Source organism: Paenibacillus terrisolis, assembly GCF_056171975.1.
Genome location: NZ_JBKFGG010000001.1, coordinates 57,672 through 171,233, shown reverse-complemented (window position 1 = coordinate 171,233; position 113,562 = coordinate 57,672). Strand labels below are relative to the sequence as shown.

Below are 113,562 nucleotides of genomic sequence, written 5' to 3'. Positions count from 1 at the left end.
AAGCCGGCAGCTGACGGCAGCTCGACAGGCTCCGAAAACGCGGATTCGACTTCCGGCACGGCTGAGGGGGACGACCAAGGCCAGGCTTCGGAAGTTCCGGCCACCCCGGCACTCTCCGAACCGTTTGGGGTCATTATTCCGACCTATTTGCCGGATGGAGCAGAATACAAGGACGATACGGCGACGGAAGGCGACGGACGCAGCACGGTAGTTATGCGGTATGACGGTACATATCAGTATACGATTACGGAATCCCGTTCTCCCGATCGTGCCGCTTCGCTGGCTCCTGCCGAACTGGTTGACCTTGGCTTCACCGCCGGCTTGTTGACGGGAGATGAACTGCAAACCTTGACCTGGACGACAGACGGACTGGAATTCCGGATTACGAGCGAAAATCTGCCGGTCAGCGAAATGGTGAAAATCGCCGCTTCTATGCAAGATCAAACGGGTAAATAATGAGAAATAGGCGGATTGCGGATGTTTCGGTAGCCAGAACGTACCGGATTCCGCCTGTTCGCCTCTTTTTTTGTTTGGCGCTTTCCTTGCCTTTGAATTGGGTTCTTTTGCAGAATTGACAGCCGCTTCCGGGAACATTACCATTAGTGTATTGCTCAGGATGAATCATGGACTTTCAATCTTTGGAGAAGGTGACCTAGAAGTGCAAGTGAAGTTTCGACCTACCCGCGCAGAAATCGATTTGGATGCGCTGTATAGCAATTATATGGCGTTAAAAAGAAGACAGCCGGCAGACATGAAAATGCTGGCATGTGTAAAAGCTAACGCTTATGGACACGGTGCAGTCACAGTGGCGAAGGAACTGGAGCGGATCGGGGCGGATTATCTCAGCGTCGCTTTTTTGGATGAGGCGCTGGAACTAAGAAATGCCGGCATTACGCTGCCGATTTTGGTTCTGGGATATACTCCGCCGCATGGAGTGCGAACCGCTTGGGAACAACAAGTGACACTGAACGTATTCAGCGAGGAAGTGCTGGAGGAGATCAGCTTGCTTGATTCCCGCGAATTCCGCCATAAGCTGAAAATCCACATCAAAATCGATTCCGGAATGGGGCGCGTAGGTCTGTTGCCCGGAGAAGAGGCGGTTACCTTTGTCCGGAAGGCCATGCAAATCCCGCATGTGGAAGTGGAGGGGCTATTTACCCATTACGCCACTGCGGATGAAGAAGACAAAAGCTATACATTGGAGCAGTATCGTCGATTTCAGGGTGTGGTTCACGCGCTGCGGGAGCATGAAATTCATATCCCGATCATACATACGGGTAACAGCGCTATTGCTATTGACCTGCCTGAGTTGTCCTGCCAAATGGTTAGAATCGGGATTGCGTTATACGGACTGTATCCTTCGGACGAGGTTCATAAAGAGAAGGTGCCGCTCGTCCCGATTTTGTCCTTGAAAACGGAAACCGTCTGGGTCAAAACCTTGCCGCCTCATTCCAAAATCAGCTATGGAGCAAGGTATGAGACGCAGCAGTCCGAACGGATCGCCACACTTCCGGTCGGCTATGCCGACGGATATTCCCGGATGCTTGGAGGCAAGGCGCAAGTACTGATACGCGGACGCCGCGTCCCTGTCGTCGGAACGATCTGCATGGACCAATGTATGGTATCGCTTCAAGCTTTGGCTGGTGAAGCCGAAGAAATTCAAGCCGGCGAGGAGGTTGTGCTCATCGGTCAGCAGTCCGGCGCGGAAATTACAGCCGGAGAGCTGGCATCCGAACTTGGAACCATCCACTACGAGTTGGTGTGCATGTTGGCTCATCGTATACCACGGGTATATAAGCGCGCAGGGGAGCCTGACGTGCTGGTCAATCCGCTGCTTTAGCCCCTTTTCAAAAAATACAGACAAAATTCAACAAAACTTTTCCCTGATATGAAGGATTTTGTGCCAGGACTATCGAATCATTAAAACACATGGAAATGATCAGGTATGTACGGTGTTGTCATTTTTGTTTATAATGAAATGCAGCATACTTGATATACTCACGGCATATATTTCTTTTGTATAAATTTCCTTGAATACTGCTATACTGAATCACGTAGGGATCAGGGTCGACAAGGTTTTGGGGGTGGAAGTTGAAGATGGCCAATATGCACAGCACCAAAAGAATCATGATCAGTTTGCCGGATCATCTTTTGCAGGAGGTAGATGGAATCGTTGCGATGGAGAATTCCAACCGCAGCGAGTTGATAAGGCAGGCCATGAAGCTGTATTTGAACGAACGGAAAAAGCGTTTTATCCGGGATTCCATGCAGCGCGGATATATGGAAATGGCAAAGATCAATTTATCCATGGCCTCCGAAGCGTTCCATGCGGAGGAAGATGCAGACATCACTCTGGACCGCTTAGTAAGCGGGGTGTAAACATTGATCGTAAAGCGCGGCGACGTATTTTTTGCAGATCTCTCTCCCGTAGTGGGTTCAGAACAGGGAGGGGTAAGACCGGTGCTTATCATCCAGAACGATATCGGCAACCGATTTAGCCCGACGGCCATTGTTGCCGCAATTACGGCTCAAATCCAGAAGGCGAAACTGCCGACTCATGTCGAAATCGATGCGGCTACACACGGGTTTGACCGGGATTCCGTTATTTTGCTGGAACAAATCCGAACCATAGATAAACAAAGGCTCACCGATAAAATTACGCACTTGGATGATGAGACGATGAAAAAAGTGAACGATGCGCTGCTGATCAGTCTCGGTTTAATTGACTTCTAAACTATTCCGGCGGAAGCTTCCGTCCGGTGGTAGACGCTTTCGGAATATGCCGAGGCGTCTTTTTTGATGCGCATTTATAAATTTTCGGCGATCGGAATTTATTTAAGGCTTGATACCGCAAGCGGTGCTGACAAGATGAGCGCAAGTCAAGTCTCTGAGTTAGCGTGCCAGCGTCGAGCCTCCAGGCGCACGTCAAGTCTCTGGGACTGGTGTCAACCTTCGGAGCCAATGTTGGCGGGCGCCTTCATCGCTGACAGCGCAATCCTCTCTACTCTGCTCCGTCAAAATAGCGGTATGTTAGGGCCTTATTTTTCGGATTCCGGCGTGTTGTGCGACAATAGGGGAACGGAAGGGCCCTATTGTTGAGCAAACGGGGCAAAAGGCGGTCATTTCCCGGCGATTCGAGAAAATAGCGCCCTTCCTGGCCTCTATTTCACGTAAAACGAGCGATACCGTCCTAATAACGCCCTTTTGTTCCCTTATGTAGACTTTTGTATCATACAATTTATATAGTACTTTTTTGACAGCCCTTTCATTTCACCATATATTTTTGCTATTTATCGGCCGGGGTTATTCTTGTACGATGAAGACAGTCCAATATAGAGGAGATGGGTGCAATGAACGAGCAATATGAAATGTATGACGATCCTTTTAAAATGATGATCCTTTTGGCGACGTTCGTGGCCGAGCAGAAGGGCGTCAAACTGGATTACGGGCAGGTTCCGGAATTTGAGACCGATAAATTCTTACTGGAGAACGGCAGGTTCTTCTATAAAAAGGACCAGATTGAAATTACCTGGGACGGATTTCTCGGCCGGGACATCCAGAGCAATAAAGATTTGACCCGCCAGGAATACAACCGCATGTTTGTTGATTGTATGGCCTCAGTCTATGGAGTGAACTAAGCGATTATAAAAAGGACCGCAGGGAGGATTTAGTTCCATCTCTTGCGGTCCTTTATGATTCAATCGGTGCGAAGCGCATAGATCGGCCGCAGCTTTGCCGCCTTGTTGGCCGGGATGACTCCGAACAGGATGCCGATAAACAAGGAGAAACCAAAAGAAATCAGCACAATCGAAGGCGAAACGGAGGTGGTTAGCGTGCTGAAATGTCCAATCGCCGCGCTGGCGCCGTACCCGAGTCCAATGCCGATGATGCCGCCAAACCCGCTTAAGGCGGTGGATTCGATCATGAACTGAAACAGAATGTCTCTTTTTTTGGCGCCGATCGCTTTGCGGACCCCAATCTCACGCGTTCGTTCACTTACGGAAACGAGCATGATGTTCATGATGCCGATGCCGCCGACAAACAGGGAAATCCCGGCGATGCCGCCCAGTGCGAGCGACAGCATCTGCGTGGTGGAATTCAGCGTGTCGAGCATTTCCTGCGAGTTGAAGACCGTGTAGGAATTTTCCGCATTTTTGAATTTTTTGTCGAGCGCGGCTTCCAACAGGGTTTTGATCCGGTTGATATCCGTGGAGTCGGATGCCTGAACCGTAATGGAGCGAATGCCCCGGCTCTGCATGAAGCGTTCCGCCGTGGTGATCGGAATCAGGATCCGATCATCGTTGGAGGCCGTCATGCTCGAGCCTTTGCTTTCCAGCAGGCCGACGATTTTGAAGCTGGAGCCGTTCAGTTGAACCGTCTGTCCGACGGGGTTTTCCGTTCCGAACAGGGTGCTGGCGGTTTCGGTGCCGATGAGCGCGACCTTCATCCGGTAATCGTTATCGATGTCCAGGATGAAGCGCCCGGATTGGACGTGAAAATCATTAACCGTTTCATAAGAAGGGGTGATGCCTTCAATCGTTACGGAGCTGTTTTCCGTCCCTTTCTTGGCCGTGACCGAACCATTGACGACCGGGGAAACGTTCGCGACTCCCGGAATATCGCCTAGCGCCAGCGCTTCGTCGAGAGTCAGGGAAGTCGTGTTGCCGCGGCCCATGATTGAGACTGTCAAGAGGTCGGTGCCAAGTCCTTCGAGTTGCTCGGTGATCTGTGAAGTGGTTCCTTGTCCGACGGAAACCAGGGTAATGACCGAGGAAACCCCGATGATAATGCCAAGCATGGTCAGGAAAGACCGGATTTTGCTGCTGGAAATGCTTTTCCAAGCCATTTTGAAGCTTTGGAGCAAATTCATGCCGGATTCCCCCGATCTTCGACGATGCTGCCGTCATGAATCCGAATGACCCGCTTGGCCTGTTCGGCTATGGACATGTCATGCGTGATCAGAATGATCGTATGGCCTTGCCGGTTCAAGGATTTCATCCGGTCCATCACTTCGGTTCCGGTTTTGCTGTCGAGCGCGCCGGTGGGTTCATCCGCCAGCAGCAGGGGCGGATTCCCGGCAATGGCGCGGGCGATCGCTACACGCTGCTGCTGACCGCCCGACAACTCGGAGGGACGATGATGCTGACGGTCGCTTAAGCCGACACGCTCCAGCGATTCCTCGGTTTGCTTTTTCCGGTCCCGGTGCGTCATGCCCCTATAAATAAGCGGCAACTCCACATTTTCAAAGGCGGACAATTTGGGAAGCAGATTGAACTGCTGAAATATAAACCCGATTTTCTCGTTACGGATCTTGGCCAGCTTGTTATCCGACAATTTTCGTACGTCCTGCCCGTCAAGCAGGTACTCGCCTTCCGTTGCGACGTCCAGGCATCCGAGAATGTTCATCAGGGTGGATTTTCCGGATCCGGAAGGACCGATGATAGCGACGAATTCCCCGTAATGAATCGTGAAATTGATGTCTTTCAATACGGTCATTACCTCGCCGCCCATGGAGTACCCATGGGTCAATCCGTTTACCCGGATCAAAGGGTGGTCGATGCTCATTTATCTTCCACCCCCGCCGCCAAAGCCGCTTGTGGAAGCTCCGCCGGATCCAGCGCCACCGGTAGAACCTCCTCCCGTAGAGCCGCCACCGGTCGAACCGCCGCCGTTTCTGCTAAAGCCGCCGCCGGTGCCGCCGAATCTTCCGCTGCCTCCGCCACCGCTAAAGCCGCCCGCTCCACCGCCGAAACCGCCCTCTCCTCCAAAGAGGCCGCCGCCCATACGCGCGTTGTTTTCCGTTTGATTAGCGGAAGATGCGGAAGCCCGGATGGTTGGAATCACGACTTCATCGCCTTCACTTAATCCGCTCTTGATTTCTATCGTGCTTTCGTCATGCACGCCGACCTCGACCTGCTTCATTTGGCCCATACCGCTTGTGGCTTGGCGATTGCGGAATTGACCGGAGGCTCCGGCTTGATTTTGGCCCTGACTTTGGTTTTGAGTTTGGCCTTGGGTTTGAGATTGGGCTTGTTTTGTACCGTTGTCCGAGCTTGCGGCGTTATCCTGCGTGCCGGATGCGGAAGGAAGAATAACCGAATAACGATCTCCTCTTTCCTGAACCGCTTCGATCGGCAGCGTGAGAACGTCTTTTGCCTCGCTGATAACAACGGATGCCTCGGCTGACATGCCTACTTTGGCCCCGGTTGAATCGTTCAGCGCAATCGTAACGTCAAACAGGGATACGCCGTTGGTGGCTTCCCCTTCATTAGCGATCTCGGTGACCTTCCCCTCAATCGTTTTATCCGGAAGGGCGTCAAGCGTAATATTTGCTTTCATTCCGGTTTTGACCTTCGGAATATCGAGTTCGTCGATTTTAACGGATACGCTTAAGGACTGATAATCGTTAATGACGAATAAGTCGCTGCCGCCTTTGGCCTGTTCTCCGGCCGTAATGTTGACTGCCGTGACGGTTCCGTTAATGGAGGACTTCAGGGGAGACGGCGGCGCTTCGTCCTCTTTCAAGGAAGCGATTTGATCTTCCGTCGAACTGATATCCATCTCCTGCTTAGCGATCTGTTCCTTCGTTTTGTGCAGAGTCTGATCGTCCGATCCGTCCTGAACCTGCTGCTTGTATTGCTCTTGCATGTCTTCCAGGTCCATTTTTTGCAGCTCCAGCGTATTCTGCTTATCTTTAATATTGTCCGAATTATCCAGGCTTTCGTAGGTTAAAAGCTCCTGGCCTTTTTTCACGATATCTCCCGTATGCACCAGGACCTTGCTGACTTTTCCTTCATCCGTGGCACGTACGCTCTCCTGATTGGTTGAAGTGACGGAGCCTGTCCCTGATACGGCGACAACGATGTCCCCCCTGGTTACCTGTGCCGTATTGAAAACTGGAGCGGCTGCATTTTTGTTTTGTTTGCCAGGTAAAACGAAAATGAGTATCAGCGCAGCGGCAATGATCAGCAAAGAACCAATCCCGATCCATATCCATTTTTTCTTCATCATGTCATTCCAACCTTCTTGAGAGATAAAATCCGCTTCTATATAAGGAAGCAATCTATATACTAAGGAAACAAGATGAATTCAGGCTGAACCCAAGCTGAAGATTTCCTGAAAATTTTCTGCTAGAAATTAGGGATTATTCATTTAGGAATAGCAAGGAAGGGGCTTTCTGGTATAATGGGGGTATCTATCTTTGAGGAGGAACGCTTTGCATGGACCAAATTCCGTCCGATCCGTCTTATCAGTACTCCAGTTTCAGCCAATTTCCGCCAAATCAGCCGCCCGTACCGGCTAAAACAAACGGAAAATCAATCGCTTCGCTTGTGCTTGGCATTTTGGCGATCGTCATTCCCTATGCGGGATTTATTTTGGGAATCGTGGGGATCGTGTTCTCGAGCTTATCGCTCAAGGAGATCAGAATTTCCAATGAACAGGGCAAGGGCTTCAGCATCGCAGGCCTGGTCTGCGGGATTATCGGAACCGCTTTATGGGGAATCATTCTGCTGATTTTAATTATTGCGATCATTGCATTTTCTTCTACCACAACGAACACTTTCACAAATTTCTAAACTTGTTTCGGTTTCGGCTTGTAAGCACCGCTCCCCTTTGTGGCGCGGTGTTTTTTGCGTTTTGGGGGAGGTTCGATGCTCCAGTCGCTGGAAATGCGGAGCAAAGTTTGTGATAATAAGAGAAGTCGCATTTTTTGAATGAAAGAGGGATTCCATTGTCGCAAACGGAAATGAACGGGGCCGTCTCGCAAAACGAAACCGGGGCGGAGGAACAGGAACGCATCGTCAAGCAAATTTCAAAGGAACTCGGATTGTCGCTAAAGCAGGTTCGGACAACGATCGGACTGCTGGACGAAGGCAACACGATTCCTTTTATTGCCCGTTACCGCAAGGAAATGACCGGGGAGCTGGATGAGAATCAACTTCGCGATATCGAGGAACGCGCGCAATATTTGCGCAATCTCGGCGAACGGAAGCGGGAAGTTATCCGCATTATCGAGGAGCAGGGGAAATTAACGGACGAATTGGCGGCAGCGATCGGAAATGCGGTGAAGCTGCAGGAAGTGGAAGACTTATACCGTCCTTATCGCCAGAAACGGAAAACGCGGGCGAGCGTAGCCAAGGAAAAAGGGCTGGAGCCGCTGGCCGAATGGCTGTTGTCTCAGCCAAAACAAGGTAAGCCATTGGAAGAGGCCGAAAGATACATAAACGCCGATCTAGGCGTGGAATCGGGCGAGGATGCGCTGCAGGGCGCGATGGACATTGTGGCCGAGACGATCGCCGACGATGCTTCGACCCGGGCGTGGGTTCGTCGTTACACGATGGATCACGGCATGATGGCGTCCGAAGCGAAAACGCCGGATGAGGAATCCGTGTACGAGATGTACTACAATTACCGGGAAGCGGCCAAAAAAATGCCGCCGCATCGCATCCTGGCGATGAATCGAGGCGAACGGGAAAATGTGCTCAAAGTGGCGCTTGAGGTGGAGGCCGAACCTATTCTGCGCTATGTGGGCGGACAGGTAATCAAGGGCCGCTCGTCGACGGAAGACGTGCTGAGGGCGGTGATTGAGGACGCGTACAAACGTCTTATCGCTCCGTCGATTGAGCGCGAGGTGCGCGGCGAATTGACGGAGAAGGCAGAGGGCCAGGCGATTTCGATTTTTGCCGGCAATTTACGCAGCTTGCTCCTGCAGCCGCCGGTGCGGGGCAAAAATGTACTGGGCGTCGACCCGGCCTACCGTACGGGTTGCAAGCTGGCTGTCGTTGACGACACCGGCAAGCTGCTTGAGGTCGCGGTGACGTATCCGACGCCGCCGAACAACAAGAAGCGGGAGGCGGCCGCCAAGTTCCACGAACTGATCGGTAAGTACGCGATTGGGCTGATCGTGATCGGCAACGGCACGGCTTCGCGCGAAACGGAGCAATTCGTGGCCGAGGTCATCGCCGAACGTCAGGATAAGGATTTGGCCTACTTGATCGTGAATGAGGCCGGAGCAAGCGTGTACTCCGCATCCAAGCTGGCGCAGGAGGAGTTCCCGTACCTCGACGTTGCCGAGCGCAGCGCGGTGTCCATTGCACGGAGGCTGCAGGATCCACTGGCTGAGCTCGTCAAGATCGAGCCGAAGGCGATCGGGGTTGGACAATACCAGCACGATGTATCGCAAAAACACCTGGACGAAAGCCTTACAAATGTCGTAGAGTCTGCGGTGAACCATGTCGGGGTCGACGTGAACACGGCCTCGCCGGCGCTTTTGTCTTACGTTTCCGGCGTCAACGCCACGACCGCCAAAAATATCGTGAAGTTCCGCGAGGAAAACGGCCGCTTCCGGAGCCGGAAGCAGCTGCAAAAAGTGCCGCGGCTTGGCGCCAAAACCTTCGAGCAATGCGTCGGGTTCCTGCGGATCGACGGCGGAGAGCATCCGCTGGATCGTACGCCGATTCATCCGGAATCGTACGATGTGGTGAACCGGCTTTTTGCGGAGCTGCGGGTTGAGCTCGATCAACTGGGGTCGAAGGAACTGAACGAGAAGCTGGCTGCGCTGAATCCGGAGAACGTTGCCGTTCAATTGGGCGTAGGCGTGCCGACGCTGAAGGACATTTTGGACAGCCTGCAGCGTCCGGGACGCGATCCGCGCGAAGAGCTGCCCCTGCCGATTTTCCGTACCGATGTGCTGAAAATCGAAGATTTGATTCCGGGCATGGAGCTGCAGGGCACGGTTCGCAATGTGATCGATTTTGGCGCTTTTGTCGATATCGGGATCAAAAACGACGGGCTCGTCCACATCTCCCAGCTCAGCAACGGGTTCGTCAAGCATCCGATGGACGTTGTCTCCGTGGGCGATAACGTTACCGTATGGGTACTGAGCGTCGATGTCAAAAAAGGCCGCGTCGGCTTGACCATGCGCAAGCCTGCCGGTCAATAATCGTCAGCTTGCCGCTGAGCGTTATATCGGCGATTGGGAAAAACCGGACAGCCTGCCTAGGCTGGTCCGGTTTCTGTCCGTTTGCGGCCTCTCGCTTAGGCTGACCGCTGGCTAGTCCGCAAGTCCGCAAGTTCGTAATTCGTAAGTTCGTAAGTTCGTAGCTCCGCCTTGTCCCGTGCCGGCCCAAACATGTGATATCGCAGTCTCCGCACATTGCGGTCACGGATCAGCGAAGTTACCTGGGTAGACCCTGCTAGACGCCTATTGTTTGAGCACGGATCAAATTGTGCCGCGTACGTTCTACGGTGTATTTTACGGTACATTTTACGGTACATTCTTGCAGTAAATTTTACTGTGCGTTCTATGGTGCTCTATGATGCTCTATGGTGCATCCTATTGTACACTCTATGGTGCTCTAGTGTTGCTCTAGTGTGTGCTCTAGTGTGTGCTCTAATGTGTGCTCTAAATGTGTGCTCTAAATGTGTATTCTAATGTGCATTCTATGGTGGACTCTATGGTGCACTCTGCAATACTCTCTGCGTTTTCCAATATTTGCACTTATAAATCTGTACACGTATATTTGCATTGCCAAGGCAGGAAATGTTGTACTTCATGCAACAAATTGAGGCAGAAACAAGCTTTTCGGCTGGAATGTTGTATTTTATGCAACTTTTTGGCTCATACGTTCAATTTTTGGCCGAATACAGCTATTAATGTTGCATTTTTTACAACAAAATGTGTTTCAGCCGCCCCGCATGCTCAAAATGTTGCACAATATACAACATTTGCTATAAAGAAAGAGAAGTCCCTTGATTTCAAGCGGCTGCTCGTGTTCCGATATAGTTTTAATTCCTAAATCGATCAAGCGCTTCATGTACTTTTCAAAGGCCATAATGACTTCGTTCTATTTTATATTGCTGGCTTTGTCGGGGCTGTTCAGATGATTGTAGTAAAAAAACCAGCAGTCGTTGAGCAAGCGAACCTGACGGCGGTCTTTCTTGTAGAAGGCACGCATGATTTGTGTGCTGAGCCAATTGGGCACGTGTATTCCTCCTCGGTAATTCCTGGTATGTTAAGGTATGGGAGAACGCCCGCCACCGTGCAGGTCCCACCCTTAGAGAAAGTTAAAAAAACCGACTTTTGATCACGAAGCAAGGGCTGACGAAGCGGAATCGACATCGAATCTTGGATTCAGCCGGGTCTTCCGTTGCTCACGTAGGTCAACCTACGCTCCGCTACTCAGCCCCTAGCTTCAACCAACCTTCTCGGTGCTGAAAAGCCGTTTTTTTAACCAGATGGAAGAGAAAGTTAAAAAAACCGACTTTTGATCACGAAGCAAGGGCTGACGAAGCGGAATCGACATCGAATCTTGGATTCAGCCGGGTCTTCCGTTGCTCACGTAGGTCAACCTACGCTCCGCTACTCAGCCCCTAGCTTCAACCAACCTTCTCGGTGCTGAAAAGCCGTTTTTTTAACCAGATGGAAGAGAAAGTTAAAAAAACCGACTTTTGATCACGAAGCAAGGGCTGACGAAGCGGAATCGACATCGAATCTTGGATTCAGCCGGGTCTTCCGTTGCTCACGTAGGTCAACCTACGCTCCGCTACTCAGCCCCTAGCGTCAACCAACCTTCTCGGTACTGAAAAGCCGTTTTTTTCACCAGATGGAAGAGGAAGTTAAAAAAACCGACTTTTGATCACGAGGCAAGGGCTGACGAAGCGGAATCGACATCGAATCTTGGATTCAGCCGGGTCTTCCGTTGCTCACGTAGGTCAACCTACGCTCCGCTACTCAGCCCCTAGCTTCAACCAACCTTTCGCCACCATATTGTCAGCGGCAATCCCGACACAAAAAGGCCAGCCGACACCTCAGTGGAAAACTAAGGTTAGTTGGCTGGCTCGAATTGCTGCGGGTAATATCTGTTTGTTTCAATTTGGAATTTACTTGCGTTCCCGCTCAAATGGCGTTTTCTTCCTCGTACCACTGCTCCAACTGGGCTTGGAGCGCGCGGATTTCGGTCAGCAGGGAGATCAAGGGATAGTTTTCCTCACGAATGGCCGCAAAGGAGGATTCCAATTCGTTGATATAATCCAGGCCGCCAACGATCTGCAGCGATTCCTGAAGCAGGTCCAATTGATCGCACTCGGCAATCGCCCGCGGCAGAGCCGGGAGGCGGTCGGCTGTCAGTTTGTCGATTTCCTTGTTCAAACGCAAATTCAAAGCGCTAAGCTGATAAGCATATTCGCGCGGCATCTCGATGAATTTCAGCTCCCGATCCTGCTGTAAAATAACGTATCTCATTAAGGGCATCGTACGATATCTCCTTTTCCTTTCGTTCCTACTTGACAGTGTAGCGTAAGGAGAAGTTAAAATTCAAGTATTAGTCGTTGTGCTAACGCATAGAGAAAGGGATTCGCGCATCAAAAAGGGGTGAGAAGCATGGACGATCAGCAACTGCAGGCATGGGTGGAGGACATCTCGCTGCGCTATTTTGGGGTGCCCTTCCGGCATCGGGCCAGATTTAACGGACGCTTGAAAACGACGGGCGGGCGCTATTTTATGAAAAATCATCATATCGAAATCAACCCCGGCCAGTTGGAAGCCTTCGGCAAGGAGGAGGTCGAGCGGATCATCAAACATGAATTATGCCATTACCATCTGCATTTGGCCGGAAGAGGGTACCGGCATCGTGATCCCGATTTTAAAGTGCTGCTGCAAAAGGTGGGAGGAAGCCGATATTGCAACTCGCTCCCGGGCAGCACCGCGAGAAAAACGCTGCCGTACCGCTATAAACTGGTGTGCACTCATTGCGGGATGGAGTATATGCGCAAGCGGCGCGTCGATCCGGCCAGGTATCGCTGCGGGAAATGCGCCGGACGCCTGAAGATAAGCGCACTGCAGATCTGACAGGAAGATTCGCTGCACGTGTTTTATGATATAATGTAGGATGCAGCACTAAAATTCCAACCAGTAAGGAGAGATGCCGAATGGCAACGTCCAAAGCCAAAAAGATCCGGCAAAAATTATCGCGGGAAGGAAAACGGAATCCCGAGTTCAGCCGAAGCCCGTTTACGCAGGCCGACTTGAGAACAAGAAAGACCAAAAGCAAATGGGAGCAACTGAATACGCAAAAATATAAGAACCACGCTTCCGGATACGGGGACGATGGTTCTTTTTTTTGCCCTCTAATGGGTATCTTGGTCATCACTTTTGAACAGGGTCAGAAACAATTCATACTGTTCGGTATTCTCCGATTTCTTCGTTCCTTTATGCTTCTCGCAAAAAGCGGTGATCCAGTTTTTTAATTCCTCGACGTCTTCCGCCGTTAAAAAAAAGCTTTGATTGTTCAGTAGACCGGATGGGGCGTTTCCCTGAGCGGATTTCAAATACCGCCTTTTGCTTTCCTCGTAAAAGTGGCTGATTAATTTGTCCGTCTCCGATTGAAACACCTGTTTGATGGTATCGTCGATTTCGCTCTTTTTGATCGTGATTTGTCCTTGAAATGGTTCGTAGAACTTCGCGGTAATGCCGTTCACCAGCTTCGTATCGACCAGGCTGAGCAGTCCGATGCTTTCCAGCTTTTTGACGTGATAATAGACTTTAGCCGGCACTTCGTGCATGGAATCGGCGATTTCCTTTACCGTCGCCGGACGCTCGAATTTTTGGAATTCATTCATGATCTGGATGCGATAAGGGTCCGAATAAATCCGGATTTCCTCTAATGTTTTCAGTATCTTTATCTCCATATAGGCACACCTCAATGAGCGATCGTCATTCTTCACTTCGTTTTTGTTAGTCACCTCATTAAGTATAGCTCATGAAAAAGAATGCGCAAAGGCCCCGGATCTCGCTCAAATTTTCATAAAACTGCGCTGCCGCAATAAATACAAGATAGGAACTATCATTAAAATTCCAAAAGAAAGGTAGATCACCTGAACTTGCATCCATTCTCCGATCACTCCGGTTAACGCGCTTCCTATAGGCATTGCGCAGGTACAAGCCATGTTAAAAACAGCCCCGACTCTTCCGAGCAACTCCTTTGGCACGATTTCCATAAAGTAAGTCGATAAAGGAATGCCGGCAAAGCTGATCGAAGCGCCTAAACCGAACATGAAAGCTGCGGCCGGATAAATGGAATGGGAAGGAAACAGCGAAGGAAGATACATCAGCGCGTAATTGCAGCCCAGCAGCAGGAAGCCAAACAGAATAAGCCTGCTTTTTTTAAAAGAACTGCCTTTATGACTGATCCATAGTCCGCTAGTGATCATTCCGACGGTCAGACTAATGCCGAGTATGCTAAGTCCGCTTGGACCGATATTAAGAATTTCGTCCACATATACCGGATTAAGTACGTTGATGGGGGTAAGGCAGAAGTTTACAAAGGCAGCCGCTGCCATAATCGTAAGGAGCAGCCGGTTAGAGGCTAAAAATGATAATCCGGCTTTTATTTCCTTTCCCAAAGAGCTTTCTTTGTTTGCGGCGGAGTTTGTTTGCTCGGGCTCCATACGGATGAAGACGATGAGGACCGCGGCCGCGATAAACGTAAATCCGTCAATCAGGATTGCGCTGAAGATACCGCCATAGGCGATAATGGCTCCGGCGATCCCGAGACCGATAAGTTCGGAAATTCGCGAAGCGGAGGAACTGATCGAGTTGCCGCTAAGCAGCTTTTCTTTGGGGAGGAGATGAGGAACCAGCGCCATTTCCGCCGGGCTGGAAAAGCATTCAAAGGTGGAAATAACTAAGGTAAAGATGTACAAATGCCAAGGCTCAAGCAGGCCGGTCAAATACAATACGGCAGTAAGGATAACGACGATTCCTCGTCCCAGATAGGTTACTGCCGCTACGACTTTTTTGGCCCAGCGGTCAACCAGCGCCCCGGCAAAGAAGCTGAACAATATTCCGGGAACGTAATTCAAAGCGAACAACGTGCCCATTAAAATCTTGGATCCCGTAAGCTGGTACACCATCCAGCTGTAAGCGATGGAATCAATCGAGTCGCCGAAACGGGAGATGATTCTGGCCAGAAGAAGCTGCAAAAACGACTTGTAGGCGGTTAACTCAGCCAGTCCTTTTCCTTTGCTTAAAGCCTGTTTGCTCATGAAAATCATGCCCCTCATAAAAAAAATTATACGTTAAAATAATTTTAACGTTAAGATTATTTTATTGATTTTCCGGAAGTTTGCAACAGTTATTTTTGAGAGCCGGTTAGCCGGCAAAAATGGGGAGAAATCTTGACTTTGGCGCGTAATCGTGATAAATTTAACCTTGTCTCACATTATCTCAATGTTCCCTGATAGCTCAGTTGGTAGAGCACTCGACTGTTAATCGAGTTGTCACAGGTTCGAGTCCTGTTCGGGGAGCCATTTTCTTGGAGAGATACCCAAGTGGCTATAAGGGGACCCTCTGCTAAGGGGTTAGACTGCGTAAGTGGTGCGAGGGTTCGAATCCCTCTCTCTCCGTATTGAATAACACGACCGATGAGGGTGTCCCAAAAGTCATCTATGATGGCTTGGGGACACCCTCTAAAAGTTATCATGATCAATAGAGCAGAAAAACCTGCCAGATCGCGGCAGATAACAGATCGACTTCGAGGATTTGCGTCAGTATAAGTCAGAACAAATGAGCTGCTCTGGTCGAACGGCATCCCCCAAACACCGTTTCCTTCCGGTACTTAAAATAGCGGTTTTTAATGGCCTTATTTCCATTGGAGGGGCTCATTCTGAAGGAATAGCGCCGTTTAATGGCCTTATTTCTTCAGAAGAGTTCCTTTTTCTACGGTTTTGGACGTTTTGCCGAAAATAGGGCCATTTTGCACCGCTATTTTCGGGAAAATACAGTCTCAGAGTGAAATAAGGCCATTTTATACCGCTATTCGAGAAATCGCCGTTGCTGTTTATTGTTGGTTCCAGACCAGGACGAGGACGGCCCCAGGCGCCCGCCGCCTCTGCGCGGCAAAAGCAAGGCAGGGGGGCCCGAATCCGACAGGTCTGAACCCGGCGGAGGACGGGCTGGCTCCTCCTCGATATCGTGCTCACTCCTCACTCCGGTTGACCGAACCGCTAGCAAGGTTGGCCCGCACGCGGACCTGTGCGCGCTGCATCTGGGGCAGCTTGAGCTTGCGGCGTTTTCGAATTCGAAACTGGCCGAAATCCAGCTCCGAATTCGGACGGCCTCTTTCACTTCCCAACGATTTGCTTAAAAAACGGCAATAGCGCTCAAAAAAGCTTTCGAAAAAGCTTTCAAAAAAATGGTTGCCTTGCATTTCGGATTTTGTTATACTCAATCTTGTCGCCGCTTCAAGGCGTGATAGAATTTGGCCCGTTGGTCAAGTGGTTAAGACACCTCCCTTTCACGGAGGTAACAGGGGTTCGAGTCCCCTACGGGTCACCATTTTAATTTCATATGCGGTCGTGGTGGAATGGCAGACACGCTATCTTGAGGGGGTAGTGGGGGAAACCCCGTGGAGGTTCGAGTCCTCTCGACCGCATAACGGAACAAAACCGCTTTTTCTTGGAAAATATCCGAGAGAAAGCGGTTTTTTGTCATAAAGGATAGTGGTATAATATGCCTAAATTATAATGGACGAGGGGTATTATGACCAAAAAACTGATATTTTTCCTAACCTTAGTTTTTGTCTTTGCGACGCCCAATCTATCTTATGCCGATGCCGGGCAAATCACTGTTTTTATTAACGGCGAACAGGTTCTGTTTGATAAACAGCCCGCTCAAATTTCCGGCATCACTTACGTTCCGTTTAGGCCGGTATTTGAAAAGCTGGGTCTTTCGGTGAAATGGGATAATAAGTCGCGTTCAATAACTGCCTCGAAAGAGGGGCTTGTTTTGAGCCTGCAAATCGATAACAGAATGGCAACCGTAAACGGAGAAGCCCTGAGGATTGATTCACCGCCTAAAATGATCGATGGCTCTACCTTCGTACCGCTGCGTTTTGTTGGCGAGTCGACCGGCAATATCGTGGATTGGGATAACTCACGCCGGACGGTGAGTTTTACCACGGTTAATCAGGTTCAAAAGGATAACAATGAACTGACTTTCGTTGATGTCGGCATACCTCAGGTTTCTCAAGTCGATGGCATGACGGTAACGGTTACGAATATGAATAAGGAAGAAAAAGAAGGATTCGACGAATACACGATTTCCTATAAGCTCGAAAACAACACTCAAGATAAAAAGATCGCCGAAGGCACGTTCCGTCTTCATTACAACGACGACAGCTCCGATAACCAATATGGTTTCTTTGGGGAATTAATGCCGACGGAAAGCATTGTTAGATCGTATACCTTCAAGGTTTTAAAGACGAAGGAGCCATCGTACTTTGAATACGTGCCGAGTTGGACGGAAACGGACCAAACCGGTGAGATTTTGGCGTGGAAAACCGAATAACCAGCAAAAAGGACCTTGCGTCAAGCGCAGGGCCCTTTTTTTCAATTAACAGAATCAACTCTTTAAACCGTGGCTTTCAGCAATTGGCGAATGGCGTAGGCGACTCCGTGGTGGTCGTTATCTTTGGTTACCCATGTACTGAGCTGTTTGATATCCTCGACCGCATTGCCCATCGCGATGCTGGTGCCGGCAATGCGGAACATGGACACATCGTTATAGCTGTCTCCGATCACGACTGTGTCGGACGGATTCACGCCCAGATGTCCGGCAAGGAATTGAAGCGCTCTGCCCTTGTCGGTTTGTTTTGAAATGATTTCGAGCGTATGAGCGGCCGCGGCCGTTGTATGCAAATCGGAATGTCCGTTGTAACGCCGGCGGATTTCTTCCAGCTTGGCTTCGTCGTACGTGAAAATCAGCAGCTTGTAGATGGGAAGTCCAAGTTCAAGCACCTGAACCGGATCCTCCACCGGCTGAATTCCGAATTGTATGAACTGGATTTGCGCGCTTTTCCAGAGCTGTTCTCCATCTATATCCGGGGTGGCGCTAACAAGCATATCCATTTCCGCTTGAAGTTTGGCTCTCCCTCCGGAAGGAGAATAAATGGCCTCCGGGCAAAAAACTTCGAAATAAACGTCGATCTCTTTCAAATAACGGATCGTTTCCAATGCGACATCAGGATCGATCGGCGTTTCCTTAAGCAATTGATAGTTTTCATCATATACGGCGGCTCCGTTAAAGGCGATGATCGGTATGTTCAATTTTTGGCCCAGCATATTTTTGGCATCGAAACTGGCTCTGCCCGTGCATAGGGTTACCATTTCCCGGTTATCTAAAGCCGCGCGAATAGCGTCCAAGCCCTCCGCACTCGGTTTGCTTTCGGAAGTCAGCAGCGTACCGTCCAGATCGACCGCGATCAATTTCATCAATGATCGTCCTCCCACCCATGTTTTATATTTGTTTATCTGTCCGTAAGTATAAATTATGAAATGCATTACAGGTCAAGACATGGCGGATTGTGTTACAATTTAACATAATTGTTTGTCCGGCGGGCCTTCCAATCGGGAAACGAATCAAGCGAAGAACGGGAATGAGGAGAATGACGACCAAACTTTGGATTATTATACTCATCGGAGCCGGAGTTTATTTGATGAGGGCCGGCTCCCTAATTTTAGGCGGGCGGGTAAAATGGTCCGAGCGGACAAAAGAGTGGATGTCCTTCGTATCTCCGGGCGTGCTCGGCGCGCTGCTGGGTCCAATGCTTCTGCTCCAGGACGGAAAGTGGGTTCCGATTTTCGATAACCCGACGCTTTATGCGGCGATACCGACGATCCTGATCGCTTGGTGGACCCGCCGGCTGCTGCTGACGGTGATGGCGGGCGTGGGCTTTTACGCCGTATTTTTTTATCTGCTGTGAAGGGGGAGCGACATGGAAATGACTCGACGGGATCGGATTGCATTAGCACTGCGTGATGTTCTGCCGATCATTATCGCCTATTTTCCGTTATCGATAACTTTTGGGGTTTTGGCGACGGCCAGCGGAGTATCGCCGTTCCTTGCAAACTTAAGCTCCGCCTGGATTTATTCCGGAGGGGGCCAGTTTATGCTGCTGGGGATGTTCGCTTCGTCCGCTGTCCCGGCTACCATCGTTACGACGATTCTGCTGGTAAGCATGCGCCATGTGCTTTATGGAGCAACTCTGGGTCCCTATGTGTCCGATTGGAGGGAGCCTTTGAAATGGGCGGCGGCGTTTGGGCTGACCGATGAGGCTTTTGTCGTTATATCCAGCCGGACGAACAAGGGGGAAAAGCTGATGCCTTCATACTATTTGACATTTGCGTTTGCGGCTTACGGCTCCTGGCTTGCCGGTACAATCGTGGGAAGCGGCCTCGGCGGAATGGTGTCTTCGGAAACGGCGGCAGTTTTGAGTTTCGCCCTGCCCGCTTTGTTTTTGGCGCTATTGCTTGGAGGCTCAAGGAACTTGCCTTCCATGTTGTCGGCTTGCCTTGGGGCTTTGGTGGCGACGCTGGCCGGAATGCTGCATTGGGGCGGAGCGGGCCTTATTCTCGGCGGCTTGATCGGGGCGACAGCCGGACAAATGATGGCGCGCAAGGGACGCACACGGCCGGAAACGGACACAATGGACGCGTTGAATACAGGAAAATAATACCGCTTTACTTTTGCGATGGCGGACGATATAATAAAAAATGTTCGTTTCAAAAAACTTGTTTATGCGGTCGTGGTGGAATGGCAGACACGCTATCTTGAGGGGGTAGTGGGGGAAACCCCGTGGAGGTTCGAGTCCTCTCGACCGCATCGATACACGAGAAAAAATCTCTTGCGATAAGCAAGAGATTTTTTTTGTTTTTCGGCACGTATGGCGCAAACCACGGAGTTTAGTTGAGGATGGTTTGAACCAGCAAGTATACGTTCAGCGTTACGATGATGCCGGCGATCGTCCAGGCGAGCACATTCACCCACAGCTTGTTGGCGAACTCGCCCATTTTGGCTTTGCTGGCGGTGAATTTTACAAGCGGGATGACGGCAAAAGGCAGCTGCAGCGACAGGATAACCTGACTCAAAATCAGCAAATCCTGCGTCCCCCGTTCGCCGTAGATAGCGGTAACGATAACCGCCGGAATGATGGCGATCAACCGGGTGATCAACCGACGCAACCATGGGCTAAGACGAATGTTCACAAAGCCTTCCATGACGATTTGCCCGGCCAGCGTTCCCGTGAGGGTGGAGTTTTGCCCGGAAGCCAGCAGCGCAACGGCGAACAGTACGCTCGCCAGCGTAGTACCCACGATTGGAGTCAGCATGTAATAAGCTTCATTAATATCCGCAACCTGGAAGAGTCCGGCTTTATGGAAGGTAGCGGCTGCGACAATCAGAATCGCCGAGTTGATCAAAAGGGCAAATGACAGCGCGATCGTGGAATCCCAAGTCGCGTATTTAATCGCCTGGCGCTTTCCTTCACGGGTTTGCTCAAATTTTCTCGTCTGCACGATCGAGGAATGAAGGTAAAGGTTATGCGGCATAACGGTCGCTCCCAGGATACCGATGGCGATGTACAGCATTTCCGGATTACTGAGCACCGTCATGCTGGGCAGATATCCTTGGGCGACCTGCCCCATATCCGGTTTCGCCAGAAACAGGTCGACGCCGAAGCAAATGCCTATCGTTGCAATCAAGACAATAACGAAAATTTCAAGGGCACGGAATCCTTTGTGCTGCAGCAGCAAAACAAGCAGTACATCGACTACGGTAATCATTACACCATAGATGATGGGAATTCCAAAGAGCAAGTTAAGGGCGATGGCGGCGCCGATCACTTCCGCGAGGTCCGTAGCCGCAATGGCTAACTCGCAAAGCAACCACAAGCCGATGACGACCGGCTTCGAATAATTATCCCGGCAGGCCTGAGCCAGGTCTCGGCCGGTGACGATGCCAAGCTTGCCCGAAAGGGCCTGCAGCAGCACCGCCATCAAGTTGGAAAGCAAAATCACGGACAACAGCGTATAGCCGAATTGGGAGCCGCCGGCGATATCGGTGGCCCAGTTCCCGGGGTCCATATACCCGACGGCTACAAGGTAGCCCGGACCGGCAAAGGCAAGAAACTTCTTGAGCCATGAACCTCCGGCGGGAAGTTTCATGGAACGGTGCGCTTCCGGCAGGGAAGGCTGGCCGCCGTCCAATCTCCAGCCGCGTTTTGGAGCGGCAGTTTCATTTTGAAGCATGTTCATGTTAATCACCTCACCTTTAATCAAAGTCTTTTGAAACTATGTTTTGATGCATTGGCAACAAGCTAATTGAAAATCATTCTTAGTTATATTGTACTCCTACAATAGTTTTTGTCTAGGGAAACTTTTATGCATAGACGATTAAAAATTTCCCTTGGCTAAAACAAGCCTTTAAACCGCATTGTAAAAGGATTTTAGAATCCGGTGCTTCCAAATAATTGGACGGTTTTTCCGAAATTAGGAAGCGAATGAACGGTCGCGTTACTGCGCATCTTATAAAAATACAAAGGAACCCGTCATTATGGGCTTTTCAAGTTGACACGCCGCAGAAAATTAATTAATATGACTAAGTACTAAATGGAATGAAATTTGATAATACGGGTGATAACCATGTCTTACAGACCGATTGTTGAGAATGTGACCAAGGCCGGAAGCAACGAAAAAGACGGATTGTATGAATTTATCGTTAAGATGGCCGACGGTACGGCGTGCCGCGTGTTTTACCACCGTTCTCCGGAGTGGAGGTTAACCAACGTCAGCCGGCTGCAAAAGTCGCCTTGTCCGGTCTGCCGCAAAGATTTTATTTGTCAATGTATGGACAAATTTTCCGGTGAAATTCATCGCCAAATGGAAGAAGAGCAGTGGTTCAATAAAGTTTTGGCGGAGTAACACGGCAGTCATATCGACGATAGGCACGGGGGAGCGAATTCCCCGTGCTTTTTTCTTTATATGGGCAAAAGGGCGATTAGGTGCGGTATAATGCGAATACGAAGGGTGTGATGAGCAAAATGGACGAAAAGTTTTCGGGCTTCCCCAAATCGGTCGTTCTGTTTGACGGAGTCTGCAACCTGTGTCAGGGCGCGGTTCGCTTTATCGTTAAGCGCGATCCCGAGGGACGCTTCCAATTTGCGTCGCTTCAATCGGAAATCGCTCTCCGTTTGCTGAAACAGGATGCGCCTGAGGCGGAGCAAGCCGATACAATTGTGCTGCTCTACAACGGGAAATGCTACATCCGTTCGGACGCGGCTCTCCGTATAGCCAAGGGGCTGCGCTTTCCATGGCCCGCGCTCTATTATGTGTTTATACTTGTTCCCCGCGGCATTCGGGATGGAGTATACCGACATATCGCTGCAAGCCGTTACCGTTGGTTCGGGAAGAGTGAGGAATGCCTTGTGCCAACGAAAGAAATTCGGGACAGATTTTTGGAGGATTCCGCAAACGGGAATTAACCGGATTTCTACTTCAAATGAATGCAATTAATCAAAGAAGTCCGGGAACAACAGCGATCGGAAGAACAATTCACACGGCTGCCTTTGCAGCAAGAATCTCTGGCTAACTTATAAAGCATCCAATTTTTAGGGAATTGGGACTTGCCTGTACCGATGAACTATGTTATTCTAACTGTAAATTTCAGGAATACGGAACGGTAGCACCGTCCAAACATCCGATTGAATCGGGTTTTGGGCGGTGCTTTTTGTTTTTCCGTGGGAAAGGATGGCGAGGCCATGGTTCCTGTAAGACTCGTACTGGCCGTTCAGGATGAGCAATATATCGAGCCTTTTTTGCATTATGTGCGATACAGTGAGTTTGACCGGAGGCTTGAGGTAACGGCGTTCAGCAGGAAAGAAGCATTTTTCAGATATATGGGGGAATCCGGAGAATTTGCCGATGCCGTGCTGGGGGAGCCTCTGTTTTTGGAAGTGCAGGGTGACATAGAAGGAAGAACCATTCCTTGGATTTGTTTAAGCGAAACGGGGAGAGAGAAATACGAGGGGCAGCAACTGCTTAAATATCAGCCCCTTCATCTGCTGCTTTCATCCGTGATTGACATTGTGCGCGGCGGCGGATCATTTGAGGAAGCGGATGGGGGGAAGACTTCGGTCATCGGCGTGTATTCCGTGGTGGGCGGCGGCGGAAAAACGACGGTTGCGCTGAATTTGGCGAAACAGCTGGCGGAGGAAGGCGGGAAGGTGTTCTATCTTAATCTCGAAACCGTCGGCAGCGACATTTCTTTGGATAACCGGAATCTGTACGAGGGGCATAACTTGGGACTCGCCAAGCTTTTGTATGATCTTAAGGCGGCGGATGATCGAAAGGAGCAGCTTCGTTTTCCCATCTCTGCCTATGCCTACAAGCATCCGGTGCTGCGGGGAGATACCTTCGGCCCCGTGGGGAATCTTAACGAAATGCTGGAAATGGAGCGCAAAGATACGACGGAACTGATCGACTACATTGTCGGGAGCGGGCTTTATGACGTGATTATTGTCGATGGCGATTCGTTCCCGAACGGGAGAACGGAGGCTCTGCTCGAGCGGAGCGACAAATTGGTTTGGCTGCTGACGGATGATTGGGGCGTTATGAGAAAAAACCATTTGTGGCTCGGTCATCTGGAGCGGTCCAATCCTCATTTTTACAGCGGAATTCTCGGTAAGACCCGGTTTACCTTGAATAAGTATACAGGTGAATTATCCGCCTTGATGCCGAAAACCGGAATCACCGTGCAGTCCGTATTGTCTTATATTCCTTCCTGGAATCAGGGAAGCAGGGAAGGATCCGTGCCGCATTCTCCGATTTTTCAGCGCGATGTGCGGAAATTGTGCCAAGAGCTTTACGGCAGCGCCGGATTGTCAGGGCATGCGGGGGAGGTCCATTGATGGGTGATTTGTTTGCTTCATTAAGATCGGACATTCGTTTGGGGCTGGATATGACGTCAGCGATGGAAGACGATCAGTTGAAGGATTATATTGAGCACCGCGTTCTGGCCGAGGAGCGATTGGCCGAATTAACAGCTTCGGACAAGCGAAAATGGGTGCGAAGGTTATACGACTCCTTCCGCGGGTTGGACGTACTGCAGCCGCTTGTGGACGACCGTTCGGTTTCGGAAATCATGATCAATAGCCATGAAGATATCTTTGTAGAGCAAAAGGGGCAAGTTCGGCGTCTTCCCGTTAGGTTTGAATCCAGGGAACGGCTTGAGGATATTATTCAAACCGTCGTCTCAGGAGTCAACCGGGTCGTTAACGAATCGTCCCCTATCGTTGATGCTCGGCTCAAAGACGGGTCTCGGGTAAATATTGTTCTTCCGCCGGTTGCCTTAAAAGGGCCTACAATGACTATTCGAAAGTTCCCTGAGCGCCCGATGACAATGCGGGATTTAGTCTCTCTGGGTGCGATCGGCACGGAGGCCGCCGAATTTCTGCAAGCCTTGGTGCGCTGCAAATATAACATTTTTATAAGCGGGGGCACGGGGTCGGGGAAGACGACTTTTTTGAATGCCTTGTCCCAATATATCCCTTCCGACGAGCGGGTGATTACCATTGAGGACTCTGCGGAGCTGCAAATCGTCACCGTCCCCAATTTGGTGTCGCTCGAGACACGCAACGCAAATAGCGAGGGGAGAGGCGAAATCACAATCCGCGATTTGATTCGCTCTTCGCTGCGCATGCGGCCGAACCGGATCGTTGTCGGCGAAGTGCGCGGTGGCGAGGCGTTGGACATGCTGCAGGCGATGAACACCGGGCATGAAGGCTCGCTGTCGACAGGGCACGCCAACAGCACGATCGATATGATCAGCCGCTTGGAAACCATGGTGCTCAGCGGTGCGGAGCTTCCGATTACGGTTGTGCGCGGGCAAATTGCTGCGGCGATCGATATATTCGTCCACCTGTCACGGCTTCGCGACCGTTCCCGGCGGGTAACGGAAATCTCGGAGGTGGTCGGAATGAGAGACGGTGAAGTTGTGCTGCAGCCGCTGTACGTGTTCCGGGAGGAAGAAGAAAAGGAGGGGAAAGTCATGGGCAGGCTCGTCAGAACCGGGCAAGGTCTGAGACATGTGGATAAGCTCAAAATGGCGGGTTTTTCGGAGTATGCTACCTCCTGGGAAGGAGAACGGTCATGAAGCTCGCGAGGTTTGTAGCGAACGTTTCCCAGGATGCCGTTTCCCGGCATTCGGACGGTCTGACCGATTACCGGGTTTATGAGCTTAACAGACGTCAAAGAAACGGCTGCCTATTCCTAGGGGGAGTTGCACTGTGTGCGGTGGGGTATGTCTTTTTTCATTCCTTGCCGCTTGCGTTGACGCTTACAGGCGGAACCGTTATTGTTCCAAAATTTTGGAGCCGCTATCTGCTGCGAAGAAGAAGGGACAACCTTAGCCTGCATTTCAAGCAAGTCTTATATTCGCTGTCTTCTTCACTGGCTGCCGGACGTTCGGTGGAAAACGGATTCCGCGAAGCGATTGAAGATTTGAGGCTGCTGTATCCTGACGGAAACAATGACTTGATGAAAGAACTGGGGATTATTTGTACCCGAATGGAATACGGCCAGCCCATCGAGGAGGCGCTGCAAAATTTCAGCGGCCGTGCCGGGATGGAGGACATCAGCAATTTCGCGGATGTGTTTACGATTTGCAAACGTTCGGGCGGAGATCTCGTTGAAATCGTCAGGCGAACTTCGGCGATGATTAGCGAGAAGCTGGAAATTACGCAAGAAATCCAAGTGATGATTGCCCAAAAACGGTTTGAGGCAAAAGCAATGCTGCTTTCTCCGGTACTATTCCTCTTATTCATGCAATGGACCTCGCCGGATTACATGGAACCGCTCCACAGCGGGGCGGGGCTGTTTATCTCGGCCGTGGCGCTGCTGTTATTTGCCTGCTGCTCCTGGCTGATGCTAAAAGTCACCGATATCCGGATTTAGAAAGGAGCGTATTCGTCGTGAACGGACTGGTGTTTGGGGGTATCATGCTGGTGCTTTTTACCGGTTGGTCCGGGCTGTACCGCATTTCATACCGTAAATATGGTGAATATGTGGAGCTGGCCATGGAAGGCATAAGGCTGCAGCGTTTGTCTCCGCCCATGCTTTATCTGCTGGAACGGATGCGTCTGCAGCAAAGGTTTCCGGCCTTGATATTTAAGGTACAGCACTCAATTCAAAAAATAAGCGGGGATCGTCGCAGCGGCGATTTAACCAGATTGTTTTTGGCTGAGCTGTTTTCTTACATATGGCTGCTGTTAACTTTCGGCTGTTTGATGTCGCTGCTTATGAATGGAGAGCCCACCGGCTTTGTTATGGGGACCGGATTAGCTGTCCTGCTGCCTGCGGCGTTAATCAGCGACCTGCACCGCAAAGTATTAAAGCGGGAGCAGGAAGTTGTTCTTGAACTGCCCGAGTTTCTGAACAAAATCATTCTGCTTGTTGGAGCGGGGGCAACGGTGCAGCAGGCGATTAAATTATGTCTGGAGCGAAAGCGAGGGCAAGAGCGGCATCCTCTTTATAAGGAACTCATGCAAATGCAGCGTGAATGGGAAGGAGGGGATTCCTTTCAACAAGCGTTTGAAGCTTTTAGCAAACGATGCGGAATCCAGGAAGTTAGTGCCTTTACGACGGCCGTCCTGTTGAATTACCGCCGCGGCGGCAGTGATTTTGCCTTGGCTTTGCGGGATTTGTCCCGCTCGCTCTGGGAAAAACGCAAAGCGGTCAGCAGGACGCTTGGGGAGCAGGCTTCCTCGAAGCTCATCTTCCCGATGGCGCTTATATTTATGATCCTATTGGTTTTAGTCGGGGCCCCGGCTTTTATGATGATGAAGATGTAATGAACAATGATTAAAGGAGGAAAACGGAATGTTGAACGCGATTCGCAAAAAAGGCATCGACTTATGGAAAGATGAGGATGGTCTCGGGATGTTGGAGATGATTTTAATCATCGCGGTAATCGTCATCATCGCTGTTATTTTCCGAGATCAGCTTAAAGCCATAGTGCAAAGTCTGCTCGGAAAAGCAAAGTCAAAAACGGAAGACTTCATGGACGGCAATTAAGCATGCCCGGCTTTAATCGAGATGTACGGGGAAGCTTTATCCTGGAGGCATCCTTAGTGCTGCCGACGATTTTTTTTACGGTGTTTGTCATGCTCTTTTTTTGCTTGTATTTATATCAGAACGCAATTCTTGACCAAGCAGCGGCTGCAGCTGCTGAACGAAGCACTTATGTATGGGACAACAGCTACAGGGACTCCACTACCGGCAGTTTGGAGGAAGGACAATACGACTCTCTTTATTGGAGGCTAACCGATGATGGAATGCTGCGGTCGATTTTTGGCTGGGAAGAAACGGCTGAGTCCGCACATTTGGAACTGCCTGCAAAGGAGCCTTCCGGGGAATCGCTGTCGTTTCGGAAATTAAGCCGCGTAGGGAGCGAGATTCCGGCTCAGCTAGAAGGAACCATGGAATACGCCAACCGGCTGCTGCTGCGCAAAGTGACGGTATCGTTTAAACGGTTGGTTTCACTGGCGCCATTGGAGGGATGGCTCGGTGACACAACCCAAACCGGCCGTTCGCATAGCTATGTCGTCGATCCGGTGGAATGGATTCGTACAGTCGATCTGGCTCGTTATTACGGCGCGAGATTTAAAGGCTCCGGAAGTGACCGCATGGATAAGCGGGAGGCTGGAAAAGCGCTGGAGCTGTTTGGAAAATAGGGGGAGTATCAAACGGCGAGTGGGCAAACACAGACGAATGGATTGCGATTCGGTATCCGGCAATTTGAGGGGAGGGCGGACAAACTGGTTGATGATAAGCGTTCGGAGCAAGGGGCGGTCACCGTGTTTCTTATCGTTATATTTGCGGCGGTGTTGGCGTTCGTCACCATCTTTATCGATTTCGCAAGAATGTTTGCCTTGCAGGCCTATACCGAAAGGCTGACTCATGCCGCTTCCAGGTCCGTAATGTCCGCCTACGATCCGAATTTGGCGGAAAAATACGGATTGTTCGCATTCGGGGAAACGGATGAGAATTACATCATGTCCAGGGTGCTGCAAGATTCGTTAGAACTGGGAAAACGGGCGGACACTTTTCCGATTCTTGGGGTCAAGCTGGATTCCTCCGCAACGGAAATGCAGTTGCCGCTTGGTTTGCATTCCGTGTTCGAACGGCAAATCCGGGAAGAGATGAAATATAGAGCACCGATTGATTTGACGATCGACATCCTGAATCGTTTTAAGCCAATGGCCGAAGTGATGAAGCAGGCTTCGAATACGGTAGACTTGTTGGGAAAATTACAGGATTTGTACGAGCGGAGAGAGGCCAAGCTGGATGAAGCGCTGGACAAGCAGCGGCAGGCGGCGCGCTTGATTGAATCACTCAGCGGTCTTTTGCCGAGAAGCATATCGGCAGTTAGCGATGAACCGTTGGGGGGCGGAATGTCTTCAGCACAAGAAGTGGTGGCTCAATACGCCGATTATGCGAGAAAAACGGAGCAGGATGCGTCAAGGGAGCCCATGGACCGCTTGTATACTGAGGAGATCGGCCAATACCGGGAGGAGGCGTCCGATATTTTTGAAGACCTCGGCAGAAAACGGTCGGAGGCGGAGCAGCTTCATGTTGTGCTGCTCCAGCAGGCCGCTGACCTGTTGGCGGAAGCCAAGCAGATTAACGGGCAAATGGAGCAAGTTATTCGAGAGGCGGAAGATCGCCCGGCTCAAGCCGGATATAATGAGGTGGCGGCGGGGCCTAGCACGGGCGGAAACAACCAAGTCGGCGAAAGCGGCGAAATTACCAAAATCCGTGAGCAAAGCCGGACGCTTCTCCTATCGGAAGGTCTATTTAGTGATTTTGAGAGTGACAGGGCAAACCAAGCTTCGGACTTTATCCGGCTTCGCGCCGGCCTGGATACATTTCTCTCAATGGAGAGCCCGGTTATGTCCGCCTCCGCTTCCGCTTCCGGGCTGAGAACTGCGTTATTCGGGGCGGCGCGGGAGCTGGATTCATATTTGCGCAAGTATTCAGATTCGGAAAATGATAATGTGCTTGCGGCAAATGAGAAAGCATTGGAGTCTCATCGCTCTTCAGACCAACAGAGGAAACAAACGGAGCGGGAGGCCAAAGGAAAACTGGGCGGAGTAGCCGGGCTGCTAAAACAACTTTCCGCGCTAAAGGACGGGCTAAAGGAACAACAGGAGAAATTCAAGGAATTGGAAAGCTATTATGAAGTTAATCGGGCAATGAATAAATCGGCGGCGGGTTCCAATGAAGGGGCGGGTGAAGCGCTTTTTAGCGAGGAGCCTCATACAGCGGGGAAACAAGCGATGGAGGGGATGGACAGCTTGTATGGCGGGCTTTCCGGGCTTTTGGGCGGGATGGCCGACAACAGCTTTCAGACGGAGTACATTGCTAGCTATTTTCATATGTTCGATATTAGCGCCCTGGAGGATCTTGCGGAAGGAAAAGGGCTGAATAACATCGATAATCTGATGAATCGGTTTGCTCCCGAACAGCAGGAAGCGGAATACATCCTCTACGGTTTTCATAATCCAACCGGCAATATCGCGGCGGCTTATGGTGAAATATTCTCCATGAGGCTAGCGATCCGGACGATGGAAGGCTTTGTTAAAAACGGCGGTAAAGGAAACCCCCTGTTAATTTTGGCTGCATCGCTGCTTTATGGCGTCGAACATGCCATTCAAGATATGGTTACGCTCACGAAGACCGGAAAAATCGTGCTCAGTGATTATCTGAAAATAGAACTGACTTACAGGGACTATTTGCGGCTGTTTCTTCTGATGCACGGGCGAAGCGATAATCGTTTGTCTCGGATGCTGGCAGTCATACGTTTAAATACCGGAATTGCTCCAGAAGAACGGGGGACATACCTAAAAGGAGAAACAACGGTCTCGATGCCGTTGTGGTTTCTTCCCGGCGTTGCCAAAGCGATGGGATCAGTGAGGATTATTAAAGGTAAAGTGGAAGGAAATCGGTATTATGCCGAGAAAAAAGCGGATTTCTTTTATTAGTCGCATTAATCGCAGTTCGAGGGGAAGCATTGTGCTTGAAGCCTCGCTCGTTATGCCTGTCTTTATCATGGTTTTGTTTTTGTTTATTTACATGGTGCAGATGACAGTGTTGCTGGGGCAATTGCATACAGTAGCCGCGAACGCCGCCAAACTGATAGCGGCGCATATGTATCCGGTAGCATTGGCCGTAAAAGCCCAAGACGGTCAAGCAGGATCTGTAAAAGGAGATGGCGGTGACGGGTCTGACGGTGGAAAGGCAGCTTCTAAACCTGGGGAAGGGGCTTCCCGCGAAAACAGCAGTTCTTTCAAATGGGAAATGCCCGGGTTATCTTTGTCGGAATGGGCGGAACAGTATGCCGGAGCCCTACCGTCGCCGTTATCCGATTGGATTTCGGATGCGGCGGCTGCAGGCGATGAGCCGCTGCAGAATCTTAAGTACGAAGCTTTGGAAAGCGTGCTTGATCCCGCTATCAAGCCAATGCTTAAGCCGTTTATGGAAGGGACGCTCCTCTCTCAGAATCGGGTGCATGTCAGCGGTGTGACCGTTCCTGATATCAAAGAGGGGAAAACGCCTTATTTCGGATTGAATTTGAGCTATGAGTTGCCTATCAAGGTGCCGTTTATAGGAAGCCGAATTTTGTTGCAGGCCCGAGCTGAGGAGCGTTTATGGATCGGTGATACCGGTGAGCAGCAAGAAAACGGCGCAGGTGAAGGGAACGAAGGGCAGGCACCGGTTATTCTTTCAAAACCTGATCCCGCATACGCAGGCCACCGTGCATCTGTAACGGCTAGGATCGAGCCGGGGAGCACCGCTAAACTGACGGTCTATTATAAAAGCGGGATCAGCCAAGCTAAATATTTAGGGGATGCCTCGGCGGATAACGAAGGTGTAGTGGCCTGGAATTGGCTTGTCGGGGGCAATACCACGCCGGGAACGTGGACCATTGTGGTCGAATCGCAGGACGGACGACGAACGAGCGCCGAGTTTAATGTGGAAAGTCCGAATTAAAGAAAGCAGCGGGAGGGATATAACGTGAATATGCCTTGGGAGTACTGGGGCTGTTTTTTGATGCTGGCGGCAGCCTTTTGGACGGATATAAAATCGTTGAAAATTCCGAACTTTATAACAATAACCGGGATAACCGCCGGTTTTTTGTATCATATCGCTTCCGGAGGCTGGAAGGGCGCCATGTTTGCTTTGCAAGGAGCAGGAGCAGGCTTTGGGTTGATGTTTATTTTATACTTGCTGCGCGCGGTTGGCGGCGGAGATGTGAAGCTATTCGGCGGAATTGGAGCTTGGATTGGCATGGGGCTCACCATCTCAACGATGATGTACTCCATTTTTGCGGCAGGCTGCATCGGAATTATAATACTCATTTGGCGCCGTGAAGCTTTTACCAGGCTTAGAAAGGTACTCAACAGCGTGCTTGGTGCGGTTGTGCTTCGCAGCCTCTCACCGGTTCGAGCGGGGACCAAAGGCCAGTTGCAGTTTCCGTTTATGCTGGCGGTGCTGCCTGGAGCGGCGCTTGCCATCTATTATTTCTAATTCATTTCTGTGAATTGAACTTGCGAATTGCATTTACTTTGATGTGAAGAGGAGTGAGAGTTTATGCCGGAATTGCATGCCGATTTTGTCCGAAACGGCGGGACGTACATGATTCTGGAAGGGGAAGGCGGGCTTCGCTCGGAACATCTAAACCGGATTCAGCGAGCCATGCTGGCCTCGGTCTCCATTCCGAACCTGCTGAAGCTGGATGTCAGAGAGGTCGATTTTGCGGTTAGCTTAAACTATGATATTACCGGCAAAAGAATGCTGTCCCAATGCCTGAAGAACGATAAAATCGGAATGGCCGATTTATACGGATTGTTGCTCCAGATTGTTTCCGTCTTGGACGAAAGCCCTAGGTACATGCTGAATCCGGAGAATTTTCTGCTTGACGAGGGGCACATATTCGCCGAGGAGCCCCTGTCCGGCGGAAACTTGTATTTTGCCTATGTGCCGGTAAAAGAGACACTACTGAACGAGCCCCTGCCCAAGTCGCTGCTGGCGTTGATTACCAGGCTGCTCACCGGCGTTTCGGTGATCGAAGGCAGCGGGATTCAACGGATCATCCGTTTTTGTGGCGATGATACATTTTCACTGGCTGAACTCAAGAAGCTGCTTCTAGATTTGATCACCGGAGACGATGTTAAAGAGCCTTTGCGTCAAGTCAACGCCAAGGAGCCGCATTTGCAGGAATCCCTGATTATTTCGCCTAAACTGCAAAATGCTCATATACCTTCGGTAAATCAGGAAGATAACCCGGTATCCAGATCGGCCTTTATCAAAGAATATCTTCCGAACCTCAATGCTCCTGTTCATTCGTTGGATTCCCAAAGTGCCGGCGTTTGGGGAATATCCGGAATGAGGGGGGCCTCCGCCCAAGAACTCGCGGAATCAGACTCCCTGCAAACCAAGCCTTTAATCAAGCCGAGTTATTATGTCCTTGGCGCTCTGCTGGCTGCAGCATTAAGCTGGAAGTTCCTTTATCTGGACGATCCCGGCAAAGCAAATCTGTATATATGCTCCGGGGTTACGATATTGCTAGCTGTAGCCGTTATTTGGTTGCGGAGCGGAAAGTTTTCAACGCCGATGGGGGAGACGGCCATTCCGAATTTTTTGGGCCGCGAGGCTAAGAAGGGGAAGGAGGATGATCAATCCCGGGATATCTTTCGGGCCGCGGAGCCAAAGCTTCAGGATGAGGAAAGGTTGTGGGAATGGCAAAGGCCGAAACATACCCATGCAATGATCCGGGACGAAGACGGGTTTGAGCAGCCTCCGGTAGAGTTGTTGCGAGGTTCGAGGGAGGCTGGCACAGCGGCGGAACGGATTGAACCAAGATACGTTCCGCCTGCAACGGTTTTGCTTAGCGGAACATCCATAAATCCTAATGAGTCTACGGAGAGCTCTCCGGTGTATTTTCTGGAGAGACATGCCGCGGAGGGAGGCGTGCCGGAAAGGATTACAGTTAAGCCGGGGAGTTTCGTTATCGGCAGATCGGAGGAAATCGCCCAATATCTTGAACAAACGGAAGGAGTATCGCGTGCACACGCCGAGCTTATGATTCGCCGGGTGGGGAGTTACCTTAAGGATTTGGGGTCTCGCAACGGCACCTTGTTTAAAGGGGAATTAATCGCTCCTTATAAGGAATATGCCATTGAACCGGGTGAAGTTTTTCAAATAGCCGGAGTTTCATTCAAATTCGGATCGGAAGGAATGCGAAATACAAATTCACATGAATCTCCAAACATCGGCCTTTAGAACAATTTTGTGAGGAACCGTAGATAATCCTATCGAAAGCAGTTATAATTTTACGAGAATGATAATCAATTTCAATATATTCCGGAATGAGAGCATTTCCGTAAATTTGCTTATAAGGATGGTTCGCACATGTCGCCTTCGACTCAGACTTCCAAGCCGCATTATCGCTCCCGGCCGGTAACGGCCACGCTTATACTGATTGGCGGGACGCTGCTGCTGCTGTTTGCCGTCTCCTTGTCCATTTCCGTAGGAGCCGCCGATATCAAGCTAGCCACCGTATGGAACTCCTTGTTCCATTTTCAGCCTGAGCTTACGCAGCATCAAATCATTACGGAACTGCGATTCCCTAGGGCGGTGGCTGCGGCGCTGATCGGGGCCGCGCTGGCCGTAGCCGGAGCGATTATGCAGGGGATGACCCGAAACCCCATGGCCGACTCGGGGCTGCTGGGCTTAAGCGCAGGCGCCGGTTTAGCGCTAGCATTATGTTTTGCTTTTATGCCGGGCACCTCGTTCCTTACGGTAATGTTATATTCATTTGCCGGTGCGGGACTTGGCGCGGGGCTTGTATTCGGCATCGGCTACTCGTCGCGGGGAGGATTGTCGCCTGTCCGGTTGACACTGGCCGGCGCCGCTGTCAGCATGCTGCTGGTCGCCATCAGCGAAGGTATCGCGATTTACTTCCGTATCGGACAGGATCTGGCTTTTTGGTATGCCGGTGCGGTGTCCGGGACCGGCTGGACGCAGATCAAAATCGTTACCCCATGGATTATCGGGGGATTGCTCGGAGCGTTTGCTTTAGCGAAATCGATCACACTGCTTAGTCTGGGGGAAGAGGTGGCGACCGGACTTGGGCAAAGAACCGGCGTCATCAAAACTTTAGGGATGATTATTGTTTTGGTGCTCGCCGGAAGCGCGGTATCCTTGGTTGGCGCTATCGGTTTCGTTGGTTTGATGATTCCCCATATCGCCAGGTTTCTCGTGGGCGTAGATTATCGCTGGGTAATTCCTTCTTCCGCCTTGCTGGGAAGCTTGCTGATGGTATTTGCCGACATATTGGCGCGGATGGTCCATCCTCCGCATGAGACGCCGATTGGAGCGCTGATCGCCGTGATCGGAGTACCTTTCTTCCTGTACCTTGCGCTTAAGCAAAAGGGGGGATTGGAATGAATAAACCGGAGGCGCCGCTGTTCTTGCGGCATAGGGCCGTCAAAGCATATACCGTTATGGCTTTGTTTGCCTTTTTCATCATCGGGGTATTTATTTTCAGTATGAACACCGGATTTATTCGGCTGGCTCCCATAGACGTTTTCAAAACGCTGCTTGGTTGGGGAACGGATAAACAGGAATTGATCTTGTTTCAGTTCCGCCTGCCGCGCATCGTCATCTCTGTCCTGATCGGCATGGGAATGGCCGCGGCGGGCTGTGTGTTCCAAGGCATATCGCGTAATCCGCTCGCCGACCCCGGGGTCCTGGGAATCAACGCCGGCGCCGGCCTGGCCGTGACGTTGTTCATCTCGTTTTATCCGGCTACGGCGGATGCGCCCGTTTTTCTGATGCCGCTGATTGCGCTTCTAGGCTCGGCTGTCGCGGCAACGCTGATTTATGTGTTGTCGTACAAAAAATATTACGGGCTGCTTCCGATCCGGATGGTGCTGGTCGGCATCGCTTTGGCGGCCGGCATCAATGCCGCCATGATCGTGCTGCAGCTTCGCCTGCGTCCCGAAAACTATCAAATGCTGCAAATCTGGCTGGTGGGCAGCATTTGGGGGGCATCTTGGAAATACGTGCTGGCCTTGCTGCCGTGGATTATCATTTTGCTGCCCTATGTTTTTGTCAAAGCCCGTGCGCTCGACATATTGAATCTTGGCGATCAGACCGCGACCGGACTGGGGGCCTCCCTGGAGCGGTCACGTCTTGGACTTTTGGCCGCGGCGGTAGGTTTAACGGGGGCTTCCGTCGCCGTTGGCGGGGGGATCTCTTTCGTCGGGCTGATTGCTCCGCATTTGGCGAGACGGCTGGTTGGCCCCAAACATGAATATTTGCTGCCGGCCTCCGCTTTGGCGGGAGGGCTTCTGGTGATCGTCGGAGATACGCTGGGACGCTGGGTGCTCCAGCCCGCTGAAATTCCGACGGGGATCGTCGTTGCGGTCGTCGGGGCACCTTATTTCTTATATTTGCTCACCAAATCGCGGATTTAGGTGCTTGTTTGATCTGCCGGACCGCTTCTTCCAATTGCGGATACGCAAATGAATATCCGGCCTGAAGCGCGGCGTTCGGCTTGACACGTTGTCCTTCCAGCAGCATGGAGGACATCTCGCCTAGAAGGGTTTTGAGCATGACTCCGGGAAGGGGCAGCCAAAAGGGACGGCGATGGATTCCGCATACGATACGTCCAAACTGCTCGTTGGTGACGGGATTTGGACTTACCGCATTGACCGGCCCTTGAAGCTCGGCATGGGAGACGCAGAAATCGGCGAGGGCGATGAAGTCCCGGAGATGAATCCAGGGAATCCATTGCCTGCCTGTGCCGACTTTTCCGCCGATCCCGAGCAGAAAAGGAAGCCGCATGAGCGGATACGCACCTCCGCCAGAGCCCAAAACGACGCCGGTGCGCAGCTTGATTAGCCGGATGCCGGTGAAATCGGTGTTCGCCACCGCTTCCCACTGCCGGGTAACATTCGCCAAGAAACCGTTAGCCGCGGGCTCACGTACCTCGTTAAAATAAGCCGTTTCGGAAGTCCCGTAAATTCCGACGGCAGATCCTTGGAGGACGACCGCAGGTTGCCGTTCAAGGGCTTGCACAAATCGGGCCGCGGCTTCGGTAGATCTTATGCGGGACTCGAGAATCCGCCGCTTGGCTTGAGTGGTCCAGCGCTGGCTGATTGCGGCGCCCGCAAGGTTGACGACGACGTCTATCCCCTTAAAGCGAGAGGACTTTGCGTCCAAATCCGTCCATGTGACATAAGTCGGAGAGCGATTATTGCCTTGCGGTCTGCGAGGTTCGTCGGGTAACTTCCGGGTGACGACCAAGATCTCATGTCCTTGCTTCAGCCAATAATCGGACAAGGCGCTGCCTAAAAAGCCGGTGCCTCCAAAGATAATGGCTTTCATGCCTCTCACTCCCCTCGGATTGACGACTCCATTTCGGAAATATATGCTCATGCCTTAAGAAAACATCCGGCAATGCTCGCGTGGCGAGGCCTGGCCGGATGCAATAATAATAATGAAAAGAACCGCTGTATTATTTATTCATAAGATGCCGATAGGGCTGATAATCAATCTGGTTCTTCTCGAGAAAAGACACGAGAAACTTGTTGTCCCGCTTTGGCGTCGCCGCTATGTATCCCTTGATGCAGTGTGCCTGCGTAATCTCGAAAGCCTGCTCCTGCAGCGCAATTTTGCCGATTTCGGCAGCGATCGAATGGCGGGCGATGTCTCGGAATGGCCCTGGCACGGGCTCCACGAGTTTGTTCAGAAAAGCCTTGGCTTCATCCGACCAGAGATGCCGGCTTTGTTCCACCCAATGGTTTTGCCAGTCGAGCTTGGACATGCCGTCGGCTTTGGGGAGAACTTTCAGGAACTTCCGGAACATAAAATATCCCCCGATGGCCATCATTCCGAGCAGCACAAACCCCCAAAACGCGATCGAGTTCATGAACCAGCGGTTCGGACCGTCTACCGCAGCAGCCAATCCAGCAGGCATCACTAGATGCAGCATATTGTTTATCACCTCGTTTACTCGTATAGAAAGAGCTTTAACAAAGTTCACCGAAAACAGCGGAAAAATTTAAAATTGTGAGATTTAAAAATGTTATGATTTGATAAGAATTATACCTTATTTCTTTATTTATTTCGATATAAAGGCTAAAATAGGGTTGTTTAGCGATTTAATGTCCAAAAGGTAGTTCAAAAAGTCATTTTTTGAAAACCTGACTTTTTGGACACGGATTAAAAGGGGGTCACATGCATGCTTAAAATAGGTTCCCATGTCTCGTTTTCGGACAAGGGTTTGATTACCGCCACGGAGGAAGCGATCTCCTATGGCTCCAGTTCGTTTATGATCTATACCGGGGCACCGCAAAACACCCGACGCAAGCCGATCGAATCGATGGGCATCGAAGAGGGGAAAGCAGCGATGACCCAGGCGGGCATCGACGAAATTGTTGTTCACGCCCCCTATATTATTAATCTCGGATCTTACAAATCGAACACCTACCAGCTAGCCGTTGACTTTCTACAGGAGGAAATTCGGCGTACCCATGCACTGGGCGTGCGCAATATCGTGCTCCATCCGGGCGCTTTTACGGAAAAAGATGCGGAGTACGGCGTGCAGCGGATTGCCGAAGGTTTGAATGAAGTCCTTAACGGAACTGGCGAAACGGAAGTACGCATTGCGCTGGAAACGATGGCCGGAAAAGGAACGGAAATGGGCCGAAGCTTCGAAGAAATCGCCGCGATTATCGATAAGGTTCAGCATAACGAGCGGCTGTCGATTTGCCTTGACACCTGCCATATCCACGACGCCGGATACGATATCGTGAATGATCTGGATGGCGTGCTGCGCAAGTTCGACGATACGATTGGCCTAGACCGGATAAAAGTGGTTCATATCAATGACAGCAAAAACCCCATCGGCGCTCAAAAGGACCGCCACACCCCAATCGGCTCAGGCTGGATCGGATTCGAAGCGATCAACCGCGTCGTCCACCACGAAGCGCTGCAAGACCGGCCGTTTATTCTGGAGACGCCTTGGGTCGGGAAAGATGCAAAAACCCAGCGTCCGATGTATGAAGTGGAAATTGCTTTGCTGCGCGGGGATACGGCCGAACGTTTCGGAGAAACATTCCTGAGTGAAGTTGAGGAATTGGGAGCGTTTTTTGCCAAGCAGGATATCCATCCTCGTTCCTATGTGCTGGACGTCTGGAGTGTTCTGAAAAACGATGCCAAAGCCAAAAAAGCGGATCCGCGCGAGCCGATGGAACGGCTGTATGACCTGGTGATCGAAGCCGGATTGTTCAAGGAACGCAGCGAGGAAGAAGTCAATCAGCGGCTGATCGCATGGTTTGCCGGCAAGGCGTAAATCAAGAATCAGCCAAAGTTTCGGCCGAACCTTGAGGCAAAGGAGGGGAATGCACTTGGACAAACACGTTAAAACAAGCGGGGTTCCTGTCAAACCCTATGAGAGCAACCGGGCGCGCATGCTGATTTCCTGCCCGGACGGGCCGGGGATCGTGGCGGCAGTGTCCCGTTTTCTGCACGAGCATGGGGCGAATATCGTTCAGTCGGACCAGTATACGATGGATCCTGACGGCGGTATGTTTTTCATGCGGATCGAGTTTGACCTTGAAAGGCTGGATGCCCTTCTTCCCAAGCTGACGACCGACTTTGCCGTCATCGCGGACAAATTCGGTATGGAATGGAACATTTATCCCCTCAGTCACAAAAAGAAACTGGCGATCTTCGTTTCGAAAGAGGACCATTGCCTAGTCGAACTGCTGTGGCAATGGCAGGCCGGAGATTTGAATGCGGACATCGCCATGGTTGTCAGCAATCATCAAGACATGCAGAGCTACGTCGAATCTTTCGGCATTCCTTATCACTATATTCCGGTGACGCCGGACACTAAGTCCGAAGCGGAGCGAAAGCAGCTTGAAGCCGTAAACGGAAAGGTGGATCTCATTGTGCTGGCGAGATATATGCAGATAGTCTCTCCGGCGCTGATTCAACCTTACCGGGGGCGGATCATCAATATCCACCATTCTTTCCTTCCCGCCTTTGTGGGAGGAAAACCTTACGCCCAGGCCTACGACCGGGGCGTGAAAATTATTGGAGCCACCGCCCACTATGTCACGGAAGAGCTGGACGGCGGTCCGATTATCGAGCAGGATGTCCAGCGCGTCAGCCACCGCGACGATGTCGGCGAGTTGAAGCGGATCGGACGGACGATTGAACGCGTTGTGCTGGCCAGAGCCGTCAAATGGCATATTGAAGACCGGATTCTGGTGCATCAAAACAAAACGGTCGTGTTTAATTAAAGCGGCAATGCCTCAAAACCGTCATAGCGAATCAATGGCTGGACGGTTTTTTTCATAACGAAGGGGACGAATTCGGCTTGTCCAACCGTTATCGGTACATAAAAGCATCCGATTTTTTTATGTGATTTCGAGAGAAAACGAATGGGAATAATGGTATGGAAAAGGGCGGCAGGACGTGATACACTAGATATAGTCAAAATGATTTTTTCAAAGTGATTGTTTTGAAAACTTAAGTTTATGTTTTTCATGATTTGCCAGAATCTTTTCATATTAAGGGAGGAAATTTGAATGCCACTCACAGACAACAAAACGATCGATAACTTGTCGATTACCACGATCCGCACCTTGGCGATCGACGCGATCGAAAAAGCGAAATCCGGCCATCCGGGGATGCCGATGGGATCGGCTCCGATGGGTTATCAGCTGTTCGCCAAAACGATGGTTCATAATCCGGACCACCCGACTTGGGTCAACCGCGACCGCTTCGTTTTGTCCGCAGGACACGGTTCGATGCTGCTGTACAGCTTGCTGCACCTCAGCGGTTACGATCTTCCGATGGATGAAATCAAGCAATTCCGCCAATGGGGCAGCAAGACGCCGGGCCATCCGGAGTTTGGCCATACCGCTGGTGTCGACGCCACGACCGGGCCGCTGGGTCAAGGTTTGGCGATGGCTGTCGGCATGGCGCTTGCTGAAACGCAGCTCGCGGCGACTTATAACAAAGATAATTTCAAAGTTATCGATCACTATACGTACGGCATTTGCGGCGACGGAGACCTGATGGAAGGCGTGGCGAGTGAAGCCGCTTCTCTTGCCGGGCATTTGAAGCTGGGCAAATTGATCTTCCTGTACGACTCCAACGACATTTCTCTCGACGGCAAGCTGAACCTCAGCTTCTCGGAAAACGTAAGACAACGTTTTGAAGCTTACGGCTGGCAAACGCTGCGCGTGGAAGACGGCAACGATCTGGCCGCGATCGAAGCGGCGATTGAAGAAGGCAAGCGCGAAACCGGACGCCCTACTCTGATCGAAGTGAAAACAGTCATCGGCTACGGCAGCCCGAACAAACAGGGCAAAGGCGGTCATGGCGGCACGCACGGTTCTCCGCTCGGCGCCGAAGAAGCCAAACTCACGAAAGAAAACTATAAATGGGTTTACGAAGAAGATTTCTACGTTCCGGAAGAAGTGCGCGAGCATTTTGCCAAAGTCAAAGAACGCGGAATTGCCTCCAACAAAGCTTGGGACGAGGCGTTTGCAAAATATAAAGCGGAATATCCGGAGCTTGCGGCTCAATTCGAAAAAGCGATCCATGGCGACCTCCCGGCCGACTGGGACGCTGATCTCCCTAAATACAGCGTTGCGGATAAAGCGGTCTCGACCCGCGTCGCTTCCGGCAACGCGCTGAACGGATTGGTTCATCGCGTGCCTCAACTGCTCGGCGGCTCCGCCGACCTGGAAAGCTCTACGATGACGCATTTGAACAATCTTCCGATGTATACGCCGGAAACCCGCGACGGCCGCAACTTGTATTTCGGGGTTCGCGAATTTGGAATGGCGGCTGCGATGAACGGAATTACGCTGCACAGCGGCCTGAAAGTATTCGGCGGTACATTCTTCGTATTCACCGATTACCTGCGCCCGGCCGTTCGTTTGTCGGCCATCATGAAGCTGCCGGTTACTTACGTGCTGACGCATGACAGCATCGCCGTTGGCGAAGACGGACCTACGCATGAACCGATCGAACAATTGGCGTCCCTGCGGATCATTCCGGGCCTGACCGTCATTCGCCCGGCCGACGGCAACGAAACTTCCGCCGCTTGGGCCTATGCCGTTGAAAACAAATCGAATCCGGTAGCGCTCGTGCTGACTCGCCAAAACCTGCCGATCCTCGAGAAATCGGCCGAAATGGCCCGCGAAGGGATCAAACGCGGCGGTTACGTGGTCTCCGACGCCAAGGACGGCAAACCGGTCGCGCAAATCATCGCCACGGGTTCCGAAGTGCAGCTTGCCGTGAAGGCGCAAGCCGCTTTGGCCGAAGAAGGCATCCATGTCCGCGTTATCAGCTTGCCAAGTTGGGATCTGTTTGATAAACAGGATCAAACGTACAAGGAATCCGTCATCCTGCCGGACATCAAAGCCCGGGTTGCCGTTGAAATGGCGCATCCGTTCGGATGGGACCGTTACGTCGGCGATCAAGGTTCCGTGATCGGCATCGATATCTTCGGGGCTTCCGCGCCTGGCGATAAAGTGATCGAAGAATATGGCTTTACGGTAGAAAATGTAGTTAAACACGTGAAAGCCCAATTGAAATAAAGAAAGCAATGCCTAACCGAGGGGAGCGGGGAAAGTGACGCAGCAACTGGAGAACGTAACCGTGGATAAAGCCGCGAATATTTATTTTGACAGAAAAGTAACGAGCCGGACAGTCCGGCTTCAAAACGGGAGCAAAATCACGCTGGGGATCATGCTCCCCGGAGAATATGAATTCTCGACCGATTCGCTGGAAGTGATGGATATTCTCTCCGGAGATTTGAAGGTGATGCTGCCGGGAGAGTCGCTGTGGCGAGAAATCAGCGGTCGGGGGACGTTTACCGTTCCCGCGAAGTCTTCCTTCAAACTGGAAGTGCGCAGCGTAACGGATTACTGCTGTTCTTACGGTACGGGGGCTTAAGCCTCTTTCACAGATGTTTACGCTGTTTGAAATCAACATCAAAAAGGCAGGTCCCGGCAAATAGCCGGGCCTGCCTTTCATATTGGCCGAAGCCGGAGTTAGCGGTTCTTACGGCTTATAGCGATTTGCCGCCGATGGTTTGTCCGATCCACGCTTCATAGATTTTGACGACGGAAGAGAGATCCTCGTCGCCGTACCCTTGCGTCTGGCCCGCCTGGAATAGGCTTTTGGCCAGGTTCAGCATCGGAACCGGAATGCCGGCACCGTCGGTCAATGAAGAAGCAAGCTTCAAATCCTTAAGCATCAGAGCGAGGGAAAATTGGTTCGTAAAATCGTGATCGATGATTTTGTTCCCTTTAAGCTCCGCCGCTTTGCTGCCCGCCGAGCCCAGCTTGACGAGCTGCAGGAACGCTTCCGGGGCGAGGCCGGATTTGGCCGCGATCGTAAAGCCTTCGACAAGAGCCAAGTTGTTGATGCCAACGATGGTGTTATGAGCGAGTTTGGCGATCGACCCGCTGCCGTTAGGTCCCATGTGCAATAGCGTGGTACCCATGGTTTCAAACACGTCCCGCTCTCCATCCACGACGGCGGCGTCTCCGCCGACCATAAATACGAGCGTTCCGGCTACGGCCGCCGGAGAGCTTCCTGTAACCGGCGCGTCAAGAAACTTTCCGCCGAGCTTGATTGTTTCTTCGGCCAGCTTGCGAACGAGCGAGGGCGAGATCGTGCTGCAATCGATGACGGTCGTTCCGGAATTAAGGCCGGCGAACACGCCGTCCGGTCCATCGTAAACACCGGCGATGGAAGCATCGTCGCTGACCATGGTGATAACCGTATCGGCCGCTGCGGCTGCTTCTCTTGGGGATGCGGCTACGGTTGCGCCCTGCTCCGCGAGAGGAGCCGTTCTGGCGGTTGTCCGGTTATAGACGGTGACTTCGTAGCCTTTCTTGAGCAGATTGGAGGCCATGGGGGCGCCCATTGTTCCCAGTCCGATAAATCCGATTTTTTTCAAGATCTTCACCTTCTCCTAGTAATTGAACATCATTTAATTATTTTATCATGCGGGCTATAACCTGTACATTGTGCCCTTGTCTTTGCTGGGAATTTACAGTATCCTATTTTTAAGCTGGATAAGAGGTAGTTCAAAAATTCGACCTTTTATGTGGAACCAATCATTGAATCTTGCCTCTTGTTGGATAGGCAGTTAGATAAATAAACAGATGGAGGTTTTTAAGCAATGTCCAAAAAAGTGACGTTTGATTACAGCAAAGCCCTTCAGTTTGTCGGGCAGCATGAAGTCGACAATTTAGCCGAACAAATCCGCACGGCTCATGAAACATTACATAAGGGCACCGGAGCAGGCTCGGATTTCCGCGGTTGGATCGATCTCCCGACCGATTACGATAAAGAAGAATTTGCCCGTATTCAGAAAGCGGCAGCCAAGATCCAGAGCGATTCCGACGTTCTCATCGTGATCGGAATCGGCGGTTCCTATCTGGGAGCTCGCGCGGCAATCGAATCGCTGTCCCATTCCTTCTATAATCTGCTTCCAAAAGACAAACGCAAAACCCCGGAGGTTTACTTTGCCGGTAACAATATCAGCTCCACTTACGTTAATCACCTGCTCGATCTGATCGAAGGCAAGGATTTCTCCGTGAATGTTATTTCCAAATCGGGAACGACAACGGAACCAGCCATCGCTTTCCGTATTTTCCGTGCGGCGCTGGAAGAGAAGTACGGCAAAGAAGAAGCTCGCAAACGCATCTACGCAACGACTGACCGCGAAAAAGGCGCTTTGAAGAAGCTGTCCAATGAAGAAGGCTACGAAACGTTCGTGATTCCGGACGATGTAGGCGGACGTTATTCCGTACTGACGGCCGTAGGCCTGCTGCCGATCGCTACCGCCGGCATCAACATCGAAGAAATGATGAAAGGCGCAGCGGACGCTTCCAAGGAATTCAGCAACCCGAACGTGGCCGAAAACGCCAGCTACCAATATGCGGCCGTGCGCAACGCGCTGTACCGCAAAGGCAAAGCAACGGAAATCCTCGTTAACTACGAGCCTTCCCTTCATTATGTATCCGAATGGTGGAAACAGCTTTTCGGCGAGAGCGAAGGCAAAGACTATAAAGGCATTTATCCGGCATCGGTCGATTTCTCGACGGACCTGCACTCCATGGGTCAATTCATCCAGGAAGGCAACCGGAACATTTTTGAAACGGTCATTCAAGTAACGGAAGTTCCTAGCCATATCACCATCGAATCCGATCCTTCCGATCTGGACGGCCTGAATTTCCTCACCGGCAAAACGCTCGATTTCGTCAACAAAAAAGCATTCCAAGGCACTTTGCTCGCCCACACGGACGGCCAAGTACCTAACCTGGTCGTCAACGTACCGGATTTGACTCCGTACTCGTTCGGCTACCTCGTATACTTCTTTGAAAAAGCTTGCGGCATCAGCGGTTACCTGATGGGCGTCAATCCTTTCGACCAACCGGGCGTTGAAGCTTACAAGAAAAATATGTTCGCGCTTCTCGGCAAGCCGGGTTATGAAAAAGAAAAAGCGGAGCTCGAAGCAAGACTCTCCGAATAATAACGGCTTTCGCGATTAAGAGAACAACAGCGCCAGGAAGCAGTTCACCGGATTAACAACCCGGTCGAACTGCTTCTTGGCACATTCATAAGGATGGGTTCATATGTTAGAGCGTTACAAGACGGTTCGCGGAGCCGGAGACAAGGAAATCGTCATCAAAAAGTCGAGGTTTATCGGACATGTCAAACCGGTGGATAACGAGGCCGACGCGGTCTTGTTCATCGAAGAGATCAAGAAGAAACACTGGAACGCGACGCATAACTGCTCCGCTTATATGATCGGGGAGCGGGACGAAATCCAGAAGCAGTCGGATGACGGCGAGCCTAGCGGAACAACGGGCAAACCGATCCTGGAAGTGATCAAGAACCAAGGCCTCAAAAATATCGCTATTGTCGTAACAAGATATTTTGGAGGCATTATGCTGGGAGCCGGCGGTTTGATCCGGGCATACACCGACGGCGCCGTAGCGGCGATCGAAGCGGGAGAAGCAATTACCCTAGTGCTTCATCGCGAAGTATTTGTTGAACTTGAGTATACCTGGTTGGGCAAGGTGGAAAACGAGCTGAGAAATCGCGAGATCCGGACGGGAGATACGGGGTTTGCCGACAAGGTGACGCTCCGCGCTTTGCCGCTCGATTCGGAGGCCGAAGCATTTAAAGACTGGATGATCGATTTGACGGGAGGCCAAGCGGTATTGGCGGAAGGCGATAAGCTTTATTTTATTGAAGGGGAATAATGCCTATGGCGAGAAGAGCAGTAGATCAGGAGTTGTCGAGAGAGAGAATTATGGACGCCGCGAGACATTTGTTCATTACCAAAGGCTATCGCGGAATATCCATGAGAAGCATCGGCCAGCATTTGGGATACAGTCACGGCTCGCTTTATTATCACTTTAAGGAAAAAGCCGAACTGTTCTATGCGATCGTGGTCAAGGATTTCGAGTCCCTGTCGCAATTGTATGAGCAGGTTACGAAACGCCCGCCGGCCGAAGGCTTGTCCAAGGTGGAGCAATTGATGCTGGAGTTCATCAAGTTTGGTCTTGAGCATCCGCATCAGTATGAAATCATGTTCATGCTCCGGGACGAGGAAATTTTGGCTTATTGTCGAACCGAACAGGCCAAATGTTTCGAGATGTTCGATTCCATTGTCCGCCGTTTTTTGCAGGAAGAAAGCCATCCGCTGGAAAACAATCCTTCTCTTCCGCTGAGTATGTTTTTAGGGGTGCATGGGTTTGTTTCGTTTTACATTCAGGATCATTTGACCTTTGATGAGATCATGCCCGCTGCGATCGCCCATGTGAAAATGTTAAGCCAAAGCAGTTATCGGTTAACGTCATAGGAGACGTTTTTGTTTTGCATTCGCGCTTTACCCGTTCACACCATCATAGCTTTGACACTTTATAGCATTGCTGGGATAAACCGGATGGACACGGTCGTGTCGTCTGGTTTTATTTTGCCCATAAGAACTCAGGCTTCTCCTATGACTTTAACAAAGCGCTCGCGCCTGCGCGGACCCGAACTCTCAGAAATAAATACCATGCCAGCGTCCAAGCAGCAATTCCTCGGTTTTTTCGAATCGTCTTCCTTTTTGTGTTTATGCTGCGACTTTTGGATTGACGGGGCATCCCGGGTTTGATAAAGTGGCTTTAAGACGTTAATCCAAGTATTTTAATGTGATTAAATATAAAATCTGAAGCTCGGATCATTTTGAAATACACGAAAGGATGTGACTTAAAATGCACGTAGAGGTAAAGCATCTCGATAAACATTTCGGCAATTTTCACGCCGTAAAGGATGTCGGCTTTCACATCGAAAAAGGGCAGTTGATCGGACTCCTTGGCCCAAGCGGCGGCGGCAAAACCTCCATTCTGCGGATGTTGGCCGGTCTCGAACAGCCGGATGCAGGGGAAATTTTATTCCATGGAAAACGAGTCAACGAGCTAGCGCCCCAAGATCGGGGAATCGGTTTTGTTTTCCAAAGCTATGCACTTTTTAAGCACATGACCGTGTACGAGAATATCGCCTTTGGCTTGAAGGTGAAAAAGATTCCGAAGGCCGCGATTCGGGAACGGGTCACGGAGCTGGTTGAACTTACGGGACTCACGGGGTTCGAGAACCGTTATCCGCACCAGCTGTCCGGCGGGCAGCGCCAACGGGTCGCTTTTGCCCGGGCATTGGCGCCGGAGCCGCAGCTGCTGCTCCTCGACGAGCCGTTTGCGGCGATCGACGCAAAGATCCGCCAGGAGCTGCGTTCCTGGCTGCGGGAGCTGATCGAGCGGGTAGGAGTCACCTCGATTTTCGTGACTCATGATCAAGAAGAAGCGATCGAAGTGGCCGACGAAATCATGATCATTAACCAAGGACGATTGGAGCAGAAGGGGACGCCTTGGGATATCTACAAGAAGCCGAGCACGCCGTTCGTCGCTTCGTTTATCGGCCAATCCACGCTGGTGGAGCGGGTGTCCGCGATCAAGGGCTTTGAAGAAGAAGGAGGAGGGGCAGCTACGCGCGCGCTCATTCGTCCTGAATATATCGAAGTCGGAACGGAGCGCGAGTTCACGATTTTATCCGCCACCAGTCCGGGCGTGGTGAAGCATCTGCATTTTCGCGGGAGCGAATGGCTGGTGGAAGTGGAGACCGGAGGGCATACGCTAACGACATTCCGTTCGCTGGAGAAGGAGACGCTGTCGCCCGGTCAGGAGGTTCGCGTGTTGGTGCACCGCGCATACTTGTTTAATGAAGAGCGCAGCTGGATCCTCGAGAATCCTCTGAAGCGCGAACCGCTCGAAGTGATCATTTGAGGGCCGAATCGTGGAAGCAAAAATGAACGGTGGAGCCTACTTACGGCAATATCGATCCCGCCGCGCTTCAGACGATCTCCGTGCATTTGGCAAGGAAATAACGGCAACACAAAGGGAGCTGCTGGAGGATGGATCAGCTAGTATTTCTCGGAACCGGCGACGCAATGGGGGTTCCGAGAGTGTATTGCGACTGCGAGGTGTGCGAGGAGGCGAGAAACGGCGGGCTTAATCGGAGATACCGGTCTTCCGTTTCCGTGGAATGCGGCGATGAACCATTTCTGATCGACTGCGGACCGGACTGGCGCGGCGCGATGGAAAGACGGGGGCAACGGTTCGCGGAGCGGATTGTGATTACGCATGCCCATTTTGACCATATCGGAGGATTGCCGGAGTGGGCGGACGCCTGTCGTTGGCTTGACCGGAAGGGGCAGTTGTACGGTCCACAGGAGGTGCTGAATACGATCATTTCGCAGTTTCCCTGGCTTGACCGCAATCTGGATTTGCATCCGTTGAATCAGGGGGATACGCTGGGAGGCTGGAGTATTCGGACATGGAAAGTATTTCACGGCAAAAATGGCTTCTCCTATGCCTACCGTTTCGATAAAAACGGTTTTGCCTGGGCATATTGCCCGGATTCCATCGCCCTGCCGCCGGAACAGCGCCGACCGCTTTTCGGCCTGGATCTTCTTGTGCTGGGCACCAGCTTTTATTTGGAGGAAGCGGAGTTTAAAACGAGATCGGTCTACGATGTCACTGAAGCACTCGAGCTGCTTCGGGAATTGCAACCGAAACGGACGTTTTTTACCCATCTCTCGCATGATATTGATCTAAGGCGGGATTATGGACTTCCGCCGAACATAGAGTATGCCGAAACGAACAAGGCCGCTTTGCTCAAGTAGCAAAAGCGGCCTTACATCCGGGAAACGGGGATTTAAGCTTCGGCGTTCACGTTTAACACGAACTTGTCGATGACGTGTTTGACTCCATCCTCGTTGTTGCTTAAGGTGACGAAGTCGGCGAGTTCTTTCAATGCCGGGATCGCGTTGCCCATGGCTACGCCAAGACCTGCGGCTTCCAGCATTTCATGGTCGTTCCAGGAATCGCCGATCGCGATCGTTTGCGACAGGTCGCAGCCGAAATGGGCGGCGAGGAATTTCAGGGCATGTCCTTTTGTGCCTTCATGATGCATGATTTCCAGAAAATTCGGCTTCGACTTCGTGATGTGCACCTCATCCCCAAGCAGTTCGCGAAGCTCAGGGGCAATTTGGTCGAGAAAATCAGGTTCGTCGATAATGAGCATTTTCGGCGTCGGCTGAACCACCAGCTTGGCGAAATCCGGCTCCACGTAATATTTCGTTTTGTTGAGCGTTGTGTAATCAATCAGCTTCTGGTTTTCCTCGCGGGCATACAGCTTGTCGTCGATATAGGTTTGCAGATGGAGGCCGCGTTTGGTGCAATACTCGAACAGCTTACGCGCAGCTTCTACCGGAACATAACGCTCGTATAAGACGCGCTCGTCGAGCAGGTTTTTGACCAGGGAACCCTGGTACGTAATAATGGGCACATTCAGACCGGTCTGGCGGGCGACGTTTTTGGCGGAGGCGTAAGCCCGGCCTGTGGCAAGGGTGACGACGACGCCTTGGGCAATCGCTTGCTCCAGCGCCTGCTGCGTAGCGGGCGTCACCTCTTTATCGTCATTGATCAAAGTGTCGTCGATATCGATGGCAATCAGTTTGTACATGGTTTCTCTCCTTTTGGCTTTCTCTCTTATAACTTGAAATAATATATCATAACGAAACGGATCATTGTACCGTGTCCGGCGCTGATTTTAGATCGGCGAGGATCATTCCGGTAAAAATGCAAAGACAGCCGAATACCGCGGCGATACCCAGTGTTTCCCCGCCGAAGCCAACCCCGGTAAACGCGGCGAAGACCGGCTCCATGGCGAAAATGACGGCGACCCGCGAAGGGCTGGTATGTTTCTGGCAAACGGTTTGAATCCAGAACGCCAGCGCGCTGGTTGGCCCGATTGATACGAGCAGAGCGAGCAGCACTTCGGGTTGAAGCAGCCGGGTCAATGTGCCGGAGACCGGACCGGGATGCTCAAACAGCAATGACGCGATAACGCTGAGGACACCCACAACGGCCATCTGCAGTGCGGCCAGCGGCAGCGCCGGATAACGGGGAGCAAATACCCCGGTGTAAACGACATGCAGGGCAAACGCGATCGCGCACAGGAACACCAGGAAATCTCCGCGGTTCCAGCTAAAGGCCGACCCGGCAAAGGTCAGAAAATACAGGCCGGCGGCGGCCAGCAAAGCGCTGATCCAGGTATAGCGAGTGATCGGATGGCGCAGCATCACTAAAGATAAAAACGGGACGAGCACCACCGATAACCCGGTAATAAACCCGGTGTTCGAAGTCGTGGTGTAGAGAAGTCCCACGGTCTGAAAGCCATAACCCAAAAATAAGAACGATCCCAAAATAAAAGCGTGTCCCAGCATCCGCCAGGACAACGCCTTCCATTCATGGCGATAGAAAGCGGCGATAATCAATGCCAGCAGCAAGGCTGCCCCGATAAATCGGATACCGTTGAAGGCCAGCGGCGGAAGCACCTTTACGGCGTGCTGCACGATCAGGAAGGTGCTTCCCCACATGAACGCGACGGATAGCAGGCTGAGGTCGGCAAGGCGGTTGCGATTCAAATATGCTCATTCCTTTCGAAGATTTCGGGCAAAGCCGAAGGTTATTCTTCAAGGAATACGAGCCCAACGAGATCGTCAAACTCCAGATTGCCGAAGTAGTATTTCACGTCAAGATCCCGAAGCGCGGAACGAACGGCGGCTTCTTCATATTTAATCCCTCTCAGCTTGTCTTCGATGTCGGCGACATCGCCTACCCCGAAAAAGTCGCCGTAAATTTTGATGTCCTGAATATGACCGTCCTTGATGTTCATGCGCAGATCGATAATCCCGACCGGGAATTTTTTGGCGTGCTTTACGTTGGATTCCGGCGACAGTCCATAGTTCCAATCCCAATTCTTGTAGCGCTGCTGCGAAATTTCATGAATCTTGGTCCAATCGGTCTCTGTGAGCTTGTATTGGGGAACGAGATTTGGCTCCATGCCGAAAATATGGCGAAGCAGCTCGGAGCGGAATTCCTCAATCGTCATTTTCGTGTCCAGAAAATCAATGATGTTGGCGACGCGGCTGCGTACGGATTTAGTGCTTTTGGATTTGAATTTTTCCGGATTCGCATGAAGCGAAGCTTGTACATCGTCAAGGTTCAGATTGAACATCAGGGTGCCGTGGCTGAACATCCGGCCTCGCGTGGAGAACTGGGCGTTCCCGGAAATTTTCTGATCCCCGACCTGCAGATCGTTCCGGCCGGTCATTTCCGCGTTAACTCCAAGCGACTTAAGCGCTTGAACGACAGGCTCGGTGAATTTGCGGAAATTATGGAACGACTGGCCGTCGTCTTTTGTGATGAAGCTGAAGTTCAGGTTGCCGAGGTCATGGTAAACCGCACCGCCTCCGGATAGCCGGCGGACGACCTGCACTCCTTTTTCCTTGATGTATTCGGTGTTGATTTCTTCAATCGTATTTTGGTGTTTCCCGATAATGACCGACGGCGCATTAATATAGAAAAGCAAATAGCTGTCGTCTTCCAGCGGCAGATGTCTTAGCGCATACTCTTCAATAGCCAGATTCACCGACGCATCGGTTATTCCCTCGTTATCGATAAACAGCATGAGACTCAATCCTCCAATGTGCGAAAATGTTTAAACTGTCCATATGATTCTATTGTAAACCAATTGTCCCGGAAACCAAAGGAAAAACGGAGCGCGAAGGGGCCTCAGGAGCCTGTATCGAGATAAACGACGAAACCTGCGGATATGATTGACGCGCAAACGGGACGACTTCATAATGAGGGCATTGAACCTATCACGGCTACAAGTTCAGGAAAAGAGGGAGTTTGACATGCTGCTTGAGGTATACGGACATGGAGGAGATCTGGAAACGGCATCGGCGAGGTATGGGATTCCGGTCCGTGAATTTACGGATTTCAGCGCCAATATCAATCCGCTGGGACCGCCGCCGGGGCTGCTTGAAGCGTTAAGCCAAGCGCTCCCGAGCATCGTGCGTTACCCCGATCCCGGTCATCGGAGTTTGACCGCTTTATTGGCGCGGCGTCATCAAGTGGAAGAAGAGATGCTTGTCATCGGCAATGGGGCCGCGGAGAACATGGCGCTTGCGCTGCTTGCGATCGCGCCGGAAACCGTGGGGATCGTCGAGCCGTGTTTCTCGGAGTACCGCAGTCTCTCGAGGCAATTCGGAGCCGAGGTGCGATCCGTGTACGGGGCGGATGAATTGGATTTTAAAGCTTCCGCGGATGCGATTGAACGGCTTATCGGAGAGACGGATCTTGTGTTTGTTGGACAGCCTAACAATCCGAACGGGGTTATGTACAGTATGAAAAAGCTGCAGGGGTTCGCCGCAGCGGGGGAACAGAGCGGCACGTACGTGGTCTTGGATGAGGCCTTTATCGATTTTATTCCCGAACAAGATCGGGTTACGCTGCTTGCGGAGCTTGGGCGATATCCTCATCTGATTCTGGTGCGCTCGATGACGAAGTTTTACGCCATCCCCGGCCTGCGGCTGGGGTATGCGATCGCGCATCCGGATACGGCGAAGAAGATGCGGGACAAGCAGGTGACCTGGAGTGTCAATGCGCTCGCGCTGGCGGCCGGAGAAGCGGCACTGCGCTCGGGGGCGGAGTATGAGGAAGCGACGATCCGTCTGATCGCGGAGCAGCGGGCGCTGCTTAGAGGCGAGTTGGAGCGGCTCGGCTGCCGGACATGGCCTGGCGCCGCCAATTTTCTGCTTGTGCGCTTGCCGGAGCCGTGGACGGCGATTGCGATGCAGGCAGAGCTTGGGCGGCGCGGCGTGCTGGTGCGCAGCTGCGCGATGTATCCGGGTCTTGGCGAAGGGGATATCCGCATTGCCGTGAAGGACGGGAACGCGAATCGCAAGCTCTTGGATGCTTTGGAAAACGTATTGGGAGGTGCCGGGCAATGACAACGCCGTTTTTGCGGGCGGAAAAAGGTATGGAATTTGCTTCAGGGGTATGGCCTGGGCTTAAGCTCATCTACGGAGAGCGGCATCTTTTGCTGGAGGCGCCGGGAGTGCTGGACAGCCTCGGCAGCGCTGTTTTTGGCGGAGGGCCGGGGCGGATTCAGCGAATGGTCAACATATATGTTGACCGATTCTACCGCTGCGACGACCCGGAGCGGGATATCGCGGTGCTGCTGGACGCGTGGGGCTATCCGCAGGAGGAAACCGCCGGGCTGCTGACGGCGGTTCAATTGAAGCATGCTGCGGTAGCGGAGGAGCGCAGCGGGGATTTCGCCGTCTTCTGCTGCGCGACGGCGGGGGTGTCGAACGCCGCGCGGGCGGGCGTTCGGCGAACGACGTTCCCGGCCTCGTGGACGCCGGGAACGATTAATCTGCTGCTGGCCGTGGATGGCCGGCTGACGCCGGCGGCGATGGTCAATGCCGTGATGACGGCGACCGAGGCCAAAACGGCCGCGCTTGGCGATCTCGGCGTGCGCGACGCCGAGAATGGCCTTGCGGCCACCGGCACCACGACCGATGCGGTCGTGCTGGGCGTGAGCCAGCGGCCGGATTGGCCGCTGCTGCACGCCTACGCGGGCACCGCAACGGACCTTGGCGGCACGGTGGGCCGCCTGGTGTACGCCGCCGTGAGCGAAGCGCTGCGCGCCGCGGCGGCGGATGCGGGAGCACGCCGATGACGGCGGCGTGGTGGATTCTGCCGGTCGCGTACGCGCTTGACCGGCTGCTCGGCGATCCGCGCTGGCTGCCCCATCCCGTCATTGGGATGGGGAGGGCGATCGCCGCGCTGGAGGCGGCCATCCGCCGCCTCGTCCCGCCCCGCCGCTTCCGGGCGGCGGGGATGCTGCTGCCGCTGCTGGTCGCCGGCGGCAGCTTTGCGTTGACCTGGGCCGCGCTGCGCCTCCTGGCCCAGGTCAATCCTTGGCTGGCCGCCGCAGCCGAGGCCGCGCTCATCTGGACGACGATCGCGGCCAAGGGCTTGCGTGACGCCGGCATGGACGTGTACGGCCACCTGCGGCGCGGCGACCTGCCCGAAGCAAGACGATCGCTTGGCATGATCGTCGGCCGCGACACGGCGGAGCTGGACCCGCCGGATATTACGCGCGGCGCCGTGGAGACCGTCGCCGAGAACATCGTCGACGGCATCGTGTCGCCGCTGTTTTTTGCGCTGCTCGGCGGCGCTCCGCTGGCCATGGCATATCGGGCGGTCAATACCCTCGATTCGATGGTCGGTTACAAAAACGACAAATACATCGATCTTGGCTGGGCCTCCGCCCGGTTGGACGATGTAGCCAACTACATACCGGCAAGACTGACTGCCTTGCTGTTGATCGCGGCTTCACGGGCGCTCAGGATGAACGCCGATGGGGCCTGGAAGGCAGTCCGCCGCGACGCTACCTCGCACCCGAGTCCCAACAGCGGTTATCCGGAAGCGGCGGTGGCGGGTGCGCTTGGCATTCGCCTCGGGGGTGAGAACTTCTATCATGGAGTGCGGTCTTTTCGGGCCCACATGGGGGATAAGACGCGCGAACTGGAGCCGGAGGATATCCGCCGCACGGCACGGCTGATGTTTTTTGTGACCAATGTATTTGTGTTGCTGGGAACAGGGCTTTGGGTTTGGTTGTCCGGCGGTTTTTGGTGGGTATAAGTGAAGAAGGAGGCTGGACAGGCATGACGATCGAATGGTGGCTCGTTCGGCATGGCATAACGTCATGGAACGTTGAGCGAAAATATCAAGGGCATAGCGATCCCGCGCTGCTTCCCGGAGAATCCTGCGGTTTGATGCCGCTGCAAGGGGAATTGTCGGGCATCTCTTTTTCCGCCGTTTATTCCAGCGATTTGCTGCGCTGCCGGGAGACGCTTGCTTACGCGCGTCCCGATCTGGTCCCCGAGGCCGTGTACGACAGCCGTCTGCGGGAAATGAACTTCGGCGCCTGGGAAGGCAAAACGTATGAAACGCTCAAAGACGATTTGCTGTACCGCTCGTGGATCGACAATCCGAAAACAAACACGCCGCCGGAAGGCGAGTCTTGGCAGGAATTTAAATCCCGGGTAACAGGAATTTGCGAAGAACTCCGGCACCATTCTTTCACATTAAGTGCAGCGGAGGCGCATGTGCGTTTACTCATCGTGACCCACGGCGGAGTTATTTCAATGGCCCGCGCTTTGCTGCAGCCGGGAACCGGCTTCTGGGATACCCGGCTACCCCCGGGCGGGATCAGCCGATTGTCATTCAAGCAATTATATAAGTTGAACCCATGAAAACAAGAGTCTGAAATGTGCTGGCAGAAGCTAAAATCTTTGGTTCAATTTATTATAGAAGAAAGGGGAAGGTGCTTTTGGCAGGCAATCATGAAATGATACTTGGAGTTTTGGATCTGGTTCCCGAATTGGCGGGAGCCGGCGAAGAAGCGCTGCGGCAAGCCGTCACGCTGGCGCAACAGGCCGAATATTGGGGATACAGCCGTTATTGGACCGCGGAGCATCATGATATGACCGGACTTGCTTGTACCTCGCCCGAAGTGCTTCTATCTCATATTGGAGCGCGCACAAGCCGGATCCGGATTGGGTCGGGAGCCGTCTTGCTGCCGCACTACAGCCCCTTAAAGGTGGCGGAATCTTTCAGACTGCTGGCTGCCTTGTACCCAGGAAGAGTTGACCTGGGCATTGGCCGGGCGCCGGGCGGAGAAGCGCATGCGGCCATGGCGTTAAGCGGAAATTATCTTGAACGGGTAAGCCGGTATCCCCAGCTGGCTGCCGATCTGTCCGCACTTCTGCAGGATCGATACCGCTATGAAGACCATCCCGTGGTGGCCAGGCCGATACCGGAAACACCTCCGGAATTGTGGATGCTCGGGACGAACTTCAAAAGCGCCCGTTATGCGGCGGAGCTCGGAACCGGCTACGTTTTTGGGCAATTTATGAGCGACAGCGACGGAATACAAATCTTGAAAACCTATAAAGAAGCATTCCGGCCTTCTTTCTTGCGGTCCGTCCCTCGGACAATTCTAGCCGTGAGCGTTATTTGCGCAAAAACTCCGGATGAGTTGCGGATCTTGGTCGGTAAAACGGAGAAAACACTCGAGAGTCGTGGCGGATCGCCTTTTCGCGGTATTTGCGGAACGCCGGAACAAGTGAGATTCAAGCTGGAAGAAATGCAGGGACTCTATCGGAATGATGAATTTTTGATCGTGACTCCTATCCCCGATTTTCGTGAACGATTAGAATCTTATCGGCTGTCAAGAGGAATTTAGCAAAAAATTATGTAATTTTATCCAATAAATGTGTAAGACTCCGGTGATTTGTTTGGTTTTATTGAAAACCGAAACGCTGGTTTTTCTTCTCGTTTTCCGCCGAAAAATATCGTTTTCTGCCTAAAACATATAATTTATCGACATATTTCCATGTTATCGCTGATTTTTTTCTCGTGGAATCGATTATCTTAGGTTTACTTCATTTTTTGGCACCTGATTCTTACTTGCCTTGCATGCCACGAAGTGGGAGAAAACGACAGATTTTATCTATCTATAAAAAACAAACCTGAATTCTTAATTTCCTGCCTTGTTGAAAGCGCTTAAAAGGGTAATAATTTATTTATCCTAAAAACAGGGGGCATGAAACAATGGTCAAAAAGAGCATTTTGAAGAAAACTTCTGCAATTGCTTTAACCGCGATTATCGGTCTTAGCTTAGCAGCTTGCGGAAACGGCAACAAAGAAAACAATGCTGCAAACAATGGCGGCAATACCGCTGCAAACGGTGGCAGCGACAAGAAAGTTACGCTTACGTTCCAAAACATTTATCCGGACCCTTCGACTCCGTCTTACAAAACCGTGCATGCACTGGTTGACGAGTACGAAAAAGCTCATCCGAATGTTCACATTGAGCTGGACACATTGAATACCGACCAACAAAAAGTGAAGCTGAAAACTCAAGCGGCTTCCAAAGAAATTCCTGACATTACGATGGTTAACCCTGCAGCTCAAATGAAACCTTTTGTTGACGCAGGATTATTCGCTCCACTGAATGACATGCTGGATCAAAACGGTTTGAAAGACACTTACCAAGCCGGTCTGCTCGACTACTACAGCTTCGACGGAAACACATACGCGTTGCCTGACGGTAACAATATCGAAGTTGTTTACTACAACAAAGATTTGTTCGCTCAAGCGGGAATTCAAGATACTCCTAAAACGTTCGATGAATTCTTGCAAGACGTAAAAACACTCAAAGCTAAAGGCATTACGCCTCTTGCTATCGGGGAAAAAGACTCCTGGACCGGTTCCTTCCTGTTCATGAACATCTTGCTCCGTACGAATGGCGGCCCTGGCTTCCTGCAAGACGTTCAAGACGGCAAGAAAACTTTTGAAGATCCTGCTTTCATTGAAGCTGTCGATCGTTTCCAAGATCTGGTACAAGCTAAAGCATTCCCTGATGGCGCTACTTCCATCGACGCTAACGCCGGCGGTAACATCTTCAAATCCGGTCAAGCGGCTATGTGGGTAATCGGTTCTTGGGAAACCGGCGCAGTCGATGCTTCTTCCGTAGCAGGCAAAGTTGGCGCATTCCAATTCCCGACTGTTGACGGTAAAGGCGACCCTAACGAATTCATGCTGGCTCCTGGGACTGCATATGCAATCTCCGCAAACAGCGCACATTTGCAAGAAACTAAAGATTTCTTGAACTTCTTTGCCTTGAACTTCCCGAAAAAACAATTTGAAAACAAAAATGCTATCGGTCTTGGCCAAAAAGTGGATGGCGACTTGAAAGCAGCCGGTTACTCCGACCTTGCTATCAACATTGCCGATCTGTTCAACCAAGTTAAAGGCGGCGACCTGGCATTCGATAACACGATGAACCCTGCTATTGCGCAAGCGCATCTCAGCAGCATTCAAAACCTGTTCGTACAAAAAGTGGACTCTGCTCAAGTAGCTAAAGAACATCAATCTGCATTTGACGCCAATAAATAAACTATAGAGACGATTGACTGATGTTTCCGAATCGATGCGAAGTGGCCTAAAGCGCTTCTTCGCATCGAATTTATATTGAGGAGGGCGGAGAGAGATGAAAGTACTGAAGGTGCCCGCACGCACAATAGCCGTCTTCGTAATACCATGTCTGTTGTTGTATGTGTGCCTTGTGTTTGTTCCGATTATCGTTTCTGTTTACAGCGGTTTGCTGCAGTGGGACGGGATCAACGCCGCAAAATTTATCGGTTTTGATAACTTCCGCAACATGTTTTACCATGATCCTGTATTTTGGCCTTCGGTCCGGCATACGCTGTTGTACGCCGTGGCTTCCATGCTGGAAATTCCGCTTTGTTTGTTGATGGCGATTTTACTGAACCGCCACTTGAAGAGAGCGAATACGCTGGTATCGATTTATTTTACACCGGTTATTTTGTCCGTCGTTATTATCGGACAACTCTGGAAAACGATCTACAACCCGGCTTCCATGGGCGGGATGTTGAACGGCATCCTGATTTCCCTCGGACTTGACAGCTGGACTCATAGCTGGTTGACCGAGCCGAAAATCGCGATGTACTTCCTCTATATTGTTTCCCTTTGGCAGTATTTCGGTTATCACTTGCTGATTCAATACACCGGGGTGCAAAACATTCCTGAGGAAATTTATGAAGCGGCCAAAATTGACGGGGCCGATGGCTTTAAAGCGGACCGCTACATTACGTTGCCGCTGATCGTCCCTATCTTTAAAATATCGATTGTGCTTGCGTTTATCGGTTCCTTGCAGGCGTTCGATTTGGTCATGGTTATGACCGCCGGCGGACCGGCTCATGCGACCGATGTAATTTCGACGCATATGTACAACAGCTCGTTCATGTCTCTGAAATACGGATACGGCAGTGCGATTGCCACTTTCCTGGTTGCCATCTGCCTGGTATGTACGGTTATTATCAACTTCTTCTTCAATAAACTCGAGAAAAAATACAGCTAAGGAAAGGAGTGCACGATCATGCGTAAATACAAGAAAGGGCTCGTGTATCTTCTTTTCGCGATTCCTGTAATCACCCAATTGTACCCTCTTCTTTGGTTGGTGCTTTATTCCTTGAAAACCAACGAAGAGATTATGAGCGGCAGTTTTTTCTCGTTCCCGAAAGTGTTTCAATGGCATAATTATAAAGACGCCTACGAATCGGGAAGTTATTTAAAATACTTATCGAACAGCGTACTCGTTACTGCGGTTACGATGGTCTGTGTTATCATCTTGAGCTCGATGGTCGCCTATGCGATTTCGAGATTTAAATGGCGCTACGGCAATGTGGTTATGACGGTCTTCCTCATGGGAATGATGATCCCGATGCAGGCCACTTTGCTTCCGCTGATGATCATCTTTAAAAATGTGCATATTTTGAATACGCACTTGTCGCTGATTTTGCCGTATATCGCGTTCCAGACGCCGATAGCCGTGTTTATTCTCAGCGGATTTATGAAAGGGATCCCGGGTGAAATCGAAGAATCGGCGTTTATTGACGGAGCGAGCGTTTACCGGATTTTCCGCAGCATCATTCTTCCGATCTCCGTACCGCCTATGATGACGGTGTGTATCCTGACTTTCATCAATATTTGGAACGAATATATCTTGGCGGCTACCTTTATTTCTTCCGAAAGACTGAAGACCTTGCCGTTTGGGGTATATACGTTCGTCAGCCAATACTCCGTCAACTACGGAGCCATCGGCGCCTTCCTGGTTATGGGGGCATTGCCGGTTATTCTGATCTACTTCTTCCTTTCCAATCAAATTACGAAAGGTATGGTAGCGGGCGCGGTCAAAGGTTGATTCACGCGTTGCAATCATTTTGACAACTGTTTTATAATAAAAGAAGCAGCCTGGACTTGAGATGGAGGAGATGAATCCAATGTTTAATGGTTTTCATTCCATTCACCATCGTTTGTTCTTGCTGTTTCTTTTTTGCATGTCCGGGATTTTGCTGATAGTTAGCCTGCTTTACTATAACCGGACAACTGTGCAGTTTCATGAAAAAATCAGCGATTTATCTCAGAAAAACGTTGCGCAAACGGCAGGGTTGTTCAGCTTGCTGTATCAAGGCTACGACAGCTTATCGAAGTCGCTGAGCAACAACTTTGAGATGATTCGTCTGCTCAACGAGAAAACGGACGAGCCGGCGATTGCCTACATCAATGAACAGAGCATCACGAATATTATCGGGGCGATTTTTTATTCCCGGGATGACTTGGTTGGCATCCATGTCATTTCGGATACGGGTAAACTTTATAACTACGGGAATTCCATGAACGTGCTTGATCCTGATTACCGGCAGGAGGATTGGTATCGTCAGCTTCATACTTCCTCCGGGAAAATGGTTTGGCTTGGCGTTTATCCGCATTCATTGATCGATCAAGTTGAGGATAGTCCGGTTTTCGCCTTTGGGCGGCAAATTTACGATTTGAACGAGCATCGCCCGATTGGCGTTGTGCTGTACGAAACCAATCCGCAGCCTATTTTGGACGCGCTTAACAACTTGAAGCTGGGCGTTCACAGCCAGGTTTATTTGACGGATCAGAATAACCAGGTCGTTTCCTCTCTGGTTAATCCGGCGCCTGTTCTGGAGGGAATCCCTCATCTTCAAGATTCCGAGGATGTTGTTGTCAAGCAGGACTCGAATCGTCTGGTCGTCGCATCCAAATTGCCGTTTTCCGATTGGTCCGTTGTAAGTATTACGCCGGACAAGGATCTCAACGTTGAACTGATGCAGATGCAGCGATATCTGCTGGTTGTCATTTCCATTTTGATTATTGTCTCCACGCTGATTGCGTCAATGGTCTCCCGGACGATTTCCTTGCCGCTGAAAAAGTTGATCCGTGAAATGAAGCAGGTAGAAATCGGGAATTTCCGCGGAATGCTTAGCGTTGCGTCTTATCAGGAAATCAACATTCTCGTTGCTTCGTTCAATCGAATGGTTAACCGGATTGAAGAATTGATCGAACGGGTCAAAATCTCCTCGGTCAGCGAGAAGAATGCGGAGCTTCACGCATTGCAATCCCAGGTGAATCCGCATTTTCTGTACAATACCTTGGACATGATTTACTGGATGCTGGATGAGAAAGGGAACGATCAACTGGGAGAGCTGGTATTGTCGCTTTCCTCCATGTTCCGTTACAGCAGCCAATGGCAGGACGGAGCGGAAGTGACGCTGCGGGAAGAACTGGAGCAGATCAAGCATTATTTGACGATCATCAAGATTCGGCTTGAGGGGCGTCTGCAAATTGAGATGCTGATCGATGAAAAATGGCTGAATATCCGGATTCCGAAGATGGCGGTGCAGCCGATCATTGAAAATGCGGTGAAGCATGGCTTGGAATCTTTGGAACGACCGGGTATATTAAAGTTGTATATAGAAGAAGAGGCGCAGAAATTGAAAATTATCGTTGAGGATAACGGCAACGGAATGAATGCAGAGCAGTTGGAGCATTTGCTTGAGTCTCTGAACTCCCAGGCTCCCAAAGAGGGCGGGAAAGGCGGGATCGGACTGCAAAATCTGCATCGCAGGCTGAAGCATATGTTTGGTGAGGATTATGGGCTTGAAATTCAAAGTTTTCCTGATGAAGGAACCAAGGTTGCCATCGTGCTGCCGCTCCCAAAGGAAGGAGATTTTAATTCGTGAACATTCTGATTGCCGACGATGAACGGGCGATTCGGGAAGGCGTCAAGCGAACGATTAAACGGATTTACCCGGATTACCTTGTCCATGTGGCGGCCTCAACGGAAGAAGCCGTCAAAATCATGGAGGAGCAGCGGATCGATATCGTGCTTACCGATATTCTAATGCCCGGCATGAACGGGTTGGAATTCATGAAGATATCGAAGCGAAAATATCCTTACGTGAAATGGGTCGTCATCTCGGCGCACAGTGAATTCTCGTATGCTCAAGAGGCGGTGCGTCTTGGAGCAAGAGACTATTTACTGAAGCCGATCGGCAAAAATCGTCTGTTTGAGGTCATCGATAGTCTGGGTGAAGAAATTCAGCAGGAAAGCGAGTTTACGAAGGAAGAGGAACTGCTGAAGGCCAATCTGAAATATTTGCGGGAAGGCGTTTTCCAGCGGCTTGCTTCGGGTTTGGACATCGGAAATCTGGATATCGGTCCGTTCATCGAGGATTATCTCAACTTTTATTTGATTATGGTTCAGATGGACGCGGGAGAGAAAAGTATCCGCCTGGAGCATTTTATCGTGGAGAATGTGCTCTCCGAGCTGATCGAACGGCATGGACGCGGTTTTGTCGTGAGCTATGACCGCCAAAGCTTGCTTGGCCTGATCGCTCCTAAGGAAAACGCCAAGATCGAGGTGTTCCAGGAGGAAGTGAAGGACCACTTGAAGCACTACCTGAAAGTGCCTTTTCATATCATCCATTCCGGACTTAATCATGATTTCAAGACCGTTCCGCAGGTGGTTATGCGGATGAAACAGGCCTCCGATACGCAGGTTATCGAGCTTGAACCGCTCAAGGGGAGCGGCGAGAAAGCGATTGAAGTCGCTTTGCAATACATCAAGGAGCATTATAACGAGGATCTTTCTTTGGAGAAGGTCGCTTCCGTCGTATTTCTGAATCCGGCCTATTTCAGCCAATTGTTCAAGCAAAAGGTCGGTCAGGGATATAAGGAGTATGTGACCTCGCTGCGGCTGGAGCAAGCCAAGCAATTACTCCTGAATCCGAAGCTCAAGCTGGCCGAAATCGCGGAGTATATCGGGTATCAGGACATGCGTCATTTCACTCAAATGTTTCGCAAGAAATACCAGATGACCCCGAACGAATACCGCCAGCAGCAAAACATCAACATTTTGATGGCCAGAGGCGGCACGCAGGAGTAGCTTGAGGCTGCTCTTCATTGCTTCCGATCTTGGATCAGCAGGGCCGTGAAAATAAGCGAGAGCAATACGATCAGCCCCATTCCGGCCATTTGGACGGGAATGTCATAAGGTTCGGGGACTTTAACATATTGAAACAGGACATCCTTGAGAAGAAACAGCAGGATTCTAAATATTCCCCAGCAAGCCAGAATGCCGAGAACCCATTTTTTTATGCGGATTGAAATGACGAAGACCTCCTCATCCGGATAATTCCTGATTATGGATTTCATAGTATCACAAAAAGAGGCTGTTCCAAAAGAAAATTAGCTTATGTGACGAACCGTTCAGCTAACTGAAAAGGTCAGCCCTATCGGATTCGGGCCACGCCTGCTTTGCTTTCGCTGCGCGAAGGAGGCGGCGCTGAACGGATCAGGCCAGGCCTGATCTGCCTGATCCGGGAACAACCCAGAACGGCAAACGGCGATTTCTTGAATACCGGTATGGAATAACGATACAAAATGGTCTTATTCCACTTGGAAATCGTATTTTCCTGATAATAGCGGTCCAAAAGGGGCCTATTTTCGGCAAAACGTCCAAAACCGAGGGGAAAAGGTACTCTTCCGAAGAAATAAGGCCATAAAACGGCGCTATTTCTTCAGAATGAGACATCCCCGCAGAAATAAGGCTATAAATGACCGCTATTTTAAGTGTCGGAGGGAAGCGGTGTTTTAGGAGTGCCTTTGACCATAGCAGCCCCTTCGTTCTGACTTGTGTTAACGTAAATCCTCGAAGTTAATCCGCCGCCGGATAACTGAAATTTATTAACCGCGATCTGACAGGAGGAACCGCCGTTACAATCCGTCTGGGTTTCTCCGCCCTTTGTCATAATAAGTTTTAGAGGTTGTCTCAAAAGCCGCCATCGAGGACTTTTGAGACAACCTCTTCTTCTTGGGAAAAAAGGATTAGCGATGCAATGGGGATGGAAAGGGATGATGCTAACGTGACAAATATGGAGCATCTTTGGGCAAAATATGCTTATGGCCCGAAGCGGTACATCTATGCATACGCCTGCCACGACAATGACCGGGAGCTGTGCTTGATGGAACTGCGAGCGTTGTTCGGAAAGCAGCCTGGGGCTTCTTTGGTGGACACGGATTTGAGAATCGAACCGGATCGGAGCCCTTTTATTTCGTTCCGGCTTGACGTGCTGTACACGGCCGATTCATGGGAGGCGCTGCTGGAGCAGGCAAGCGAAATCCGGCTGCCGGAGGATACCTTCAAGGTCGTTTATATCAAAAACGGCGATCCGCGCAGTTATGAGGAGCAGAGGGAGCTGGAACGGCAGGTGGGCGGTCGAGTTGAGGGTAAAGCGGAGATGCGCCGTCCGGACGTGATTTTCGGGCTGCTTTCCTGGGAAGGGCGCTGGACGTTTGGAGTCTGCCGGTACGGCGAATCCGTTTGGCTGCAGCATAAAAACAAACCGCAGAATTATTCAACCGGACTCAGTACGGCTGTGGCCCGCGCGCTAGTGAATATCTCGGTACCTGACCCGCAGGGGATTCGGGCAATCGACCCCTGCTGCGGCATGGGGAATGTGTTGATCGAGGCCCTCTCAATGGGGATCGACATTGTTGGCGTAGACGTCAATCCGGTAGCCGTCCGGGGAGCAAGGATCAATCTGCGTCATTTCGGATATTCGGATCCCGGGCTGGTAAAGATCGGAGACATGAACGAGATTGAGGGGCGTTACGACGCGGCTGTCGTGGACATGCCATACAATTTGTGCTCGGTGCTTAGTCCGGAAGAACGCGGACGAATGCTGGCAAGTATCCGTCGGATAAGCGGCCGGAATGTGATCGTATCCACCGAGCCGCTTGAACGGGACATAGAAGCCGCCGGGATGAATATTGTGGACCGCTGTACGATAAGCAAGGGCAGCTTCGTGCGAAATGTTTGGCTGACTTGACGAGAACATTTGTTCTTATGTATAATTAGGTCATAGGAGGCGCGCGTTATGGATGTGTATGACAAGTTAACCGTTTTGACGGATTCCGCCAAATATGATGTTTCCTGCTCTTCCAGCGGGGTGGAACGGAAAGGGACGAGCGGAGGCATGGGCAGCACGGCGGCCTGTGGGATATGCCACAGTTTTGCCGCGGACGGGCGCTGCATCTCGCTGCTTAAGGTGCTGCTTACCAATTGCTGCATTTTTGATTGCAAGTATTGCGTAAACCGTAAATCGAACGATACGAAGCGGGCCATTTTCACGCCGGAAGAACTGGCCGATTTAACGATGAACTTTTATCGGCGTAATTATATAGAGGGACTTTTTCTCAGTTCGGGGATCATGCGAAGCCCCGATTATACTGCTGAGCAGCTCATCAGTACTCTTACGCTGCTGCGGGGAAAACATCAGTTTGGCGGTTATATTCATGTCAAAGCCATTCCCGGTGCCGATCCGGCTCTGATCTCCCGGCTGGGACTGCTGGCCGACCGGATGAGCGTCAACATTGAGCTGCCTTCACAGCAAAGCTTGCAGCTTCTCGCGCCCGACAAGACGAAAGAATCCATTTTGAAGCCGATGTCGGTCATCAAGCAAGGCATCAATGAGAACTGCACGGATATCGTCAAGTATAAGCATACTCCGAAATTTGTACCGGCCGGTCAGAGCACCCAACTGATCGTTGGCGCGACACCGGACACGGATTTTAAAATCTTGACGTTGACCGAAGCTTTATATAAGAAATACAGCTTGAAGAGAGTGTATTATTCCGCTTATACCCCGGTGATGGAGCATTCTTTACTCCCTTCGCTGGACAGTAAGCCTCCGCTGCTCCGCGAGCATAGGTTGTATCAAGCCGATTGGCTGCTCAGATTTTACGGTTTTGAAGCAAAGGAACTGCTGGACGAGGGCAGTCCCGATTTTAATCCGCTGATGGATCCGAAATGCAATTGGGCGCTTCGCCATATGGAGTATTTCCCCATGGAAATCAACCGGGCTCCCTACGAGCGGCTGCTTCGCGTCCCTGGAATCGGCGTTCGAAGTGCCCAGCGCATCGTAAAAGCGAGAAAGAGCGGGACTTTGGACTTCGCGTCGCTGAAGAAGCTTGGCGTCGTCTTGAAGCGGGCTCAGTATTTCATCACTTGCGGCGGCAAAACGCTGGAGGGATTAAAGGTAAGCCAAAATACGATCGTAAGGTCGCTTCTATCCGACAAGGAGATGAAAAAGCTGCTGCCGCAACCGCAGGTGGAACAATTGACGCTGTTCAATGACGACCCGTCCCTGGCGATCAACGGGAAGGACGTGATTCAATGTCTTGGCGGAGCGATCTGATCTATGAGTACGACGGCAGTTTTGATGGATTGATGTGCTGCGTATTCGAGAGTTTCGACATGAAAGAGATTCCTATGGATATTCGTTCGGCGAATGAGCCGGAATATTCGTTGTTTCCCGGAAAAACCATCGAGACGGATCCGAAAAAAGCCGGGAGGGTATACACAGGAATCGCCCGAAACATTTCTCCTGCGGCTCAGCGCTTGGTGCGGCTGGGCTTTTTGAGCTGTGCAAAACAAAAGGAAATGATCATTTACCGCTTTTTACGGCTGGGCTTTTCCGATGGGGCCACGGTCATGGACAAGCTCGCCGATGATCGGGTGTATCCTTTGCAGAAAGCGGTTCGACGGCTGGAAATGGAAAGTCATAAGCTAACTGGATTTGTGCGGTTTTCCGTGTATGATCAAGTGCTTGCTGCGGTGATCGAACCGGAGAACGAGGTGCTGCCTCTATTGGCGGAGCATTTTTGTGATCGTTTCCGCGGTGAATACTTTATGATTTACGACAAAACCCACGGTATGGCATTGGTCCACCAGCCGCCCCGGGACGGGAAGCCGGCGAAGGCCGAAATTGTGGAAATTGATGAGCTTACGCTGCCGGAAGCGGACGATTCGGAAAAGGCTTACCGCCGTCTGTGGAAGCGATTCTATGACACGGTCGCCATTAAAGAAAGGATAAACCCCGCGCTGCGCATGTCAAATATGCCGAAACGCTACTGGTCTCATTTGACCGAATTTGCGGATAGCGTTTCGGTTAAAAAGCTGAAATAGTACAACAACGAAATAATTACCTATATATAACATAGTATGTAATGTCGGGGCGGAGAATGATGAGAATTCTCTGCTTTTTTCGCATTATTTTCTTATATCCCCCCTTTATATGTCTTTTGGCCTATTCTATAATGTAAGATAAACTTACATATTGGGGGTAGGGAAGATGAAACTGGTCCGTTTTTCGGTTAAAAGCTCGGTTCCGTTTGGTGCGGGAATCGCGTTGATTCTGACTGTGGGTACGTTATGGCAAGCTTCACCATGGTATATCGACCTTTTGGCTATTTTAACGTTTATTTGCTTTGGAGCGCTTTGGATCGGGGATCGCGGGCTTGCTCTTGGAAGGAGCGTTTCATCCGATCGATTGCAAGGCAAAGGACCGGAAGCGGCGGATATGAAGAAGGCGGGGGAAACGGATCATCTTTCCGAGACAAACTGGGCGGTCATCGCCAATGAATCGCTGGTCGCGGCAGACCGGCTTCAGGCGGCGGTCAGCGAGGTGAATGGCAGCATCGAGCAGCTGCAACTGCTGGCCGACACGGCTTCCAGCGAAGATTTGAAGCTCAAGCAAAGTAGTGAACGTTCCCTGGAGCAGGTACAGGAAAGTTTGGCCGCTATGGGAGAGGTAGCGGCCTCCGCAACGCTCATTCAAGAATCGGCCGACTTGCTTCATGTGCGAAGCGATCAGGCCAAAAGCGAGGCTTCGCGCATCACGGAAGCCTTGGCGACGGTAGACGGAACGATTCGCTCGCTGGCCGATTCCCAGCAGTCGATCGCGGGTCCCATGGAGGACTTGGAGAAGACCGTTCGCGCCTTAGGCACATTGTATCGAGAAATGGAAGATATTTCCGGTCAGGTCGCATTGCTTGCGCTGAACGCCTCCATCGAAGCGGCCCGTTTTGGCGATCAGGGCAAGGGCTTCGACGTTGTAGCCGTCCGGATGCGTCAGCTGTCCGAACAGAGCGGACAAGCCATCAGCCATTCCGCGCCTTTATTTAAACGAATCGGGGAAGAAGTGGAGCGGGTCAAAGAAACCCTGAGTGCAGGGAAAAGCTCATCGATGGAGGTAATCTCGATCATGAAGCGGATGGGCGAAGATATACGCTTCATCACCGAAGAGGTGACGGCGGTGGATGGACTCGTGGCGGAAACGGGGCTTCGAAGCCAGGAGCAGGCCGCGTTGACCAGAAACATGGAAAGTATGATTGGAGAAGTACACGAAGCGCTGAATCGCAGCATTTCCCACGTGGAGGGGGCGCTGTCGCGAATGGAAACGCAGCGGGAATATACCTTCAAACTGCAAAGCGTTGCCCGCGGTCTCGACAAGGCGTCGGCCGATTTAATGGCTTCGCTGGATACGATAAGGGACAATGGGGATGTTACGGCTGAGAGCTCCGGACGTGTGCTTGAAATGGGGCAGTCTTATGCGCAAATGCTTTTGGAGGAATCGGTTCAACCGGCATTTACGGGAATGATGGAGCAGGAGCACCGCTCGGCTTTACTAAAACTGCTCAATAGAGAAGAGGTTCTGGAGGCGGCCTGGACGAATCGTTCGGATGGCACGTTTGTAGTCTCGATTCCGGAGGCGGGACTCGTGACCGCCAAAGGCAGGGAGTGGTTCAAACGGGCCATGCAGGGGGAAACGGTGCTCTCGGAAGCATACGTATCGGCGATTTCCAAACGCCGCTGCATGACGCTTGCCGTGCCGATTTTGAAGGAAGGCTCCGTCATCGGCGTGCTCGGGGCGGATTTGTCGGTGGAGTCCTGAAGAAGGTTATGGGAATACGCGGAAACAAAGATTTCAAAATTCGTTTTTTGCGTGAAGCAAAGGGAAGCGGGAAGTTTCCCGGCAGGCGAAAGTTAAAATCTTAACTTTTTCATATTGTCAGCCTGGCTCTTTTCCCCTATAATCCATTAGAGAAGAATTGCCTTTAGACAAGCGAATAACGAAAGTGCCCGTGGGTCCCGGAGATGAGGCGAAAGCCGCATGCTTTGGGTTAAAAGGGAAGCCGGTGCAAATCCGGCACGGTCCCGCCACTGTAAACAGGGATGAAGCTCATATGATGCCACTGTCGCCCGCCAAGGGAGATGGGAAGGCGAGCTGAAATCTTAACCTGCGAGTCAGGAGACCTGCCAACGGGAAATCTAGACGGTCCTTCGAGGAAAGGATGACGCTCTGCTGAAAGGATCATTGCCTTTAGACGGATGCTTGGATATCCGGTGTGGCGTGACTTTGTAGACGTACCCCAATCCTTAGCGGATTGGGGTTTTCCTGTTTGAAGAATGGTTCAAAGGGGAGACGAAACGGCCGCTAAACTGCAAAACGCTTCGGATTCAGGTGTTTCTTGAATAAGAAACGAAGAGGAGAAGGTCAGATGAAAAATTGGAAACAGATATGGGTAGCCGGGCTGCTCGCTTTGATGCTGGTCGTTATGGCCGGCTGCGGCGCGAACAATACCGGGAACAACACGGCGAACAACGGAAATGGAAATGCCGCGGTTAATTCTTCGGCGCAGTCCGAACAGCAGAATCAAACTGCGGCAAATGCCGATGATGAACAGGCGGAGCAAACGACTTACCCATACACGGTAAAGGATTCCTCAGGCACGGAATTTACGTTTGAGTCGGCGCCGCAAAAAATCGTGTCGTTGGCTCCTTCGGAGACGGAGGTTTTGTTTGCATTAGGTTTGGATCAGCAGGTCGTTGGCGTTTCGGATCTGGACGATTATCCCGAGGCAGTTAAGGACAAGCCGAAAATGGGCGGCTCCAAGGTTAACGTAGAGGCTATCGTGGCGGCACAGCCCGATTTGGTCGTAGCGGCCAGCTTCATCGACGATGCTACCGTCAAAAGCTTGACCGACCTCGGACTCAAAGTATTCCGGGCCGATCCCAAAACGTTCAGCGATGTTATGGACCATATCAAGACCATCGGCACCATTACGAATCAACAGGCTGAAGCCGGCAAGGTTCTTGAGCAAATGAACCAGGAAATGACGCAGGTGACGGATGCCGTCAAATCGCTCACGCCGGATCAGAAGAAAAAGGTATATATTGAATTTTCGCCGGGCTGGACCGTCGGCAAAGGCGAGTTTATGGATGAAATGATCACTTTGGCCGGCGGCGTGAACGTGGCTTCCGACACGACCGGCTGGACGGAGATTAATGAAGAGAATATCATTAAGGCAAATCCTGACGTCATTTTGTATGCCAAAAGCGTCATCGACGAGAACAACAAGACATTGGCGGACATTATTAAGAGCCGTAGAGGATGGGACCAAATTACGGCCGTCAAGGAAAACCGCCTCGTGCCGCTTGACGATAATCTGCTCAGCCGTCCGGGTCCTCGCGTAACTCAGGGATTGATCGAAGTGGCTAAAGCGATTTATCCGGATTTAATTAAGCCATGATAGGCCGTAAGCTGGCCGGGTACGGAGCGATCGGACTCATCCTGCTCGCCGTAACCTTGCTTGTTTGCATCGGAGTGGGCTCCGTTCCGCTGCCGGCAGGGCAGATCGTCGGTATTTTGCTTCACCGGCTTCCGGGAGTCTCTTCCTGGATTACGCCGGATTGGAGCACCGCTTCGGAACAAATCGTCACGCAAGTGCGTCTGCCGCGGGTGCTGCTGGGCCTGCTGGTCGGAGCCTCGCTGGGCGTGGCGGGGACCGCCTTTCAAGGCGTGCTGCGCAATCCGCTGGCCGACCCGTTTACGCTTGGGGTATCTTCGGGTTCGGCGATCGGCGCGGCCGTGCTGATCTTTTACGGCTGGCAGTACTCTTTGATCGGCGTATTTACTTTGCCGCTCGTGGCATTTGTAACAGGGATCGCAACGCTCTGGATCGTCATTTGGCTGGCGCGGGAGAACGGAAGCATTCCGATCGAAAGCTTGGTTTTGTCCGGCGTTGTCATGCAGTCGTTCCTTGGGGCGGTCGTTTCTTTTTTAACGGCGATGTCCAAACGGACGGTAAATGAAATTTTATATTGGACGATGGGCAGTTTGAGTCTTCGCGGATGGTCGTATACGGCCATCCTTTTCCCGTATTTGGCGCTTGGCGCGATATTCCTATGGAGCCAGGCCCGCAGTTTGAACCTGCTCGCTTTGGGCGAACGCCAGGCCGCGCATTCCGGGTTGCACGTCGAACGCACCAAACTGATCGTACTGCTGGTGGCTACGCTAATGACGGCCGCCGCCGTGTCGGTATCCGGCGTTATCGGGTTTGTCGGACTGGTTATTCCGCATATGATCCGGCTTATCACAGGGCCGGACTACCGCTTGATTATTCCGCTATCCGCGCTGGGCGGCGGCATCTTCATGATGTGGAGCGATCTGGCCGCCCGCACGCTGCTGGCGCCGACGGAAATTCCGCTCGGCATTGTAACCGCGTTTGTCGGCGCGCCGTTTTTTGCCTATTTGCTGTATCGCAAGAAAAAGCAGCGGGAGGAGGAGTTGCGATGATCGAGGTCCAGGGCGTCTCCAAAACTTATGGCCGCGAGCCGGTGCTGCAGGATGTGACTTGGAGCGTGAGCAAAGGAGAATTCTGGGGAATCATCGGCCCGAACGGCAGCGGCAAAACCACATTGCTAAGCCTGATATCCGGCGTCGAAAAACCCGATCGCGGCGAAATTTGGGTGAAGGGTAAGCGTCTTGAAGATTACAGCCGAAAAGAGCTGTCGCGGAAGGTCGCCGTACTGCAGCAGAACGGGCTGCCGCCGGTGTCTTACCGTGTCCGGGACGTGATCGAAATGGGAAGATTTCCGTTTCAGGATTGGCGAGGCAGGGAGAAAGATCACGAGGCCGAAGGACAGCGCCTGCTTGATGAAATTATGGATCGGCTGGATTTGCGCGAACTGGCCGACCGGCCGCTCGGCGCGCTTAGCGGCGGCCAGCGCCAACGGGTCGCTTTAGGCAAAGTCATGGCTCAACAGCCCGAAGTCGTTCTGCTCGACGAGCCGACGACCTATCTCGATCTGCATTATCAACTGCAGTTCATGGAGCTTGTCGCCGACTGGCAGCGGGCCGAAGGATTGACGGTGGTTTCCGTACTGCACGATCTTAATCTTGCTGCCTTATATTGCGGGCGCTTGCTGGTCATGAGCGGCGGGAAGCTTATGGCGCAGGGGTTCCCGGAAGACATTTTATCGCCGGATATGGCGGAAACGGTGTTTGGCGTCAAATCGCACGCGGTCGCCCACCCCGATGGCGGGATTCCGCAGCTGCTGCTGCAAAGAACATCAAGGACGAATTAGGCTTATGCTGAAAGGAGCAAGGATAAACATGCAACAACCCCTGACTGAAATCATCCGCAAAATCGTACCTTTGGATCAAGAGGCCATGAACGCCGCATCGGCGCATCTTGACCAACTGACCAAACCGCCGGGAAGCCTCGGCAAGCTGGAAGGGCTGGCTGTAAAACTTGCTGGAATTACGGGGAAAAGCTATACCGCTTTCCCAAACCGCGCGGTCATCGTCATGGCCGCCGATCACGGCGTATGCGAGGAAGGAGTGAGCGCATTTCCGGCGGAAGTGACGCCGCAAATGGTGCTGAACTTCTTGTCCGGCGGGGCCGCGGTGAATGTGTTGGCGCGTCAGGCCGGGGCGGATGTCGTGTGTATGGATATCGGCGTTAACGCCGACTTGCCTTCGCATCCCGGATTGGTTCAGCATAAGCTTCGGTACGGAACGGCAAATATGGCCAAAGGGCCGGCGATGAGCCGCGAAGAAGCGGAGGCCGCTATTGTGGCCGGTGCCGAAGCTGTCTCGGGAGCCGTAAGCCGGGGAACGAGCTTGTTCGTGACGGGAGAAATGGGCATCGGCAATACGACGGCAAGTTCCGCGATCATGAGCTCCCTGCTGGGAATTACGCCGGCAGAGAGCGTGGGCAGAGGCACGGGAATCAACGATGAGCGGCTCCGCCATAAAATCAGCGTGGTTGAAAGCGCCTTGAACATCAACCGTCCCGATCCGGCGGATGCGCTGGACGTGCTCGCCAAGGTCGGCGGACTGGAAATCGCCGGGCTTGTCGGGGTGATTCTTGGAGCAGCGTCCCACCGTTGTCCGGTAGTGATCGACGGATTTATTTCCACGGTTGCCGCGCTTGTGGCATCGCGTATTTCTCCGCTGTCGCCGCATTACATGATCGCTTCGCATATGTCCATGGAGCAGGGGCATCAGCGGCTGCTGCGGGAACTGCAGCTTGAAGCGATGCTGCAGCTTGATATGCGGCTCGGCGAAGGAACGGGAGGCGTGCTGGCGCTGCATCTCGTTGACGCCGCATGCCGAATCATGGCCGAAATGGCCACCTTCGCCAGCGCCGGGGTTTCCGGCAGTGGCGAAGCAGGGACCGGGGGAGCGGGGCAATGATCGTCACGGTCACGGGCGGAGCTCGCAGCGGCAAAAGCACCTTTGCCGAACGCTGGTGTATGAAGCACACGGCAGCGGCATTTTATATCGCCACCGGACAAGCGTTTGACGATGAGATGAGAGAGCGGATCCGGGAGCACCGGCGGCAGCGGGACAGCAGCGCGTATGCCTGGACAACGCTGGAAGAACCGCAGTATCTTGCCGAATTGCTGTTGATGCTGACCGTAGGTGAAAGCGCGCTGGCTACAGCTCAAGCGCCGGCGGACGGTCCGGGACGAAATACAGAAGTCCCCGGTCCAGTGGTGCTTGTGGACTGTCTGACCTTATGGCTGTCCAACGTATTGCTTGCCGCAGGCGACAGCAGGGATGCCGCGGAATCCGTCGCCGGGGAGATCGGCCGGCTTGTTGCGGAGGCCGAACGTTTTCCCGGCACTTTAGTTTTTGTGACCAACGAGGTGGGCAGCGGGATCGTGCCGGAATATCCGCTCGGAAGATTGTACCGGGATTTGGCGGGCACTTTGAACCGTAAGATGGCCGCCGTTTCCGATCGAGTATTTTTGGTGACGGCCGGGATTCCGATTGAACTGAAAAGCAGGGAGTATCGTCTATGAATTCGAAGGAAAGACCCATTTTAGCGGCATTTCAATTTCTGTCCCGTTTTCCGGTTCGCACGGAACTGGATTTTACGCCGGAGCTGATGCGGCGCAGCGCCCGTCACTACCCGCTGGTTGGGGCGGCGATCGGCGTATGCGTCTCGTTTTGGGCGGCTTTGTCGTCCTGGGCGCTTCCTGTTTTGCCGGCCGCCGTGCTTACTCTGATCGTGTGGGTCTGGTTGACCGGGGGGCTGCATTTGGACGGCTGGATGGATTCTGCGGATGCGCTGCTGAGCTATCGTTCGCGGGAGAAGATGCTCGAGATCATGAAGGACAGCCGCGTCGGCGCGATGGGCGTGCTGGCTTGCGTTTTGCTGCTCCTGCTCAAAATGTCCCTGATCGCCTCTTTGCTGGAACGCGGCCTGTTCCCTGCGGGAGCCGCGCTGCTGACGGCGCCGGTATGGAGCCGCTGGTTTATGACCCGGGCGATGCGTTCCTGGCCGTTGGCGCGGCAGGGGGAAGGGCTAGCTGGGCAATTTCGCGGCTTCACCGCGCGCGATACCGCCGCGGCAACCTGGATCGCGGCCGCTTTGGCGTTGGCATCCTGGGTGCTTGTATCCGCCGCTGCCGGCGGGCAGCTCTCCTGGGTTCAAACGGGGCTATGTTTTGTCCTTCAGCCGCTTGTTGCCTGGGGGGCCGGGACGCTGGCCGCAAACCGGATCAGCTCCAGACTGGGAGGACTTACCGGCGATACCTATGGCGCGTTGAACGAGGGCCTGGAGGCTCTGCTGCTTTTGCTGACCGTGATTGTATTCCGGTGACGGGACCTGAACAATGAACGATAAAGGAGCGGGAAACAAGACATGGCATCTCGTACATCCGCCCCCCTTGGGGCGGTTTTGATGATTCAAGGGACGGCGTCGGATGTGGGCAAAAGCGTGATTGTAACGGCTTTATGCCGAATTTTCAAACAGGATGGCTTGCGGACGGCGCCGTATAAATCGCAGAATATGGCGCTTAATTCTTACGTTACCTGGGACGGCAAGGAAATCGGCCGAGCCCAGGGCATTCAGGCCGAAGCATGCGGCATTCCGGCAACGACCGATATGAATCCGGTGCTGCTGAAACCGACGGGGGAAATGGCCTCCCAGATCGTCGTCCACGGCAAACCGCTACAGGATCTTAGCGCTGCGGACTACCGGGAGAAATTCCTCCCGCAGGCGAAGCCGTTGGTCATGGAGGCGCTCGGGCGGCTGCGCGGTCAATACGATATCGTCGTGATGGAAGGGGCCGGCAGCCCGGCCGAAATCAATCTGAAACAGCGCGATATCGTAAACATGAATCTGGCCGGCTGGGCCGATGCCCCGGTTATTCTGGCCGCAGACATCGATCGCGGCGGCGTGTTTGCTTTTCTCGTCGGTACGCTGGAACTGCTGGAGCCTGCGGAACGGGCCCGGGTTAAAGGCTTCATCATCAATAAATTCCGCGGCGACCTCTCGCTGCTGCAGCCGGGGCTTGATTGGCTTGAACAGCGCACCGGCATTCCCGTCCTTGGCGTGCTCCCTTATTTGCCCGATTTGGAAATCGAAGCCGAGGATTCGGTCATATTGGACACTTATCCTTCCCGGCCGCAAAAGGATAAGGATGTCGATATCGCCGTGATCCGTTACCCGCGAATTTCCAATTTTACGGATTTTGACGTCCTCGCTGCCGAGTCCGACGTATCGCTCCGTTATGTTGACAAGCTGTCGGAGCTTGGCGATCCGGACATCGTCATTTTGCCGGGAACGAAAGACACGATCGGAGATTTGGATTTTGTGCGTGGACAGCAGTTGGACAAAGGTATCCGGGAGCACATTCTCGGCCGGCCGCATACACAGCTCATCGGGATTTGCGGCGGTTACCAAATGCTGGGCAAGCGGCTGAATGATCCCGATGCGGTGGAATCCAAAGTTTCGCGCGAAGCCGAGGGGCTCGGATGGCTTCCGCTCACGACAACCTTTCTCCCCGGGAAAACGACGGTAAGGGCGGAGGGCAAAGTGGCGACCGCTCACCCTGTTCCGCTTCATCCTTCGGGCAAGCCCATTTCGATCGAAGGTTACGAGATTCACGCCGGGGATACGGCGCTTCTTCCGGGAGCCGATGCCATGAACCTCTTTATGATCCGGAGGCATGGTGAGGAAGAGGAGAGGTATGACGGCTATTCCAGGCCGGATGGCCGCGTATTTGGCACTTACTTGCACGGGTTATTTCATAACGATGAGTGGCGGCGTTCCTGGCTGGATGCGGTGCGTATCGCCAAGGGGCTCGAGCCGCTGGGCACAACCTTTATGGCCGTATCGCGCAAAGAGGCCGCGTTTGACCGCCTCGCCGATCACATTAGGAATCATCTGGATATGGACCGGGTTTATGAAATCGCGGGAATCCGCATGGCAGAGCCGAACTAATTTTGACAAATGGGCCTTTTATGGTATAGCATATAATTACGCTTAGTTTTCGACGAGTAAAGTCGAAAAGCGGGGGAACCATCTTTTGGGGCGAATCGTTGATTGATCACGTAGGGAACCATCTTTCCCGAGCCCGTCAGCTAACCTCGTTTGCAGTGGATGGGTCATAAAGTGCCATTTTAAGCTTTAAGACATTGACCCTTTACGGGGTCTTTTTGTTTTTTATGACCTTTGATCCCGAGATTCGGCGGAATGCTCGTTATTCGCTGCTGCAAGAGGCAGGTTCCCGATGCTTCTTCTTTATGAGTCGCACATTCAAAGGAGGAGATGGTTATGGCACAACCGAAGTATATTACCGACATTGCGAAAGTGAGCGGGTTGTCCGAACGGGAACTCCAAGAGCTGCGTCCCATTACGGACAAATTCGTATTTCGGGCGAACGACTATTATCTGAACTTGATTGACTGGAAAGACCCGCAGGATCCCATCCGAAAGCTCGTTATACCGAATACGGGAGAATTGCGAGAATACGGCCGATGGGATGCTTCCGACGAGGACACCAACTATGTCGTCCCCGGCTGCCAGCACAAATACGGGACGACCGCGCTGCTTATCGTTTCGGAAGTATGCGGCGCTTATTGCCGTTATTGCTTCAGAAAACGATTGTTCCGAAACGATGTGAAAGAAGCGATGGCGGATGTAACCCCGGGCATTGAATACATTTCGCAGCATCCCGAAATCAACAATGTTCTGCTGACCGGAGGAGACAGCCTGATTCTGGCGACAAGCAAGCTTCGTTCGATTCTTGAGCGGCTGCGCGCCATCGAGCATGTAAAAATCATCCGTCTTGGCTCCAAAATCCCCGTCTTTAATCCTATGCGGATATATGAGGACCCCGAATTGCTGGAGCTGATCAAAGAATTTTCCACCGTTGAAAAGCGCATTTATGTCATGGCGCACATCAATCATCCCCGAGAAATTACACCTGAAGCCAAACGTTGCTTCCAAGCTTTGCATGAAGCCGGCGCGATTGTCGTCAACCAAACCCCTGTTCTGAAAGGCATCAACGATGACCCTGCCGTCCTTGGCGAACTGCTGGATAAGCTGTCCTGGGCCGGCGTTACGCCCTACTATTTCTTTATCAACCGTCCGGTTGCCGGAAATTCCGATTTTGTCATTCCTTTGCAAAGAGCATACCGGATTGTGGAGGAGGCTAAAGCCCGAACCTCCGGCCTTGGCAAACGGGTCAGATTATCGATGAGCCATACCTCCGGGAAAATCGAAATTTTAGCTGTCGAAAACGGCTTGGCTTATTTGAAATACCATCAATCCCGCGATCATGAATACGGAAAGTTTATGGTCCTTGAATGCCCGGATGACGCCTCCTGGTTTGACGATCTGCCCGGGAACGAGGCTTATTGGAATAAGCCGAAGAAGAAAGCGGAAGGAATTGCATCCGTGAATGAATTAACCGATATTCATGAAGCCTATTTTCTATAAGCAAAAACGCCCCTCTCGATCAATGGTCGAGAAGGGGCGTTTTTTAATGATTAGGGTCCGATGCAAGCTAGACCTGGAATTTCTCCACGGATTCCTTCAGGGATAAGGCTTGCTCATGCAGCTTGCGGACCGTTTCCGTGTGTAATTTCATTTCTTCCAGCTGTTCGCCGGAATACTGGGCGATTTGCTCCATACTTTGAAGCGATTTGGACGTAATGTTGGCGGATTCCTCGACGGAAGCGGTGACTTCTTCCGTGCCTGCCGATACTTCCTGTGTAGAGGCGGAGACGGATTGAATCGTCAAGTTGATGTTCTGGATCAGCTCCGTCAGCTGTTCGAACGCAAGTCCGGCCTTTTTCACGCGATCCGTGCCGGACACGATTTCATCGCTGGCTTGACGCATGGCGCTTACGGAGTTTTCGGATTCTTCCCGGATGCTGTGCAAATTCTCGGCGATTTCTTCCATGGCGCTTCGCGATTGCTCCGCCAGCTTGCGAACTTCCTCGGCGACGACCGCAAAACCTTTGCCGTGTTCACCGGCGCGCGCGGCTTCGATTGCGGCATTCAAAGCGAGAATATTAATCTGTTTCGTAATTTCCGTGATCGTTCCTACCACAGTCGCGATCGATTCGGAACGTTCATTCAAAACATGGATGTGATCCAGCGTTTTTCCGGCGGCCGCTTCAACGTTTTTCATTTGCTCAATGGCTGTCTGCGCGAGATCGTTGCCCGCACCGGCTTCCTCCGCGGCTTGTCCGATTCTTTCCGTCACTTCGGCTGAAGAAGAAGCGATATGCTGTACGCCTTGCGAAATCTCTTCCATGGCGCGGGCGTTTTCCGCAGCAGCCGAAGCGATCGCCATGCTGCCTTGCTCAATTTCCCGCGTGGCCTTATCGGAACGGGAAATCAGCTCCTGATAAGTGCCCACCGATTTGAACAGATGATCGGAGCCGCCCACAACAGATTGCGAGGTGGCAAGCACTTGGGAGACCATGGCTTTGAGCTGCAAAGTCATCAAATTAAAGCTTCCGGAGAGCTGTGCAACCTCGTCTTTGCCTTTGACATCAAGGCTTTGGCGGAAATCGCCTTGCGCCATTTTTTCGGTGACGACAACCAGCTTTTTGATCGATTTCGTAATCCGCGAACTGCTGAAATAAGCGATTACCAGGCCAACAACGATGACGAAGAGGAAAATCCCCGCGCAAGTCCAAAAAATCTCGTTGCGTTTTTCATCGATAAACGTTGCGTCGATCCCGACCGCCAGCACCGCTTCGCTGCCGGGGATTCCGATATAGGCCGTTTTGTGGGAGCCGTACTTGTCGGAATAAAGCTCGCTGATTTTGACTTCCTTGGCATCTTTCATGGCGCTTTGCACTTCCAGCTTGTCCCCGGGTTTCATCCCGGAATTATCATTGGAGGCCACTACAGTGGCGGCGTCGTTTTGCAGATGAATCAAATAAGCGGAGCCCAACTGGGCTTCTTTTACGCTCTTGGTCAAATAAGATTCGACGGCGAAACGTGAATTTTCCTTCCCGCTCAACAATTGCAGCGACTGGGTGGTGTCCAGACGTTTATAAATATCCTGGGTACTGGTCAACAGCACTTTGTCAAATTGCGGAAGAACGTTTTGATTGATGATTCCCATTGAAATGTTATAAAAACTCACACTAAACAGAAGCGACGACAATACGATGACTACCGCATACGTGGTCATGAACTTACGGCTGATAGAACGATTGATGTTAAACACGGAATCCCCTCTCCAATCTCCCTTAGATTTGAAATTTCTATGTATTGCAATGCTGGTCTAGGCCCATGGTTTTTTAACCGATGGTTCATTAGCTACATTTTATAGGAAAAAAGGCGCTTTGAAAACAATCGATTTACAATTTTCATGTTTTCTTATCATATTTCTACATATGACTTACAGAAAAAAAGGATCTTCGGGCCATAAAAGCAGGCCAAAAGATCCTTTGAATATATCACGTTATGTTAGATATATGTTAACTCCCTAGGGAACGAAGTCAACACGTCAACCCCGGTTTCCGTAACGAGAACGTCGTCTTCGATCCGCACGCCGCCGACTCCAGGGACGTAAATTCCCGGTTCGACGGTAAAAACGTTGCCTTCCGACAGCAAGTATTCATTTTGACCGTGGACGGACGGGAACTCATGGACGTCGATGCCAAGACCGTGGCCAAGGCGATGGGTAAAATAAGGACCGTATCCCGCCGCTTCGATGACGTCCCGTGCGGCTTTGTCGATCGAAGCGAACGTAACGCCAGGCTTGATGGCCCGGATTGCGGTTTGATTGGCTTCAAGCACGGTATTGTAAATTCGGGCGAGTTCGGGGGACAGCTCTCCCAAAGCGAAGACTCGGGTAATATCGGAGGCATAGCCGTCCGCGTACACGCCGATGTCGAACATAATCAAATCCCCCCGGCGGAGCTGACGAGTTCCCGGAGTGCCGTGCGGCAGAGCCGTCTTTTCTCCGGAAAGAACAATCGAATCGAAGGAGGGGCCGTCCGCTCCTTGCTTGCGGATCTGATATTCGACTTCGGCTACAATCTCGTTTTCCGAAGCGCCTTCTTTTACCTTGCGGAGCGTCTCCGTCAGCACCTGTTCGATGAGATGGACGGCATGTCTCATTTTGGCGACTTCTTCGGAGCTTTTATGAACGCGAAGCTCCTGCAGCCATGGACCTACGTCCAAATATCTGGAAAAAGACAAGGTTTCCTGAAGCTGCTCAAAACGGGCCACGGACATTTGCTCTTTTTCAAAACCGATGCTTCCGACCGCTCCTTTCATATGGTTCTTCAGCAGCAGATAGGGATTGTCCGTATCCTGATGGGTAATGATTTCGGAAACGTCCGAAGCCTCCCGAGCCGCCTGCTCGTCAAGCGCGGGCACGATCAGGAAGGGCTCGCTTCCGGATTGCAGCACGGCGCCCAGAAAGCGCTCATGCGGATTGCTCAGGAATCCGGTCAAATAATAAACATGCTTGGGATCGGTAATCAACAGCGTATGTACGCCGGATTCGCGCATTTTTTGCTCCAAATGGATCCATTTCGAATTCATCATCGATTCATCCTTTCTGACAAGCTTTCCTATTTATTATAGGACATATGTCCGGGAAGCGGTAGCTGAGATAGGAGAGGTACCCAGATGCCGCACCGAAAAGAATGCCCCTTTCGATAAAATTTTGATTACGCGGGTTTACTTTTTTTCGATTTTAAATAAAATGGATAGAGTAGATATTCAAATTTGAATAGGGGTAAGGAGTGCATTTTTTTGACGCTCGAGAAAACAAACACAAGATATATCCTGCTAGGCCTGATGCTTGGCATCCTCATGGCGGCTATGGATAACACGATCGTGACGACCGCGATGGGCACGATTGTCGCCGATTTGGGCGGCATGGAGCAGTTCGTATGGGTGACGTCCGCTTATATGGTCACCGTAATGGCGGGAACGCCGATCTTCGGGAAGCTCTCCGATATGTATGGACGGAAACGTTTTTTTCTGTTCGGGATCATCATGTTCCTGGTGGGGTCCGTACTGTGCGGCTTCGCGGGAAGCATCGTGCAGCTCAGTATTTTTCGGGCCATTCAGGGAATCGGCGGCGGGGCGCTCATGCCGATCGCTTTTACGATCATTTACGATATTTTTCCGGTGGAGCAGCGCGGCAAAGTGACCGGTCTGCTTGGGGCCGTTTTTGGCACATCCAGCATATTCGGACCGCTGCTGGGCGCGTTTATTACTGATGCCTTAGGTTGGCATTGGGTATTTTACATCAATGTTCCGATCGGACTTGTCGCGCTGGCGCTTATCGTTGTCAACTATAAGGAATCTCTGACCCATGCCAAGCAGCAGATCGACTGGACCGGGGCTTTCACGCTGATTGGGGCGGTCGTATGCCTCATGTTTGCGCTTGAGCTGGGCGGCGAAAAGTTCGCCTGGAATTCCGGGGTAATTCTTGGCCTGTTCGCCGGGTTTGCCGTTTTGTTCGCCATTTTCCTGCTGGCCGAGCGCAAGAGCAAGGAACCGATCATTTCGTTCAAAATGTTCGAGAACCGGCTTTTTGCCACCAGTAATGTGCTTGCGCTGCTGTACGGCAGCGTGTTTATTGTCGCTACGGTATACATTCCGATTTATGTGCAAGGCGTATTCGGGGGGACGGCGACCAACTCCGGGATCATCCTGATGCCGATGATGATCGGTTCGGTGGCGGGAAGCATGCTGGGAGGAACGCTGGCGACGAGAATACCGTATCGTTCGGTTATGGCGATTTCCGCGGTTTGCTTTGTGGCCGGCATTTTTGCGCTCAGCAGCTTGACGAGCGACACCTCGCGAATTCTGCTTACAGTTTACAGTATTTTGACGGGGTTTGGCGTCGGGTTCTCCTTCTCGGTGCTTGGCATGTCGTCGGTGCATCATTTCGATATGCGGCAGCGCGGGGCGGCCACCTCAACCAATTCCTTTTTGAGATCACTCGGGATGACGCTGGGGATTACGATTTTCGGCATCTTGCAGCGCAACCTTTTGTCGGACAAGATGGCGTCCGCATTTAAAGGAATGGGACAAGCGGGGCAGGCGATCGGAGATCCGCAGGAAGCGCTGAGCCCGGATAAAAGGGCGCTGATCCCTCCGCAAATTTTGGAAAAAATCACGGACGCGCTGTCTTCCTCGATTGCTCATACGTTTATGTGGGCGGTTATTCCGGCGGCTTGCACGGTCCTGGTTGTTCTCGTCATGCCGAAGGACCGGATTATTCGTAGAACGGCCGAGCCCGCCAAACAACAGGGGTAACGATGAAAGCATTGTCCATTCGTTTGTGCATATTGGGCCTGCTGCTTGAAGAAAACCTGCATCCTTACGAAATCCGCATTCGCATGCGAGACCGGTTTATGGACGTGAACGGCAAATTTCAGATCGGTTCGCTTTATTACGCGGTGGACCAGTTAGCCAAAGAGTCGTACATCGAGGCCGTAGAGACGGTTCACAGCGAGAGCCGGCCGGATAAGACCGTTTACCGGATTACGGATAAGGGCAGAGACCATTTTCAAAAGCTGCTGGTCGAGCGGTTCGAAGAATCCGTTCCCGCGTTTCATCCGATGTATATTGCGCTAGCTTTCGCCGGCAAAGGGGATCAGAAGCAGATTGCCGGGATTTTGCGGGAACGGGTAAGGGAAGCCGAATATCAGGCGCAGTATTATCAGGGGATCTTTAGAGATCATGAAGGGAATGTCCCGCGGGGCGTGCTTCATCTAATGGCCGGCTACTACGAGCATGCCAAGACGGAGCTGAATTGGCTGAAGCGGCTGCTTGAAGACGCAGAAGCCGGACGGCTTGATCAATGGGACGCCTTTCTGCTGCCGGGAGACAATTGACGAAGATTTACAAAAAATCCTCCGAAGAAAGCTCAGGAAACGGGCTGTTTCGGAGGATTTTTGCATGGGAACCGCGTTTAACGCAGCTCTTTGACGAGATTCGGAGGCGTTTGACCGCTCAACGCGGCAACGAGATTTTCGGCGGCCAGCATGGCCATCAGAAACCGGGTATGCTCCGTGTTGGAACCGATATGCGGCAGGGTAACGACATTGGGGAGCGATACCAGAGGGTGATCCGCCGAGATGGGCTCCCGCTCGAAAACATCCAGCCCCGCGCCGTAAATTTGTCCGTTTTGGAGCGCGGCGACCATGGCCCGTTCGTCCACCGTTGCGCCGCGGGAAGCGTTCACGAATACGGCCGTCGGTTTCATCAAGGCAAACTCCTGCTCGCCAATCAGCCCGGCCGTTTCCGGCGTTAGCGGCGTCATCAGGACGATGAAATCGGCTTCCTGAAGGAGCTCCGGCAGGGAGCGGTATTCCGCGCCCAAATCGGCTTCGGTCTGAGGCTTGCGGCTGCGGTTATGGTACAGGATGTCCATTTCGAACCCCCGTTTGCCGCGTTTTGCGACAGCCTCGCCGATTTCGCCCATGCCGATGATCCCAAGTTTCTTATGATGCACGTCAAGACCCATCAGATTTTCATCGACGCCGTGTTTCCAGCGGCCTTCCTTTACATAGCGGTCCAGCTCGGACACTCTGCGGGCAACGTCCAGCATAAGCGCAAAGATCAGGTCCGCTACCGTATCGCTTAGCACGGATGGCGTATTTGTTCCGAGAATGCCCCGGCTTTTCATTGCACCGAGGTCAAAATTATTGTAGCCGACGCTCATGGTGCTGACGGCCTTCAAGCGGGGGGCATGATCCAGCAGCTCATCGTTGATTTTGCCGCCCGAGGTCAGCAGGCCGTCCGCGTCGGCCAATCTTTCCAGCAGCTCCGTTCGGGTGATGGGGGAGGAGTCCTCCCATTTGCTGTATTCGCAGTGCCGGGCGATAAACGCCTCAACTTCCGGCGGCACCGGCTTGGCGATAAATACCTTCGGTTTCACGTTCGCCTCTCCTTTCCTGCCTTCACGGCGTTCTTTTACATCCATATTATCAAAAACAGGAGCGGTGCGGTTTAGCGGTTATCGATCTTTTCCGGATACATGTCATGGTTCAGCAGGCGATGCTCCGCCATCGCTTCATATTTGGTGCCGGGGCGGCCGTAGTTGCAGTACGGATCGATCGAGATGCCGCCGCGCGGGGTGAATTTGCCCCAGACCTCGATATACTTCGGGTCCATCAGCTTGATCAAGTCGTTCATGATGATGTTGACGCAGTCTTCGTGGAAATCGCCGTGATTGCGGAAGCTAAACAAATATAGTTTAAGCGATTTGCTTTCAACCATCTTGATGTCGGGAATGTAGCTGATATAAAGGGTCGCAAAATCCGGCTGGCCGGTGATCGGGCACAGGCTGGTGAATTCCGGACAGTTGAATTTCACGAAATAATCCCGGTAGGGGTGTTTATTGTCGAAGCTTTCCAGCACTTCCGGAGCATAGTCGAACGGGTACTTTACGCCCTGGTTGCCCAGCAGCGTCACATCCTGCATTTCTTCCGGTTTTCTTCCGGCCATAGGTGATTCCTCCTTGAGCAATTTAAAATGAACAAATATCCATGATGAATGCTTTATTTTATATATGAAAAAATGGTCAGACTCCTCTTTTGTTTCCCCACACAAGAGCATGCAGCTGAGGCAGCACCCTTACGTTATTCAAGTCCGGCTGAGCCATGACCTGATCGATCAGCGCCTCGTAGCGCCGCAGCAGATCGGAAGCGTGAGAGCTGATATCCATCCGCGTGACATCGGGATTGCCGACCTGCAAATACATCGGTACGGCGGGATAACGCGTATGCACCAGCTTGGCGTAAGCGAGATCGTCGTCGTCAAACACGACGACCTTCAGGCTGAGCGCATACGGCTGAGGCCGATGCGCAAGCTTGGAGACGACGCCGTCCAGCGCGTCCCAGTCGGTCTCCATGCCCGAGCTTGGCGGCTTGGGCGACAGCGTGACCTGCTCGATCTCGGCGAGCCAGTCCTGCCAGCGAGACCCTTGGGTCTCGACGGCCACGGTAATGCCTTCGGCGCGGAGCAGCGCGACCAGCCCGGCAAGCTGGGGCAGGAGGGCGGGATTGCCGCCCGACAGCGTGACATGGGAGAATCGATTGCCGCCGATGCGGCGCAGTTCGTCCCAAATGTCCGCCGGCGTCATGCGGCGGATCGCGTCTTTGGCGCTGCCGTCCCAGGTAAAGGCGGAATCGCACCAAGAACAGCGGTAGTCGCAGCCGGCGGTGCGAACGAACATCGTTTTTTGCCCGATGACCATGCCTTCGCCTTGGACGGTGGGGCCGAATATTTCAAGTACGGGAATCGGAAGCTCGGCGTTACTCATCCAGCATCCACTCCCGTCTGGCTTCGGCGTAGCTCGTAGGCGTCTCGTAGAGGCGGACGAACTCCGTCCGGCCTTCAAGAATCGAATCGCGGTACGGCTCCGATTGCAGCGCCGCTTCCATTTGTTCAAACAGCCATACGACCATATTCTCGGCCGTTGTGTTCATCGGAGGGAGCGTTTCGTTCAAATAACGGTGATCGAGATATCCCTCGATTTCGTTTTTCCAGATTTCCTTGATCATGCCGAAATCGACGGTAATTCCGATGTCATCCGGCAGGCCGCTGATCCCGAACACGACTTTATAAGTATGGCCGTGCAGGTTTTTGCATTTGCCTTCATAAGCATGTAAATGGTGCGAGGCGTCGAAGGTAAACTCTTTGCTGACGAGTACCCGGCGCCGGTGGTATCTCAACTGATGGGCGCCAATGTCTCTGCCCAGCTTTTGCAGCGATTCGACGATGCGAAATTCGCCCGGTGTCCGATTCACTTGGCTCCCGCCTCCTCGCGCGCCCGCAGGTAATTGTCCAGCCCGGCTTTTCTCAGCTTGCAGGCCGGGCATTCGCCGCAGCCGTCGCCGATGATTCCGTTGTAGCAGGTAAGCGTACGCTCCCGGACAAAATCGAAGGCGCCAAGCTCGTCGGCCATTTTCCAGGTGTCGGCCTTATCGATCCACATCAGCGGCGTATGGATGACGAACTCGTAATCCATCGCCAGATTCAAAGTTACGTTCAGCGATTTGACGAAAGAGTCCCGGCAGTCGGGGTATCCGCTGAAGTCGGTCTGGCATACGCCGGTCACGATATGTTTGGCGGAAATGCCTTTGGCGAGCACGGCGGCGAAACTAAGGAACAGATGGTTGCGTCCCTCGACAAACGTGCTCGGAAGCTCGCCCTCCTTATGTTCAATCGGAATGTCGCCGCGGGTCAGCGCGTTTTGCGTCAACTGCCCAAGCAGGCTCATGTCCAGGATCGTATGCTTGATCCCGAGCTCGTCGGCAATCGATTTGGCGCATTCGATCTCCAGCCGGTGCCGCTGTCCATAGTCGAAAGTGACGGCTTCAACTTCCCGGAACTGCTTCATTGCCCAGAACAGGCAGGTGGTGCTATCCTGGCCGCCGCTGAAAACGACGACCGCTTTTTCGTCTTTTAACATAAAAAACCCTCCGTCTTCTTGGAATGGTGAAACCGTAAGGCTGCCGCCTTTCGTTTCATTTAGAAGAAAGAGAGTTCTTGAACTTGCCACAAAAAAACAAGCCCCGTTTGGAAGCGGATGTCCTCGTTAAATCCAAAGAACACCCCCTAAAAGGAGGGCGTATATAGTTTTTTATAGAGGGAGTTCACGAACCTCTCCCATGCGGCCGAAGCTTGGCATGGATCTTCTTCAATTGGATGACCGGCCGATAGCCGCCGGGCACAAGTTACATTATAACACATTTAGCCTATGGTGTAAGCGGCCTTGAATGCGTAATTTTTGACGCGGATCTTACACTGTTTTTGCAATTAACATTTTGTTTACAAAACCGTGTCAGGTAACCGATAATATAGCTAGTTCAATGAAGGAGGGAAAAAAGTGAAAAGAAAGAAATGGTTGGCACTACCCCTGATTCTATTGCTGGTGGCGCTTACGGGCTGTCAGGCCGTAGGCGGATTTGACGTCGGCAAGGTGATTGCGGGGAGCGTAAAACCCGTATCCTCGGAATCCAAACAAACCTTGACCGTTGAGCTTGTGCCGGGAGAAGGGACTTTGACCCCGGAAGACAAGGCGGCCATCGAACTGATCAATTCCTTATCGCTTACAATTGACAGCGCCAAAACCCAGGATAGCCGTACCGCGTCCGTTAAGGGCTCCGTCGGTTTCCAAGGCAACAAAATTCCGTTCCTGCTGTCGATGGACGAGAAGGGACTGGCGCTGCAAGTAGAAGGGGCGAAGCAGCCGCTGTACATATCGCTGGATACTTCGATTCCGGGTATCTCCGATACGAAGAAATATGAAGCGGATGCGCAGAACTTCTCGCTGAAAGCATCGGAATTCGTTTTCAAACACATGCCGAATCCGTCGAATATCTCCGTAAAACAGTCGCAGGAGCAAGTGAACGGCGAGTCGTTGAACTTGACGAATCTGCATGCCGAAATCCGCGGCGACGAGCTGGTAGGTTTGGTGAAACCATTCCTCACGAACGCTTCGCAAGATGAACAGGGCTTGAAAGATCTGATCGGGACGTTTTACGAGTCGTTCTACCCGCTCCTTAGCGTGTTGACCGGAACCGCTCCGGACGAAAGCTTGACTCCCGAAGCCCTTGCGGAATCGAAGGATGCCGTGGTCGAGGAATTGTACACGGAAATCAAACAAGGCTTGGATGAACTTCTGAGCGGCTACGATGAGCAAGTGAAAACGCTGTTCGCCTCCACGCCGGAGCTTTCCACGGTGCTGGGGAAAGATACAACGCTTAAGCTGGACTTTTATTTCGACGGCAAGCTGAACGTTCGCAAGCAAAAAGTGGATCTGAACGTAGCCCTTCCGGCAACTCCGGACTTCCCGCTGAAGGCCATTAAGCTTCACAGCGAAAGCGAACTTTGGAACGTGGGCGGAACGGTAACGACCGACAAAGTCGACACTTCCGCAGGCGTGCTCGACGTGACGAACGGCGAGCTTACTCCAGGCCAAATTTTGCGCAATTTTGCAGCAGTGCCGGCGCTGGATAAAGTGCTGAGAGACGATTTGAATATCGGTCACAAGAATTTCGTGCTGGATTCGCAAAGCGACTATTACAAGGTGATCACCAAAAACAACACCAAGTTCGTGCCGCTTCGCTATATTTCGGATCAATTGGACGCCGATATCCAGTGGAATGGCGGATCCAAGCAATACGTTATTACCGACGACATTACGGGCAAAAAGATTGTTCTGACGCTCGGCTCGAAGCAAGCTGCGGTCGACGGCAAGACGGTAGCTCTGCCTCAGCCGGTATTCGTTCATACGGACGGTTCGACTTATGTGCCGCTCCGCTTTATCGTACAGTCGCTGGGCGCTACGGTGAACATTGATGCCGAAGGCTGGATTACAATCGAACGCAAATAAGAATTGAAGCATTAAAGATTTGTATGGAGGCGGCCCCAACGTCATCGATGATGGCAGGGGGCCGCTTTTGTAGTTTCCAGGCTGATAACGGACAAATCGGATCCTCCATTCTTGGTGAAGTTGGTTGCTGAAACCGGGAGTTCAATGTATAATGATTATCATTATCAATTAGAATAAATGGAGGGTACTGATATCATGACAGCTTTTAAGCATCGCCTTAGGACTTTGGCAGCGGTAGTGCTGCTTACCGGTTTGCTGGCCGCCTGCGGTCAAAACGGAAACACCGCCTCGAACAACGCGGCATCGAACAACGTTGCTCCGTCCACAACGAACAACGTGCAGGCCGAGAACAACACCGCCAAGGAAGGACAAGCCTCTACCAAACTCTATAAAGATTTTAAAGGAGAAGAAGTTGAGATTCCGACGGATCCGCAGCGGATCGTATCGATTACGCATCTGGGGGATTTATTGGCGCTGGGCGTGAAGCCGGTGGGAGCCGGTTCGCTGGCGCTCGACAACTCGGTGCTGCTGCAAAAGGAACTGGAAGGCGTAGAGAGCGTAGGCGACGTTTCCGTAGAGAAGGTGCTCGCGCTTCAGCCCGATCTCATCATCGTGCCGTCGTATTTGCCTGCGGAAACCGTGGAGCAACTGAAAAAAATCGCTCCGGTCGTAACGCTGGCCACGGCCGGCTGGGAGGGCATCGACCCGCTTGAAGAGGTCAAGACGGTTGGCGCTATGCTGGGCCGGGAGCAGCAGGCGGAGGACTTTATCAGTGAATACAAGCAAAAAGCGGAAGAAGCCAAGGCGAAGCTGAAGGAAGTCATCGGCCCTGATGAAACGGTTGGCAGTTACTCGATTTGGGCCAAAAACTTCTGGGTATGGCCGAAAACGAGAGACGCCGGCTATAACTTGTTTGAAATGTTCGGTCTGAAGCCGCTGGAGAAAATCGAGAAGGAAGTATTCCCGGGAACGGGGGCCGATGTCTCGCTTGAGGTGCTGCCGGAATATGCGGCGGACCACATGTTCGTGACGGTTTATGAGCCGGACGGCGGAGCCGAGCGGGCCAAGGAAGTCATGAACGGACCGGTATGGAAGAACATTCCGGCCGTGAAGAACAATCACGTGTACTTGCTGAACTACAAGGAATTCTGGATGGTTGACGGGCTGAATCTGGAAAAACAGCTGGATATTCTCGTCAATTTGGTATTGAGCCAAAATCAAAAGCAATAAACCGGGTAAGCTAAGAACAAGGCCGTCCCCGACTGCTTAGGCGCAGCGGGGAACGGCCTTGTTTTAAATTAAGGTGCAGCTTCCGGTTCTAGACGACCTGCATGTTCATCGTATCCGAAAAAGCCGCAACGTTGTCGAGACGGAGCTCTGGCAGCGGTTTTCCTTCTTTTTGCCCCGATCGCGTAATGAGTTTGGTCACGATTTTATCGAGCAGAGACATTTTGTCCATCTGCAGCTCTCCGCCGAATCCTGCTTTGGCTGTGGCGTGCAGCAGCAGCTCGGACGGAAAGGCGGCCGTCATGAACTGTTCCGTATGGTCATAGTTTCCGCAGCAGATAAACAGGCCCAGCTTTTTGCGTTTTAACTCATCCAAATGGTTCGTGCAGAACTGTTTGCAGGTCTTCTGAAATTGACCGAAGTAAATCGATCCTCCGATGATAACGCTGTCAAAAGAGGAGAGGTCAGGCACTTGATTCTGCTGCAAATCGACAATTTCTACCGGGTCTTTGATTTGCGCAGCCAGTTCTTTGACGCATTTCTCCGTACTTCCGTATTTTCCAGCAAAAACGATCAGCGTACTCATTACTCATTCCCCCGTAATCCGACATTATATTTTCATTATATTGGAAATGATTAGGGGATGAAAGCGACATCGGTCATACGGGGGGGGAGAACCATGAACCGCAAGGTTTACTGAAAAAGAGACCATGCTTTAGCGATTTCTTCCGCATCCAACCGATAACCGATCAACACGAGATAGAAGGGTCCTTCATGGCTGACAGGCTCCCAGTTAAAGCGTTTGCCGGCGAATTGGACGGAATACGGCTGAGCTGTATCGGCGAAACGAACATATCCTTTGGCCCGGAGCAGGTTTGGTCCTTGCTGCTTGATGAACCGTTCCAGCTTGCCCGGCGAGATCGAAAAGGGCTTTGTCTGCGGCAAGCTGATCGTTCCGATCCGGCTGAAAGAAGTCGGTTGCGTGCCCGAAGCTTGGGAGTGATCCATAGACCCGTGAGCGCCGGAGACTACATGGAAGGGGGAGAAGTTTGTCCGTGTTGAAACGGAAGCGGAGGCGACGGATCCATGAATTGGGGTACGGGCAATCCGCTCATGCCGCCGTATACCGGCAAATAAATGAGACAAAGAAATATCCGCGTTAACGGCGTAATGAATTCTCGCCATGTCGTTGTATTTGCCCGTCATTTCCGTGACTTTGGTTTTTTGAGCCGTGCCGACCAAATCGACTTTGTTGACAATCAGCTCGTCGGCGGCGGAGATTTGGCTGCGCAGCGTTGTTACAAGCTGTTTGTCGGAAGCGAAAATGCTGTTGTATTCCAGCGCATGCTCGGCGTCTATCAGGGTAATAACCCTGTGGAGGTATACCGCCCCGATCAATTCCGGTTCTGCGAGCTCCTCGGCGATTTCCTCCGGGTTAGCCACCCCGGTGAGCTCAATGAGCAAGCAGTCGGGACGACTTAAGAGCAGTCTCGATATGGCGCCTTTGATCTCGCTTTTTTTGGTGCAGCAGATGCATCCGTCCAGCAGCTTTTCCACTTCAAAGGGAATAGCCGATGAACGGACGGCCAGCTCGCCGTCAAAATCGCGCTCCCCAAGCTCATTCATTAATACGGCGGGGGTAAGGCCAAGTCTTGCCGACTCGGTCAGGAGCCGCAGCAGCAGGGTCGTTTTCCCGCTGCCCAAAAATCCGCTAAGGATGATAACGGGTACTTTTGCGGGCGGATTCATAAAGGATACCTCCTCACTTAGTTGACAAATCGAAAATATATTTTTAACATGATATCTATTCGTAAGTTCTACGGTTAGAATATATCAGCAGGATAAAGGAGATTTATGTTTAAACTTAGACGCGGAGACATCATACTGATATTGGTCTTGCTGCTGGCGGGTGTAGGCGGACTTTTGTTCAAGCATTTTTATGAAGACAATCGCACCTATAACCCCGCGACGCTGAGCGCCGTGATTACGCTGGACGGCAGACCGTACAAAACGGTTTCCCTCAATGGGGAAGAAGACCAAACCATCGACATGAAGACGAAATACGGACACGATATTCTAAAGGTATACAACCACGGGATCGAGATGGTTTATTCCGATTCTCCCAAAAAAATCGGGGTGAAAATGGGCTTTATTTCGAAGCCGAATGAGGTAATCATCTGCGCCCCGCACCATATTTACGTGGAAGTCGTCAAAAAAGGCGGGACGGAGGAACCGAATCCGGACGGCGTTGATTTTTATGTCCACTAGGAAGGGCCAGACCTAACCTAACCTAACCGCCCAATTGGTGTTCGTCGAAAAATCGCACCGAATCTTCACTCGGATATACGTAAGGCGTAACAGGACGAGGAATTTTCCGGATTTGCCGCGCGGCGACCGTGATAATTTCTTGTCCTTTTAACGTTTGCGTCTTAAGCGTCCCTTCCACCTCGATCCAGGCATCCTCACGAATTTCGGAAAGCGGCTCCCCGGAGGTAATAACCACGCCAAAAGGAGCGGCATCCGCCGTACAGCACAAAACGAGAAACCTTCCCAGCACAAACTCATTATCCTTCAGCGCCATTGCGGGATCATGATAGACAAAGCCGCTTAATTTAACGGCTTTCCCCTGAAATTGCCTTTTGAACAGCTCCATCGCCCCGATCGTTTCCGAAAAAATCTCCGGCTTCACATCGATGACCTCCTCAGGATAAAGCCGTTTGGCCAGCTCCGCGAATTCGGTATTATACTTGTCCGGGGCCTTGAAGACTTGATTCAGCTGCTCGGAGGTGAGCAGGGGCGAGGATAAGTTCATGCCCTTTTGCGCGGCCGCCGCGCTGCCCAGGGCCTGATCGGGGAGCAGAATGCCCAGCGACAGCGGAAACAGGAACAGCCCGTAAACGACGGCGTTTTTCCACATGGAAACGGAGAGAGGACGTTCGCAGTCGCACAGCGTCTGCCCTTTGCGGAGCAAGGCCTGATAGGCTAGGCAAAGCGCCATGATAGCCAGGGGAATCGAGCTATAGTGAATGTAGGGAGCCATCCGGGGAGCCGTATAGTAGGACAACGCTCCGGAACGAGACAAATGCTCGATGTAAACGGAAAAGCCGAACAGAACGACCGATCTGACAAAATAATGCGCGCGGATGACGCGGGGATGGTTCATTCTAAGAAAGTCACCTCCTGACGAAATGAATATTTAGCTTATGCCCGGCAAAAACAGCTTGTCGGCCGCCACGGCGCCGATAAACACGATGGTGCAGATCAGAAACGCCAAATAAACAACGAATTTGGTTTTAAACACGGACAGCAGCATCAAGGTGTTCTTGAAATCGAGCATCGGCCCGAAGACGAGAAAAGCAAGCAGCGAGCCGGCCGAAAAGGTATGCAAAAACGTCGAGGCCACGAAGGCGTCCGATGTGGAGCAGAGCGACAGCACATAAGCGAAGCCCATCATAAAGACGTACGAGCTAAAGGTACCGCTGCCGATGGCGGCGAGATTTTCTTTAGCCACAAACGTCTGAATGCCCGCGGTTAAAATGCAGCCGACGATCAGGTATTTCCCCATTTCGAACACTTCGTCCGCGGCGTGAACGAACACGGCGGCGATTTTACCGCCCTCGTGCTCCTCTTGATGCCGCCGCATCCCCGCGCCGGAGAAAGTCAGCTTGAGCGGCTGATCCTTCCAGGTAACGTAGATGATCGCGCCTATGGCCGCCGACACCGCGAAGGCCAGTCCCATCCGGGCGTAAAGCATCTGCGGATACAGGCGGAAAGCCAGGTAGGTCGCGCTGAAAACGACCGGATTCAGTACAGGGCCCGATAGAATGAACACGACCGCAATGTAGACCGGCATTCCTTTTTGGATCAGCCTGCGGATCAAAGGAATCATGCCGCATTCACATACCGGAAAAACAAGGCCAAGCACGCAAGCGAACAAAATGCCGAGAACGGGATTCTTCGGTATCCAGCGTCGCAGCATTTCGTCTGAGACGAACAGATGCAGCAGGGAGGAGAGCAGGGCTCCGACCAGGATAAACGGCAGGGCTTCGAGCAAAATGCCGATAAAGTTGATTTTGAATGTTTGCACGGCATCGACGGGGAGTTTTTTCATCATAGAAGGGATAAGGACCGTCAGACAAGCAAGCGCAAAGGCGGCGGGGACCAGTATCGGAAGTTGGCGGCTAATCGTTGGTTTGTTCATTTTTTACTCCTTAGTGGACAAAATATCGGGCCTTGAAAAGCTTGGCAGGCTTGGTTAATCATAATAATTACTATTAAGCTCGGCGGCGTTTCAGAACCAAAACGAGAGGAGCAGTCCGAATTATGGTTTGACAAACCCAACGAACAGGGCTTATAGTATGGAAAGTTAATCGTAATAATTACGATTATGAAAAAGGACAGGCGGGAAAGGAGCTTGAAAGCTTGAGTGTAAACAAAATACCGGTCACCGTATTATGCGGATATCTCGGTTCCGGCAAAACGACGCTGCTGAATCACATTTTAAGCAATCGCAAAGGGATGAAGGTCGCTGTTATCGTCAATGACATGAGCGAAATCAACATCGACGCCGAGCTGGTGGGCTCCGGAGCCAATCTGTCGCGTACGGAAGAGAAGCTGGTGGAGCTGTCCAACGGCTGCATCTGCTGCACGCTTCGCGATGATCTGCTCCGTGAAGTTCAAAAGCTGGCCGCGGAAGGCCGCTTCGACTATATCTTGATCGAATCAACCGGGATCAGCGAGCCGGTTCCGATCGCACAAACCTTTTCGTACGAGGATCCGGACACCGGCATCGATTTGACTTCATTGGCCAGACTTGACTGCATGGTAACGGTGGTGGACGCCTTCAGATTCTGGCATGATTTTTCTTCCGGCGAGAGCTTGCTGGAACGGGGACAGGCAACGGGAGAGCAGGACACCCGGGATGTTGTGGATCTGCTGATCGACCAGATTGAAACCTGCGATGTTCTGATTCTGAATAAATGCGACCTGGTGGAGGAGGAAGAGCTGAATCAGCTTGAGGGCGTGCTGCGCAAGCTGCAGCCGACCTCCAAAATCATCAGGGCGGTAAACGCCGAGGTGGAGCCGGAGGCCATCCTGAACACCGGACTGTTTGATTTTGAAAAAGCGAGCATGTCCGCGGGTTGGATCCGGGAGCTTGAGCAAGAGAACCATACGCCGGAGACGGAAGAGTACGGAATCAGCTCGTTCGTGTACCGTCGAGTGAGACCCTTCCATCCGGAGCGGCTCGCCCGGTTCATGACGGAATGGCCGGAAGAGGTGGTTAGAGCGAAGGGGCTTGCCTGGGTGGCGGTGCAGCCGGATCTGGCGGCAAGCTTGAGCCAGGCGGGACCGTCGATCCAGTTCGGACCGGCCGGCTATTGGCTGGCGACGATGCCGGAGGATCAGCGGAGCGATGTCTTTGAAAATGAGCCTGAAGTGCTGGAGAAGTGGGATGAAACCTGGGGAGACCGCATGAATGAACTTGTCTTCATCGGGGTCGATATGAACCGCCCCGAAATCGAGGCGCTTTTGGATGAATGTTTGCTGACGGACCAGGAGCTCGCCGCGGACTGGTCGTCTTTTCACAATCCACTGCCGTGGGTTACGGAAGAAGAGGTTAACTGGGGTTAATTCGAAAAGGAGGCTGTTCAAATGCGGGTAGTCATTACTTTGGCATGTACGGAATGCGGAGACCGGAACTATACGACGACCAAAAATAAGAAAACACATCCGGAGCGGCTGGAACTGCGGAAATATTCTCCGAGACTGCGCAAATATACGATTCACCGGGAAACGAGATAAAGGCTGAATTGTTACCTTTATTAATCGTAATCATTACGCATAACGAAAAGAAGGGTTCTGCATGATTTTATCTTCCATGGAAAATGTGGTGTTTGGATACGGAGACGTTCCCGTTCTGCACGGAATTACGCTGGAGATTCATACCGGAGAATTCATCGGAATCACGGGGCCTAACGGCGCGGCCAAAACGACGCTGCTGAAGCTGATGCTGGGGCTGCTGAAGCCCTGGAGCGGGACGGTGAGCATTCACGAGGAAGAGCTGAGCGGCCGGAAGCTGAGCATCGGATACGTTCCACAGCAGGTGTCCTCTTTCAATAGCGGGTTTCCGAGTCATGTGCTGGAATTGGTCAAATCGGGCTGTTATCCCCGCTTGGGCCTGTTCAAAAGGTTCACGCCGGAACAGGATGCGATTGTCGAGAAAAGTTTGAAGCAGGTCGGCATGTGGGAATATCGCCATCATAAAATCGGCGAACTGTCAGGAGGGCAGAAGCAACGGATCTGCATCGCCAGAGCACTGGCAGGTCAGCCTGAAGTGCTGGTCTTGGATGAGCCCACGGCGGGAATGGACCAAGAGAGCAGACAAGGATTTTACCGGCTGATGCGCCATTACGTTACTTCACACGGCATGACGGTGATCATGGTGACCCACGGGCTTGAGGAGACGGGAGAATTCCTGGACCGCATCATCACGCTTGAGCAAAAAGAAAGCGAGGAGTGGAAATGTTTGAGTACGAGTTCATGCAGCGTGCGTTTTGGGCCGGAGCTTTTATCGGAGTAATCGCGCCGGTGCTGGGGGTGTATCTGATGCTGCGGCGCCAGGCGTTGATGGCCGATACGCTTTCGCATGTTTCGCTTGCCGGGGTGGCGCTCGGCTCGGTGCTGCACTGGAACCCGTCCCTGTCCGGATTTATCGTGGCGGTGATCGGCGGGCTGCTGATCGAGCAGCTTCGGCGTACATACCGGACGTACAGCGAGGTTCCGGTTGCGATCATCATGACCTCGGGACTCGCGCTGGCCGTTGTCCTGATGAGTCTTCGCAGCAATCTCAGCAAAAGCTTCAGCGCTTATCTGTTCGGATCGATCGTCGCCGTCAGCGATACGCAGTTATGGCTCATGGGAGGTGTGGCGGTGATCGGCGCGGTCTATTTCTGGGCTTTGAAAAGACCGCTGTACAGCCTGACCTTCGATGAAGAAACCGCGCAGATCGGCGGTGTTCCGGTGAGATGGCTGTCGTTCTCGTTTGCCGTGTTCACCGGCATGACGGTGGCGGCGGCGATGCCGGTCGTCGGCGTGCTGCTGGTGTCTTCGTTAATGGTGCTGCCCGCTTCGCTGTCGCTGCGCCTGGCCAAAGGGTTCGCGTCAGCGGTTATGCTGTCCGTCCTGCTTGGACTGGCGGGGATTTTCAGCGGCTTGACCGCTTCGTATTACGTTAATACGCCGCCGGGGGGAACGATAGCGCTGATTTTGCTGCTGTTTCTGCTCATCGGCATCACGTTTCAAAAGGCTCGGCTTCGGCTTGGCCGGAGAAAAGGATCTGCTGTTTTTTCATATTCAAAGGAGAGTGGAGAAAATGAGGTTAAAAAGGCAAGTAGTTCTCGTTTTATTGTTTAGTTTGATTCTGGTTCTGGCGGGCTGCGGAGCCAATGGAAACAGCGGCAGCGCATCGTCGAACGCGGGAGCGAATTCCCCCGCTAATGCTTCGGACGGCGCCAATCAAGCCGGCGCGGGGGATGGCGCGGCGAAGGACAGTAAGCTGAACATTCAGGTCAGCTTTTACCCGATGTACGAATTCACCAAAAATGTGGCCGGAGATTTGGCCGACGTGGAAACGCTGATCCCGGCCGGCGTCGAACCTCATGATTGGGAGCCGACGCCGCAGGACATCCGCAAAATCGCCGATTCCGATGTGCTGGTCTACAACGGCGCCGGGATGGAAGGATGGATCGATCAGGTGAAATCGGCCGTCGCCGACGGCGGTAAGCTGGTCACGGTTGAGGCAAGCCAAGGGCTGGAACTGATGGAAGGCGTGGAGGAAGAAGAGGAGCATGATGGGGAGGCCGCGGAAGGCAGCGGCGAGGAACATAGCGGGCTGGACCCTCATGTATGGCTGGCCCCTAAGCTCGCGATCGAGGAGGTCCGCCACATCGAAGCGGGACTGTCGGAAGCGGCACCGGAGCATGCTGAGGCGTTCAAGCAAAATGCGGACGCTTATGTTGCCAAGCTGGAGCAGCTCGATAAGGAATTCGCCGATGAACTCGCTAATCCGAAGCGGAAGGATTTCATCACGCAGCATGCTGCTTTTGGCTATCTTGCCAAGCAATACGGGCTGACGCAAGTGCCGATCGCGGGACTGTCGCCCGAACAGGAGCCGTCCGCCGAGCAAATGGCGGAAGTGGTGAAGTTTGCGAAGGAGCACCAAGTCAAAACGATTTTCTTCGAAACGCTCGTCTCCTCCAAGGTAGCGGACACGATCGCCAAGGAGATCGGCGCCAAAGCGGCGGTGCTGAATCCGATCGAAGGACTTACCGCTGAGGATGAGGCTAATCACCTCGATTATCTGGGTCTGATGCGCCAAAACCTGGAATCGCTGAAGACGGCGCTGAACGAGTAAGGCGGAAAATGAGTGTGGAGACGTCCCCCTTGCGAGCAGAGTGTAAGGAGCACTTCGGATGATATCTGACGCGTAGGGGAAAGCGGCTCATTCGGCGCAGTTTGGCGCGATGAGCACACGAAAAGAGCAGGATAAGAGCAGGATAAGAGCAGGATAAGAGCAGGATAAGAGCACATAAGAGCAGAACATCAAAGAGCGGGGGAATCTTGCATTTTTTGCAACATTCTCAATGGAAACTAGGGGATATCACCAAAATGTTGTAAAAATAGCAGCATTTTTACGCCTGAAGGACGAATTTGGCCGTAAATTACTGGAAATGTTGTATCCCGTACAACATTACTGCCGCGGACTACCGTAAACAGCAGAAAATTTTGCACTTCATACAACTTTTTTAAACGCACTGTTATGAAAACACTCTTTATGGGAGTTGTCCTTGCCGAGCAATATGGCTTAGGGCAGCTTCTTACTTTTTAAGTCCACCGGGCAAGCATTACGCCGCAAGGCAGCGATCCCGTCTATGTTCTGTCGTCAAGGGAACCGGCGGAGATATTTTTACCGTAAAAAATTTCATCCATCTCGGTAACCAGCCTTGCCGTAATCTCTTTTTGCTCCTCGTCGTTCAACTGGTCCATGGTATATCCGAACAAATAGTTGTTCAGGTCGAACTCTTTCAGCTTGCATTTGGTGTGGAAAATATGCTCCTGATACACGTTTACGTCGATCATTTGATAACGCTTGATCACTTGCGCCGGAATGTAGTTTTGGATGGAGCTGATGTCATGGTCGATGAACAGCTTATGCCCGCTGATATCGCGGGTGAAGCCGCGGACGCGGTAATCGATCGTCATAATGTCGGTGTCGAAAGAATGAATGAGATAATTCAGCGCTTTGAGCGGAGAAATTTCCCCGCAAGTGGAGACGTCGATATCCGCCCGGAATGTGCTGATGCCTTCGTTCGGGTCATATTCGGGGTACGTGTGTACGGTGATGTGGCTTTTGTCGAGCTGCATGACCACGGACTCGGGCAGCGGCCCGGGGGATTCGTCGAAAGATTCGGTTGGAACCTCGACCACGGGACCTTCGGAGACGAGCATGGTGACGCTGGCCCCTTGGGGAACGTAATCCTGTCTGGCGATATTCAAAACGTGGGCCCCAATGATATCGGACACCGTGCGCAAAATGCCGGCAAGCCGGTCGGAATTGTACTGCTCGTCGACATAAGCGATATAAGCTTCGCGTTCCTGTTTAGTCCGAGTGTAGCACACATCGTACATATTAAAGCTCAGGGTTTTGGTCAAATTGTTGAACTCATGCAGCTGGATTCGCTGTTCCGGCGTCAGTTTCATAGAAGAGCCTCCCGACATGTCTGGGTGTACCCTATTTTTATGCCCATTCCGGCCGGAAAAAAACGCAGTTCCTTGCATCCTTGGCCCGTGAAAATCCGATTCTTCGTTATCAATAACCAAGCACGCGCCAATCGTGCCATTTCTCCGGCGGATTCACCGTGTAAATTTCGTTTTCCCGGCTCATGAACTCGTGGATGATAAATTCGCGGCGGAGCGTGGCGTAATCCTCGTCATAACGCCGTACAAAGGCATTGATCTCCATTTCGGTATACGTTCGCTCCGGGTCAAGCATGGAGACGAGATGTTCCAGCACGATCAGCTTTTTCTTGAGCTGAACCGGCCAATACCTGAGCCTCCCATCCTGGGTGAAAAAATTCCGCACTACGCGTTCCTTTATTTTTACTTGTTGATCTTCCATCGTACAAATACCACCTCACAGCAGGATTTTAGCCGTAAATCTAATTTGATGTTAATTTAATTAGATAATAATCTAATATGCTTTGGCTGTCAATTCACCATGCGTATTGCATAAATGAAAAGAGGCGCCAAACCGGCGCCTCTTCACTATATTCAGACTGTTATTCCGTCATGCTCGCCGGAGCCTTTTTCCCCGACCAAAACCAGATAATCGAATTTAACCGTGAGTTCCGGCAGGCTCAAAAGCTCGTCAAGGCGTTCCTCCGGAATTCCCCACAGCAGCGGGGTCATGTGCACCAGGTGCTCGATGTCCGGTTGCTTCAAGGTGATGGAATACTGCACCCGCTTGGAGGAAACCAGCTTGAAATGCTGGGAAAACAGCTCAGTACTACGGGTATTTGAGTATATCTCTTTATCCGTCCGGTCGTAAAACATTTCCCTTAATGGATGAAGATACTCCCTTTCTGGGACGACTTTTACAACGAATCCGCCGTCAGGGAGCAGACGCTTGAACTCGGTGTAATTCGAGGGCGACAGAATGTTGAGAATGAAATGGGCCTGTCTGCCCGCGACAGGGCATTTGGCCAAATCGGCTACACACCAGAGGGTATTGGCTGCGGCTGAGGGTTCGTTTGCGGCTTCCCGCACTCTAGCGGCTGCAGCGGCTTCTTTGGCGGCGATTAGGACGCCTTCCTTGGAAATATCAAGACCGATGCCCAGTAGCGCGCATGGGGCTGCTGGGCCAACTTTTTGCAGAAGGGCGGTCAGATGGGAGCCTTCGCCGCAACCCGCGTCAAGAATACGGATGGTTTCCTCGGAAGAGAATGAGGCCAGCTGACTAGAGACAATTTCGGAGAGCGCCGAGATCAACGGGTCAAAAAAACCGCCCTCATGCATCTTTTTGCGCGACTCGAACAGACGCTTATCGTACTTGGTCGGCTTCGGCGGATGCGGCAGCAGGTTCACATAACCCTGCTTGGCCAAATCGAAGCAGTGACGGTTTTCGCAAATCAGGCTTCGCGAGGAGTCGGCCTTTATTGGACTTGAGCAGATCGGGCAGATAAAAATATGGTCATATTCCGCGAACAAATTCGCTGCTGCGGAGTTATTGGCGTTAGTTGACATCAAAAGCACCTCGGTTTATCTCATTCGAAAATAAAAACAGAGAGCCGAACTCTCAGCCCTCTGCCTATTATAACCGCTGCGCCGTCATTGCGCGATTTCTTCCCGATAATTAAACGAATGCCATACGCCAAAATTGTCCTTGACCGTGATGGTGCGCCGGCCGCCCATGGAGGCATCGATCACGTACGGATAACTTCTCCCGCCCGAATAATGGCCCCGGAAATTTCCCGAAAAGGTTGCGGGCGCGGCTTCGAAGCGAATTTCCTGGTTGGTTACGCTGACCACGCGCGTCGTTTGCGTCGAGGTGCCGTAATTGGATTCATCGGTTTGCTGTACGCTGCTTTCCGCCTTAAGCATGTTGATGTCGCTTTGCATGGCGGTTATCGTTTCGCGCAGTCCGGCTGCATCCGCGGCTCCTCCGCCGGGTTGGGATTGCGGGATGCAGATCCGCTGTCCTACGCGAAGCGAGTTCGGATCGACCCCGGGGTTCGCTTCCATAATGCTTGCCACGGTTACGCCGTTCGTTTGCGCGATATGGTACAGCGTATCGCCGGGTTCGATGATTTTGGAAAAATGATTGGGCGGACATGCGGGAATGCACAGCGTTTGACCCACGAGCAAATTGTTCGGATCGGTGCCGGGATTGGCCGCGAGAATTCGTGAAACGGTGGTTTCCAGCCGATAGGCGATTTGATACAGCGTATCTCCCGTTTGAATCGTATATGCGAAATGTTCCGCAGGACACTGACGATAGTAATAATTGAACAATGGAGTATTCCCCTTTCGTGCAACAGGTTTCTTTATTTATACACTATGCAAAAAATGGGCTTCTGTTACTGTGGCACTTGGGGTAATTCCTGATCCCACCGTCATCGGCATTACGGTTGAAGGACGGATATGGTATATATTAGAGATATGTGACTTCTGCGAAGGGGACGGTATGATGGGAATTTACGCAGCGCTGCTTAGGGGCATTAATGTAGGCGGCAAAAACAAGGTCAATATGGCGGAGTTAAGGCGGACATTGACGGAAAAAGGCTTTAAACGGGTACAGACTTACATTCAAAGCGGCAATGTTTTGTTTGAGTCGGAGGAAGAGGAGATTTCCCTGCGCGAAACTATGGAAGCGGCTATCCGGACGGATTTTGGTTTGGACATACCGGTGGTGTTAAGGGAGGGCAAGGAGCTGCATTCGGCTGCCCGGCTTTGTCCGTTTACGGATGAGGAGGTGGCATCGGCGCAAGCTTCGGCCGTAGGGGAGAGTCTTCATGTCGCGTTCTTGCGTGACAAGCCCTTGCCGGAAGCGGTGGATCGCCTCAGCGCCTACGCTACGGAAGCCGACCAATTTCGGATCGTCGGGCGCGATGTGTATCTGCTGTTCTCGGACAGCATTCGCAATTCCAAGCTGGGGAACAATCTGCCCAAGCTCGGCGTCCCTGCTACCGTGCGCAACTGGAATACGGTGAACAAGCTGGTTTCGCTGGCGGACGAAATGCGGGAATAAAAATGACGAAGCGATTGTTTCATCAGTCACGGCTTGTTGGGGCGAACAGGCTTCGCCGGTTCAAATCAAGGCTGCTCGAAGTGCAGTGAATCAATGTTTCTTCCAGGGCCGTCAGGCAGGAAACGATACAGACCAGAATCAGAACAACGGCGGCGTTTTGTATTGCCAAAATAAACAAAGGGCTTAAGAATACGAGCAGTCCCGTTATTTTGTTTCCCCAGGTATGAATGCTGGCGAACGAACGGTATTTGCAGGCGGCGATCAGGAAGTTGGCCAGACGAATGAGGATGGCGATGAGCAGGTAAGGCCCAACCTTGTTGAATCCGTCGCCGGTCCAGACGAACAATACGACGGCAATGGCGCCGAACATCATTACATCCGCGGCGGAGTCCAGTCTTGCACCGACGGCGCTTTCCGTGCCTGTCTTGCGCGCGACCACTCCGTCCAGGGCGTCGCTTAACCCGCATAACGCGTAAATGACAACAAAAACGGGCGGATACTTCATAAAATAAATCATCAGCAGCGCTAATGGAATTCTGGCAAGCGTGATCAAATTGGCGCTGTTTTTCATACCCGCTTCCTCCTTATCGATTGGCAAAGACTCATGGGGCCCTTCGGCTTTCAGGCACTTGAAAGTGCCTATATTACTTCAAAGTGCTTACTGTTCATTATGGCGTGACAGGAGCATAATAACATAATTATCAAGATATCAGGAGGGATTTTTGTGAATTTGCATTTGGAGGGGAAAATGGCGCTCGTGACCGGGTCCACGGCGGGGATCGGCAAAGCGATTGCCGCCGCGCTCGCGGCGGAAGGCGCCACGGTTATAGTTAACGGACGAACTCAAGAAAAGGTTCTCCAAGCGATGGAGGAAATCCGCGTGGAAATCCCGGAGGCGGCACTGCTGGCTGCCGCGGCGGATCTGGGCACGTCGGAAGGCTGCCAAAAGATGATGGACGAGCATCCCGAAGTGGATATATTGATCAACAACCTGGGCATTTTCGAACCGGCCGAATATTTTGAAATTCCGGATGAAGAATGGTTCAAATTTTTCGAAGTGAACATCATGAGCGGTGTGCGGCTGACGCGCCGGTATCTGAAGAAAATGATCGAGAGAGGAACGGGCCGCGTCATCTTTATTGCGAGCGAAGCGGCGATCATGCCGTCGATGGAGATGGCCCACTACAGCGCGACCAAAACGATGCAGCTTTCGTTGTCCCGCAGCCTGGCCGAGTTGACCAAAGGGACCGGCGTAACCGTCAATACGGTGATGCCCGGTTCAACGCTGACGGAAGGGGTGGAGACGATGCTGAATACGCTCTACCCGAACGAAAAGCTTACGATCGAAGAGGCCGAGAAGAAATTTATGGCCGAAAACCGTCCGACCTCGATTATTCAGCGGCTGATCCGTCCGGAGGAAATCGCGAATTTAGCAGCTTTCTTAAGCAGCCCGCATTCGTCCGCGATCAACGGTTCGGCGCTCCGCATCGACGGCGGATTGGTGCGCAGTGTGTTTTAGGAACCCGTCTCTGAAAAAGAAAGGCGGACCTTGCAGCGGGGATGAAACCGCCGGCAGGTCCGCTTTTTTATTTTATCAACGATGAACTTACTCCTTAACGGATATCGGCACAAATACCGACGCGCAGTTGGCCTGGCGGAACCGGGCGATAACCTTACGGCTCCAATCGCATTCGTACTCGGAATGCGAGGAAAGATACAGCTCATCCAGATGGTTGAATGCAACGTCGTAGGGAATGCACGGGTTATCCCCGTTGAATTCTATCTGCGTGATATGCAGATAAAGTCCTCCCGGCAAAGTCATGCGCTCCACGCAGTCGGGCAGGTTATCGAAATCGCTCACCCGGGTTCCGAAACAGCTGCTGTACTTTCCTTCGACGTCCGCATCAATTGGAAATCCATAGTAATCGTGAAGATAATATTGAGCCGATTTGACGGCGAAAATTTGTCTTTCGATTTCGAAATATTTGGTAATCACGAATTCTTCGGAATCCGGCGGCGTAACGGCGCAAGCGATATACATTTCGGGCAAAGTCACCGGCTTGAATCTCAGCGAATCGTAACGCTCCGCTTCGTTTTCCGGAACCTTGACGGGTTCGTATTTGACGCACATGTCCGCAGCTTCATCGTAGACGCTCAGCGGATAACCTGCATCATTGTAGACATAACTCGTGTCATTACGGAAGCCTTCCACAAAATAGACATCCGCCTCCATCCGCTCGCCGTAACCAATCCGGCCTTCTTTGCCGTTTTCGTTGACGAGCAGCTTCGCGTAACGGCAGGCGGGAACCGTCAGAGTGACGGCGTTTTCGGGAAGATGCTGCGGCAGGTTTTCAAAGCTGTCCACTTCCAGTCCGACGATAACCTTGTAATTGCCGTCGCCGCCGATATCATACCGGGCGCTGACGATTTCCGCCTGATGCGGCTCCATGCCCAATACCTGGGCGAGCAAGGCGGCATCTCCTTCGGAAATGATTTTTTTGGCAAACCAGTAATCGTTCAGGTTGCTGCTGGCAAATTCATACCCGCCAAAGCCATATCCGCGGCTTTCGTAAGTGATCTGCAATCCGATGCCGACGATTCGGGTTTCGGCTTTGTCCACAATGGCGCAAAAATCGTTGATTTGTTCGACGAAAACTTCTTTGGGAAGGATTTTGGCGGCTTCCTCCGCCATGCGCATAATGATCGGGTTCTTTTTAGGACTATAGCTTTCCGGGTTTCCGCCTTGCTTTTTGGCCGTGTTCATACAGTTTTCCCTCCATATTTAGCGATTTATGGTTCGATGAACTCATTCTATTGAAAAATAGGCCAAGGGTATTGTCCGTTTTTACCATTTTTCAGCATCCGGCATAATTTCAGCGTCGTTTCTTCGGAGCTGCCGTCCGCCTGATATATGCCGAAAGCCGGCGTTCCGTCTCCTAAAACTCCGTGGTCCGTCATCCAACCCGTTAATATGTTCTCGTACATGGCAAAATCGCCGGTGCCGCTTCCGTAAAGCACGGCGCCGCTTGTTCCACCAAGCTTCAGAAGCCTAAGTCCCGAAGGTTCGGAAATAGAGAAATATCCCGGAACCCTGATCCCGCAAAGGACGGAATGGCTTTGGCGCACAACGAGAAACTCATTGGCGCTCCGCAGCAGATGGGGATGCCCCCTCTTCAAAAAGCCGATGACTTCCTCGGATGCCTTTTCCTCGGCGAGCGGACCCGTTCCTTCCGCCGTGAGAAAAACATACTCGCTTAGCTCCTCCATCGTGATTTTAGCGTATCCGCTTTTTTTTCGGATCGGCAAATACAGCCTGACTTTGGATACGACTCCGTGCCGGTGCACATATTCCTCGAAGAACGCCTGCTCCGCTTGCTCGAACATGCTGGCGGTCAGCCAATCGGTATAGAGGTAGTCCCAGGAACGCATGATTTCTACCGCTTGATTCGCCGTTAATGTCGCCGCAAAGGTCTCTTGAAAGGCAGGAACCATTTCCGGATTGCTAAACTCGCTTTCCCCAAAGAGGTCAGGCTGCACGTCCGTAAGATACAGCTCATAGCAATAACGTCTGCCGGCCTGATCGCCGTTTCTTCCGAATATGCGACCTTTAAAGCCGGGAAGCAGGGAGAAAAAAGCGTTCAGTGCATGGTCTTCCAGATTGGCGAGGCTCTCATGATAGTAATGGATGCGCAAAGTCTCCGGAATATTCTCTGTAGTTACGGTGACTTGTCTGTGGGTCTCGTGATTATAAGGAGGGAAATAGAAATGGCTTTCACCGTTTTTATATTCAAGGGGAGTTAGTCCGATGGCGGCTTTGACGATTTTGCTAAAGGCCTGTTGAGAGCCGTAGCCGCACGCGGTAGCGATATCCGCCAGACTGCGGCTCGAATGCTTGACCAAAGCCAGCGCCTGGGACAGGCGCCGCTTACGGACATATTCCTTGACCGAATGGCCGGTGATGCTGTAAAAGTCGCGGTACAGCTGCATGGGCGAGATAAAGCTCAGTCTGGCGATCCAGCCTATGTTCAGCTCTTCGTAGAGGTTGGTTTCGATTTGCTCAATGGCCTTGGCCAATGTTTTGGTTTTAGCTTCCAATCGATCACCTTTTTCGGAGAAATCTTGCAATAAGCTAAATGTTCGGAATTTGCCAATCGATTTCCGGCAGCTCCTTCGATGATAAAAAGCGGTTGGTCCGGGAGAAGGGTTTGCTTCCCAAAAAGCCGCGGTGAGCGGAGAGCGGGCTCGGATGAGGCGTTTTGATCAGGAAGTGGTTTGGGTTCGTGATCAGCGCGGCTTTCTTCTGCGCATGGCTTCCCCATAACAAAAATACGACCGGCTCCTGTTTTTCGTTCAAAGTTTCGATTACTTTATCCGTAAAGCTCTCCCAGCCGTGATCTTTGTGGGAGTTTGGCGTATCGGCCTGCACGGTCAGCACCGTGTTCAGCAGCAGCACGCCCTGCTGCGCCCACGGCACCAAGTAGCCGTTGTTCGGGATATAGCAGCCCAGATCGTCCTGCAGCTCCTTGAACATATTTTGCAGGGAAGGGGGCGGCTTAATTCCCGGTTTGACGGAGAAGCTCATCCCGTGGGCTTGTCCCGGCCCATGATACGGGTCCTGTCCCAGAATAACAACTTTGGTGTCGGCGAAGGAAGTGTTGTGCAACGCGTTAAAAATATCGTACATGTCCGGATAAATCGTTTTCGAATGATATTCATCCACAAGGAATTTACGCAGCTCCAGATAATAGGTTTTTTCGAACTCCGGATCCAAAAAAGGGGCCCAATCGTTTTTCAAAATGCTTTTCAAACTCTGTCACCTCTCAAGTGTGTTAGGGTAAGGGTTCGACAAAAGAGGCCGAAGTTCCTGCTATGGAGGGGATAATGGACAAAGCGCCGCGGGAGCTTATATCCCGCGGCGCTTTGTCATCTATGTGAACGGTCACCCTGCAGGATGATCCTGTTATGCTTCCAACCAGTGGAAGTGAAAGCTTCCTTCTTGGTCCACCCGTTCGAAGGTATGCGCTCCGAAGTAGTCCCGTTGAGCTTGCAGCAGGTTGGCCGGCAGTCTTTCCGAGCGGTAGCTGTCGTAGTAAGCCAGCGCGGAAGAGAAAGCGGGAACCGGAATGCCCCGGGTAACGGCGGCCGCAACAACCTTTCTCCAAGAATCCTGATAGCTCTCGATGACGTTTTTGAAATAATCGTCGAGCAGCAGATTTTTAAGCGCCGGGTCACGGTCGTAAGCATCCTTGATGTTTTGCAGGAAGCGGGCGCGGATGATGCAGCCGCCGCGGAAAATCATCGCGATGTTGCCGTATTGCAAATCCCAGCCGTATTCTTCGGAGGCGAGTCTCATTTGCGCGAAGCCTTGGGCATAGGAAGCGATTTTGCTGGCGTAAAGCGCCTTGCGGACGGATTCGACAAATTCCTGCTTGTCGCCGTCAAAGGCGATTGCCGCAGGGCCGCTTAACCGTTTGCTGGCTGCGACGCGTTCTTCCTTCATTGCGGAGATGAAGCGCGCGAATACCGATTCCGTGATGATGGACAGCGGAACGCCAAGGTCGAGAGCGCTTTGGCTGGTCCATTTCCCGGTGCCTTTTTGGCCTGCGGCGTCAAGAATGACATCGACCATCGGTTTGCCGGTAGCCGGATCTTTTTTGCCGAATATGTCGGCGGTGATTTCGATCAAATAGCTGTCCAGCTCACCGTTGTTCCATTCGCTGAAAATTTCATGAAGCTCGTCGGTGTCAAGACCCAGCACGTCCTTGAGCAGTTGGTACGCTTCACCGATCAACTGCATGTCGCCGTATTCGATCCCGTTATGCACCATTTTTACGTAGTGTCCTGCGCCGTCCGGTCCGATGTACGTGGAGCACGGATCGCCGTTCACTTTGGCCGAAATGGCCGTCAGAATCGGCTCGACCAGTTCGTAAGCGTCTTTTTGGCCGCCGGGCATAATGGCCGGTCCCTTCAGCGCGCCTTCCTCGCCGCCGGAGACGCCGGCACCGATAAAGCGGAAGCCTTTCGCTTCCAGCTCTTTGTTTCGGCGCTGCGTATCCGGGAAATGCGCGTTGCCGCCGTCGATCAGGATATCTCCCGGATCGAGGAATGGGACAAGCTGGTTGATCGTGTCGTCGGTCGGTTTCCCGGCTTTGACCATGATCAGAATTTTACGCGGCGTTTCCAGCGCTTGCACAAATTCTTCAATGCTATAGGTCCCGACGAAATTTTTGCCCGTCGCTTCGGCGAGCAATTCCTTGGTCTTCTCGGAAGACCGGTTATACAAGGCGACTGAAAATCCTTTGCTTTCCATATTGAGCGCGAGGTTTTTGCCCATAACGGCCAGGCCGACAACCCCGATTTGTTGTTTCTTCATCTTTAAGTACCTCCAACCTATCGACTGTATTTTCTGTATAATAGAAGATGATTTTTTGAACTTCCTTATTAAAACGATTTTTTCCAGTCGGCGGCGAACTTTTCAAGTCCTTGATCCGTCAACGGATGTTTGGTGAGCTGTTCGATTACGCCGAACGGGATCGTGGCGATATGCGCGCCGGCCAAGGCCACGCGGGTCACATGATCCGGATGCCGTACGGAGGCGGCAATGATTTGCGATCCCAGGTTATGAATCCGGAACAATTCCGCAATTTTTATAACCAATTGCACGCCGTCTTCGGAGATGTCGTCCAGGCGGCCGAGGAACGGCGATACATAGGTTGCTCCGGCGCGGGCGGCGAGCAGCGCCTGGTTCACGGTGAAAATCAGAGTAACGTTGGTTTTCACGCCTTTTTGGGAAAGGTAGCGGCAGGCTTCAAGTCCGGCCAGTGTCATCGGCAGCTTGATGGTGATACGCGGATCGTTGTTGTTGATCTTGATCAGTTCGTTCGCCTGCGCGATCATTTCCTCGGCGGTCACGGCGTCCGGCGTCACTTCGGCCGAAACGGATTCCACTTCAGGCACGGCCTTGAGGATTTCCTCAATCAGGTCCTCAAATTTCACGCCTTCTTTGGCGACGAGAGAAGGGTTTGTCGTTACGCCTGACAAAACGCCGATTTTGTACGCTTTTTTAATATCTTCCAGATTAGCCGTGTCGATAAAAAACTTCATAATGAGAAACCTCCGTTTTTTTTGAAATTGGATGCTGCTTTAGTCTAGAATTTGATAAGCAAGTTGTTCTTTGGTTTCGGGTTCCTTCTCGGACTCGGTGTCAAGCCACCAACGGAAGCTTTCTTTTTCCAGCAACTCTTGAGCCGCTTCGGGGCCATACGAGCCGGCTTCATAAGAATGAAGCGGAACAAGCTCTTCCTTGAAGGCATCGAGGATCGGCTGTACCCATTTCCAGGACAGCTCGACTTCATCCCAGTGGGCAAAGAAGGAGGAGTCCCCGCGCAAAGCGTCGAAAATGAGATTTTCGTAAGCCTCGGGCACATCGCTTCCGCCTTTTTGCGAGCCGATGAGTATTGGCGTCAAGTCCTGTTTTTGCACGGAGCCGTCCGTATTGAGCTGCAGATAAATGCCTTCGTTCGGGCTGATTTCGAACACGAGCAGATTCGGGTTTCCGTCTTTGTTTGCGTTTGTCTGTTTGATCGGTTCCTTAAATTCAATCACGATACGCGTCGATTTCTCTTTCATTCTTTTACCGGTACGGATGTAGAAGGGGATTCCCCGCCAAAAGGCGTTGTCGATCTCGAGCTTCGCCGCGATGAACGTGTCGTTTCTCGAACCTTCGGCAATGCCCGCTTCGGAAGTGTAGCCGGCAACGGGTTTTCCTAGAATGCTGCCTTCCCGGTATTGGCCGCGGACGACGCTTGCGCCCACGCTTTCTTTCAGGAGCGGCTCAAGAGCCTGCATGACCAGCTTTTTGCGGTGAAGCACTTGATCGGGGCTGTCCCCCTGCGGCAGGTGGCTGGTAAGCATCATAAGCAGCTGCAGCATATGGTTCTGGAACATATCTCTCAAAGCGCCGGAGTGGTCGTAATAACCGGCTCTTTCCTCCACGCCGACGATTTCGCTTGCGGTAATCTGTACGTTGGAAATGTAACGGTTGTTCCAGGATGCTTGAAGCACCGGATTGTTTTGCTGAAGAACTTCCAGCTTTTGCACCATCGGTTTGCCGAGATAGTGGTCGATCCGGAAGATTTCTTCTTCGGTGAAGGATTTGTTCAGCAGCGCGTTTAAATCACGGGCAGATTGCAAATCGCGGCCAAACGGTTTCTCAATGACGAGGCGTTTCCAGCCATCGGTCGTACCGAGCCCGCTTTCTTCGATGTTGGTGGCAATCGTTTCGAACAGTTCCGGACCTACGGACAGATAAAAGATCCGGTTCGGAGCGAGCTTCAGGTTCTGCTCCCGCTGCTCGATAATCTGCAGCAAGTCTGCATAATCCTGCTTATGATCAACGTTAAGCACATGGTAGCGGAACATGCCGAGGAAACGGCTCAGCGTTTCCGGAGCTTTTACTTTTCGTCTCGAAAAGCTGCTCAGAGATTGCTCGATGTTGGCCCGGAAGATATCATCGGACCATTCTCTCCGGCCGAGACCAATCACGGAAAAGGCATCCGGAAGTTTTCCGTCTACGAACAAATTAAACAGGGCAGGGTATATTTTGCGTTTCGCCAAGTCTCCAGTTGCCCCAAACAATACAAAGGTGGTGGCTTCCATTTTGTCTCTCCTCCTAGCATAGCTTTTCTTTTTATCTTCATGGAGGTATATTGTTTATTCAGACGGAAGTTGCCTGATCTCCAATCGGTAAGCTATGGTAACTTTTTCGTGACTCCAATATAATACAAATCAGCTTCATACATGTAATAAATATTATTGACAGGAGCTATAGACCGTGTCTATGAACAATTATGAATTGTACAAAGTGTTTTACTGGGCCGCGAAAACCGGAAGCCTGACGCAGGCCGCCAATACTCTGTTTTTGACCCAGCCCAGCGTCAGCCATGCTATCAAGCAGCTGGAAGAGAGCTTTGGCTTGTCCTTGTTTTTCCGGAACTCCAAGGGAGTTTCCCTTACTCAAGAGGGAGCCATTTTATTTTCTTACATTGAGCAGTCCCAAATTTTGATCACGCTGGCCGAGAAAAAAATGGCCGAACTCAAAAATTTGGACAGCGGCGTGCTGCGGATCGGCGGAAGCGATTCGCTGTTTAAACATTATTTGCTGCCGTATTTGGAAAGCTTCCATGCGGAGTATCCGGATGTGGGAATCCAACTGCTTCATGGGACGACGCCGGAGATTATGAATTATCTTAGAGAAGGAAAAATCGATCTTGGCGTGGCGCGAATGCCGATTGTGGATCAGCAGATCGAAGTGCGTGAAGGCATTCTGCTGCAGGATTGCTTTGTGGCGGGCTGCCGGTATTATGCCGAGCTCAGGGACAAGGTGATCTCACTGGAAAAGCTGCTGGAATTTCCGCTTATTTTGTTCTCGCGCAACAGCCGGGCCCGAATGGCGATTACGGAGCTGTTCAAGGAATTCGGCCATGAATTGAAGCCTGAGATCGAGGTCGGAAGCGTGGATTTGCTCATCGAGCTTGCCCGAAAAGGGCTGGGAATTTCTTATGTGGCCAGGGAATTCGTATCCAAGGAGCTCGAAAGCGGTTCTTTGTTTGAGATTCAGCTTGACGTGAAGCTGCCGCCTTCCCAAGTCGGCATCATGAATATGAAAAATGTGCCGCTGAGCAGCGCGGCGCAAAAATTCATCGAAGGTTTCCGCGCCCGGTAAAGGGGCGGAAAGAACGCCCGTGAGATAAGTTCTCCGGCGTTCTTTAATTGTTTGAGGGCCCGTTTGGTTATATTTGTTTTTTACAGTGTCTGGCACCTCCCCGTATGGTAAACTCATGGAAGAATGACGGCCGGAGGAGGCTGAAGTTGATGCAATCGCCACAGATCAGGGTCCGCTGCTTTCAAGAGGAGGATATGCCGCTGCTCGGGGAACTGTACGAATCGGTGACTTCCAGAGCACAAGCGGTGTTTTGGTGGGTTGGAGAACAGGAAAACTGGAACAATGTGTTTTGCGCTTTCGAGCGGGGGAAAATGGTGGCAAAGGGACAGGTTAGCATCGTCAACGTCGTTCCGCCCGGCCGTTCGCCGGAAAGCAAGCATGCGATTTACTTGAATTTGAAAACGGTTCCCGAAAGAGAAGCGGATCGCGCTCTGCTGGAGCAAATATACTCGCATTTGTACGCAAGGGCGACCGAGTTAAAACTAACGCTGTCTCCGGAATACGGAACTTTCCTCTGTGTGGGGAACGATTCGTCGGAAAAGGTGAACTCCGAATTTTTTATCGGCAAGGGGTATCGCGTGCTCAATCAGCTGTATCGGTTGCGGCGGGATCTTGATGATCCCATTCCCGTACTGAAGCTTGATGACGATAAACTTCAATTTTCTTGCTGGAAAATGGAAACGGCATCGGAACAAGAGGCCTATCTTCAGGTGGAGGCCGAAATTTGGCCGAATACGCCGCTGGGTTTCGAACGATTGGCCGAATATCAAAGAAACGAACTGTGGACGTCGATGGTAGTGCGCGAACAGAGAACTGTTGCCGGCGGCTTGATGGTCTGGAAGGAAGACGACGAAGGAGTAATAGAGGACGTTTATGTCCGTGAACCGTGGCGGAAGCGGGGACTCGCAAAGTTTCTGCTTGCTCAAGCCCTGTATTATCTTAAAAGGTATGAGCTGAAGAAAGCCTGTCTGATGGTGCTGGCGGACAATCATTCGGCAATGACGCTGTATGAATCGATCGGTTTTGTTCCGGAAAAAGAAGAAATCCGGTATTGCATAGAAATGACCTGACGGAAGTCCGCCAGGTCATTTCGGTTTCTTTTTCGCTTTGCCAGCCGCATTTTCCGTGTTCTTCGCAACCCTAAACTTGACGATCCGGCGGATCAAATCGAACGGGAGCGGCTGGTCGAGCGGGAACTGGACCGATCCCTTGGCACCCTTATACACTGATAACTCCTGCTCAAACTCCGCGATTCCGCTTGGGGTCGGGTAAAACCCGATATGGCGTTTGAACGCGGCAAAATGTACAAGGTTGCCGTGCAGTTCAAAGGTCGGCATTTGGTAGCTGATTTTTTCGCCGGCTTCCGGTGCTTCCTCACGGATCACTTTCCTCAACGTTTGCAGCTTTTCCCGGATATCTTTGGGGAATTGGGCGATGTATTCGTCGATGGTGGAATAGGCGGGTTTAATGTCTTTTTCCATGGGGGGCTCCTTTGCGCGTATGTTCGAATTTTTACCTCGACTAGATCAAATAACTGCCGAACAGCATGATGTTCAAAATCGCCAGAATTACCGCGATCGTCCACAGGGTAATATTATGCCCCAGCGAATTCTTGTACTTACCCATCACCTTTTCGGAAGAGGTTAAATAAATCTGCAAAAAGACGGTGATG

109 protein-coding genes, 5 tRNA genes and 3 riboswitches (2 of these 117 running past the window's edge) are annotated in these 113,562 nt (G+C 52.1%); of the genes, 75 read left to right on the top strand and 39 right to left on the bottom strand.

Annotation, left to right across the window (positions count from 1 at the left end; translation table 11 throughout):
* The 5 genes from ACI48K_RS00835 to ACI48K_RS00815 all read left to right on the top strand — a co-directional run.
* On the top strand, positions 1-456 hold the 3' end of the coding sequence (locus tag ACI48K_RS00835; RefSeq protein WP_475025655.1) for an outer membrane lipoprotein-sorting protein. It extends 690 nt beyond the left edge of the window; the window shows 456 of its 1,146 coding nt (coding positions 691-1,146); the start codon falls outside the window, past its left edge; the stop codon is at positions 454-456.
* Between the two features lie 202 nt (positions 457-658).
* Positions 659-1,840: an alanine racemase gene (gene alr / locus ACI48K_RS00830; RefSeq protein ID WP_475025654.1), complete on the top strand. Its 1,182-nt coding sequence runs from the start codon at positions 659-661 to the stop codon at positions 1,838-1,840.
* 257 nt (positions 1,841-2,097) lie between these two features.
* Complete coding sequence (locus tag ACI48K_RS00825) at positions 2,098-2,379, top strand: CopG family ribbon-helix-helix protein (RefSeq protein ID WP_475025653.1); 282 nt, start codon at positions 2,098-2,100, stop codon at positions 2,377-2,379.
* A gap of 3 nt (positions 2,380-2,382) precedes the next feature.
* Positions 2,383-2,733 carry a type II toxin-antitoxin system PemK/MazF family toxin gene (locus ACI48K_RS00820; RefSeq protein ID WP_068779893.1) on the top strand — a complete coding sequence of 117 codons (351 nt, stop codon included), beginning with the start codon at positions 2,383-2,385 and terminating at the stop codon, positions 2,731-2,733.
* Positions 2,734-3,350: 617 nt separating this feature from the next.
* Entirely contained in the window at positions 3,351-3,638 is a 288-nt protein-coding gene (locus ACI48K_RS00815) for a hypothetical protein (RefSeq protein ID WP_475025652.1), read from the top strand.
* A gap of 59 nt (positions 3,639-3,697) precedes the next feature.
* Here the strand turns inward: ACI48K_RS00815 and ACI48K_RS00810 are convergent, their stop codons facing one another.
* Genes ACI48K_RS00810 through ACI48K_RS00800 form a run of 3 tightly spaced genes read right to left on the bottom strand, consistent with a single transcriptional unit; the run spans position 3,698 to position 7,011 of the window.
* Positions 3,698-4,870: an ABC transporter permease gene (locus ACI48K_RS00810; protein ID WP_475025651.1), complete on the bottom strand. Its 1,173-nt coding sequence runs from the start codon at positions 4,868-4,870 to the stop codon at positions 3,698-3,700.
* Complete coding sequence (locus ACI48K_RS00805; protein ID WP_475025650.1) at positions 4,867-5,565, bottom strand: ABC transporter ATP-binding protein; 699 nt, start codon at positions 5,563-5,565, stop codon at positions 4,867-4,869. The genes ACI48K_RS00810 and ACI48K_RS00805 overlap by 4 nt, the downstream gene beginning before the upstream one ends.
* The gene (locus tag ACI48K_RS00800) at positions 5,566-7,011 is read right to left on the bottom strand and encodes an efflux RND transporter periplasmic adaptor subunit (RefSeq protein WP_475025649.1); all 1,446 of its coding nucleotides are present in this window, start codon (positions 7,009-7,011) and stop codon (positions 5,566-5,568) included.
* A gap of 209 nt (positions 7,012-7,220) precedes the next feature.
* Here ACI48K_RS00800 and ACI48K_RS00795 point away from each other — a divergent pair, with 209 nt between their 5' ends.
* Together ACI48K_RS00795 and ACI48K_RS00790 are read left to right on the top strand one after the other, a co-directional pair.
* Positions 7,221-7,577 carry a DUF4190 domain-containing protein gene (locus ACI48K_RS00795; RefSeq protein WP_475025648.1) on the top strand — a complete coding sequence of 119 codons (357 nt, stop codon included), beginning with the start codon at positions 7,221-7,223 and terminating at the stop codon, positions 7,575-7,577.
* A gap of 170 nt (positions 7,578-7,747) precedes the next feature.
* Positions 7,748-9,943: a Tex family protein gene (locus tag ACI48K_RS00790; protein ID WP_475026031.1), complete on the top strand. Its 2,196-nt coding sequence runs from the start codon at positions 7,748-7,750 to the stop codon at positions 9,941-9,943.
* 904 nt (positions 9,944-10,847) lie between these two features.
* On the opposite strand, the gene cmpA is transcribed toward ACI48K_RS00790, so the two are convergent.
* The gene (gene cmpA / locus ACI48K_RS00785) at positions 10,848-10,985 is read right to left on the bottom strand and encodes a cortex morphogenetic protein CmpA (RefSeq protein ID WP_475025647.1); all 138 of its coding nucleotides are present in this window, start codon (positions 10,983-10,985) and stop codon (positions 10,848-10,850) included.
* Positions 10,986-11,899: 914 nt separating this feature from the next.
* The gene (locus ACI48K_RS00780) at positions 11,900-12,253 is read right to left on the bottom strand and encodes a hydrolase/acyltransferase (RefSeq protein WP_475025646.1); all 354 of its coding nucleotides are present in this window, start codon (positions 12,251-12,253) and stop codon (positions 11,900-11,902) included.
* 129 nt (positions 12,254-12,382) lie between these two features.
* Here ACI48K_RS00780 and ACI48K_RS00775 point away from each other — a divergent pair, with 129 nt between their 5' ends.
* The gene (locus ACI48K_RS00775) at positions 12,383-12,850 is read left to right on the top strand and encodes a SprT family protein (protein ID WP_475025645.1); all 468 of its coding nucleotides are present in this window, start codon (positions 12,383-12,385) and stop codon (positions 12,848-12,850) included.
* 278 nt (positions 12,851-13,128) lie between these two features.
* Here the strand turns inward: ACI48K_RS00775 and ACI48K_RS00770 are convergent, their stop codons facing one another.
* On the bottom strand, positions 13,129-13,689 hold the full coding sequence (locus tag ACI48K_RS00770; RefSeq protein WP_475025644.1) for an ArsR family transcriptional regulator: 561 nt from the start codon (positions 13,687-13,689) through the stop codon (positions 13,129-13,131).
* Between the two features lie 105 nt (positions 13,690-13,794).
* Positions 13,795-15,045, bottom strand: coding sequence for an MFS transporter (locus ACI48K_RS00765; protein WP_475025643.1), 1,251 nt, complete (start codon positions 15,043-15,045; stop codon positions 13,795-13,797).
* 188 nt (positions 15,046-15,233) lie between these two features.
* Here ACI48K_RS00765 and ACI48K_RS00760 point away from each other — a divergent pair.
* From ACI48K_RS00760 to ACI48K_RS00740, 5 genes are all read left to right on the top strand, one after another.
* Positions 15,234-15,309, top strand: a tRNA-Asn gene (locus tag ACI48K_RS00760).
* Positions 15,310-15,316: 7 nt separating this feature from the next.
* Positions 15,317-15,405, top strand: a tRNA-Ser gene (locus ACI48K_RS00755).
* 856 nt (positions 15,406-16,261) lie between these two features.
* Positions 16,262-16,336: transfer RNA gene (locus ACI48K_RS00750), tRNA-Glu, on the top strand.
* 14 nt (positions 16,337-16,350) lie between these two features.
* Positions 16,351-16,433, top strand: a tRNA-Leu gene (locus ACI48K_RS00745).
* Between the two features lie 107 nt (positions 16,434-16,540).
* The gene (locus ACI48K_RS00740; RefSeq protein WP_475025642.1) at positions 16,541-17,347 is read left to right on the top strand and encodes a stalk domain-containing protein; all 807 of its coding nucleotides are present in this window, start codon (positions 16,541-16,543) and stop codon (positions 17,345-17,347) included.
* 62 nt (positions 17,348-17,409) lie between these two features.
* Here the strand turns inward: ACI48K_RS00740 and ACI48K_RS00735 are convergent, their stop codons facing one another.
* A complete protein-coding gene (locus ACI48K_RS00735; protein WP_475025641.1) occupies positions 17,410-18,270 on the bottom strand; it encodes a Cof-type HAD-IIB family hydrolase in 861 nt (286 codons plus the stop codon).
* Positions 18,271-18,443: 173 nt separating this feature from the next.
* Between ACI48K_RS00735 and ACI48K_RS00730 the strand changes: the two genes are divergently transcribed.
* From ACI48K_RS00730 to ACI48K_RS00720, 3 genes are all read left to right on the top strand, one after another.
* Positions 18,444-18,761: an AzlD domain-containing protein gene (locus ACI48K_RS00730; protein ID WP_475025640.1), complete on the top strand. Its 318-nt coding sequence runs from the start codon at positions 18,444-18,446 to the stop codon at positions 18,759-18,761.
* Between the two features lie 12 nt (positions 18,762-18,773).
* The gene (locus ACI48K_RS00725) at positions 18,774-19,511 is read left to right on the top strand and encodes an AzlC family ABC transporter permease (RefSeq protein ID WP_475025639.1); all 738 of its coding nucleotides are present in this window, start codon (positions 18,774-18,776) and stop codon (positions 19,509-19,511) included.
* A 66-nt stretch (positions 19,512-19,577) separates the two neighbouring features.
* A tRNA-Leu gene (locus ACI48K_RS00720) sits at positions 19,578-19,660 on the top strand.
* Between the two features lie 80 nt (positions 19,661-19,740).
* Here ACI48K_RS00720 and ACI48K_RS00715 read toward each other — a convergent pair.
* Positions 19,741-21,090 carry an Nramp family divalent metal transporter gene (locus ACI48K_RS00715; RefSeq protein WP_475025638.1) on the bottom strand — a complete coding sequence of 450 codons (1,350 nt, stop codon included), beginning with the start codon at positions 21,088-21,090 and terminating at the stop codon, positions 19,741-19,743.
* Positions 21,091-21,477: 387 nt separating this feature from the next.
* Between ACI48K_RS00715 and ACI48K_RS00710 the strand changes: the two genes are divergently transcribed.
* The 14 genes from ACI48K_RS00710 to ACI48K_RS00645 all read left to right on the top strand — a co-directional run bounded on the left by ACI48K_RS00710 (position 21,478) and on the right by ACI48K_RS00645 (position 35,372).
* Complete coding sequence (locus ACI48K_RS00710) at positions 21,478-21,756, top strand: hypothetical protein (protein ID WP_475025637.1); 279 nt, start codon at positions 21,478-21,480, stop codon at positions 21,754-21,756.
* Positions 21,757-21,875: 119 nt separating this feature from the next.
* Entirely contained in the window at positions 21,876-22,316 is a 441-nt protein-coding gene (locus ACI48K_RS00705) for a thiol-disulfide oxidoreductase DCC family protein (RefSeq protein WP_475025636.1), read from the top strand.
* 276 nt (positions 22,317-22,592) lie between these two features.
* Positions 22,593-23,741: a P-loop NTPase family protein gene (locus ACI48K_RS00700; RefSeq protein WP_475025635.1), complete on the top strand. Its 1,149-nt coding sequence runs from the start codon at positions 22,593-22,595 to the stop codon at positions 23,739-23,741.
* Entirely contained in the window at positions 23,738-24,985 is a 1,248-nt protein-coding gene (locus ACI48K_RS00695; RefSeq protein ID WP_475025634.1) for a CpaF family protein, read from the top strand. Before ACI48K_RS00700 ends, ACI48K_RS00695 begins: the two co-directional genes overlap by 4 nt.
* The gene (locus ACI48K_RS00690; RefSeq protein ID WP_475025633.1) at positions 24,982-25,785 is read left to right on the top strand and encodes a type II secretion system F family protein; all 804 of its coding nucleotides are present in this window, start codon (positions 24,982-24,984) and stop codon (positions 25,783-25,785) included. Before ACI48K_RS00695 ends, ACI48K_RS00690 begins: the two co-directional genes overlap by 4 nt.
* 44 nt (positions 25,786-25,829) lie before the next feature.
* Complete coding sequence (locus ACI48K_RS00685; protein WP_475026030.1) at positions 25,830-26,681, top strand: type II secretion system F family protein; 852 nt, start codon at positions 25,830-25,832, stop codon at positions 26,679-26,681.
* A gap of 28 nt (positions 26,682-26,709) precedes the next feature.
* Positions 26,710-26,904 (top strand): Flp1 family type IVb pilin, encoded by a 195-nt coding sequence (locus ACI48K_RS00680; protein ID WP_475025632.1) that lies wholly within the window; start codon positions 26,710-26,712, stop codon positions 26,902-26,904.
* 2 nt (positions 26,905-26,906) lie between these two features.
* On the top strand, positions 26,907-27,563 hold the full coding sequence (locus ACI48K_RS00675) for a TadE/TadG family type IV pilus assembly protein (protein WP_475025631.1): 657 nt from the start codon (positions 26,907-26,909) through the stop codon (positions 27,561-27,563).
* A gap of 123 nt (positions 27,564-27,686) precedes the next feature.
* Positions 27,687-29,873: a hypothetical protein gene (locus ACI48K_RS00670; protein ID WP_475025630.1), complete on the top strand. Its 2,187-nt coding sequence runs from the start codon at positions 27,687-27,689 to the stop codon at positions 29,871-29,873.
* A complete protein-coding gene (locus ACI48K_RS00665; protein WP_475025629.1) occupies positions 29,842-30,882 on the top strand; it encodes a TadE/TadG family type IV pilus assembly protein in 1,041 nt (346 codons plus the stop codon). Before ACI48K_RS00670 ends, ACI48K_RS00665 begins: the two co-directional genes overlap by 32 nt.
* Before the next feature lie 30 nt (positions 30,883-30,912).
* On the top strand, positions 30,913-31,419 hold the full coding sequence (locus ACI48K_RS00660) for an A24 family peptidase (RefSeq protein ID WP_475026029.1): 507 nt from the start codon (positions 30,913-30,915) through the stop codon (positions 31,417-31,419).
* A gap of 63 nt (positions 31,420-31,482) precedes the next feature.
* The gene (locus ACI48K_RS00655) at positions 31,483-33,174 is read left to right on the top strand and encodes a DUF6382 domain-containing protein (RefSeq protein ID WP_475025628.1); all 1,692 of its coding nucleotides are present in this window, start codon (positions 31,483-31,485) and stop codon (positions 33,172-33,174) included.
* Between the two features lie 129 nt (positions 33,175-33,303).
* On the top strand, positions 33,304-34,341 hold the full coding sequence (locus ACI48K_RS00650; RefSeq protein WP_475025627.1) for a FecCD family ABC transporter permease: 1,038 nt from the start codon (positions 33,304-33,306) through the stop codon (positions 34,339-34,341).
* A complete protein-coding gene (locus tag ACI48K_RS00645) occupies positions 34,338-35,372 on the top strand; it encodes a FecCD family ABC transporter permease (protein WP_475025626.1) in 1,035 nt (344 codons plus the stop codon). The genes ACI48K_RS00650 and ACI48K_RS00645 overlap by 4 nt, the downstream gene beginning before the upstream one ends.
* Here the strand turns inward: ACI48K_RS00645 and ACI48K_RS00640 are convergent.
* Positions 35,353-36,285, bottom strand: a complete 933-nt coding sequence (locus tag ACI48K_RS00640) for a TIGR01777 family oxidoreductase (protein ID WP_475025625.1) — start codon at positions 36,283-36,285, stop codon at positions 35,353-35,355. The two genes, ACI48K_RS00645 and ACI48K_RS00640, sit on opposite strands and share 20 nt — an antisense overlap.
* Positions 36,286-36,415: 130 nt before the next feature.
* The gene (locus ACI48K_RS00635; protein ID WP_475025624.1) at positions 36,416-36,892 is read right to left on the bottom strand and encodes a DUF2621 domain-containing protein; all 477 of its coding nucleotides are present in this window, start codon (positions 36,890-36,892) and stop codon (positions 36,416-36,418) included.
* A gap of 249 nt (positions 36,893-37,141) precedes the next feature.
* On the opposite strand from ACI48K_RS00635, the gene ACI48K_RS00630 reads away from it, so the two are divergent.
* The 4 genes from ACI48K_RS00630 to ppnP all read left to right on the top strand — a co-directional run bounded on the left by ACI48K_RS00630 (position 37,142) and on the right by ppnP (position 41,880).
* Positions 37,142-38,254: a deoxyribonuclease IV gene (locus ACI48K_RS00630; protein ID WP_475025623.1), complete on the top strand. Its 1,113-nt coding sequence runs from the start codon at positions 37,142-37,144 to the stop codon at positions 38,252-38,254.
* A 55-nt stretch (positions 38,255-38,309) separates the two neighbouring features.
* On the top strand, positions 38,310-39,209 hold the full coding sequence (gene purU / locus ACI48K_RS00625; RefSeq protein ID WP_475025622.1) for a formyltetrahydrofolate deformylase: 900 nt from the start codon (positions 38,310-38,312) through the stop codon (positions 39,207-39,209).
* A gap of 288 nt (positions 39,210-39,497) precedes the next feature.
* Positions 39,498-41,522 carry a transketolase gene (gene tkt, locus ACI48K_RS00620; protein WP_475025621.1) on the top strand — a complete coding sequence of 675 codons (2,025 nt, stop codon included), beginning with the start codon at positions 39,498-39,500 and terminating at the stop codon, positions 41,520-41,522.
* A gap of 34 nt (positions 41,523-41,556) precedes the next feature.
* Complete coding sequence (gene ppnP / locus ACI48K_RS00615) at positions 41,557-41,880, top strand: pyrimidine/purine nucleoside phosphorylase (protein WP_475025620.1); 324 nt, start codon at positions 41,557-41,559, stop codon at positions 41,878-41,880.
* Positions 41,881-41,995: 115 nt separating this feature from the next.
* Here ppnP and ACI48K_RS00610 read toward each other — a convergent pair whose 3' ends face one another.
* Positions 41,996-42,892, bottom strand: a complete 897-nt coding sequence (locus ACI48K_RS00610) for an NAD(P)-dependent oxidoreductase (protein WP_475025619.1) — start codon at positions 42,890-42,892, stop codon at positions 41,996-41,998.
* Between the two features lie 225 nt (positions 42,893-43,117).
* Here ACI48K_RS00610 and ACI48K_RS00605 point away from each other — a divergent pair, with 225 nt between their 5' ends.
* From ACI48K_RS00605 to ACI48K_RS00585, 5 genes are all read left to right on the top strand, one after another.
* Entirely contained in the window at positions 43,118-44,473 is a 1,356-nt protein-coding gene (locus ACI48K_RS00605) for a glucose-6-phosphate isomerase (protein ID WP_475025618.1), read from the top strand.
* A gap of 103 nt (positions 44,474-44,576) precedes the next feature.
* Positions 44,577-45,209, top strand: coding sequence for a YigZ family protein (locus ACI48K_RS00600; protein WP_475025617.1), 633 nt, complete (start codon positions 44,577-44,579; stop codon positions 45,207-45,209).
* Between the two features lie 5 nt (positions 45,210-45,214).
* Entirely contained in the window at positions 45,215-45,811 is a 597-nt protein-coding gene (locus tag ACI48K_RS00595; RefSeq protein ID WP_475025616.1) for a TetR/AcrR family transcriptional regulator, read from the top strand.
* Positions 45,812-46,208: 397 nt separating this feature from the next.
* On the top strand, positions 46,209-47,273 hold the full coding sequence (locus tag ACI48K_RS00590; protein ID WP_475025615.1) for a sulfate/molybdate ABC transporter ATP-binding protein: 1,065 nt from the start codon (positions 46,209-46,211) through the stop codon (positions 47,271-47,273).
* 128 nt (positions 47,274-47,401) lie between these two features.
* The gene (locus tag ACI48K_RS00585; RefSeq protein WP_475025614.1) at positions 47,402-48,172 is read left to right on the top strand and encodes an MBL fold metallo-hydrolase; all 771 of its coding nucleotides are present in this window, start codon (positions 47,402-47,404) and stop codon (positions 48,170-48,172) included.
* A 32-nt stretch (positions 48,173-48,204) separates the two neighbouring features.
* Here the strand turns inward: ACI48K_RS00585 and ACI48K_RS00580 are convergent, their stop codons facing one another.
* The 3 genes from ACI48K_RS00580 to ACI48K_RS00570 form a co-directional block, all read right to left on the bottom strand.
* Entirely contained in the window at positions 48,205-49,014 is an 810-nt protein-coding gene (locus ACI48K_RS00580; RefSeq protein ID WP_475025613.1) for a Cof-type HAD-IIB family hydrolase, read from the bottom strand.
* A 61-nt stretch (positions 49,015-49,075) separates the two neighbouring features.
* Positions 49,076-49,978, bottom strand: a complete 903-nt coding sequence (locus ACI48K_RS00575) for a DMT family transporter (RefSeq protein WP_475025612.1) — start codon at positions 49,976-49,978, stop codon at positions 49,076-49,078.
* Between the two features lie 41 nt (positions 49,979-50,019).
* Positions 50,020-51,024 carry a lipoate--protein ligase gene (locus tag ACI48K_RS00570; protein WP_475025611.1) on the bottom strand — a complete coding sequence of 335 codons (1,005 nt, stop codon included), beginning with the start codon at positions 51,022-51,024 and terminating at the stop codon, positions 50,020-50,022.
* 229 nt (positions 51,025-51,253) lie between these two features.
* Here ACI48K_RS00570 and cobD point away from each other — a divergent pair, with 229 nt between their 5' ends.
* The 22 genes from cobD (at position 51,254) to ACI48K_RS00460 (ending at position 77,234) form a co-directional block, all read left to right on the top strand.
* A complete protein-coding gene (gene cobD / locus ACI48K_RS00565; RefSeq protein ID WP_475025610.1) occupies positions 51,254-52,351 on the top strand; it encodes a threonine-phosphate decarboxylase CobD in 1,098 nt (365 codons plus the stop codon).
* A complete protein-coding gene (locus ACI48K_RS00560) occupies positions 52,348-53,085 on the top strand; it encodes an adenosylcobinamide amidohydrolase (protein WP_475026028.1) in 738 nt (245 codons plus the stop codon). The genes cobD and ACI48K_RS00560 overlap by 4 nt, the downstream gene beginning before the upstream one ends.
* Positions 53,082-54,053, top strand: coding sequence for an adenosylcobinamide-phosphate synthase CbiB (cbiB, locus tag ACI48K_RS00555; protein WP_475025609.1), 972 nt, complete (start codon positions 53,082-53,084; stop codon positions 54,051-54,053). Before ACI48K_RS00560 ends, cbiB begins: the two co-directional genes overlap by 4 nt.
* A 23-nt stretch (positions 54,054-54,076) precedes the next feature.
* Positions 54,077-54,667: a histidine phosphatase family protein gene (locus tag ACI48K_RS00550; RefSeq protein WP_475025608.1), complete on the top strand. Its 591-nt coding sequence runs from the start codon at positions 54,077-54,079 to the stop codon at positions 54,665-54,667.
* 95 nt (positions 54,668-54,762) lie between these two features.
* On the top strand, positions 54,763-55,659 hold the full coding sequence (locus tag ACI48K_RS00545; protein WP_475026027.1) for an MsnO8 family LLM class oxidoreductase: 897 nt from the start codon (positions 54,763-54,765) through the stop codon (positions 55,657-55,659).
* Positions 55,660-56,027: 368 nt separating this feature from the next.
* Positions 56,028-57,374, top strand: a complete 1,347-nt coding sequence (locus ACI48K_RS00540; RefSeq protein WP_475025607.1) for an extracellular solute-binding protein — start codon at positions 56,028-56,030, stop codon at positions 57,372-57,374.
* A 94-nt stretch (positions 57,375-57,468) separates the two neighbouring features.
* Entirely contained in the window at positions 57,469-58,359 is an 891-nt protein-coding gene (locus ACI48K_RS00535; RefSeq protein WP_475025606.1) for a carbohydrate ABC transporter permease, read from the top strand.
* 18 nt (positions 58,360-58,377) lie between these two features.
* Positions 58,378-59,202 carry a carbohydrate ABC transporter permease gene (locus ACI48K_RS00530; protein ID WP_475025605.1) on the top strand — a complete coding sequence of 275 codons (825 nt, stop codon included), beginning with the start codon at positions 58,378-58,380 and terminating at the stop codon, positions 59,200-59,202.
* Positions 59,203-59,281: 79 nt separating this feature from the next.
* Positions 59,282-61,048, top strand: coding sequence for a cache domain-containing sensor histidine kinase (locus tag ACI48K_RS00525; protein ID WP_475025604.1), 1,767 nt, complete (start codon positions 59,282-59,284; stop codon positions 61,046-61,048).
* Positions 61,045-62,253, top strand: a complete 1,209-nt coding sequence (locus ACI48K_RS00520; protein ID WP_475025603.1) for a response regulator transcription factor — start codon at positions 61,045-61,047, stop codon at positions 62,251-62,253. The genes ACI48K_RS00525 and ACI48K_RS00520 overlap by 4 nt, the downstream gene beginning before the upstream one ends.
* A gap of 988 nt (positions 62,254-63,241) precedes the next feature.
* Positions 63,242-64,198, top strand: coding sequence for a TRM11 family SAM-dependent methyltransferase (locus tag ACI48K_RS00515; protein ID WP_475026026.1), 957 nt, complete (start codon positions 63,242-63,244; stop codon positions 64,196-64,198).
* A gap of 48 nt (positions 64,199-64,246) precedes the next feature.
* Entirely contained in the window at positions 64,247-65,566 is a 1,320-nt protein-coding gene (locus ACI48K_RS00510; protein WP_475025602.1) for a putative DNA modification/repair radical SAM protein, read from the top strand.
* Positions 65,545-66,336 (top strand): TIGR03915 family putative DNA repair protein, encoded by a 792-nt coding sequence (locus ACI48K_RS00505; protein ID WP_475025601.1) that lies wholly within the window; start codon positions 65,545-65,547, stop codon positions 66,334-66,336. Before ACI48K_RS00510 ends, ACI48K_RS00505 begins: the two co-directional genes overlap by 22 nt.
* A 166-nt stretch (positions 66,337-66,502) precedes the next feature.
* Positions 66,503-68,104 carry a methyl-accepting chemotaxis protein gene (locus tag ACI48K_RS00500; protein WP_475025600.1) on the top strand — a complete coding sequence of 534 codons (1,602 nt, stop codon included), beginning with the start codon at positions 66,503-66,505 and terminating at the stop codon, positions 68,102-68,104.
* Positions 68,105-68,279: 175 nt separating this feature from the next.
* Positions 68,280-68,488: riboswitch (cobalamin riboswitch) on the top strand.
* A gap of 223 nt (positions 68,489-68,711) precedes the next feature.
* On the top strand, positions 68,712-69,743 hold the full coding sequence (locus ACI48K_RS00495) for an ABC transporter substrate-binding protein (protein ID WP_475025599.1): 1,032 nt from the start codon (positions 68,712-68,714) through the stop codon (positions 69,741-69,743).
* Entirely contained in the window at positions 69,743-70,789 is a 1,047-nt protein-coding gene (locus tag ACI48K_RS00490; protein WP_475026025.1) for a FecCD family ABC transporter permease, read from the top strand. Before ACI48K_RS00495 ends, ACI48K_RS00490 begins: the two co-directional genes overlap by 1 nt.
* The gene (locus tag ACI48K_RS00485) at positions 70,786-71,580 is read left to right on the top strand and encodes an ABC transporter ATP-binding protein (RefSeq protein ID WP_475025598.1); all 795 of its coding nucleotides are present in this window, start codon (positions 70,786-70,788) and stop codon (positions 71,578-71,580) included. Before ACI48K_RS00490 ends, ACI48K_RS00485 begins: the two co-directional genes overlap by 4 nt.
* A 28-nt stretch (positions 71,581-71,608) precedes the next feature.
* On the top strand, positions 71,609-72,694 hold the full coding sequence (gene cobT, locus ACI48K_RS00480) for a nicotinate-nucleotide--dimethylbenzimidazole phosphoribosyltransferase (protein WP_475025597.1): 1,086 nt from the start codon (positions 71,609-71,611) through the stop codon (positions 72,692-72,694).
* Entirely contained in the window at positions 72,691-73,305 is a 615-nt protein-coding gene (locus ACI48K_RS00475; protein WP_475025596.1) for a bifunctional adenosylcobinamide kinase/adenosylcobinamide-phosphate guanylyltransferase, read from the top strand. The genes cobT and ACI48K_RS00475 overlap by 4 nt, the downstream gene beginning before the upstream one ends.
* Positions 73,302-74,108, top strand: coding sequence for an adenosylcobinamide-GDP ribazoletransferase (gene cobS / locus ACI48K_RS00470; RefSeq protein WP_475025595.1), 807 nt, complete (start codon positions 73,302-73,304; stop codon positions 74,106-74,108). The genes ACI48K_RS00475 and cobS overlap by 4 nt, the downstream gene beginning before the upstream one ends.
* A gap of 42 nt (positions 74,109-74,150) precedes the next feature.
* The gene (locus ACI48K_RS00465) at positions 74,151-75,734 is read left to right on the top strand and encodes a cobyric acid synthase (RefSeq protein ID WP_475025594.1); all 1,584 of its coding nucleotides are present in this window, start codon (positions 74,151-74,153) and stop codon (positions 75,732-75,734) included.
* Between the two features lie 29 nt (positions 75,735-75,763).
* Positions 75,764-75,904, top strand: a riboswitch (cyclic di-AMP (ydaO/yuaA leader).
* A gap of 163 nt (positions 75,905-76,067) precedes the next feature.
* Positions 76,068-77,234 (top strand): KamA family radical SAM protein, encoded by a 1,167-nt coding sequence (locus ACI48K_RS00460; RefSeq protein WP_475025593.1) that lies wholly within the window; start codon positions 76,068-76,070, stop codon positions 77,232-77,234.
* 67 nt (positions 77,235-77,301) lie between these two features.
* On the opposite strand, the gene ACI48K_RS00455 is transcribed toward ACI48K_RS00460, so the two are convergent.
* The gene (locus ACI48K_RS00455; RefSeq protein ID WP_475025592.1) at positions 77,302-78,984 is read right to left on the bottom strand and encodes a methyl-accepting chemotaxis protein; all 1,683 of its coding nucleotides are present in this window, start codon (positions 78,982-78,984) and stop codon (positions 77,302-77,304) included.
* A 242-nt stretch (positions 78,985-79,226) separates the two neighbouring features.
* Entirely contained in the window at positions 79,227-80,312 is a 1,086-nt protein-coding gene (locus tag ACI48K_RS00450) for a M24 family metallopeptidase (RefSeq protein WP_475026024.1), read from the bottom strand.
* Between the two features lie 213 nt (positions 80,313-80,525).
* Between ACI48K_RS00450 and ACI48K_RS00445 the strand changes: the two genes are divergently transcribed.
* Together ACI48K_RS00445 and ACI48K_RS00440 are read left to right on the top strand one after the other, a co-directional pair.
* Positions 80,526-82,043 (top strand): MDR family MFS transporter, encoded by a 1,518-nt coding sequence (locus ACI48K_RS00445; protein ID WP_475025591.1) that lies wholly within the window; start codon positions 80,526-80,528, stop codon positions 82,041-82,043.
* A 2-nt stretch (positions 82,044-82,045) separates the two neighbouring features.
* Positions 82,046-82,624, top strand: a complete 579-nt coding sequence (locus ACI48K_RS00440) for a PadR family transcriptional regulator (RefSeq protein ID WP_475025590.1) — start codon at positions 82,046-82,048, stop codon at positions 82,622-82,624.
* Between the two features lie 77 nt (positions 82,625-82,701).
* On the opposite strand, the gene ACI48K_RS00435 is transcribed toward ACI48K_RS00440, so the two are convergent.
* The 5 genes from ACI48K_RS00435 to queC all read right to left on the bottom strand — a co-directional run bounded on the left by ACI48K_RS00435 (position 82,702) and on the right by queC (position 86,208).
* Positions 82,702-83,715 (bottom strand): 2-hydroxyacid dehydrogenase, encoded by a 1,014-nt coding sequence (locus tag ACI48K_RS00435; RefSeq protein WP_475025589.1) that lies wholly within the window; start codon positions 83,713-83,715, stop codon positions 82,702-82,704.
* 26 nt (positions 83,716-83,741) lie between these two features.
* Positions 83,742-84,239 (bottom strand): preQ(1) synthase, encoded by a 498-nt coding sequence (queF, locus tag ACI48K_RS00430; RefSeq protein WP_475025588.1) that lies wholly within the window; start codon positions 84,237-84,239, stop codon positions 83,742-83,744.
* Positions 84,240-84,315: 76 nt separating this feature from the next.
* Positions 84,316-85,056 (bottom strand): 7-carboxy-7-deazaguanine synthase QueE, encoded by a 741-nt coding sequence (gene queE, locus ACI48K_RS00425; protein ID WP_475025587.1) that lies wholly within the window; start codon positions 85,054-85,056, stop codon positions 84,316-84,318.
* Positions 85,049-85,543, bottom strand: coding sequence for a 6-carboxytetrahydropterin synthase QueD (gene queD, locus ACI48K_RS00420; RefSeq protein WP_475025586.1), 495 nt, complete (start codon positions 85,541-85,543; stop codon positions 85,049-85,051). Before queD ends, queE begins: the two co-directional genes overlap by 8 nt.
* Entirely contained in the window at positions 85,540-86,208 is a 669-nt protein-coding gene (gene queC / locus ACI48K_RS00415) for a 7-cyano-7-deazaguanine synthase QueC (RefSeq protein WP_475025585.1), read from the bottom strand. Before queC ends, queD begins: the two co-directional genes overlap by 4 nt.
* 157 nt (positions 86,209-86,365) lie before the next feature.
* Positions 86,366-86,409: riboswitch (PreQ1 riboswitch) on the bottom strand.
* 216 nt (positions 86,410-86,625) lie between these two features.
* On the opposite strand from queC, the gene ACI48K_RS00410 reads away from it, so the two are divergent.
* Together ACI48K_RS00410 and ACI48K_RS00405 are read left to right on the top strand one after the other, a co-directional pair.
* Positions 86,626-88,134, top strand: a complete 1,509-nt coding sequence (locus tag ACI48K_RS00410) for a copper amine oxidase N-terminal domain-containing protein (RefSeq protein ID WP_475025584.1) — start codon at positions 86,626-86,628, stop codon at positions 88,132-88,134.
* A 195-nt stretch (positions 88,135-88,329) separates the two neighbouring features.
* Positions 88,330-89,364, top strand: a complete 1,035-nt coding sequence (locus tag ACI48K_RS00405; protein ID WP_475025583.1) for an ABC transporter substrate-binding protein — start codon at positions 88,330-88,332, stop codon at positions 89,362-89,364.
* 88 nt (positions 89,365-89,452) lie between these two features.
* Here the strand turns inward: ACI48K_RS00405 and ACI48K_RS00400 are convergent, their stop codons facing one another.
* Together ACI48K_RS00400 and ACI48K_RS00395 are read right to left on the bottom strand one after the other, a co-directional pair.
* Positions 89,453-89,947 carry a flavodoxin domain-containing protein gene (locus tag ACI48K_RS00400; RefSeq protein WP_475025582.1) on the bottom strand — a complete coding sequence of 165 codons (495 nt, stop codon included), beginning with the start codon at positions 89,945-89,947 and terminating at the stop codon, positions 89,453-89,455.
* Between the two features lie 107 nt (positions 89,948-90,054).
* A complete protein-coding gene (locus tag ACI48K_RS00395; protein WP_475025581.1) occupies positions 90,055-91,110 on the bottom strand; it encodes a CobW family GTP-binding protein in 1,056 nt (351 codons plus the stop codon).
* Between the two features lie 105 nt (positions 91,111-91,215).
* Here ACI48K_RS00395 and ACI48K_RS00390 point away from each other — a divergent pair, with 105 nt between their 5' ends.
* Positions 91,216-91,629: a NusG domain II-containing protein gene (locus ACI48K_RS00390; RefSeq protein ID WP_475025580.1), complete on the top strand. Its 414-nt coding sequence runs from the start codon at positions 91,216-91,218 to the stop codon at positions 91,627-91,629.
* A 22-nt stretch (positions 91,630-91,651) separates the two neighbouring features.
* Here ACI48K_RS00390 and ACI48K_RS00385 read toward each other — a convergent pair whose 3' ends face one another.
* Together ACI48K_RS00385 and ACI48K_RS00380 are read right to left on the bottom strand one after the other, a co-directional pair.
* Positions 91,652-92,524 carry a TIGR03943 family putative permease subunit gene (locus ACI48K_RS00385; RefSeq protein WP_475025579.1) on the bottom strand — a complete coding sequence of 291 codons (873 nt, stop codon included), beginning with the start codon at positions 92,522-92,524 and terminating at the stop codon, positions 91,652-91,654.
* A gap of 33 nt (positions 92,525-92,557) precedes the next feature.
* Positions 92,558-93,562, bottom strand: coding sequence for a permease (locus tag ACI48K_RS00380; protein WP_475025578.1), 1,005 nt, complete (start codon positions 93,560-93,562; stop codon positions 92,558-92,560).
* A 221-nt stretch (positions 93,563-93,783) separates the two neighbouring features.
* On the opposite strand from ACI48K_RS00380, the gene ACI48K_RS00375 reads away from it, so the two are divergent.
* The 5 genes from ACI48K_RS00375 to ACI48K_RS00355 all read left to right on the top strand — a co-directional run bounded on the left by ACI48K_RS00375 (position 93,784) and on the right by ACI48K_RS00355 (position 97,774).
* Positions 93,784-94,992 (top strand): GTP-binding protein, encoded by a 1,209-nt coding sequence (locus ACI48K_RS00375; protein ID WP_475025577.1) that lies wholly within the window; start codon positions 93,784-93,786, stop codon positions 94,990-94,992.
* A 21-nt stretch (positions 94,993-95,013) separates the two neighbouring features.
* On the top strand, positions 95,014-95,163 hold the full coding sequence (rpmG, locus tag ACI48K_RS00370; protein ID WP_009226082.1) for a 50S ribosomal protein L33: 150 nt from the start codon (positions 95,014-95,016) through the stop codon (positions 95,161-95,163).
* A 61-nt stretch (positions 95,164-95,224) separates the two neighbouring features.
* Positions 95,225-95,941: a metal ABC transporter ATP-binding protein gene (locus ACI48K_RS00365; protein ID WP_475025576.1), complete on the top strand. Its 717-nt coding sequence runs from the start codon at positions 95,225-95,227 to the stop codon at positions 95,939-95,941.
* Positions 95,884-96,774, top strand: coding sequence for a metal ABC transporter permease (locus ACI48K_RS00360; protein WP_475025575.1), 891 nt, complete (start codon positions 95,884-95,886; stop codon positions 96,772-96,774). Before ACI48K_RS00365 ends, ACI48K_RS00360 begins: the two co-directional genes overlap by 58 nt.
* Positions 96,734-97,774 carry a metal ABC transporter substrate-binding protein gene (locus ACI48K_RS00355; protein WP_475025574.1) on the top strand — a complete coding sequence of 347 codons (1,041 nt, stop codon included), beginning with the start codon at positions 96,734-96,736 and terminating at the stop codon, positions 97,772-97,774. The genes ACI48K_RS00360 and ACI48K_RS00355 overlap by 41 nt, the downstream gene beginning before the upstream one ends.
* 515 nt (positions 97,775-98,289) lie before the next feature.
* Here the strand turns inward: ACI48K_RS00355 and speD are convergent.
* The 4 genes from speD to ACI48K_RS00335 form a co-directional block, all read right to left on the bottom strand.
* On the bottom strand, positions 98,290-99,120 hold the full coding sequence (speD, locus tag ACI48K_RS00350; RefSeq protein ID WP_475025573.1) for an adenosylmethionine decarboxylase: 831 nt from the start codon (positions 99,118-99,120) through the stop codon (positions 98,290-98,292).
* A gap of 109 nt (positions 99,121-99,229) precedes the next feature.
* Entirely contained in the window at positions 99,230-99,538 is a 309-nt protein-coding gene (locus tag ACI48K_RS00345) for a DUF2087 domain-containing protein (RefSeq protein ID WP_475025572.1), read from the bottom strand.
* A gap of 152 nt (positions 99,539-99,690) precedes the next feature.
* A complete protein-coding gene (locus ACI48K_RS00340; RefSeq protein ID WP_475025571.1) occupies positions 99,691-100,662 on the bottom strand; it encodes a putative RNA methyltransferase in 972 nt (323 codons plus the stop codon).
* A gap of 84 nt (positions 100,663-100,746) precedes the next feature.
* Positions 100,747-101,430 carry a LysM peptidoglycan-binding domain-containing protein gene (locus ACI48K_RS00335; RefSeq protein WP_475025570.1) on the bottom strand — a complete coding sequence of 228 codons (684 nt, stop codon included), beginning with the start codon at positions 101,428-101,430 and terminating at the stop codon, positions 100,747-100,749.
* Positions 101,431-101,602: 172 nt separating this feature from the next.
* Here ACI48K_RS00335 and ACI48K_RS00330 point away from each other — a divergent pair, with 172 nt between their 5' ends.
* The gene (locus tag ACI48K_RS00330; protein ID WP_475025569.1) at positions 101,603-102,166 is read left to right on the top strand and encodes a DUF1697 domain-containing protein; all 564 of its coding nucleotides are present in this window, start codon (positions 101,603-101,605) and stop codon (positions 102,164-102,166) included.
* A 22-nt stretch (positions 102,167-102,188) separates the two neighbouring features.
* On the opposite strand, the gene ACI48K_RS00325 is transcribed toward ACI48K_RS00330, so the two are convergent.
* Complete coding sequence (locus ACI48K_RS00325; protein ID WP_475025568.1) at positions 102,189-102,737, bottom strand: CDP-alcohol phosphatidyltransferase family protein; 549 nt, start codon at positions 102,735-102,737, stop codon at positions 102,189-102,191.
* A gap of 153 nt (positions 102,738-102,890) precedes the next feature.
* On the opposite strand from ACI48K_RS00325, the gene ACI48K_RS00320 reads away from it, so the two are divergent.
* Positions 102,891-103,685, top strand: a complete 795-nt coding sequence (locus ACI48K_RS00320; RefSeq protein WP_475025567.1) for an SDR family NAD(P)-dependent oxidoreductase — start codon at positions 102,891-102,893, stop codon at positions 103,683-103,685.
* Positions 103,686-103,772: 87 nt separating this feature from the next.
* Here ACI48K_RS00320 and ACI48K_RS00315 read toward each other — a convergent pair whose 3' ends face one another.
* The 6 genes from ACI48K_RS00315 to zwf all read right to left on the bottom strand — a co-directional run bounded on the left by ACI48K_RS00315 (position 103,773) and on the right by zwf (position 110,824).
* Positions 103,773-104,930 (bottom strand): hypothetical protein, encoded by a 1,158-nt coding sequence (locus tag ACI48K_RS00315; protein ID WP_475025566.1) that lies wholly within the window; start codon positions 104,928-104,930, stop codon positions 103,773-103,775.
* Between the two features lie 47 nt (positions 104,931-104,977).
* Complete coding sequence (locus tag ACI48K_RS00310) at positions 104,978-106,261, bottom strand: helix-turn-helix domain-containing protein (RefSeq protein ID WP_475025565.1); 1,284 nt, start codon at positions 106,259-106,261, stop codon at positions 104,978-104,980.
* A 34-nt stretch (positions 106,262-106,295) separates the two neighbouring features.
* Positions 106,296-106,973 (bottom strand): uracil-DNA glycosylase, encoded by a 678-nt coding sequence (locus ACI48K_RS00305; RefSeq protein WP_475025564.1) that lies wholly within the window; start codon positions 106,971-106,973, stop codon positions 106,296-106,298.
* 153 nt (positions 106,974-107,126) lie between these two features.
* On the bottom strand, positions 107,127-108,539 hold the full coding sequence (gene gndA / locus ACI48K_RS00300) for an NADP-dependent phosphogluconate dehydrogenase (protein WP_475025563.1): 1,413 nt from the start codon (positions 108,537-108,539) through the stop codon (positions 107,127-107,129).
* A 68-nt stretch (positions 108,540-108,607) separates the two neighbouring features.
* Positions 108,608-109,270 (bottom strand): fructose-6-phosphate aldolase, encoded by a 663-nt coding sequence (gene fsa, locus ACI48K_RS00295; protein WP_475025562.1) that lies wholly within the window; start codon positions 109,268-109,270, stop codon positions 108,608-108,610.
* Between the two features lie 39 nt (positions 109,271-109,309).
* The gene (gene zwf, locus ACI48K_RS00290) at positions 109,310-110,824 is read right to left on the bottom strand and encodes a glucose-6-phosphate dehydrogenase (RefSeq protein ID WP_475025561.1); all 1,515 of its coding nucleotides are present in this window, start codon (positions 110,822-110,824) and stop codon (positions 109,310-109,312) included.
* Positions 110,825-111,005: 181 nt separating this feature from the next.
* Between zwf and ACI48K_RS00285 the strand changes: the two genes are divergently transcribed.
* Both ACI48K_RS00285 and ACI48K_RS00280 read left to right on the top strand, forming a co-directional pair.
* Positions 111,006-111,890: a LysR family transcriptional regulator gene (locus ACI48K_RS00285; protein WP_475026023.1), complete on the top strand. Its 885-nt coding sequence runs from the start codon at positions 111,006-111,008 to the stop codon at positions 111,888-111,890.
* A 149-nt stretch (positions 111,891-112,039) separates the two neighbouring features.
* Complete coding sequence (locus ACI48K_RS00280; protein ID WP_475025560.1) at positions 112,040-112,960, top strand: GNAT family N-acetyltransferase; 921 nt, start codon at positions 112,040-112,042, stop codon at positions 112,958-112,960.
* Between the two features lie 15 nt (positions 112,961-112,975).
* Here the strand turns inward: ACI48K_RS00280 and ACI48K_RS00275 are convergent, their stop codons facing one another.
* Together ACI48K_RS00275 and ACI48K_RS00270 are read right to left on the bottom strand one after the other, a co-directional pair.
* Positions 112,976-113,371, bottom strand: a complete 396-nt coding sequence (locus ACI48K_RS00275) for an iron chaperone (RefSeq protein ID WP_475025559.1) — start codon at positions 113,369-113,371, stop codon at positions 112,976-112,978.
* A 40-nt stretch (positions 113,372-113,411) separates the two neighbouring features.
* A protein-coding gene (locus tag ACI48K_RS00270; protein WP_475025558.1) for an Nramp family divalent metal transporter crosses the window boundary here: on the bottom strand, positions 113,412-113,562 show its end. Its footprint extends 1,109 nt past the window's final position; only the last 151 of its 1,260 coding nucleotides appear in the window; its start codon lies off the right edge, out of view — the gene reads right to left on this strand; its stop codon occupies positions 113,412-113,414.

What these genes read in the sequence shown, in the direction of transcription:
- ACI48K_RS00825 (WP_475025653.1), top strand. Translation starts at nt 2,098, where the DNA reads ATGGCCAATATGCACAGCACCAAAAGAATCATGATCAGTTTGCCGGAT.
- ACI48K_RS00815 (WP_475025652.1), top strand. Translation starts at nt 3,351, where the DNA reads ATGAACGAGCAATATGAAATGTATGACGATCCTTTTAAAATGATGATC.
- ACI48K_RS00810 (WP_475025651.1), bottom strand. Translation starts at nt 4,870, where the DNA reads ATGAATTTGCTCCAAAGCTTCAAAATGGCTTGGAAAAGCATTTCCAGC.
- ACI48K_RS00805 (WP_475025650.1), bottom strand. Translation starts at nt 5,565, where the DNA reads ATGAGCATCGACCACCCTTTGATCCGGGTAAACGGATTGACCCATGGG.
- ACI48K_RS00800 (WP_475025649.1), bottom strand. Translation starts at nt 7,011, where the DNA reads ATGATGAAGAAAAAATGGATATGGATCGGGATTGGTTCTTTGCTGATC.
- ACI48K_RS00795 (WP_475025648.1), top strand. Translation starts at nt 7,221, where the DNA reads ATGGACCAAATTCCGTCCGATCCGTCTTATCAGTACTCCAGTTTCAGC.
- ACI48K_RS00790 (WP_475026031.1), top strand. Translation starts at nt 7,748, where the DNA reads ATGAACGGGGCCGTCTCGCAAAACGAAACCGGGGCGGAGGAACAGGAA.
- ACI48K_RS00780 (WP_475025646.1), bottom strand. Translation starts at nt 12,253, where the DNA reads ATGCCCTTAATGAGATACGTTATTTTACAGCAGGATCGGGAGCTGAAA.
- ACI48K_RS00775 (WP_475025645.1), top strand. Translation starts at nt 12,383, where the DNA reads ATGGACGATCAGCAACTGCAGGCATGGGTGGAGGACATCTCGCTGCGC.
- ACI48K_RS00770 (WP_475025644.1), bottom strand. Translation starts at nt 13,689, where the DNA reads ATGGAGATAAAGATACTGAAAACATTAGAGGAAATCCGGATTTATTCG.
- ACI48K_RS00765 (WP_475025643.1), bottom strand. Translation starts at nt 15,045, where the DNA reads ATGAGCAAACAGGCTTTAAGCAAAGGAAAAGGACTGGCTGAGTTAACC.
- ACI48K_RS00740 (WP_475025642.1), top strand. Translation starts at nt 16,541, where the DNA reads ATGACCAAAAAACTGATATTTTTCCTAACCTTAGTTTTTGTCTTTGCG.
- ACI48K_RS00735 (WP_475025641.1), bottom strand. Translation starts at nt 18,270, where the DNA reads ATGAAATTGATCGCGGTCGATCTGGACGGTACGCTGCTGACTTCCGAA.
- ACI48K_RS00730 (WP_475025640.1), top strand. Translation starts at nt 18,444, where the DNA reads ATGACGACCAAACTTTGGATTATTATACTCATCGGAGCCGGAGTTTAT.
- ACI48K_RS00725 (WP_475025639.1), top strand. Translation starts at nt 18,774, where the DNA reads ATGGAAATGACTCGACGGGATCGGATTGCATTAGCACTGCGTGATGTT.
- ACI48K_RS00715 (WP_475025638.1), bottom strand. Translation starts at nt 21,090, where the DNA reads ATGAACATGCTTCAAAATGAAACTGCCGCTCCAAAACGCGGCTGGAGA.
- ACI48K_RS00710 (WP_475025637.1), top strand. Translation starts at nt 21,478, where the DNA reads ATGTCTTACAGACCGATTGTTGAGAATGTGACCAAGGCCGGAAGCAAC.
- ACI48K_RS00705 (WP_475025636.1), top strand. Translation starts at nt 21,876, where the DNA reads ATGGACGAAAAGTTTTCGGGCTTCCCCAAATCGGTCGTTCTGTTTGAC.
- ACI48K_RS00700 (WP_475025635.1), top strand. Translation starts at nt 22,593, where the DNA reads ATGGTTCCTGTAAGACTCGTACTGGCCGTTCAGGATGAGCAATATATC.
- ACI48K_RS00690 (WP_475025633.1), top strand. Translation starts at nt 24,982, where the DNA reads ATGAAGCTCGCGAGGTTTGTAGCGAACGTTTCCCAGGATGCCGTTTCC.
- ACI48K_RS00685 (WP_475026030.1), top strand. Translation starts at nt 25,830, where the DNA reads ATGCTGGTGCTTTTTACCGGTTGGTCCGGGCTGTACCGCATTTCATAC.
- ACI48K_RS00680 (WP_475025632.1), top strand. Translation starts at nt 26,710, where the DNA reads ATGTTGAACGCGATTCGCAAAAAAGGCATCGACTTATGGAAAGATGAG.
- ACI48K_RS00675 (WP_475025631.1), top strand. Translation starts at nt 26,907, where the DNA reads ATGCCCGGCTTTAATCGAGATGTACGGGGAAGCTTTATCCTGGAGGCA.
- ACI48K_RS00665 (WP_475025629.1), top strand. Translation starts at nt 29,842, where the DNA reads ATGCCGAGAAAAAAGCGGATTTCTTTTATTAGTCGCATTAATCGCAGT.
- ACI48K_RS00660 (WP_475026029.1), top strand. Translation starts at nt 30,913, where the DNA reads ATGCCTTGGGAGTACTGGGGCTGTTTTTTGATGCTGGCGGCAGCCTTT.
- ACI48K_RS00655 (WP_475025628.1), top strand. Translation starts at nt 31,483, where the DNA reads ATGCCGGAATTGCATGCCGATTTTGTCCGAAACGGCGGGACGTACATG.
- ACI48K_RS00650 (WP_475025627.1), top strand. Translation starts at nt 33,304, where the DNA reads ATGTCGCCTTCGACTCAGACTTCCAAGCCGCATTATCGCTCCCGGCCG.
- ACI48K_RS00645 (WP_475025626.1), top strand. Translation starts at nt 34,338, where the DNA reads ATGAATAAACCGGAGGCGCCGCTGTTCTTGCGGCATAGGGCCGTCAAA.
- ACI48K_RS00640 (WP_475025625.1), bottom strand. Translation starts at nt 36,285, where the DNA reads ATGAAAGCCATTATCTTTGGAGGCACCGGCTTTTTAGGCAGCGCCTTG.
- ACI48K_RS00635 (WP_475025624.1), bottom strand. Translation starts at nt 36,892, where the DNA reads ATGCTGCATCTAGTGATGCCTGCTGGATTGGCTGCTGCGGTAGACGGT.
- ACI48K_RS00630 (WP_475025623.1), top strand. Translation starts at nt 37,142, where the DNA reads ATGCTTAAAATAGGTTCCCATGTCTCGTTTTCGGACAAGGGTTTGATT.
- tkt (WP_475025621.1), top strand. Translation starts at nt 39,498, where the DNA reads ATGCCACTCACAGACAACAAAACGATCGATAACTTGTCGATTACCACG.
- ACI48K_RS00605 (WP_475025618.1), top strand. Translation starts at nt 43,118, where the DNA reads ATGTCCAAAAAAGTGACGTTTGATTACAGCAAAGCCCTTCAGTTTGTC.
- ACI48K_RS00600 (WP_475025617.1), top strand. Translation starts at nt 44,577, where the DNA reads ATGTTAGAGCGTTACAAGACGGTTCGCGGAGCCGGAGACAAGGAAATC.
- ACI48K_RS00595 (WP_475025616.1), top strand. Translation starts at nt 45,215, where the DNA reads ATGGCGAGAAGAGCAGTAGATCAGGAGTTGTCGAGAGAGAGAATTATG.
- ACI48K_RS00590 (WP_475025615.1), top strand. Translation starts at nt 46,209, where the DNA reads ATGCACGTAGAGGTAAAGCATCTCGATAAACATTTCGGCAATTTTCAC.
- ACI48K_RS00585 (WP_475025614.1), top strand. Translation starts at nt 47,402, where the DNA reads ATGGATCAGCTAGTATTTCTCGGAACCGGCGACGCAATGGGGGTTCCG.
- ACI48K_RS00580 (WP_475025613.1), bottom strand. Translation starts at nt 49,014, where the DNA reads ATGTACAAACTGATTGCCATCGATATCGACGACACTTTGATCAATGAC.
- ACI48K_RS00570 (WP_475025611.1), bottom strand. Translation starts at nt 51,024, where the DNA reads ATGCTGTTTATCGATAACGAGGGAATAACCGATGCGTCGGTGAATCTG.
- cobD (WP_475025610.1), top strand. Translation starts at nt 51,254, where the DNA reads ATGCTGCTTGAGGTATACGGACATGGAGGAGATCTGGAAACGGCATCG.
- ACI48K_RS00560 (WP_475026028.1), top strand. Translation starts at nt 52,348, where the DNA reads ATGACAACGCCGTTTTTGCGGGCGGAAAAAGGTATGGAATTTGCTTCA.
- cbiB (WP_475025609.1), top strand. Translation starts at nt 53,082, where the DNA reads ATGACGGCGGCGTGGTGGATTCTGCCGGTCGCGTACGCGCTTGACCGG.
- ACI48K_RS00550 (WP_475025608.1), top strand. Translation starts at nt 54,077, where the DNA reads ATGACGATCGAATGGTGGCTCGTTCGGCATGGCATAACGTCATGGAAC.
- ACI48K_RS00545 (WP_475026027.1), top strand. Translation starts at nt 54,763, where the DNA reads ATGATACTTGGAGTTTTGGATCTGGTTCCCGAATTGGCGGGAGCCGGC.
- ACI48K_RS00540 (WP_475025607.1), top strand. Translation starts at nt 56,028, where the DNA reads ATGGTCAAAAAGAGCATTTTGAAGAAAACTTCTGCAATTGCTTTAACC.
- ACI48K_RS00535 (WP_475025606.1), top strand. Translation starts at nt 57,469, where the DNA reads ATGAAAGTACTGAAGGTGCCCGCACGCACAATAGCCGTCTTCGTAATA.
- ACI48K_RS00530 (WP_475025605.1), top strand. Translation starts at nt 58,378, where the DNA reads ATGCGTAAATACAAGAAAGGGCTCGTGTATCTTCTTTTCGCGATTCCT.
- ACI48K_RS00525 (WP_475025604.1), top strand. Translation starts at nt 59,282, where the DNA reads ATGTTTAATGGTTTTCATTCCATTCACCATCGTTTGTTCTTGCTGTTT.
- ACI48K_RS00515 (WP_475026026.1), top strand. Translation starts at nt 63,242, where the DNA reads ATGGAGCATCTTTGGGCAAAATATGCTTATGGCCCGAAGCGGTACATC.
- ACI48K_RS00510 (WP_475025602.1), top strand. Translation starts at nt 64,247, where the DNA reads ATGGATGTGTATGACAAGTTAACCGTTTTGACGGATTCCGCCAAATAT.
- ACI48K_RS00505 (WP_475025601.1), top strand. Translation starts at nt 65,545, where the DNA reads ATGTCTTGGCGGAGCGATCTGATCTATGAGTACGACGGCAGTTTTGAT.
- ACI48K_RS00500 (WP_475025600.1), top strand. Translation starts at nt 66,503, where the DNA reads ATGAAACTGGTCCGTTTTTCGGTTAAAAGCTCGGTTCCGTTTGGTGCG.
- ACI48K_RS00495 (WP_475025599.1), top strand. Translation starts at nt 68,712, where the DNA reads ATGAAAAATTGGAAACAGATATGGGTAGCCGGGCTGCTCGCTTTGATG.
- ACI48K_RS00485 (WP_475025598.1), top strand. Translation starts at nt 70,786, where the DNA reads ATGATCGAGGTCCAGGGCGTCTCCAAAACTTATGGCCGCGAGCCGGTG.
- cobT (WP_475025597.1), top strand. Translation starts at nt 71,609, where the DNA reads ATGCAACAACCCCTGACTGAAATCATCCGCAAAATCGTACCTTTGGAT.
- ACI48K_RS00475 (WP_475025596.1), top strand. Translation starts at nt 72,691, where the DNA reads ATGATCGTCACGGTCACGGGCGGAGCTCGCAGCGGCAAAAGCACCTTT.
- cobS (WP_475025595.1), top strand. Translation starts at nt 73,302, where the DNA reads ATGAATTCGAAGGAAAGACCCATTTTAGCGGCATTTCAATTTCTGTCC.
- ACI48K_RS00465 (WP_475025594.1), top strand. Translation starts at nt 74,151, where the DNA reads ATGGCATCTCGTACATCCGCCCCCCTTGGGGCGGTTTTGATGATTCAA.
- ACI48K_RS00460 (WP_475025593.1), top strand. Translation starts at nt 76,068, where the DNA reads ATGGCACAACCGAAGTATATTACCGACATTGCGAAAGTGAGCGGGTTG.
- ACI48K_RS00450 (WP_475026024.1), bottom strand. Translation starts at nt 80,312, where the DNA reads ATGAATTCGAAATGGATCCATTTGGAGCAAAAAATGCGCGAATCCGGC.
- ACI48K_RS00440 (WP_475025590.1), top strand. Translation starts at nt 82,046, where the DNA reads ATGAAAGCATTGTCCATTCGTTTGTGCATATTGGGCCTGCTGCTTGAA.
- ACI48K_RS00435 (WP_475025589.1), bottom strand. Translation starts at nt 83,715, where the DNA reads ATGGATGTAAAAGAACGCCGTGAAGGCAGGAAAGGAGAGGCGAACGTG.
- queF (WP_475025588.1), bottom strand. Translation starts at nt 84,239, where the DNA reads ATGGCCGGAAGAAAACCGGAAGAAATGCAGGATGTGACGCTGCTGGGC.
- queE (WP_475025587.1), bottom strand. Translation starts at nt 85,056, where the DNA reads ATGAGTAACGCCGAGCTTCCGATTCCCGTACTTGAAATATTCGGCCCC.
- queC (WP_475025585.1), bottom strand. Translation starts at nt 86,208, where the DNA reads ATGTTAAAAGACGAAAAAGCGGTCGTCGTTTTCAGCGGCGGCCAGGAT.
- ACI48K_RS00405 (WP_475025583.1), top strand. Translation starts at nt 88,330, where the DNA reads ATGACAGCTTTTAAGCATCGCCTTAGGACTTTGGCAGCGGTAGTGCTG.
- ACI48K_RS00400 (WP_475025582.1), bottom strand. Translation starts at nt 89,947, where the DNA reads ATGAGTACGCTGATCGTTTTTGCTGGAAAATACGGAAGTACGGAGAAA.
- ACI48K_RS00395 (WP_475025581.1), bottom strand. Translation starts at nt 91,110, where the DNA reads ATGAATCCGCCCGCAAAAGTACCCGTTATCATCCTTAGCGGATTTTTG.
- ACI48K_RS00390 (WP_475025580.1), top strand. Translation starts at nt 91,216, where the DNA reads ATGTTTAAACTTAGACGCGGAGACATCATACTGATATTGGTCTTGCTG.
- ACI48K_RS00385 (WP_475025579.1), bottom strand. Translation starts at nt 92,524, where the DNA reads ATGAACCATCCCCGCGTCATCCGCGCGCATTATTTTGTCAGATCGGTC.
- ACI48K_RS00380 (WP_475025578.1), bottom strand. Translation starts at nt 93,562, where the DNA reads ATGAACAAACCAACGATTAGCCGCCAACTTCCGATACTGGTCCCCGCC.
- rpmG (WP_009226082.1), top strand. Translation starts at nt 95,014, where the DNA reads ATGCGGGTAGTCATTACTTTGGCATGTACGGAATGCGGAGACCGGAAC.
- ACI48K_RS00365 (WP_475025576.1), top strand. Translation starts at nt 95,225, where the DNA reads ATGATTTTATCTTCCATGGAAAATGTGGTGTTTGGATACGGAGACGTT.
- ACI48K_RS00360 (WP_475025575.1), top strand. Translation starts at nt 95,884, where the DNA reads ATGTTTGAGTACGAGTTCATGCAGCGTGCGTTTTGGGCCGGAGCTTTT.
- ACI48K_RS00355 (WP_475025574.1), top strand. Translation starts at nt 96,734, where the DNA reads ATGAGGTTAAAAAGGCAAGTAGTTCTCGTTTTATTGTTTAGTTTGATT.
- speD (WP_475025573.1), bottom strand. Translation starts at nt 99,120, where the DNA reads ATGAAACTGACGCCGGAACAGCGAATCCAGCTGCATGAGTTCAACAAT.
- ACI48K_RS00345 (WP_475025572.1), bottom strand. Translation starts at nt 99,538, where the DNA reads ATGGAAGATCAACAAGTAAAAATAAAGGAACGCGTAGTGCGGAATTTT.
- ACI48K_RS00340 (WP_475025571.1), bottom strand. Translation starts at nt 100,662, where the DNA reads ATGTCAACTAACGCCAATAACTCCGCAGCAGCGAATTTGTTCGCGGAA.
- ACI48K_RS00330 (WP_475025569.1), top strand. Translation starts at nt 101,603, where the DNA reads ATGATGGGAATTTACGCAGCGCTGCTTAGGGGCATTAATGTAGGCGGC.
- ACI48K_RS00325 (WP_475025568.1), bottom strand. Translation starts at nt 102,737, where the DNA reads ATGAAAAACAGCGCCAATTTGATCACGCTTGCCAGAATTCCATTAGCG.
- ACI48K_RS00315 (WP_475025566.1), bottom strand. Translation starts at nt 104,930, where the DNA reads ATGAACACGGCCAAAAAGCAAGGCGGAAACCCGGAAAGCTATAGTCCT.
- gndA (WP_475025563.1), bottom strand. Translation starts at nt 108,539, where the DNA reads ATGAAGAAACAACAAATCGGGGTTGTCGGCCTGGCCGTTATGGGCAAA.
- fsa (WP_475025562.1), bottom strand. Translation starts at nt 109,270, where the DNA reads ATGAAGTTTTTTATCGACACGGCTAATCTGGAAGATATTAAAAAAGCG.
- zwf (WP_475025561.1), bottom strand. Translation starts at nt 110,824, where the DNA reads ATGGAAGCCACCACCTTTGTATTGTTTGGGGCAACTGGAGACTTGGCG.
- ACI48K_RS00285 (WP_475026023.1), top strand. Translation starts at nt 111,006, where the DNA reads ATGAACAATTATGAATTGTACAAAGTGTTTTACTGGGCCGCGAAAACC.
- ACI48K_RS00280 (WP_475025560.1), top strand. Translation starts at nt 112,040, where the DNA reads ATGCAATCGCCACAGATCAGGGTCCGCTGCTTTCAAGAGGAGGATATG.
- ACI48K_RS00275 (WP_475025559.1), bottom strand. Translation starts at nt 113,371, where the DNA reads ATGGAAAAAGACATTAAACCCGCCTATTCCACCATCGACGAATACATC.